This window comes from Paenibacillus sp. MY03 (assembly GCF_002165585.1).
Taxonomy (GTDB): domain Bacteria; phylum Bacillota; class Bacilli; order Paenibacillales; family Paenibacillaceae; genus Pristimantibacillus; species Pristimantibacillus agaridevorans.
In genome coordinates this window covers 1-115,343 of sequence record NZ_MXQD01000014.1, presented here as the reverse complement: position 1 = coordinate 115,343, position 115,343 = coordinate 1, and the positions used below count along the sequence as shown (strand labels likewise).

General features: G+C 48.3%; 68 protein-coding genes, 2 pseudogenes and 1 riboswitch. Of the genes and pseudogenes, 56 read left to right on the top strand and 14 right to left on the bottom strand.

Going from position 1 to position 115,343, the window contains the following annotated elements; translation table 11 throughout:
* Positions 1-206: 206 nt before the first annotated feature.
* The 15 genes from B1748_RS16175 (at position 207) to B1748_RS16105 (ending at position 27,848) form a co-directional block, all read left to right on the top strand.
* A complete protein-coding gene (locus tag B1748_RS16175; protein ID WP_373271280.1) occupies positions 207-1,163 on the top strand; it encodes an ABC transporter permease in 957 nt (318 codons plus the stop codon).
* 18 nt (positions 1,164-1,181) lie between these two features.
* Positions 1,182-2,060 carry a carbohydrate ABC transporter permease gene (locus tag B1748_RS16170; protein WP_087568963.1) on the top strand — a complete coding sequence of 293 codons (879 nt, stop codon included), beginning with the start codon at positions 1,182-1,184 and terminating at the stop codon, positions 2,058-2,060.
* A gap of 105 nt (positions 2,061-2,165) precedes the next feature.
* Positions 2,166-3,836 carry an extracellular solute-binding protein gene (locus tag B1748_RS16165; RefSeq protein ID WP_256975711.1) on the top strand — a complete coding sequence of 557 codons (1,671 nt, stop codon included), beginning with the start codon at positions 2,166-2,168 and terminating at the stop codon, positions 3,834-3,836.
* A 92-nt stretch (positions 3,837-3,928) separates the two neighbouring features.
* Positions 3,929-9,454: an S-layer homology domain-containing protein gene (locus tag B1748_RS16160; RefSeq protein WP_179215618.1), complete on the top strand. Its 5,526-nt coding sequence runs from the start codon at positions 3,929-3,931 to the stop codon at positions 9,452-9,454.
* A 238-nt stretch (positions 9,455-9,692) separates the two neighbouring features.
* Positions 9,693-10,514, top strand: a complete 822-nt coding sequence (locus tag B1748_RS16155) for an aldose epimerase family protein (protein ID WP_483874416.1) — start codon at positions 9,693-9,695, stop codon at positions 10,512-10,514.
* Between the two features lie 204 nt (positions 10,515-10,718).
* The gene (locus tag B1748_RS16150) at positions 10,719-11,936 is read left to right on the top strand and encodes a family 16 glycosylhydrolase (protein ID WP_179215617.1); all 1,218 of its coding nucleotides are present in this window, start codon (positions 10,719-10,721) and stop codon (positions 11,934-11,936) included.
* A gap of 129 nt (positions 11,937-12,065) precedes the next feature.
* On the top strand, positions 12,066-15,089 hold the full coding sequence (locus B1748_RS16145; protein ID WP_179215616.1) for a sugar-binding protein: 3,024 nt from the start codon (positions 12,066-12,068) through the stop codon (positions 15,087-15,089).
* 143 nt (positions 15,090-15,232) lie between these two features.
* On the top strand, positions 15,233-15,670 hold the full coding sequence (locus B1748_RS16140; protein ID WP_087568958.1) for an RbsD/FucU family protein: 438 nt from the start codon (positions 15,233-15,235) through the stop codon (positions 15,668-15,670).
* Entirely contained in the window at positions 15,663-17,081 is a 1,419-nt protein-coding gene (locus B1748_RS16135; protein WP_087568957.1) for a sulfatase family protein, read from the top strand. Before B1748_RS16140 ends, B1748_RS16135 begins: the two co-directional genes overlap by 8 nt.
* Complete coding sequence (locus tag B1748_RS16130; RefSeq protein WP_087568956.1) at positions 17,078-18,550, top strand: alpha-L-fucosidase; 1,473 nt, start codon at positions 17,078-17,080, stop codon at positions 18,548-18,550. Before B1748_RS16135 ends, B1748_RS16130 begins: the two co-directional genes overlap by 4 nt.
* A gap of 106 nt (positions 18,551-18,656) precedes the next feature.
* Entirely contained in the window at positions 18,657-20,855 is a 2,199-nt protein-coding gene (locus tag B1748_RS16125) for a helix-turn-helix domain-containing protein (protein ID WP_179215615.1), read from the top strand.
* Positions 20,856-21,068: 213 nt separating this feature from the next.
* Complete coding sequence (locus tag B1748_RS16120) at positions 21,069-22,031, top strand: ABC transporter permease (protein ID WP_087568954.1); 963 nt, start codon at positions 21,069-21,071, stop codon at positions 22,029-22,031.
* A 21-nt stretch (positions 22,032-22,052) separates the two neighbouring features.
* Positions 22,053-22,955 carry a carbohydrate ABC transporter permease gene (locus tag B1748_RS16115; protein WP_246608859.1) on the top strand — a complete coding sequence of 301 codons (903 nt, stop codon included), beginning with the start codon at positions 22,053-22,055 and terminating at the stop codon, positions 22,953-22,955.
* A gap of 131 nt (positions 22,956-23,086) precedes the next feature.
* Complete coding sequence (locus B1748_RS16110) at positions 23,087-24,748, top strand: ABC transporter substrate-binding protein (protein ID WP_246608276.1); 1,662 nt, start codon at positions 23,087-23,089, stop codon at positions 24,746-24,748.
* A gap of 124 nt (positions 24,749-24,872) precedes the next feature.
* Positions 24,873-27,848 (top strand): OmpL47-type beta-barrel domain-containing protein, encoded by a 2,976-nt coding sequence (locus B1748_RS16105; protein WP_143810309.1) that lies wholly within the window; start codon positions 24,873-24,875, stop codon positions 27,846-27,848.
* A 58-nt stretch (positions 27,849-27,906) separates the two neighbouring features.
* Here B1748_RS16105 and B1748_RS16100 read toward each other — a convergent pair whose 3' ends face one another.
* Positions 27,907-28,782, bottom strand: coding sequence for an AraC family transcriptional regulator (locus B1748_RS16100; RefSeq protein ID WP_087568952.1), 876 nt, complete (start codon positions 28,780-28,782; stop codon positions 27,907-27,909).
* A 181-nt stretch (positions 28,783-28,963) separates the two neighbouring features.
* Between B1748_RS16100 and galA the strand changes: the two genes are divergently transcribed.
* The 3 genes from galA (at position 28,964) to B1748_RS16085 (ending at position 36,227) form a co-directional block, all read left to right on the top strand.
* Complete coding sequence (gene galA, locus B1748_RS16095) at positions 28,964-31,462, top strand: beta-galactosidase GalA (protein ID WP_087568951.1); 2,499 nt, start codon at positions 28,964-28,966, stop codon at positions 31,460-31,462.
* A gap of 67 nt (positions 31,463-31,529) precedes the next feature.
* Positions 31,530-33,035: a sulfatase family protein gene (locus B1748_RS16090; RefSeq protein WP_087568950.1), complete on the top strand. Its 1,506-nt coding sequence runs from the start codon at positions 31,530-31,532 to the stop codon at positions 33,033-33,035.
* A 516-nt stretch (positions 33,036-33,551) separates the two neighbouring features.
* A complete protein-coding gene (locus tag B1748_RS16085; protein WP_087568949.1) occupies positions 33,552-36,227 on the top strand; it encodes a hypothetical protein in 2,676 nt (891 codons plus the stop codon).
* A 457-nt stretch (positions 36,228-36,684) separates the two neighbouring features.
* Here B1748_RS16085 and B1748_RS16080 read toward each other — a convergent pair whose 3' ends face one another.
* Entirely contained in the window at positions 36,685-38,889 is a 2,205-nt protein-coding gene (locus B1748_RS16080) for a helix-turn-helix domain-containing protein (protein WP_087568948.1), read from the bottom strand.
* A 215-nt stretch (positions 38,890-39,104) separates the two neighbouring features.
* Here B1748_RS16080 and B1748_RS16075 point away from each other — a divergent pair, with 215 nt between their 5' ends.
* The 4 genes from B1748_RS16075 (at position 39,105) to B1748_RS16060 (ending at position 43,953) form a co-directional block, all read left to right on the top strand.
* Complete coding sequence (locus tag B1748_RS16075; protein ID WP_087568947.1) at positions 39,105-40,679, top strand: extracellular solute-binding protein; 1,575 nt, start codon at positions 39,105-39,107, stop codon at positions 40,677-40,679.
* A gap of 79 nt (positions 40,680-40,758) precedes the next feature.
* Positions 40,759-41,658, top strand: coding sequence for an ABC transporter permease (locus B1748_RS16070; protein ID WP_087569051.1), 900 nt, complete (start codon positions 40,759-40,761; stop codon positions 41,656-41,658).
* A 17-nt stretch (positions 41,659-41,675) separates the two neighbouring features.
* A complete protein-coding gene (locus B1748_RS16065; RefSeq protein ID WP_373271278.1) occupies positions 41,676-42,539 on the top strand; it encodes a carbohydrate ABC transporter permease in 864 nt (287 codons plus the stop codon).
* Positions 42,540-42,555: 16 nt separating this feature from the next.
* Positions 42,556-43,953 (top strand): sulfatase family protein, encoded by a 1,398-nt coding sequence (locus B1748_RS16060; protein ID WP_087568946.1) that lies wholly within the window; start codon positions 42,556-42,558, stop codon positions 43,951-43,953.
* Positions 43,954-44,491: 538 nt separating this feature from the next.
* Here B1748_RS16060 and B1748_RS16055 read toward each other — a convergent pair.
* The 8 genes from B1748_RS16055 to B1748_RS16020 form a co-directional block, all read right to left on the bottom strand.
* A complete protein-coding gene (locus tag B1748_RS16055; RefSeq protein WP_143810308.1) occupies positions 44,492-45,220 on the bottom strand; it encodes a hypothetical protein in 729 nt (242 codons plus the stop codon).
* On the bottom strand, positions 45,201-45,917 hold the full coding sequence (locus B1748_RS16050) for a fluoroquinolone export ABC transporter permease subunit (protein ID WP_087568944.1): 717 nt from the start codon (positions 45,915-45,917) through the stop codon (positions 45,201-45,203). Before B1748_RS16050 ends, B1748_RS16055 begins: the two co-directional genes overlap by 20 nt.
* A complete protein-coding gene (locus B1748_RS16045) occupies positions 45,914-46,768 on the bottom strand; it encodes an ABC transporter ATP-binding protein (RefSeq protein ID WP_087568943.1) in 855 nt (284 codons plus the stop codon). The genes B1748_RS16050 and B1748_RS16045 overlap by 4 nt, the downstream gene beginning before the upstream one ends.
* A 22-nt stretch (positions 46,769-46,790) precedes the next feature.
* Positions 46,791-47,393, bottom strand: coding sequence for a TetR/AcrR family transcriptional regulator (locus tag B1748_RS16040; RefSeq protein WP_087568942.1), 603 nt, complete (start codon positions 47,391-47,393; stop codon positions 46,791-46,793).
* 94 nt (positions 47,394-47,487) lie between these two features.
* Positions 47,488-48,840: a TrkH family potassium uptake protein gene (locus B1748_RS16035; protein ID WP_087569049.1), complete on the bottom strand. Its 1,353-nt coding sequence runs from the start codon at positions 48,838-48,840 to the stop codon at positions 47,488-47,490.
* Positions 48,841-48,871: 31 nt separating this feature from the next.
* Positions 48,872-49,534 carry a potassium channel family protein gene (locus B1748_RS16030; RefSeq protein WP_087568941.1) on the bottom strand — a complete coding sequence of 221 codons (663 nt, stop codon included), beginning with the start codon at positions 49,532-49,534 and terminating at the stop codon, positions 48,872-48,874.
* A gap of 24 nt (positions 49,535-49,558) precedes the next feature.
* Entirely contained in the window at positions 49,559-49,978 is a 420-nt protein-coding gene (locus B1748_RS16025) for a universal stress protein (protein ID WP_087568940.1), read from the bottom strand.
* A 130-nt stretch (positions 49,979-50,108) separates the two neighbouring features.
* A riboswitch (cyclic di-AMP (ydaO/yuaA leader) is annotated at positions 50,109-50,258 on the bottom strand.
* A 932-nt stretch (positions 50,259-51,190) separates the two neighbouring features.
* The gene (locus B1748_RS16020; RefSeq protein WP_087568939.1) at positions 51,191-51,787 is read right to left on the bottom strand and encodes a TetR/AcrR family transcriptional regulator; all 597 of its coding nucleotides are present in this window, start codon (positions 51,785-51,787) and stop codon (positions 51,191-51,193) included.
* A 148-nt stretch (positions 51,788-51,935) separates the two neighbouring features.
* Between B1748_RS16020 and B1748_RS16015 the strand changes: the two genes are divergently transcribed.
* Both B1748_RS16015 and B1748_RS16010 read left to right on the top strand, forming a co-directional pair.
* The gene (locus B1748_RS16015; RefSeq protein ID WP_087568938.1) at positions 51,936-52,832 is read left to right on the top strand and encodes an ABC transporter ATP-binding protein; all 897 of its coding nucleotides are present in this window, start codon (positions 51,936-51,938) and stop codon (positions 52,830-52,832) included.
* Positions 52,832-54,436, top strand: a complete 1,605-nt coding sequence (locus B1748_RS16010) for an ABC transporter permease (protein WP_087568937.1) — start codon at positions 52,832-52,834, stop codon at positions 54,434-54,436. Before B1748_RS16015 ends, B1748_RS16010 begins: the two co-directional genes overlap by 1 nt.
* Positions 54,437-54,584: 148 nt before the next feature.
* On the opposite strand, the pseudogene B1748_RS38045 reads toward B1748_RS16010, so the two are convergent.
* Positions 54,585-54,996, bottom strand: a pseudogene (locus tag B1748_RS38045) (ABC transporter permease); the annotation flags it as partial.
* Positions 54,997-55,002: 6 nt separating this feature from the next.
* Positions 55,003-55,289, bottom strand: a pseudogene (locus B1748_RS37530) (P-loop NTPase family protein); the annotation flags it as partial.
* A 1,077-nt stretch (positions 55,290-56,366) separates the two neighbouring features.
* Between B1748_RS37530 and B1748_RS15990 the strand changes: the two are divergent.
* The 5 genes from B1748_RS15990 to B1748_RS15970 all read left to right on the top strand — a co-directional run bounded on the left by B1748_RS15990 (position 56,367) and on the right by B1748_RS15970 (position 63,004).
* The gene (locus tag B1748_RS15990) at positions 56,367-58,112 is read left to right on the top strand and encodes a recombinase family protein (protein ID WP_087568933.1); all 1,746 of its coding nucleotides are present in this window, start codon (positions 56,367-56,369) and stop codon (positions 58,110-58,112) included.
* A 140-nt stretch (positions 58,113-58,252) separates the two neighbouring features.
* The gene (locus tag B1748_RS15985; RefSeq protein WP_087568932.1) at positions 58,253-58,531 is read left to right on the top strand and encodes a type II toxin-antitoxin system Phd/YefM family antitoxin; all 279 of its coding nucleotides are present in this window, start codon (positions 58,253-58,255) and stop codon (positions 58,529-58,531) included.
* Positions 58,532-58,658: 127 nt separating this feature from the next.
* On the top strand, positions 58,659-60,509 hold the full coding sequence (locus tag B1748_RS15980) for an N-6 DNA methylase (RefSeq protein WP_087568931.1): 1,851 nt from the start codon (positions 58,659-58,661) through the stop codon (positions 60,507-60,509).
* 13 nt (positions 60,510-60,522) lie between these two features.
* The gene (locus B1748_RS15975) at positions 60,523-60,834 is read left to right on the top strand and encodes a type II toxin-antitoxin system RelE/ParE family toxin (RefSeq protein ID WP_087568930.1); all 312 of its coding nucleotides are present in this window, start codon (positions 60,523-60,525) and stop codon (positions 60,832-60,834) included.
* 607 nt (positions 60,835-61,441) lie between these two features.
* On the top strand, positions 61,442-63,004 hold the full coding sequence (locus B1748_RS15970) for an FAD-dependent oxidoreductase (protein WP_256975708.1): 1,563 nt from the start codon (positions 61,442-61,444) through the stop codon (positions 63,002-63,004).
* A gap of 196 nt (positions 63,005-63,200) precedes the next feature.
* On the opposite strand, the gene B1748_RS15965 is transcribed toward B1748_RS15970, so the two are convergent.
* Positions 63,201-64,145 carry a ketopantoate reductase family protein gene (locus B1748_RS15965; protein ID WP_087568929.1) on the bottom strand — a complete coding sequence of 315 codons (945 nt, stop codon included), beginning with the start codon at positions 64,143-64,145 and terminating at the stop codon, positions 63,201-63,203.
* A gap of 150 nt (positions 64,146-64,295) precedes the next feature.
* Between B1748_RS15965 and B1748_RS15960 the strand changes: the two genes are divergently transcribed.
* From B1748_RS15960 to B1748_RS15875, 18 genes are all read left to right on the top strand, one after another.
* Positions 64,296-64,886 carry a TetR/AcrR family transcriptional regulator gene (locus tag B1748_RS15960; RefSeq protein ID WP_087568928.1) on the top strand — a complete coding sequence of 197 codons (591 nt, stop codon included), beginning with the start codon at positions 64,296-64,298 and terminating at the stop codon, positions 64,884-64,886.
* Between the two features lie 554 nt (positions 64,887-65,440).
* On the top strand, positions 65,441-66,415 hold the full coding sequence (locus tag B1748_RS15955; RefSeq protein WP_087568927.1) for an AraC family transcriptional regulator: 975 nt from the start codon (positions 65,441-65,443) through the stop codon (positions 66,413-66,415).
* A gap of 148 nt (positions 66,416-66,563) precedes the next feature.
* Positions 66,564-70,589 carry a discoidin domain-containing protein gene (locus B1748_RS15950; protein ID WP_179215613.1) on the top strand — a complete coding sequence of 1,342 codons (4,026 nt, stop codon included), beginning with the start codon at positions 66,564-66,566 and terminating at the stop codon, positions 70,587-70,589.
* A gap of 109 nt (positions 70,590-70,698) precedes the next feature.
* Entirely contained in the window at positions 70,699-71,634 is a 936-nt protein-coding gene (locus B1748_RS15945; RefSeq protein ID WP_179215612.1) for a helix-turn-helix transcriptional regulator, read from the top strand.
* Between the two features lie 111 nt (positions 71,635-71,745).
* The gene (locus B1748_RS15940; protein WP_087568924.1) at positions 71,746-73,299 is read left to right on the top strand and encodes an ABC transporter substrate-binding protein; all 1,554 of its coding nucleotides are present in this window, start codon (positions 71,746-71,748) and stop codon (positions 73,297-73,299) included.
* 80 nt (positions 73,300-73,379) lie between these two features.
* The gene (locus B1748_RS15935) at positions 73,380-74,276 is read left to right on the top strand and encodes a carbohydrate ABC transporter permease (RefSeq protein WP_087568923.1); all 897 of its coding nucleotides are present in this window, start codon (positions 73,380-73,382) and stop codon (positions 74,274-74,276) included.
* A 9-nt stretch (positions 74,277-74,285) separates the two neighbouring features.
* Positions 74,286-75,104, top strand: coding sequence for a carbohydrate ABC transporter permease (locus B1748_RS15930; RefSeq protein WP_087568922.1), 819 nt, complete (start codon positions 74,286-74,288; stop codon positions 75,102-75,104).
* Positions 75,105-75,138: 34 nt separating this feature from the next.
* Complete coding sequence (locus B1748_RS15925; protein WP_087568921.1) at positions 75,139-76,809, top strand: hypothetical protein; 1,671 nt, start codon at positions 75,139-75,141, stop codon at positions 76,807-76,809.
* A 33-nt stretch (positions 76,810-76,842) separates the two neighbouring features.
* Positions 76,843-77,028: a hypothetical protein gene (locus B1748_RS15920; protein ID WP_087568920.1), complete on the top strand. Its 186-nt coding sequence runs from the start codon at positions 76,843-76,845 to the stop codon at positions 77,026-77,028.
* Positions 77,029-77,059: 31 nt separating this feature from the next.
* Positions 77,060-78,355, top strand: a complete 1,296-nt coding sequence (gene hisD, locus B1748_RS15915) for a histidinol dehydrogenase (protein ID WP_087568919.1) — start codon at positions 77,060-77,062, stop codon at positions 78,353-78,355.
* Positions 78,352-78,438, top strand: a complete 87-nt coding sequence (locus B1748_RS38040) for an S-layer homology domain-containing protein (RefSeq protein WP_373271279.1) — start codon at positions 78,352-78,354, stop codon at positions 78,436-78,438. Before hisD ends, B1748_RS38040 begins: the two co-directional genes overlap by 4 nt.
* 311 nt (positions 78,439-78,749) lie before the next feature.
* The gene (locus B1748_RS15905; protein WP_087568917.1) at positions 78,750-86,870 is read left to right on the top strand and encodes a family 10 glycosylhydrolase; all 8,121 of its coding nucleotides are present in this window, start codon (positions 78,750-78,752) and stop codon (positions 86,868-86,870) included.
* A gap of 615 nt (positions 86,871-87,485) precedes the next feature.
* Positions 87,486-87,887 carry a hypothetical protein gene (locus B1748_RS15900; RefSeq protein ID WP_087568916.1) on the top strand — a complete coding sequence of 134 codons (402 nt, stop codon included), beginning with the start codon at positions 87,486-87,488 and terminating at the stop codon, positions 87,885-87,887.
* 263 nt (positions 87,888-88,150) lie between these two features.
* Positions 88,151-90,115 carry an ABC1 kinase family protein gene (locus B1748_RS15895; RefSeq protein WP_179215611.1) on the top strand — a complete coding sequence of 655 codons (1,965 nt, stop codon included), beginning with the start codon at positions 88,151-88,153 and terminating at the stop codon, positions 90,113-90,115.
* Positions 90,116-90,150: 35 nt separating this feature from the next.
* Complete coding sequence (locus B1748_RS15890; protein ID WP_087568914.1) at positions 90,151-90,699, top strand: hypothetical protein; 549 nt, start codon at positions 90,151-90,153, stop codon at positions 90,697-90,699.
* 229 nt (positions 90,700-90,928) lie between these two features.
* Entirely contained in the window at positions 90,929-91,282 is a 354-nt protein-coding gene (locus tag B1748_RS15885; protein ID WP_256975707.1) for a BlaI/MecI/CopY family transcriptional regulator, read from the top strand.
* Between the two features lie 9 nt (positions 91,283-91,291).
* The gene (locus B1748_RS15880) at positions 91,292-92,956 is read left to right on the top strand and encodes a M56 family metallopeptidase (RefSeq protein ID WP_087568912.1); all 1,665 of its coding nucleotides are present in this window, start codon (positions 91,292-91,294) and stop codon (positions 92,954-92,956) included.
* Between the two features lie 47 nt (positions 92,957-93,003).
* Positions 93,004-94,194 (top strand): winged helix-turn-helix domain-containing protein, encoded by a 1,191-nt coding sequence (locus B1748_RS15875; RefSeq protein WP_087568911.1) that lies wholly within the window; start codon positions 93,004-93,006, stop codon positions 94,192-94,194.
* A gap of 69 nt (positions 94,195-94,263) precedes the next feature.
* Here B1748_RS15875 and B1748_RS15870 read toward each other — a convergent pair whose 3' ends face one another.
* Complete coding sequence (locus tag B1748_RS15870; RefSeq protein ID WP_179215610.1) at positions 94,264-96,591, bottom strand: helix-turn-helix transcriptional regulator; 2,328 nt, start codon at positions 96,589-96,591, stop codon at positions 94,264-94,266.
* Between the two features lie 228 nt (positions 96,592-96,819).
* Here B1748_RS15870 and B1748_RS15865 point away from each other — a divergent pair, with 228 nt between their 5' ends.
* From B1748_RS15865 to B1748_RS15820, 9 genes are all read left to right on the top strand, one after another.
* On the top strand, positions 96,820-97,815 hold the full coding sequence (locus B1748_RS15865) for an ABC transporter permease (protein WP_087568909.1): 996 nt from the start codon (positions 96,820-96,822) through the stop codon (positions 97,813-97,815).
* Between the two features lie 20 nt (positions 97,816-97,835).
* Positions 97,836-98,717, top strand: a complete 882-nt coding sequence (locus tag B1748_RS15860; protein WP_256975706.1) for a carbohydrate ABC transporter permease — start codon at positions 97,836-97,838, stop codon at positions 98,715-98,717.
* A 51-nt stretch (positions 98,718-98,768) separates the two neighbouring features.
* Entirely contained in the window at positions 98,769-100,343 is a 1,575-nt protein-coding gene (locus B1748_RS15855) for an extracellular solute-binding protein (RefSeq protein WP_087568907.1), read from the top strand.
* Positions 100,344-100,359: 16 nt separating this feature from the next.
* The gene (locus B1748_RS15850) at positions 100,360-105,108 is read left to right on the top strand and encodes an S-layer homology domain-containing protein (RefSeq protein ID WP_143810307.1); all 4,749 of its coding nucleotides are present in this window, start codon (positions 100,360-100,362) and stop codon (positions 105,106-105,108) included.
* 21 nt (positions 105,109-105,129) lie between these two features.
* Positions 105,130-107,784: a glycoside hydrolase family 2 protein gene (locus B1748_RS15845; RefSeq protein WP_143810306.1), complete on the top strand. Its 2,655-nt coding sequence runs from the start codon at positions 105,130-105,132 to the stop codon at positions 107,782-107,784.
* Positions 107,785-107,837: 53 nt separating this feature from the next.
* Positions 107,838-111,851 (top strand): glycoside hydrolase family 2 protein, encoded by a 4,014-nt coding sequence (locus B1748_RS15840; RefSeq protein WP_087568904.1) that lies wholly within the window; start codon positions 107,838-107,840, stop codon positions 111,849-111,851.
* A 286-nt stretch (positions 111,852-112,137) separates the two neighbouring features.
* The gene (locus B1748_RS15835; RefSeq protein WP_087569047.1) at positions 112,138-112,842 is read left to right on the top strand and encodes a ferredoxin reductase domain-containing protein; all 705 of its coding nucleotides are present in this window, start codon (positions 112,138-112,140) and stop codon (positions 112,840-112,842) included.
* A 571-nt stretch (positions 112,843-113,413) separates the two neighbouring features.
* A complete protein-coding gene (locus B1748_RS15825) occupies positions 113,414-114,205 on the top strand; it encodes a hypothetical protein (protein ID WP_087568903.1) in 792 nt (263 codons plus the stop codon).
* 505 nt (positions 114,206-114,710) lie between these two features.
* Positions 114,711-115,343: transposase (locus B1748_RS15820; protein WP_256975705.1), on the top strand; the 633-nt coding region annotated here is incomplete at its 3' end.

Genomic DNA, 115,343 nt, shown 5'->3' with positions numbered 1-115,343 from the left:
AGAATTATAATAAAAACGAAACGAGTTTCGATTATTAGTATGCTAGTCATAATGTTGAATAGTAGTTTCGAAAACTCATCATTTTTATAAGTGATTTGTAATCGCTTGCAAGGAAGGGGTGAGCTTGAGTAATTAGGTGAGTGTTCATAAAGTGCAGTCTCCATCACCGGCTAATACAGAAAGAAGGAGTGCTTGTTGTGGAAAATGTGAATGAAGTCCGGCAGCTGGACATACCCGACATCAAGCGCGGGACGCCATTGAAGCAAAAAGCCTCAAGGCTGCTGAAGAGTTACCAGCTATATTTGTTTGTGCTTCCCGCTGTCTTGTATTACGTGCTCTTCCATTATGTGCCGTTATACGGCATTCAGATTGCCTTCAAAAACTTCCTGGCCTTCAAGGGCATAGCGGGCAGTCCATGGGTGGGTCTGGAGCATTTCGAACGTTTTTTCCGTTCCTTCGAATTTACGAGAATTATTTTGAACACGATCAAGCTTAGTGTCCTGCAGCTCGTTGTAGGCTTCCCAGCTCCTATCATACTCGCACTGATGCTTAATCAGCTCATGCACAAGAGGTTCAAGAAGTTTGTGCAGACCGTCATTTATGCGCCTCACTTTATTTCGACGGTAGTTATTGCGGGCATGTTGTTTTTATTCCTGTCGCCGGATACGGGCATGATCAACAAGCTCATCGGATTGTTTGGCGGCGAGCCGGTATTTTTTATGGGTGATCCCGACTGGTTCAGGCCCGTGTACGTGCTATCGGAGATTTGGCAGAACACAGGGTGGGGCACGATCATTTATCTGGCAGCGCTTACGACGATTAGTCCCGAGCTCCATGAATCGGCGGTCGTGGATGGCGCGAACAAATTTCAGCGGATTCTGCATATTGATATCCCCGGCATTATGCCGACGGCCGTTATTCTGTTAATTCTGAGCACGGGCAATATTATGAGTCTCGGCTTCGAGAAGGTCTATCTGCTGCAAACGCCGCTTAACCTGCCCTCATCGGAGATTATTTCCACCTATGTGTACAAGACGGGCCTGGTTGGCGCGCAATATAGCTTCTCGACCGCTGTAGGATTGTTCAACTCAATTATCAATTTCATCATTCTCATCACAGTCAACCAAATTGCCAAAAAAGCTTCCAATACATCGTTATGGTAAGAAACGGGGAGGTTCAATATGTTTAAACGCAGTCTAGCAGACATCTGGTTCGATCGAGTGAATATGCTGTTGATTTTGACCGGATTGGCCATTATTGTCTACCCCCTCTACTTCGTTGTGCTGGCCTCAGTGACGGACCCTGGTGCTGTTCAGATGACCCTGTTCTGGCCGGAGAAGTTCAGTCTGGAGGGCTACAAGAAGATACTGGACAGCGACAACTTGTGGGTGGGCTACAAAAATTCTTTTGTATACGCAATCTTAGGAACGATTATCAATTTATGTCTGACCCTTCCTGCAGCCTACGCCCTGTCGCGGAAGGATATGAAGGGCCGCAGTACGATTATGCTCGTTATTACGTTCACGATGTTTTTCAGCGGTGGACTTATTCCTACCTACTTAACGGTCAAGGAGCTTGGCCTGCTTGACTCGGTCTGGGCGATGGTCATCCCCAATGCGGTAGGCGCATGGAATCTCATCATTGCTCGAACGTTCTTCCAGTCTACGATTCCGGATGAGCTTCTGGAGGCGGCGAAGATTGACGGCTGCTCCGATGCCAAGTTTTTTTGGAAAATGGTGCTTCCCCTGTCTCAGGCGCTTATTGCGATTATGGTGTTGTTCTACGGCGTTGCGCATTGGAATTCCTACTTCAACGCATTGATCTACCTGCGGGACCAGGAGCTGTACCCCCTGCAGCTCGTGCTTCGATCCATTCTTATCGAGAATCAGATTAGCAACGACATGATGACGGACCTGTCCTCCATGGGGGACCGACTCCGAGCGGCGGAACTAATCAAATACGGCATGATTATTATTGCGGCGCTGCCGTTGCTTATTCTGTATCCTTTCCTGCAGAACTATTTTGTAAAAGGCGTCATGATAGGAAGCATCAAGGGGTAATGGATGGAGCCGTTATAACGGAAGGGAGGTGCATGCCAGACAACTTTGTTGGTTTGCTGTAGTTAATGTAAGCGCATACGAATGCAAAATTAGGAGGTCATCGATTTGAACAATCGGAGAAAAAAACTGTTGGTATCCTTTCTTTCAGTCATTATGAGCTTATCTGTTCTAAGTGCTTGTGCAGGAAACAACACTAAAAATGCGGAGCCATCCAAGGAGCCGAATCAAACGGAAGCGTCGAAGACGCCTGAAACAACGGACGGAGGGGCTGAGCAAGGTGTATTCCCGTTAGCGGAGAAGGTTACGCTCGAGATGGTAACCTGTAAGCACCCTAACAACGGGCCGTTCGAGGAAATGGATTTCTTCAAGCAATATGAAGAGAAAACAAATGTGCAGATTGAATGGACAGACATCGAATTTGCGCAATGCGAGGAGCAACGCAATCTGATTCTGGCAAGCGGCGAGCTGCCGGATGCGTTCTACGGCACACTTGCACTGACAGGCAATGACGTGATTAACTATGGCGGCCAAGGCATGCTGGTTCCTTTGGAGCAATACATCACGAAGGAAACGATGCCTAATCTGACGGCGTTGATTGAACAGAATCCGAAGTACAAAGCGATGCTGACAGCGCCGGATGGCCATATCTATTCGCTGCCAAGCATCCGCGAGCTGATGCTGTGGCTCTCTCCCGACATGATGTATCTGAACAAGGAATGGCTGGACAAGCTGGGACTTGCCGTTCCGACAACTACGGATGAGCTGCGGATCGTTCTGGAAGCATTTAAGACAAAGGACCCGAACGGCAATGGCAAAAATGACGAAATTCCATTCTCCTTCCTGTGGGATTTCGCGAATTATAACGTAATGGGCATCGGCTCGTTGTTCGGCAGCTTCGGCAGAGCGGATTCTGCCAACCATATCTTCGTCGAAGATGGCAAGGTGGTCTTCTCTGCGAAGGAACCGGAGTACAAGGAAGCAATTCAATATTTCCACACCTACATCAAGGATGGATTGTTTGATAAAGAGAGTCTTGCGCAGGACCGCAATCAGCTAGTGGGCAAAGGAAGCGGAACAGAGCAGCGCCTGGGCGGATTCTTCTCTTGGAATGCCTTCTCGGTTGTCGGTGTCGACAATGATCCGAAGTATGTGGTGGTTCCAGCTCTGAAAGGACCAAACGGCGATCAAGTGTGGAGAAAGTCTTTGAATAATAATCAAGGCGTGAATCCTTTTGCATTCTCGATGACAGCCGCTAACAAGCATCCAGAGCTTACGATGCAGTGGATTGACTTGTCCTACGCAACGGATACGTCGATCGAAGCAGGCTGGGGACCAATCGGAACAACATTGGAAGACAAAGGCGGCACCTTGACGCTCAAGGAAGCGCCGGCTGGCATGACAACGGACGAATATGTATTCAAGACGGCGCCAGTTGAAGCTCCTTATGCTATTTTAGAAAATACGTATGGAACTCGTCTTGCTATGGCTGACAAGGATAAAGTGAAGACAGATGGCATTAAAGAGAATTATTTGCCTTATATGACATCGGAGACGTTTCCTGGCGTATTGTTCACGGCTGAGGAGTCTCAAAAAATTAAAGTGCTGGATACTGACATTAACAGCTACGTGAACCAAACAAGCGCCAAGTGGCTGCTTCAAGGCGGAGTAGACGGCGAATGGGACAAATATCTGGCCGATCTGGAAAAAATGAAGATTGACGAGTTGATCAACATTTATCAAACGGCGTACGACCGCTTTAAGAGTGCCCAACAATAATCGCAAACAACTGAGAGCTTTCCCTGGTATTCTTGTTCCCGGGGGAAGCTCTCCACTTTCGACGCATGAATAGAAGGGATGGTGCATCAATTTTGAAAGCGTATTCAAAAATTAAACAAGGGTTGACTGCCTTTTTGAGTGCGGCCGTACTGATCGTATCTTGTCTTGCTACTGCCGGGGGGGTCAGTTATGCAGAAGAGGCAAGCGACGAGCTTCCTGTAAACATTCGAACCGACAAGGCTGATTTCGATACAATTTCAGCCGTTGCCGAGCATTACAAAAATAAGTTCGGCAATAATGCGGTGGCGTATTTCAACAGCATTAACGGCGAGAGCCGCGTTCAGCGCATTAACTTTCTGCAATACCCGGATGGGCATTATTTGCAGATTAGTGGCGAAGTAACGATTGATATTCCTGTAATGAATGCGAAAGTGTGGCGTCTGTTCGGTGACGTGCGCTTCGAGGGTACCGTTGCGCAAACGATGGAGCTTTTTGTCATTGATCCCAATGGTGTGGAAACACAGTGGACGGTATTCCAGAACGGTGGCTGGAATGACCGCATAACCGGGTTATATACAAACTATACGAAGATGGGCTTCCAGGAAGACAACCCAACGGAGGGGATTACCCATCCTTGGCTGATTAAGGATACGAACGGCGATATTATCTATGAAGGCTACAAAATGAAAATCGTCGGAAACGGAACGCTGCGCAGCGTCTATCACTGGGAAGAAGAAGGCGTTCCGCTGGAGTTTGATACTTCCGCATGGACCGTTCTTGGAGGAGACAAGGATATTCTGAATGTGTCCATTGATGTGGATGCGCTCACAAATTTAAGCATGAACGGCCTCAATAAGCTGCCAGAGGAAGTGTTCAAGCGTTATCATGTGAACAGCGGTCCGATCGGATTAGAGCAAGCGGGCGGCGAATTTACAGTGCTAGACGAGGCCTATCACAGAACGACACATGATTATGGATTTACTCCCGGCCGCGGCGCGTTTCATTACAAGTTGATGACCAGTTGGGCCGGTCTCAAGGAGGATACGACGCATCCTGGATATGCAGACTTTACAGAAACGAATCAAGTCTATACTAAGAGTCAGCTTGCCATCGACAAATTCGAAAGTCTGTATCCATCCATGGGCAAGGATTATGTTCTGACGCTGGATGGCTGGCCGAGGTGGATGTGGGAGGACCCTGATTCCGGGCAATCGGAGCATTTTGGTACACCGTCCCGTGCCAACTTCGATGCTGCTGCCGACGCATCAGCCAAGCTGATTAAAAGCATCGATACAAGATTTGACGGACTGGGTCCCAAGTATGTGGAAGTTAAGAACGAATCAACGATCCCGCAGGAATGGTGGTTCTTACAGTCGGAGCCCGAGCAGGCGTGGAGCTACTTATCTGAGTTCCATAACAAGGTAGCTTCTGAAGTGAAGGCGGAGAATCCGGATGTTCTGGTCGGCGGACCATCAAGCGCATTCATGTATCTGGAGAAAAATGATTTCAATGAAGCACGTGCGCAACTGAAATTTATGGATGACACCAAGGATTCGCTGGATTGGTATTCGCATCACTTCTATGAAAACGCCAACCTGTTCATTCATGACAGAGAAAACAACTCGGATGGCTTCCTGAGCGGACGATTGGAAGCGGTGCTTGATCTGCTTAATGCTCATATGGCGAATACAGATAACGTAAAACCCATCTATATTACGGAGGAAGGCACTTATAATACGGCTGGAAGCGACGCGGACTACTTCCAGAAGCTCGTTGCCTTCAATGGCTACATGCTGCGTTTCATCAATTATTCCGATACGATTGGCATGCTGGTTCCGTACTTGTATCCCATCATTAACTGGCGCCCCAACTCCACGGGTACGTTCTACAAATATAATGAAGCACAAAATGGATTATTGGAAGAAATGACGCCAATGGAAGCTTATCTGGATATGTGGAAGGATTATCGCGGTGCGTTTCTTCCTGCTGAAGCGGATCAAGAGCGTGTCTTCACGAATGCGGTTCGCTACAATGACAAGGTGTATGTCGCGGTTCACAATCTGAATTCGCAGCGCGTCAACCTGGATCTGAATGTGTTCGCGGGAGACGCCAACATTGCTGGCGTAACGCGCAAGCATTTCTTCCTGGAGAAGGGCGACCTGACCTATGAAGAAGAGAATGTAACGGATTTGGACAATGTGTATATGCGAGTGCAGGAAATGAGCGTATTCGAGATTACGCTGGATTCCAACCCGGCGTTCACCAAAACATGGGAGAGAGAATTTGCATATGCTCCTCAGGAACTGGTGCCGACAAGCATAAGTACACCTGCTCAATTTACGGTTCAAGCGCGGCCTGCCAATCTCGCCAAAGCGACTCTCCGTATTGGCTTCGGCAAGACGGGCAGCGGGTTTGCGGAGGATATGCAAGTGGTTGTAAATCCTAATGATACGGCTAATAAGCAAAGCTTCAGCAAGGATCTAGCCTACACGAACAAGCCTGGCAACCTGCTGACCTTTACGGAATTTGAGCTGGATGCCAGCAAGCTTCTGGCGAACAATACAATTGACATTTCACTTCCGGACGATGACGGATATATAACAAGCGTACAAATCATCGAGTACCACGAGCAGTCGGCTCCGACAGGCGTCGCCACGAGCGCGCTTGCGGGTCCCATTGTGGACGCTAAGTCCAAGCTTGCGTCTACTATTATCTCGTCAACAGGCACTGAGGTTGAGCCGGGTAAAAAATGGGTGAAAAAGCAGTACCGCGACACGCTCAATATTGAAGTAACCAAAGCTGAGGTTGTTGCACAGGATGCCTTGGCGGCAACTGACGAAGTGACAAAAGCTCTGGCAAATTTGGCCAAGGCGGCTAGTATTTTTGATCAATATACGAAAACAAAATCGTCGCCTACCGGCAGTCGAGGGGCCAAATTCTCCTTCGAGGACGGAGAAGCGGCAGCCTATACGCATAATGTAAATGCTGTGACGGCATCGACAGGCGCGCAAGGCGCAACGGACGGCAGCAAGGCGCTTCAAGCGGAGTTTACGACCTTCACATCCTACGCTTGGGATACGACGGGTTCTTACTCGGCCAATCTGGACTTCGCGGCGCCGGAGGAGGGCTGGAGCCTGGGAGCTGCTCCATTCTCCTTCGATGTCACAAATCTAAGAAGCTACGCGACGCAGCTGCGAGTAGAAATTACGGACACCTCTGACGTGAAAGGCACCTATTATTATACGCTGGGGGCAGATGCTTCCCGAAGCATCAGCATTGCTGATTTTGGCGTTGCCGGAGGCACCTGGCTCGGGGACGGCAATTTCCCGAGAAGTGCAGCAATTGATACTGAGAATATTAAAAATATTCGATTGTATGTATTTTCTCCAACGGCTACTTCGGTTACGAATGCAGCGCTGGCCTTTGACAATATAATAATTGGCAGTGTATCGGACCCCGGGCCAGGCCCTGTCAATCCGAATGGTCTATTCGTATCCTTCGAGGACCAGGAAGAGGTCCCTTACTCGTACAATAATCAGGTCATTACATCTTCCAGATCGGAGCAGGGAGCGACACATGGCAGTAAGGCGCTACATGCGGAGTTTACTTCCTTCACAGCATTCGATTGGGATACGAGCGGCAAATATTCCGGCAGCATAGACTTCACTGCGCCTGACGAGGGCTGGAGCCTGGGCAGCAAGCCGCTTCAATTGGATGTTGCGAATCTCGTGAACACAGGAGCCCAGCTACGCGTGGAGGTTGCCGATGTTCAAGGGAATAGAGGCATTTATTATTTTGCCATAGCGCCCAATCAAGCACGAACGCTTACGATATCCGAATTTGACATCTCTGCGGCTAGCTGGCTGGCAGACGGCTATTTCTCAAGAACTGCGGCAATTGACACCACCATGCTGAAATCTATTCGCTTGTATGTATTTGAGCCTACAGCTGTAACCGTGGGACATGCGAAGCTTGCTTTCGATAACATCATGATAGGCAGCAGTCCGGTCCAGCCAACAGATGAGCAGTTGGCAGCCGAAGCAGCCAATACGTTATCGACAGCCTCGTTAACATTCGCGGAGGGAGACACAGCGCAAGCCGTAACAGGAGCTATTGCATTGCCTTCTGCTGGCCTGCATGGAGCAAGCGTGGCATGGGCTTCCAGCCATCCTTCGACAGTGGCGGCTAACGGGACGGTGGTTCGACCTCAGCATGGAAGCGGGAATCAGGTTGTGACGCTGACTGCTACCGTCACAATTGGAGCGGCAAGCGCAAATAAGGCCATTACAGTAACTGTGGTGGAGCAAGCTGAGACTCCTCCTCCGCCAATCATTCATGTACCAGTGCCAACAGCTCCGCCAGCAGCGAGCACTGAGGTTCTCGTGGATGGCAAGAAGCTGGACAAGATTGCAAGCTCGGTTACTACGAACGAGGCAGGGCGCATCGTGACAACGATTACGGTCGACCAGCAGTTGCTTAAGAATAGTCTGAGCACTATAGCGAATAACGCTGTTCTTACCATTCCTGACGCGAGCGGCTCCCCTGTTGTGAATGGCAAGCTTAATGGGGCGATCGTGAAGGATCTGCAGCAGAAAAATGTGGTGCTTGAGCTTCGAACAGCCGCTTACTCCTACAAGCTTCCTCTTGAGGAGCTTCAAATGGATAATATTATCAAGGAGCTTGGCTCTGATGTGTCGCTGGAGGACCTGATCATCAATGTAAGGATCAGTCAAGCCGATGAAGAAACCCAGCAGGTGTTGGAGCAGTCGGCTGAGCAAGACGGATTTACGGTGGTGGCCTCTCCTGTAGAGTTCCATATTACCTACACTTACGAGGATCAGACAAAAGAGATTCACACATTCAACTCCTTCGTGGAGAGAACGATCCTTATTCCGGAAGGCGTGGATCCCAATGAGATCACCACGGGGGTAGTAGTGGAAGAGGATGGAACCGTTAGAGGGATTCCAACTAAAGTGGTGGGACAGAATGGCAGCTATTATGCTGTGATGAATAGCTTGACGAACAGCACCTACGCGGTGATCTGGAATCCTGTGGCTTTCCAGGATGTATCCGGTCATTGGGCGGAACAGGCTGTAAATGACTTAGGCTCCAGATTGATCATAGCTGGGGTTGACGGCAACCGCTTTGAGCCGGATCGCTCTATCACCCGCGCCGAGTTTGCCGCGATTCTGGTAAGAGCTCTGGGACTTCAGGCAGAGGCAGGAGAGTCGGTGTACGCGGATGTTGCCCAAGGCAGCTGGTATGAAGCCTATCTCAATACGGCGACAGCATACGGCTTGATTCACGGCTATGACAATGGTGAATTCAGACCTCATGATCTCATCACGCGTGAGCAGGTTATGAGCATCATGGAACGAGCTATGGCGCTCACGGGGCTTGATTCTGTAGCAGAGATGATAGATGCGGATGAGCTGTTGTCCAGCTTCAAGGATGGCTCCGAGGCGGCAGCCTACGCCAAGAGCGGCATTGCAGCCAGCATCAAGGCAGGTCTCGTGCTGGGCAGAAGCGAGCAAGTGCTTGCTCCGAAAGCAGCTATCACAAGAGCAGAAGTCGCGGAGGTTGTTCGTAGACTTCTGGAGCAATCTGATTTAATCTAATCAACAGAGAACTTTTTGAACATGAACTATAAGTAGTATTGTTGAGAGGCCTCTATATGGAGGCCTCTTGCATTTTAGGAAGAAAGGGCGAAGAAGCATGAATCGGTATGAGGTTATTTGTAAAGTTCAGGATGGATATTCGGTTGTCGAGCTGCGAGATACAGAGCGTGGAGATTTTGCGCAGCTTGTGCCGGAGGTGGGCGGGAATCTAATTCGGTTTCATTCGTCTGGGTGAGAGCTGTTAGCTGCGCCGGCCTCTATTCATGACTTGAAAGCAAGTGAAACGATGTACGGCACACCCATTCTATTCCCGCCTAATCGCGTGCAAGGCGGAAGCTTTACATTCAAGGGACGATTCTATCAGCTGCCTATCAATGAGCAGCCGGATCGCCATCTGCATGGCGAGCTGGCGCGCAGAAGCTGGGAGGTAGTGGAACGGGGAGGAACGGAAGCACAAGGCGCGTATGTTGTTCTTCGGTTTCGTTGTTCCGATCATGAGGAAATGCTGGCTTACTTCCCGCATCCTCTCATATTTAACGTGACAATATCCCTGTTAGGTGGACGTCTCCGACTGGATGGCGCCATCGTCAATGAGGGCGAGGATGAGGCCCCGTTCGCCTTCGGCCTTCATCCTTACTTCAATCTGCCGAGCGGACAAGTTCTTTTGCACGCGCCTGCAGCCAGTGAATGGCCGATCTCCAGCTTCGCCTTCATTACGGGTACCCCAGCCGATACCGAACGCGCGGCAGAGCTGCGGACGGGGCTTCCGCTAGATCGTATTGCCCCTCTTGGCGCAGCTATGCTGGAGCTTCAGGAGGGGGAGGAGCGTGTCTGCCGACTACAGATGTTAGAAGAGGGCTATACGATCGCCTATTCTTTTGGGGACACCTTTCCATATCTGCTTATCTTCCGTCCCAATTGGTCGGAGTCGATCTGTCTGGAGCCATACACCTGTCTGACTGACGCCTACAATCTGCCTTATCCCCCGGAGATGACGGGAGCAAGAGGCATCGCCCCTGGTGAGCGTGTGATGTTCGAGACTTGTATGTGGGTGGAGTAGACATCTCCAGTGAGATGACCAAAGTGCACAAGCGAATCCATTGAAAAGTGTTGTCTATAGAGTAGTAGTTATCCTACTACAACTAGTCGGAAATGTTAAATATGGAGGTGCGTTAATTCCTTTACAATGAATAATATGGATCAAGAAAGGAGGTTATACATCACAAGTAAGCGCTTACTATTAATGAAATGAGGAGTGATGACGATGGCAAAGGTGTTGAAGGGGAAGATCGTGTTCTGGCTAGTAATTATGGTACTAGGTACTGTATCTTCCAGCTTCGGTGTTCCATCCTCTCAGGCTGCGGTATCTTGGCCGGCTTCAGATCCCGGCAATACGGGAGGTTGGAACGTAAATGAGACGTTTAGCGATGAATTCAATGGTTCGTCACTAAACACAACGAAATGGTTCAATGAACATACGTATTGGAGTGGGCGCAATCCCTCCCAATTCGATCCATTAAACGTCTGGATAAGTAATGGAACGGCAAAGCTTCGTACGAAAAATGAAAACCTAATAAAGAATGGAAGCTTTGAAACAGGTAATCTGTCCAGTTGGTCTACTTGGGGTTCAGGGGCGAAATCAGCATCCGTCTCTGCCAAATATCGCGATCTATATGGCGTGGTCATAAATGGTCAAGGTGCTGTTCAGCAAATCATTACAGGTCTGCAGCCCAATACGACCTACAAGCTTTCGGCGTGGTTAAAAAAAGGATCGGGCAGCAAAGTGAATGTAGGCGTAAAAAATTATGGCAGCACAGAGAAGTGGATAGAAGTATCCAGCTCAAACTGGACGCTGGGTACTGTGGAGTTCACGACAGGATCAACAAATACCAGTGCTGAGGTATACGTATATAACGCCGGAGGAAGCGGTATTGTCTATGGAGATGAAGTAGCTGTCGTCCGAAAGGTAAATGCAGCATCTGGAGAAACGATGCTTAGCGATAATTATATTACATCGGGGGTTATTCAATCCAAGACAAAAGCGCCTTACGGATATTATGAGGTAAGGATGAAAGCGGCAGACGCTTCGCATACAAGCTCCTTCTGGCTGCAGGGTAATTATTCGGAGATTGATGTTGTTGAAGCGGTAGGAAATTCAACGAGGAACACTCATAAGGATACAATCATGCCGACTAACACTCATGATTTTCGGAATGGATGGGCTAATGATATTGCAGATCCTTTCGACTATCAAACGAACGTCAGGCTAGCAGGTGATTATCATACGTATGGTGTGGAGTGGAACCAAACACAAATAAAATGGTATTTCGACGGTCAATTGATTCGTACAAAAGCTCATACATTTATGTACGAGAATCAATACATTTTTTTGGATACTGAAATATTTGAATGGGACGGACTTCCGGGAGACAGCTTGAATTCCCTCTTCGAGGTAGATTATATCCGTGCCTGGCACAAATAACTGTGGGAAGGAAAATCTTATATGAATAAATGGAGCAATGCAGCGGTTCATTCCCTCTTAGTTGTCGCACTCTTCCTTAGCTTATTGGGAATGCCTGCTTCTCTGGCTAGAGCGGAGGAGGCGAGCAGGGTGAATGCGTTTGAGAACGGAAGCTTTGAATCAGGACAGCTCCCTGCTCGATATTCCAAATGGGGAAGTGGTTCGGCAGCTGTTATGACGGAGCATGCCTATACCGGAAATTACGGGCTTGAGTATTCTGGTCAAGGCGCGATCGAATTTCCGGTGTCCGGTCTACAGTCCAATACTGAATACAAGGTAGCTGTGTACGCCAAGCTGGGGACTAGCGCTGGAGCCACTCTTGGGGTTAAGGAGCACAACGGTACTGAGGACAGCTATAGCCCTATTCTAGGGACAGCATACAGCTTATACGAAGTGAGCTTCCAGACAGGCGCAGTAGAAACATCCGCAAAGGTCTATCTGTATAACGAAAGCGGTTCCGGTACAGTCTACGCCGATGACTTTGAGCTTCTGGTTGAAGTACTGCTGCCTCCGGTCATTAGCGAGAATGTAATTGATAATTCCATCTATCCGTTATCCGATTCGGACAATGTACAAAGCTGGAAGTATAGCTTGGATTATTCCGACGAATTCGGTGGGGCGGCTCTAGACAGGAATAAATGGAACGATCATCATACGTATTGGTTAGGCCGACAGCCTTCGATATTCTCGCCGCGCAACATCAGGCAAGAGAACGGTCAATTAATATTGACAGCCAAATATGAAACAATACCTGAAATGGCGGAAGTCAACGCTAAGCTTGGCCCGAATAGTCCTCAGTATGAGAAATATACAACTGCTGCTGTACAGTCCACAACAAAAACGGGCTATGGGTACTATGAAATTAAAGCAAAGGCCGCACCTGTCTCGATTACGAGCTCCTTCTGGCTGCAGGGCAGCGAAACGGAAATTGATGTGTATGAAACGGTAGGACGATCAACCGTCAATCCAGACAGCGGATATGAAATGCCTATGAATACACATTATTACGCTGGAGGGGACTGGTCCAAGGACATCGCTAACCCTGGCGTCTATCATTCCAAGGATGATCTTACGGCAGACTTCCATGTGTACGGGCTCGATTGGAACGCTAAGTGGATCCGGTTCTATTATGATGGCGTATTGGTTCGCGAAATTCGTAATGATGTTTTCCACGAGAATCAATTTATATTCATGGATATGGAAACGTTTACATGGGCAGGGCTTCCTTCAGAAGCGTCCATGGCGAGTCCAAACGGAGATTATGTCATCGAATATATGAGAGTTTGGCGGTCTAATGCGCCCGTGTCGGATGATCCGGAGATGGAGCTGCCGCCTGTTAAGGAAGCGGAAGCGCTTCGCGGCACACCTGCGCTGAACGCTTCAAGTCCAGATCCGTTGTGGAGCCAAGCGAAGGAAATCGGTTCGTTGCGTGTGAAAGGCGGGAGCACCACAAACACAGCAATCGCAAAGACGCTGTGGGATGATCGCTTTCTGTATATTCGAACGGAAGTGAAGGACGCTGATCTTACGGGAGCCGAACCAAACGAGACGTACAGGAACGATTCCGTTGAAGTGTATGTGGACGGCGGCAATGAGAAATCCAAGCTCTATGACGGGAACGATACGAAGTGGAATGTGGATTATATGGGACGAAGCTCTGGCATCAACGTACCTGAAGGCGTCCAACAATCCGTTCATCGGATTAATGACGGTTATGTTGTAGAGATGGCTGTCCCATGGGGGTCCATCGGTGCGCCAGAAGGCTCCTCGATTGGATTTGATATACAAGTAAATGATGCGAGACAGCCGTCTGGGGTGAGGCAAGGGTATCTGGGCTGGAACGATCCGTTTGATCAAGTGTGGCAGAATATGGGGATGACGGGTAATTTGAAGCTCAGCTCTGCCAGGGCAAACGTGCCTCCGGTATATACCGAATCACCGGCACCTGTTCAATATGTCGTCAAGTTGTCGATGAACGGTCAGTTGATACCCGGTGGAGCTATTGTCAAATCCCTAATTGAAGGACAAACGTCGGCAACTGTCTATCCCAATCGAGAAGGATTATTAAAGAGCTTGGCTTCGGTAGATGAAGGGGCGATTGTATCAATCGAGGTCAATGAAGGCGCAGATATTGTGATTGGGCAATTCGATGGTTCATTGTTAGCCGCATTGGCCGACAAGCAAGCAATCCTTGGCTTTCAAACAGATATAGCAAGCTATAAGCTGCCTGTACAGCAAGTCATCACGTCAGCGAATTGGAAGTCTGTCCTTGAGCAGTCGAGCCGGGGAGATATTGACCTGGATGAGGTTCAACTGCAGCTGCGGATTGCGAAGCCGGCAGAGGATGAGCAAAAAAGAATCAAAATGGCAACGGATGCCCAAGCTTTAAGGCCGGTTGGTGAGCCCATCTCATTCGATATTCAATTGAGCTATGGCAATCAAGTAATCGAGCTTATGTCATTCGACAGCTATGTGGAGCGAACCATTCCGTTGCCGAAAGGTATGGATCCGGCGCAAGTGGCCACTGCCGTCGTTGTGGAGCCGAATGGCAGCATCCGTCATGTACCCACAAGCATGGTATCCCTGGACGGGCGGTGGCATGCGAGCATCAAAAGCTTAACCAACAGTATGTATACGCTTATCGAATATGATGTGCGATTGCGGGATATCAAGCCATCCAAGGCCGAAGAAATCATAGAGCGGCTTGCCGCTCGAACGATTGTAAGAGGGCTGCCGGATGGAACGTTCCGACCGGAAAGGCTGGTCACCCGCGCCGAATTTACCGCTATGCTGGTAAGGGCGCTGGGACTAAGGCTGGAGCCGACTCAACGGTCATTCAAGGATGTCAATTCATCCAGTTGGTATGGCGCTTACGTCAGTACGGCTCATGGGCATCAATTGATTCGAGGCTATGGGGATCATACGTTCAGACCGATGCAAGTCTTGACCATACAAGAAGGCCTTGAAATGCTGGGCAATGCTATTAAGCTGACAGGCTTGGCTGCTCTCGAAGCCCCTCCCCAAGATGAAACGCTTGTGTACTTAACTAGAGAAGAAAGCGCGGTCTGGATCCATTGGCTTCTGTCTAAGTATGTGTTAGAAGTCGATATTTGAACATTGCAAGTCGAGATTGCATCTTCTCTCTACAGCGTTGAAGGACTATGCTGATTACAGAAGTAATGTCATAGTCCTTCAACCCATGCGAGCTAAGAAAAATATCGACTCGCAAAAGAGGACAGCATGAGGGGGGAACACAGGTGCTGATCGGAATTCCCGTACTATTGCCGCCGGATTTGCTGAAATGGATGAGAGAGATGGGACATGGTGATGAGTTGGTACTGGCGGATGCCAATTTTCCAGCTGCAAGCCATGCGCAACGACTTGTGCGATGCGATGGAATTGGCATTGTTGAATTGCTGGAAGCGATCGTCAAGGTGCTTCCACTGGACGATTATGTGGAGAAGCCTGCGGCGGTTATGGCCGTTGTCCCAGGCGATCCCGTAGAGACAACGATTTGGGACTCCTATGAAGCGATACTGAATAGAAAAACAGGATTGTCATCCTCATTGGAATCGATTGAGAGATTCAGCTTCTATGAACGGAGCAGTTCAGCGTATGTTATTGTTGCAACTGGTGAACGGGCACAATACGGCAACCTGATTCTGAAGAAGGGGGTCGTTCGTGAGCATGATTGACCAGAGACCCAATATTGTGTTCTTGTTCGCAGACGATCAAAGATTTGATACCCTGCGTGCTTTGGGCAATACCGACATTCATACGCCGCATCTGGATGACCTTCTGGAGCACGGCACCGCCTTTCGCCAGGCTCATATTCCAGGCGGCACGGTAGGTGCAGTCTGTATGCCCAGCCGCGCGATGCTGCATACAGGAAGAACATTGTTCCATATTCATGACGACGGAAGAAGCATTCCTGAGGAGCATGTATTGATGGGGGAAACGTTCCGGCAAGCGGGTTACGCCACCTTCGGCATTGGCAAATGGCATAACGGCGCCGCCTCCTTTAACCGGAGCTTCAGCGACGGAGAGGATATCTTTTTTGGAGGAATGGAGGATCATTGGAATGTACCCGCTTTCCATTATCATGCGGATGGAAGCTACTCAGGGAAAATTCCTGTAATTAGAGATCGTTTGATGTCTAATGAAGTGGAATATCGGCCAGCAGACAAGATTCAGGCTGGCGTTCATTCAACTGACCTGTTCTCGGATACCGCCGTACAATGGATTCATCAGCATAAGCAGGAGGAGCCGTTCTTCCTGTATGTGTCCTACATGGCTCCCCATGATCCTCGAAGCATGCCGGAGAAGTATATGAAGCTGTATGATCCAGCATCGCTGACGCTTCCTGATAATGTTGCGTGTGAGCATGCTTTCGATTATGGCATACGTGATATAAGAGATGAGAGGCTGGCGGCATATCCGCGAACGGAGGAAGAAATTCGGGGGCATCTGGCAGAATATTATGCCATGATTACACATCTGGACGATCGAATCGGCGATATTATCCATGCGTTGAAGGAAACAGACCTGTTCGATCATACGATTATCGTATTCACAGGAGACAACGGACTCGCCGTAGGCCAGCATGGACTAATGGGCAAGCAAAGCTGTTATGAGCATAGCGTAAGGGTTCCGCTCATTTTCTCTGGGCCGGGGATACCGAAAGGACAGCGAAGAGATGAATTTGTATATTTATCCGACATCTACCCTACCTTATGCGAATTAACGCAAGTTCCGATTCCATCGTCAGTCGAAGGAGCATCTCTAGCCCCTCTGTTCTCACGCGTTGGAGCAATCCCGGATCGGGATAGACTGTATTTCGCCTATGCCGACCTTGTCCGAGCCGTGAAGAGCAGAGAGTACAAGCTCATCGTCTATCACCATAAGTCCCAATTGTTCCGTTTAAGCGAGGACCCCCTGGAGCGATATAATCTAATTGAAGATCCGGCTTTCTCCCATATGGAGCAAGTATTAATGAAAGAATTGATAGAGCACAGCTATCGATCAGGAGATCGCAAGCATCCCGCAGGACAACAATTCTGGTCGCAAATCGACAGACATCAGCAAGGAGAAGATGAACAACTATGATAAATATAAATCAAATTAATGAAGTGATTAGGAAAGGTCCGTTTCAGGACAACTGGGAGTCGTTAAGCCGCTATACTGTGCCGAATTGGTACAAAAAGGCGAAATTTGGCATCTTTATTCATTGGGGAGTCTACTCGGTCCCAGCTTATGGGAATGAGTGGTATCCTCGTGAAATGTACTTGAAGGATAGCTCCAGACGGGATCGGCAGGATGTCAGCATGTTTGATTACCATATTCAAACCTATGGCCCGCAGCATGAGTTTGGATATAAGGATTTTATTCCGATGTTCAAGGCAGAAAAGTTTGATCCGGCGGCCTGGGCGAGCTTATTCAGCAGAGCGGGCGCGAGGTATGTGATGCCCGTCGCTGAGCATCATGATGGCTTCCAAATGTACGACAGCCAACTGTCGCCGTGGAATGCAGCGAAGATGGGGCCGCAGCGCGATATCATCGGAGCGCTGAAGGAAGCTGTGCAGGAGAAGGGAATGAAATTCGCCGTGTCTTCACATCGGGCGGAGCACTGGTGGTTCTACGACGGTGGAATGACCTTTCATTCCGATGTCCAGGATGACAGCTTCCGCGGCTTGTATGGTCCAGCTCAGCCAAGGGACCCGGAATGGACGATTCACGGGGATGGACCGGACGAAGCGTTCTTGACCGATTGGCTGCTTAGAACTTGCGAACTCGTTGACCTATATCAGCCATCGATTGTTTGGTTCGACTGGTGGATCATGAATGTCCGGTTCAAGCCATATCTTAAGAAATTCGCAGCCTATTATTATAATCGAGCAGCGGAGCGGGGGACGGAGGTCGCGATTAATTACAAGCTGGACGCCTATATGCATGGCACAGCGGTGTTCGATATTGAACGCGGCCAATTGAATGGCATTCGTCCCGAGCTGTGGCAGACCGACACTTCTGTTGCCCGCAACTCTTGGTCTCACAGTGTCAATAATCAATACAAGGAACCAGCGGACATCATTTGCGATTTGATCGATATTGTAAGCAAGAACGGCTGTTTGCTGTTGAACGTTGGACCGAAGGCGGACGGAACGATTCCTCAGGAAGACGAGTCCATCCTTCTTGCGATAGGTGATTGGCTTGCCGTGAACGGGGAAGGCATTTACGATACGACGCATTGGAAAATATACGGTGAAGGACCGACCCAATCCGGAGAAGAAATGCATACGGAAGGCAAACGGAGTGCCTATACAGAGGAAGATATTCGATTTACCTTTAAGGATGGGACGTTATATGCTTTCGTTATGAAGCTGCCCCCTAGCGGAACCATTATGATTCGATCCCTGTCCACGAATTCACGACATTTCCGCAGTGTCGTTACAAGTGTAAACACTCTTGATGGCAGCTTGTCGCTTGATTGGACAGTTTCCGATGAGGGGCTGCGGATCGATGTTTCTTCTCTAGCTTTAACTCCGTATCCGACAGGCTTCAAAATTGGGATGGAGTAGTCACCGTATATCTAACGCGAATGCACTATATGCATTCGTGTTTTGCGACAATAAAATGATAACGCTTTCTTATTCTCGAATAATGAACGAGTCAAGGGGGGAGAACATGTCCAATCGTCGCGGGAGGCCGGTGTTCAAATTTCTTATACCTTATTTGAGCATGCTGCTACTTGCCAGTTTGGTATCTGTCATCATGTATCAGCAGACGAGCCGTGTGGTGAAGGAAGAGGTGTCGAGCCGCAACCAGGCCGTCCTACAGCTGGCTAAGCAGCAATTGAATCGACAGATTGTAGAGACCAATCAGCTTGCCATTAGCCTAAGTCAGGATCCGAGGGTGCTCGCCATGCAGCAAATTGAGAACCCATATGAGCGAAGCAGCATTACACGTCTGATGGAATTGCAGAAGCAGCTGGGCAGCTATTCGGCCGTTACACCATCCATTGAAAATTACTACATTCATTATATAAAAAGCCAATTTGTAATATCACCTGATAAACAAAGCTTATTATCCCGAGCTTCCAGCGCGGAAGCGCAGTCGGATTTCGTCCACAAGTTTATTGAGGGTCTTGAGGATCGGTACTATTATCAGGAGATAATGCCGGAGCTGAAGCTCCGCAGCGCTAATGGTGAACGCCGGCTGATTCCTTACATTCATACCATTGGTTATCCAAGCTATTATTTGTCACATATTGTGATGTTCATCGACAGCTCTTCTATAAGGAATGCGTTGCGTTCGATTGATCTCTCGGAGGGCGGTTATGCATATCTTGCCAACCAGGAGGGTGACATTATTGCCGGTGTTGCCGGCAGCGGCGAATTCCTTCCTCGAACCAGCCATAGTGGACATGAGCAGCCTTCCGGTCAATTCGTCACCTCCATTGGGCTCGACAACGGCAGCTGGAGTCTCGTTGCCGTACAGCCTGAGCATATCGTGCTGCGAAAGGTGTACTATGTCAAAAAAATATCTGCGGTTATTATCTTCGGCATGCTGGCTATTGGAGGCGTGGCTTCTGTGCTGTTTGCTTATCGCAACAGCAGACCATTAAAAGTACTTATTCAGACTGTATTCCAATTAGAGTCACATAATGAGCGGCTGCATCGAAGCATTGAAGAGCAAAAACCGTTGCTGCAGGCGGCATTCCTGCAACGGCTGCTGGATGGTGCGTATCCCGGACAGAAAGAAATGGAGTCTGTGATGCAATATTTGGATATTCCCTTACAGGGCGAAAGATATTCCGTTATCATTATTCAATTACCCTATATCTTGGAGTCGATTGATATGGGAGCATTGGAGAAGCTGGATCTGGAAAAAGCAGGGCTGAGGGAATGTATCGCGGAGCTGGAAGGAAATCACGCTTGTATGCTGGATATTGGCGAGAGCCGGCTGGCAATGATTTATTCCTCTGATACAGTCAGTGAGGATGCTTGGAAGGAAGAGCTGACCATGAAGCTCAGTGCCATTCAGGAGCTGTTTCTCGCACGCTTCCAACATGCCTTGCAGTTCGGCATAGGACGACCTTATTCCTCATTAATGGATGTGTCGGCATCCTCCGAAGAGGCCTCCAAAGCGTTGTCCTTCGGTATGCCTTCCTCTAGTCCCATGCCCTATTACGATGAGTTGCCCAGACATCCGCAATCGTATTATTACCCTTTTGATCTGGAGCAGAAGCTTCTTAACTATTTGCGAAGCGGGAACATGGAGGAGCTTGACAACACCTTTGGCAACTTGTTCGTCGAAAATTTTGTTGAGCGTTCTTTAATCGAACCTGTCCTACGGCTCTTGTTGTCCGAATTGGTCAGTACGGCTCTCAAGTTTATTGATCAGTCGGGCACGCAGATGTTCGAGGATGAAAGTATAGATATGATGTCTTTTCTGCAATTGCCTCATGGAGCAGGTGAAGCGGAGGCCTGCTTTCATCAAATCACAAGGCTGTACCAACACATTGCGAGCAAGACCATTGACCAGAAGCGTATTCGGAATGAAGAGCTGATGCGCGAAATTGTCAGTTATCTGGACCTCCACTATTCAGACCCTTCCTTATGTCTGCCCATGCTGTCGGATCAATTCCAAATATCAGAGACTTATCTTTCGTTGCTGGTAAAAGAACATACAGGCTGCTCTTTCACGGAATATGTGAACACCAAGCGTATGAATGCTGCCAAAGAGCTATTGTCGGAGTCCAGGCTCAACATTGAACAAATTGCTGACCATGTGGGATATTCGTCGCTGAATTCATTCAGCCGAGCGTTCAAGCGTATGCATGGCGTAACGCCTACGCATTATCGAGCATTTTCCGGTCAGTGAATCTAAGAATTGAATATCCTTCCTTGTATGCCGCATGCAGCGGCTGTTTTTTTTGTATTGTTATGAAAATGAATAATGAAAAATCAATGGAATGACAGCTTTTTTGGTCTTTTGAATAAAGAAAGGGCAAATGCAGATAGCATAAATACGCCTTCACAGCTAAGATCAAATTGTCGAAGAGGCTCAACAATAGAAGAGGGGGACTACAAAACGATGAGATCGGTTACATCCATACAAGCCCATCCAAAAGTCAGATTGCGTCTGCTGGCAGCACATCTGAAACAGGCGAAAAGAAGCTGGCAGCTGCTTGTATTGTTTTCATTGCCGTTTGCTTATTTAATTATTTTTCAATATTGGCCGATGTACGGAGCTCAAATCGCATTTAAAGATTTTATTCCCGTGAAAGGTGTTATGGGTAGTGAATGGGTCGGCATGAAGCACATGACGAGGTTCTTTGGTTCTTACGATTTCTGGAGAGTGCTGAAAAATACGATTGGCCTGGCCTTCTATCATTTAATCGTCGGATTTCCGGTGCCAATCATCCTGGCACTTGGCCTGAACTACGTCAGGCAGGCTAGATTCAAAAAAACGGTGCAAATGATTACGTATGCGCCGCATTTTATATCCACAGTTGTAATGGTCGGTATGCTGCTCCAGTTTCTTGATCCGCGAACAGGAATTGTAAACCAGTTTCTAACGATAATAGGTGTAGACCCCGTTCACTTTATGGCGAAGCCTGAATTGTTTCAAACCATCTACGTGCTGTCCGATATTTGGCAGAATGCTGGATGGGGATGCATTATCTATTTGGCGGCGCTGGCAGGCGTAAGCCCGACGCTGCATGAGGCTGCTGTCGTTGACGGTGCAAGCAAGTGGCGCCGGATTTGGCATATTGATCTTCCTGGCATAATGCCGGTCATGGTCATTCTGTTAATCTTGTCGATGGGCAATTTGATGCAAACAGGGTTTGAGAAGGTCTATCTCATGCAGAACCCCGTCAATATTACAACCTCTGAAGTTATTGATACTTATGTCTACAAAGTCGGACTAATCTCGGATGGGCTGAATTTCTCTTATGCCTCTGCCATTGGTTTGTTCAAGTCTATCGTCAATCTATTATTACTCATTACTGTCAATCAGATCGCGCGCGTGGTCGGCAAAGAGAGTCTATGGTGAGGAGGGGCACACGTGCATCACATTAAAAGTCCAAAGCAGAGAATTAAAGAATCAAGAGGAGATGCGGCGTTCACCTGGATCAATTATAGTATCCTGCTAACGATGGTTCTGATTACGCTGTATCCCCTCATCTACATTGTAAGCGCATCCTTTAGCGATAGCCAAGCTGTCGTCTCCGGGAAGGTATGGCTATGGCCGGTTCAACCAACGCTTGATGGCTACGAAGCGATATTCAAACACAAGCTGATCGTATCCTCTGTCATAAATTCCTTCTATTACATGATTGTAGGCACTCTATTTAATGTTGTTCTTACGCTGATGGCGGCTTATCCGCTTTCTCGTAGAGACTTTTATGGCGCCAGGCTGTTTATGGTTCTGCTTGTATTCACGATGATGTTCGACGGTGGATTAATCCCGCGCTATTTGCTTGTCAAAGATCTCGGTATGCTGGATACGCGGTGGGCGCTTATTATTCCTGCTGCGCTTAGCGTGTGGAATGTCATTATTACACGTACCTACTTCCGCGTAACTATTTCCAGCGAGTTGCTGGAGGCGGCACAGATGGACGGCTGCAACGATTTCCGATTCCTGTGGAAGATCGTGCTTCCGCTGTCTGCCCCCATTATCGCAGTCATTAGTTTATTTTATGCCGTCGGCCACTGGAATCAGTATTTCAACGCGCTTATTTATTTGAAGGATCAATCGCTTTACCCCTTGCAAATTGTATTGAAGGATATTCTGGTACAAAACAAGGTGGACATGAGCATGGTGGCCGATGCCGTAGAAATAGCGGAGAAGGATGCCTTGCGGCAGCTTCTCAAATATTCTTTGATCGTAGTCGCCGCAGGACCCGTTCTCGTATTGTATCCGTTCGTGCAGAAGCATTTTGTAAAAGGTGTTATGATCGGATCGTTAAAGGAGTAGCGCATCTTATAACAAGACAGCTTATGGAGAGGGGTGATGCTTATTTGCTAATATTCCTGGCACCAGGTGTCAGAGGCCCCGCAAATCAGTCATCCATTTGAATCAGGTTCATTAAAAGGGAGGAAAACAGAGTGAAACAAAAATGGACTCTTGCGATTTTCTTTATGTGTTTGCTTTTAGCCGCTTGCTCCAATGGAAGCGAATCCAATGCGAAGCCGGACAATAAGGAGGGAGACAAGGCGGGTAATACGAGCGCAGTTTCTGCGCCGGGTACCTTTCCGATTGTAGAAGAGAAGGTTACTTTAAAGGTGCTTGCGGCACTACGGCCGGATGTAGAGGATTACCGTACGAACGAATTTACGAAGTGGCTGGAAGAGCGGACCAATGTGCATCTGGAGTGGGAGACGGTTCCGGAATCCAACATGAAAGAGAAGTTGAATCTGACGCTGGCGAGCGGTGATTATCCTGACATCTTTATGAATATGGGTATTACAGATGCACAGCTCGAGATTTATGGCAACCAGGGAGTATTCCTTCCGCTTGAGGATTTAATTGAGGAGCATGCAGTGAATACACAGAACATATTTGCTGAGCAGGAGCACTTAAAACCGGCGATTACCTCCAATGATGGGCATATCTACACGATGCCGGATATTAATGAATGCTACCACTGCTACTACTCCGGTAAGCTCTGGATTTACAAGCCTTGGCTGGATAAGCTGGGACTGGAGATGCCAACAACAACGGATGAATTCTATGAAGTACTGAAGGCATTTAAGACTCAGGATCCCAACGGTAATGGCATTGCTGATGAAATTCCGCTGTCCGGATCACCCAAAGGGTGGAACAGCTCTGTTGAAGGCTTTCTAATGAACGCTTTCGTCTATTATGATTTCATTAACGGCGATACGACACGGCGATTGTTTTTGAATAATGGCGCTGTAGACGCGGCATTTATGTCCGAGCAATACCGTGAAGGACTGCGGTATATGAAGAATCTGTTCGACGAAGGATTAATTAATGCAGAGGCTTTCGTACAGGATGGCGATCAGTTGAAGCAACTGGGAGCCAATGGGGATGTTGTTATTCTGGGCGCAGCTCCAAATGGAAGTCCAATCCCGATATCCGATAATGAAAGATGGAAGGATTATGTGGTTGTTCCGCCGCTAAAAGGCCCATCTGGCACACAATATGTGAACGCTCAGAACCGGAAAGGAAATGTCAACGGCCGATTTGTAGTTAGTGCGACAAGCAAGCATCCTGAAATTGCTGTTCGACTGGCTGACGCCTTCTACGATCGAGAGGTTCAAATGTTTTCGTTATTCGGCATTGAAGGCGAGGACTGGAGAAAAGCTGAGGGTGGCGAAAAAGGCCTCGAGGGCAATCCAGCGACGTTCGTACGCTTGAAGAAAACTAGTGAAGTTGCCAATCACAGCTGGAATCAGGCCAACCCGACGAATCGGACCGTTGATTTCCGAATTGGCGAAGCCATCAATGATCCGGTGAACAATGTAGAGTACATCCTGCATGCCTCGACCAAAAGCTATGAGCCGTTCCGCAACGAAACGGTTATGGTTCCGCCGCTCATCTTCAATGAGGCGCAGTCGTCGGAGTTGCTGGGCTTGCAGAAGACCATCAATGATTACGTCGACAACATGCTTGTCCAGTTCATCATGGGCGATGCCAATTTGGAAGCTGGCTGGGACGGCTACCTGAATGAGCTGAGCAATATGAATATTAAGCGCTATCTGGAAATTATGCAGGAGGCGTACGATATTCGCTACAAGAAGTAAGGAATGATGACCAACCCCTACAACCATCTAGAGTTCTGCTGCCATGAACAAGGATGAGTGCGTCGGGGTTATTTTGTTCCGTGCAGGCGGACCGATCATTTTCCATTGGAGAGGGGATTCGATAATGAGGTTGATCAGATATCTGATCATGTTGATGATGTGCTGCTTATTGTTCTTACCGCAAACAGGCGGCGTTGCAAAGGCATACGAGCTGCCTTCCGATGTGCAGCTTCAGAAAGATAACTATGATTCTATTGCAGGGCTGGCGGATACTTATCCAATTGAATATATCACACAAGTGAATAACGGTGAGAAGCGGGTTAAACTCATTACGATTGCAAGTCAGACCGGAATGATTCAGGGTGAGAAGGTTATCGAACTTCCTCCTGAAATTATGCGAGTCGCTGGTTTCTTTCGGGAGCTGAATATTAATGGGAGCCAGATTAAGAACCTGGAAGTGTACTGGGAAGGTCCGACAGGCAAGGAGAAGTTAAGCGAATATTTCCGCTCAGAGACTGTCATTATGGGACGCCCCTTTCACATTAAGGTCCAGTCAGGGCAATATGAGGGTTTTAAGCTCAGGTTGAAAGGAACGGGTACTGTAACGAGTCTTGTCTTGCATGAGCCGAATGGTCTATCGGCTACTTATGATGTAAGAGCGTGGGGGGTGTTGGGAGAGGACAAACCGATATTACCTGTACAGGTCCATGTGGACGCAACCACGAGACGCAGCATTGATGGGATTACCCGCATGGAAGAGGAAAAGTTTCGCAGAGTGTATGCCAATCCGTTAGGAGAACCGGTCACCTATGAAATAGCACCTTATTTGTCCGAGAGAGGATTCCTTCCGGGAAGGCAAATGTTCAAATTCCGGGACGCGCTGGAGATCGGTCATAAGCCTGGCGATCCTTTATTGACTGAGGACCCTCTCCGGGACGGATATGCCGATGAGTCGTTTTTCGATCAGCATTATGAGAAGGATTCACAATTAATTGAACAATATGACAAGCTGTATGCGCCGGACATGAAATATGTCATCGCTTACGACAACTGGCCGACTTGGAATTGGCCTGCCAATACGCCCAATAATCCAAGGGGGACGCCGGCAGTTGACAAATTCGAAGCTGCGGCCGAGCTCGCTTCTCTCTATACGGAAGCCTATAATCGCAAGCTGGATGGCAGAGGACCTGCCTATATAGAAGTGAAAAACGAATCAACCATTCGTTCGGAGTGGATCTATCATAATGATGCCGCCTATGATTCCTGGGGGCTGCTCGCTGACTTTCACAATGTAACGGCTGACAAAATCAAGGAACGCAGTCCCGAGGTTCTGGTAGGGGGACCGACTAGCGCGAATATGACGCTGGATACTAGCGCTTTCGCGAGCGCCAGGGAGCAAATGAGATTTATGGATTTGACGAGAGGACATCTTGACTTTTATTCGCATCATTTCTACGAAGGCAAGGACTTGATATTAAATGAAACAGAGGCTAACTATGGCGGGTATTTGACAGGCCGCCTAGAGGCGGTGCTTGATTTGCTCCGAAATCATATGACGTTAACCAACAACATCAAGCCTATGGTCATTTCGGAAACAGGAACCTTGCATTCGGGTGCGACGGACATTGATTACTGGATTCAGTTGAAGAACTTTAATGCCTACATGATTCGATACATGAATCGGGCGAATGAATTTGACATGGTCGTGCCGTTTTTGTTGCCGATCAAATGGTGGGATAAGGGCTCGCCGGATATGCTCTTCCGATATGAAGAAGACGGCAGTCTGGGAGTTCCTACTCCGCTGAAATATTACTTGGATTTCTGGAAGGATTACCAGGGGGATCTGCTTCCGGTTGAGGCCAATGACGACAAGGTTTATGTTCATGCCACGCAAACGGACAATGTCATTTATGTCGCTGTCAACAATATGAACCCGCAGCGGCTCAACCTGGATTTGAATCTCGATCTCGACGGCGTCAAAATTTATGATATTGAGCAGAGAAGGCTCTATCTGGAGCAAGGCAAGCTGCATTATGAGACGAAGAAACAGGCTGATCTGAAGAGTTTGCCTATGGCAGTGGAGGAAACCTCCATCATTAAAATTACATTGGACAAATCGCCTGTTGTGCAAGACATTTTGCTGGAAAAAACGTATTACGCGGATGAGATGCTGAAGGCCACGGGTCAACCGGCTGCTTTCCAGATCGCTGCTCCTGTCGAGCAATTGCAATCCTCTGTCTTGCGGGTATCATTTGGCCGGGAGAATGGCTTTAACGTTCCTATGGATCTCACTGTGAACGGCAAGCAATATCAACATGATGTGAGTTATACGAATAAACCGGGGCGTTTCTTCGGTTATATCGATTTCGACATTCCTGCAGTGGACATCAAAGAGATGAACCAGGTCGTCGTTTCGCTTCCTCAACAAGGGGGGACGGTCAGTACGGTAGCGTTTATTAACCACTATGCGCTGGATGGTTCAGTAGATTCGAGTCCGCCGGAAACCGTCGCGAATTTAGAAGGAGCTCATGAGAATGGATGGTATCGATCGGGCGTATCCGTACAATTGGAAGCTTTCGACCCTTCTGGCGTTGCAGGCATCTATTATCAGTTGAATGATGGTGAATGGACCAGGTATGAGCGCGAAATCGAGATTCTGACCGAAGGCACCCACACGTTAGCCTATTACAGCAAGGATAAGGCTGGCAATGCCGAGCCTGTCCAAAGCAGGACGGTTGCAGTGGATAAAACGGATCCTGATGTAACCATCCAGCCCAATCGTATCGATTTGGGCGCGCCGAACAAGAAGCTGGTGGATATAAAGGTTAAGTTGCATGCTTTGGACGAAACGTCCGGGATAAGGGATATTCAATTAACCTCAATCACTAGCAGCGAATCGGACAGCGGATTATATGGAGGAGATAGACCTGATGATATTCAGGGCGCAGAGTTTGGCACCCATGATTTGGAATTCAAGCTGCGGGCTGAGCTCTCTCCTAAGACGAAGCAGAGGGTATACACGGTTGTTTATACCGCAACGGATCATGCGGGCAATCAAAGGAAGGCAGAAGTGAAGATCACGGTTTCAAAAGGGAAGTAGTCCTTCATTAATCATTAATAATAGCCATGTACGAGTCGGTGGGACTGTGCATGGCTATTTATTTAGCTCCAAGTAGAAAGCGCTCTCTGTAGGCGCCAGGGGTGATCCCCTCCTTACTGCGGAAGATGCGAATGAAATAGCTGCTATGCTCATAGCCCACCTCATAAGCAATTTCCTGAATACTGGTCAACGTATGGGCCAGCATTTGTTTGGCTCGTTCCATTCGAATATGCTGCTGATATTGCAACGGTGTCATACCCGTATGCTTCTTGAGGCATCTGCTTAAATAATCGATATGGTAATGCAGCTCATCCTCCAGCTTCTTCGAGCTGAAGGGCTCCTGCATATGGTTCTCCAAATATCGCGCCATACGGGTGCACAGCTCCAATGACCTCGACATGGGCCTCGTCTGATAGATAACTTGCTGCAGCTCAAGCAAAAGCTGAGCAGTCAGGCTATGGAGCTCCAGTGCATTACGGATAAAAATGTGATTGCGAATCTCAACCATCCGATCCAGTATGGGGAGCAGGGGAGGCAAAACAACCTCCGTATGCTTAGGTAGATACATCGCATGTGATCGGGGGTTATGATCGTCATCCGTTGGCTGCTGAAGCGACTCCATCCATTCGAAGCCGCCGCTATTCAACTCGCGAGGAGGAACAGGATGGCTGAAGTGTACATAATAGGTTTCCGTATTTTGTTCACAGGGGAGATGCCCGAAGTGGGTGCGTCCCGGCTCCAGCAGCAGCATACTGCCCGCCGTAATTGTATAGGGCTGGTCGTCTTCCGTCATATATAAAGTCCCATTGGTTACGATGATAAGATCGTACAGGCTCCAGCTTCGCCGGAAATGTGCTTGCCCTTGCTTCCACCAGGAATGACCAACAGTAACAAACTGCGGTAAAGGCGGGATAATGAACTCTAGCATCTTCATATTAGCGCCTCCAATAGCGGTCTATTTCTTAACAATAGGATACCAAACGATATACTGTCAATGAACATCTTCTCTCTGTACATTAGTCGGAATTGTATCATCGGAAGTCGAGTATAGCGCTTACAAAGGGAATAGCAAGACAGTATAATGGCAGGAAAGAAACGAGCAGAGGGGGAGAAGAATGAGACAGACTTGGAGCTTGAACACGGATTGGAAGTTTTGTTACGGCGACATCACCGAAACCAACTACGATGCTGTACATAAAGAGAGATACAGACAGCCACACTGGATTAAATCTGGTAATCATGGCGTAGCGAAGTGGGGCTATGACGATTCAGATTGGATTGACGTTCACATTCCGCATGACTTTGTGCTTGAGAATGCGGAGTATGACCCGCAGGTTCCTGCTTCTCATGGATCATTAAAGAAGGGAATAGGCTGGTACCGAAGAACGTTTAAGCTGCCAGTGGATGCGGTGGAGAAACGTATATGCATTGAATTTGATGGCGTTTTCCGTAATAGCTCTGTCTGGGTAAACGGCCATTATGTCGGAGCTCATTTAAGCGGGTATACCAGCTTTGCCTATGACATTACAGAAGTGGTGCACGCCGAGGAGCCGAACGTGGTTGCTGTCAGGGTGGATGCAAGTGAATTCGAAGGCTGGTGGTATGAAGGAGGCGGTATCTATCGCGATGTCAGATTGGTACTGACGGACTCGCTCCGAATCCAGCAATGGGGAACTTTCGTGAAGGCCAAGCCTGATCCAGATGGTGAGAAAGCGTTGGTTGTTATTGAGACGGAGGTTGCTAGCCATTACGAGCAGGCGATATTCTTCGAGCTGCATTCGATTATTATGGGTCCTGACGGAAAACCGGCTGGTGAGTCCGTTGTCTCTACTGTCATCTCCGCGGATGATACGATGACGCTTACACAGTCCGTTGTGATTCAAGAGCCTCTATTGTGGTCCATCGACTCACCAGAGCTTTATACACTCAAGAGTACACTCGTCAAAGGCGGCGAGGCTGTTGATACGTATGAGACCGTCTTCGGAATACGAACGATCGTGTTTGACGCTGAGCGAGGCTTCCTTCTGAATGGTCAGCAGGTGAAGCTTAAGGGCGTATGCTGCCACGAGGATCATGCCGGCGTCGGCATGGCGGTGCCTGCAGCCGTTAATGAATTCCGGATTCGCCGATTAAAGGAGATGGGCTGCAATGCGTATCGAACATCGCATAATCCGCCGTCTTCGTCGATTCTGGAAGCCTGCGACCGTCTTGGCATGGTCGTCATTGATGAGGTTCGCCAAACGGATGCGACGAGTGAAGGTCTAAGCCAGCTGACAAGTCTCATTCAGAGGGACAGGAATCATCCATCAATTATCTTATGGTCGCTGGGCAATGAAGAAATGAATATTCAAGGAAAGGCATCGGGCGTTCGGATTTTGCACGCGATGCAAAAGCTTGCCCACAAGCTTGATCCAACTCGCAAATGCACCTACGGGATGAATGCCGATTGGCTGCCAATCACTCGCTATCATGAAGAAAATGGCTTTCATATCGACGTTCATGGCTTTAATTATATGATGAGAAGGAATTGGGATGCTTACAATCAGTTTCACAAAGCATATCCGGACAAACCGTTTATCGGTACGGAAAATGCTTCGACGCTCTCGACACGGGGGGTCTACAGGAAATCATCCACCGATCGCTCCCTAAACCTCTCCGAGCATGGCAAAGTAACTGCCATATGGTCCAATCCGAAGCGTGAAGGCTTGGTGAGCGCCTATGGTGAAACCTATCCATTGTGGGGAGCTCAGCCGGAGGAAGCTTGGAAGGCGGCGGAAGAGTATGATTTTGTAGGGGGATTGTTCGTATGGACGGGGTTCGACTACCGAGGCGAAACATTCCCTTATGAATGGCCTAGTGTCATCTCTCGATATGGGATTATGGATTTGTGCGGCTTTCCGAAGGACATCTATTATTACTATCAAGCTAGATGGACGAGTCGGCCCGTGCTGCACCTATTTCCGCATTGGAATTGGGCAGGGAGCGAGGGAGAGATGGTTGATGTATGGGCATTCTCGAATATGGACGAGGTGGAATTATTTTTGAACGGGAATAGTGCAGGAAGGCGAGCTGTTCCTGAACACGGTCATGCCGAATGGCAGGTTGCCTACGAAGCGGGTGAATTAATGGCCTGCGGGTACCGGAATAACCAGCTTGTATTGACGGAGGTTGTTGCGACAACGGGTGAGCCGGCCCAGATCCTCCTGAGCTCTGAGAGGACTGTTCTTATAGCAGATCATGAAGATGTATGTATCATTCAAGCTGCGATTGCAGATGCAGCGGGACGGATTGTTCCGAATGCAGACACGCTCATGACATTTTCTGTGGAGGGACCTGGCCAATTAATGGGTACAGGCAATGGCAACCCGGAGAGCCATGAGGATGACAAGTCGCCTTGCCGTAGTGCCTTCCAAGGACTCTGCCAGGTGCTGGTGAGGACCAACGGAGCAGGCGGCGACATTCGTCTGATTGCTCAAGCGGAAGGGGTAAAGCGCGGAGAAATCGTTATTCACTCCGAGACTCCCAATAAGAGGTCGATTGCTTCAGCATTGAAGCATGCAGAGCTGCTTCCAATAGGCACAGGACAGCGAGATGCTGCCGACGGTGGTGTCTAGCCCGCAAAGACAATTGGCAGCATGATTCTCTTGTCTAGCATTCAATATGTATCGGAGGACAATAGATATGACAGGATCTCATGATCGACCCAACCTATTATTTATTATGTCAGATGACCATGCAGCCAATGCCATTAGTGCTTACGGCTCCAGGCTGGCAGAGGTATGCGCGACTCCCCACATCGACAGGCTGGCCAAGGAAGGGGCGGTATTCCGCAATTTCTTCTGTACAAATGCCATATGCACACCCAGTCGGGCGACGATTCTGACCGGTTTGTATTCCCACCATAATGGTGTGAAGACGTTAAGCGACAGCTTGAGCACGGAGCTGGAGACGTATCCTCGAAGAATGCAGAAAGCGGGCTACGAGACGGCTGTTATCGGCAAGTGGCATCTGCACAGCGAGCCGCAGGGCTTCCATCATTACGATGTGTTGTCTGGGCAGGGAACGTATTGGAATCCCAGCTTTATGCGGTCGGGCTTTGACTGGTCGTCTATCTCCAATGTTCATGATGTGAGCACAGGGACGACACATGCTGGGTATGTGACAGACATTATTACGGACAAATGTCTGGAGTGGCTGGAATCTCGAGATTCATCCAAGCCCTTTATGCTCCATTGTCACCATAAGGCACCGCATGACGATTTCGAATACCATCCTCGTTATGAGAACTTGTTTGACGGTATAGACATACCGGAGCCGGACAGTCTGTGGGAGAATCGGCAGCATCGTTCGGTAGGCTCTCGAGATTTCGGTACGTCCGTGTCAGAGCGTAACCCGAAGCGGAATGCCGTCTTGAGGCAGAGTGATCCGTCGTACCCGACCGGTCCTCTTGAGATCGCGGGTCTGGATGCGGAAGAGCGAACAAAAGCCGCGTATCAGAAATATTTAAAGGATTATCTTCGAGTCGTCAAGGGGATCGATGACAATGTCGGCCGATTGCTGGACTACCTGGAGCAAAGCGGTCAACTGGAACATACGATTGTTATCTATACCTCCGATCAAGGGATGTTTCTCGGCGAGCATGATTATATCGACAAACGCTGGATCTATGAAGAAGCGCTGCAAATGCCGTTCCTCATTCGGTATCCAAAGGAGATCGAGCCGGGCACCGTGATGGAGTCGCTTGTGAGCAATATTGATATCGGACCGACATTGTTGGATTATGCCGATACCGACTATTCTTGCAAAGTGGACGGAAGCAGCTTTAGAGGTCTGTTGAACGGGTCACAGATGGAATGGAAGGACGCCATCTATTATCGTTATTGGATGCATCTAACGCATCATGATAACCCGGCGCATTTCGGCTTGCGGACGAGAGAATACAAGTTGATCTTCTTCTACGGCTTGCCGCTGGATGCCTCGGGCGCACTAGATGAAGAAACACCGGCATCATGGGAATTTTATGATTTACGACAGGATCCTTATGAGATGAATAATGTATATGGACATTCGGAATACAAGGAACTTATTGAAAAAGCGAAAAAAAAGCTGCTTGCGATGAAGCATAGAGTGGGCGACGATGATTCGGCCTATCCGGTGCTGCTGGAGCGAATGAGGTTAACGACTTAATGATCAGTTTGTAATAATAGACCATAGCCTTCCAGCTTTCTTGCGACAGGTTGGATGCTATGGTCTATTTGCGATGGAATTCTCCGATAACTAGGTCGAAATCAGAGCATCGGAAGTCGATAGAGATTCTTATGAATTGAACCTATCTTAGATAGTTCATACGCCGCATTGAGTGAATACTTCCGCATTGGAAGCAGGCATGTGCGTCAAACCGTTGTCAACATGATGGATGTGCTTGTCCCTTCTTCGGATCGGTATGCTTCTGCATACATCAGGTAATGTAATCCATGTTGAAGTGAAACCCCGTCTCGATCTGACTTTTTTGAGACAGCCCCCCTGCTGTAGTTACTCATAATCTTTGTTTATCTACAGGATATCGTTAAAATTTTCATATTAGCTCATAATACCATTGATTTACAATGAAAGCGCATTCTGATAAATGAAAAAATATGGGAAAGGAGGGTAGCTCAACGAAAGGGGCAACTAATAAACCATTTATTTGGGAGGTAATAAAATTTGAAGCGACTATTCGCAAGTCTATTGATCTTGGCTATGATTGCCGGGCTGGCGGTACAGCCCGGCACTGCAGTTGCAGCCACGCCGTTCCCTATTTTGAACTTCGACAATGGCGTAATTCCCTCCTATGTTACAGGCTCAAACGCTACACTGCAGATTGTAACGAATACGACAGGGTCTAAGGCGCTCAAGGTCAACTATGCGGTTGCAGACTTCCCATCGGTGAAGTTTGCGCCGACTACGCCCTGGAGTGTAGGCTCCGGCAATGCAATTGCTTTCGAACTGACGAATTCAACGAACAAGGATATTACGTTCTATCTGCGTGTGGATGACAGCGCCCAAGCCGACGGCGTGAAGGACTCCATCGTTAGTCAGGCGGTATCGAAGGCAGGGACGACAAGACAATACTTTCTGAGTCTCAGCTCCGCGGTGCTGGATTTGGGAATGCGGTTTCTGCCGCCCAATCCTGCCGGCTTGCAGATGGGTTATGCTTGGGGAGATAAGTCAATCGATCCCGCCAATGTTGTTTCTTTGCAATTTTTTCAGATGTATCCCAGCACAGCTACAGCTTTGGTCATCGATAATTTAAGAGTTATCCAGGACCCAAATTCGAATCTAAGCTACTTGAACGACATCGTTGATAAGTATGGTCAGTACACAGGGGCAAGCTGGAGCGAGAAAATTAACAGTGATCAGGATCTCTTGAACGATAAGGCAGAGGAAGCGCTTGCGCTTAACGGTTCTCAACCAATCGCCACAAGCCAATACGGAGGCTGGAAGAACGGTCCCAAGCTGCAAGCTACAGGTCGCTTCAGGGTTGCACAATATGGCGGCAAGTGGACATTGGTTGATCCTGAGGGGTACTTATTCTTCTCGACCGGTGTGGACGTGGTCCGCCTGGACGACATGCATACCTGGATCTCGGGCCGAGATGCGATGTTCAAGGATCTTCCGGCCAAGAACAGCTCACTCGGCGAGCACTTCCGATATACAACGACAGTAGGCAGTCCGCCGCTTGGGCAAACAGAGGGCTGGCTGTTCAATCACTATTCGGCCAACCTGGAACGCAAATACGGAACCGATTATATCAATAAGTGGAAGGATGTATCTGTGGCGCGCTTCAAGAACTGGGGGTTCAACTCGCTTGGCAATTGGTCGGAGCCGACGCTGTTCTTCGGCAAGGGCTCCCAGCACAAGCTGGCGTATGTAGCCAATGGCTGGACGAGTTGGGGAACCCACACTACGATTCCAAGCGGGGAGTGGGGAGGGGTTGCCGATCCGTATGATCCCCAGTTCACGGTCAGCGTGAGCGATATGGTGCAGAATCAGATTGTTGCGTATGGAGTAGCGCAGGACCCATGGCTCATCGGCATTTATGTAGATAATGAAATTCCATGGGGCAGTCCCGCTACTACACAGAGCAAATATTTGCTCATCAGCAACATATTAGCCATGAATGCAGCCGATAGCAAAAGTTATGCAAAACGTGCAATGATTGCCCATCTAAAAACCAAATACAACAACAACATTGCAACACTGAACGCCCAATGGGGAACTTCATTCGCTTCCTTCACTGCGATGGACGCACCGTTCAAGCCGGCGCAAATCTCGAACGGCATGATTCCCGACTATTCAACGATGCTGAAACTTCTGGCCCGGAAGTATTTCAGCATCGTAGATGCCGCCTTGACGCAAGCGCTGCCCAACACTTTGTATCTAGGCTCCCGGTTTGCGGAATGGGGCATTAGCAAGGAGGTTCAGGAGGCCGCCGCCGAATATGTGGATGTGGTGAGCTACAACGTCTACAAGGAATCAGTGAACGGGCATAGCTGGATGGATATCGCTGCGCTTAACAAGCCTGCCATTGTAGGCGAGTTTGCCTTTGGATCGAATGACAGAGGGATGTTCGGAACGGGTCCGAATTCGGAATCCGCCGCGTCAAGCCAGCAGGAACGAGCGGCCAAATTTACGAATTACATGAATGCGGCTTTGCAGAATCCTTATTTTGTCGGCGCGCATTGGTTCCAATATGTAGATGAGCCGCTGCTTGGCCGTCATTGGGATGGCGAAAATTACAATCTTGGATTTGTAGATGTGGCCGACGTGCCATACGCTTCTCTGGTCAATGCCGCCAAAACGGTTCACGCTCAAGCCTACGCGACGAGATTCGGCAGCACGGGGAATACGAAGATATCCTTCGAAGCCTCGGAGAATCTATCCCTGATCAGCGCCTATAACCAAGCGACTATCCAGTATGTGTCACAAGGCGCAACCGATGGTGTTCGCGCCATGAAGGTCAATGTCGGCACTCTCGATACGGTATATGCTGGAGTAGAGCTTAAGCCTGCTTCGCCGTGGAATTTAGGGGCTGCGCCCTCCGTCACGGCAGATGTGACCAACCCAACCGCATTGCCGATACAGATTCGCTGCAATGTGCTGGATAACAATGGACAGCTGAGAACGTTCTATTTTACCGTAAATGCCAATGCTTCTCGCACCATTACGATGGGCAGCTTCGGCGCTTCGCCTGCCCAAACTTCTGGGGCTGACGGCTACTGGGGGGCGGTGAATGGATTGTCAACTACTCAAATCAAGTCTATTACCTTCTATCTGTGGGAGGATGCTCCACAAAGCGGCAATTCTTTTATAATAGATCATTTGCTAATATCAAAGTAATCTTCGGAATCCCGTGAAGATTGACCAATCCTACCTTTATGATCTCTTCGATGTGTGTCGTCACTTTTGTTATTGAGAGTGGCTACATTAATTATGCTGTATTCAATCGATAACATGAAAGGGGTATTTCTTCGTCACCTGACTCAAAACCAAGAACAACGCTTGCGTAGAGCCGATTGAATTACAAGTAGAAGAAGGTCGCGATTCATATATTAATATTTATGAACGGTCATCAGCTAGTCAAGCATCGCAAGTACGATGACTAAAAAAAGCTTTTCACCTTCAAAATTTGTGCGGTTTTCCCCCTTAAGTCGTTGAGTATGTTAGACTCAACGACTTAAGTAGCTTAAAGAATAGAACAAAACACCGTCTTATATAGTATGCATCTCGGTGAAGAGTACAGACTTATAATAGATTCAAGATGCTGCTTTTCTTGTATACCTGGTGCCATTTGCATTCAGTGCTTTAGCGTAGACTGCCTGCGATATTCTCCTGGTGACAGACCGGTCGCCTTCTTGAACCATCGATTAAATGATGTTGCACTATAGTAGCCGATCTTCTCCGCGATAACACCTATAGGTAGTGACGAATCCCTCAGCATCTCCTTGGCCTTCCGAATTCGCACCTCCATAATATGCTCACTGAAGGTTACACCAGTCTTTTGTTTGATATAGTTGGACAAATAACCCGAAGATAAGTTGATTTTGCTCGCAACAGAGTCCAGCGATAAATCTTCATTGTAATGATGCTCCACATAATGAAGCACAAAATCAATGACATCGTCTTTTGCCAGCTTTCGCTCCTCGATTTTGACGCAAATATCATAAATGACACCTCTGAGATAAGCGGATAGCTCCTCGGCAGAGAGACATCCATTAATTTCGTCTCGATCCTTGAGGCGGTCTGATTGATACTGACCTTGGATAAGGAACGCCAACTCGTCACGTTTAATAACGATTCGTTCCGCCAGCTGTCTATATTGTATGGCAGGAGCTTTCTTCCTCCTTAGCTGTTCAATCAGCGTGTCTGTCAGCTCAATGACGGCGGAGGCATTCCCTTGCTCAAGATGATTGAACAGAATCTCTAGATCGCTTTCCCGATATAACGGAAAGTCGATATGAGTGGCAAGCTCCGAGATGATTTGTGTCTCTTGAATCATCATTCGTTGCCGCAGCAGTTGCTGCACCTGCCGGTACGCCTCTTCAAATTGCTGTGTGCGTTGGTATTCTCCGCTTATGCACACGGTGATCAGATAATGGTCGACATCCTGATCATATATCTGCTTCATTCGTGCAGCTGCTTCGGTCAGGAGCTGTCGCTCCTCTACATCGAAGACAACCGTCAGCACCTCATTGGCATCCATTTGGAAGGTACGAGACTTGGAGAATCGATCAGACATGAACAGGTCGATAAATTCTCTTATGAAATATGAAACCTTCTCCACTGGCTGCCCTTCCTCGTGCTCTCTTAGATTGATATGGCAAAGTACCAGAATGAAGGAACCATCGCGATGATCCAGCGGTATGGGAAATGGTGAGCTGGAGTGAATTCTTCTCATTTGATTCATAAAGCTGTAGTTGGTAAGCACGGCATCCTTGCGTTTGATTTCCGTAAATATGTGCGAGAGCTTGTCCAGGAGCAGATGAAACTCCGCCGGGCTGTTCGTCATGGATGAAGGGGGCTTCTGATTCACAACAGCTTGGATAAGCTGCAGCAAAGGCTGATTGAATCTCCGGCTCATCCATATGGCCAATATAATGCTAAGGGCTACTGCAAATATAAAAAGGGCTCCAGCAATTTGATTAAGGGAGCTGATTCGGGCTACGATACGGTTCATCGGTACTTCATGGATGTAGATAAGTCCCGTAGATGCGCCTTTATGATAAAAATAATAATGATGGTTTTGTGTAAGGTATCCTTGATTAGCATTGATATCGTTAAAGATGGAATCGTCTTCGTATTCAGCGGCTGATGTATAAAGCAAGCCGCCATGCTTGTTATATATATAGAAGTTTCCATCTGCTGATGGGTGCAGGGCATTGAACATTTTATCCGCGTCCAAGAAGCCAGCAATCAAATAATGATTGGACGGCGTGCTTAATACGACAGGTAGGAGTTCCTTCGAAGCCTGATAATAATTTTTGAATGAGGCAGCTGGGAACGTCTGGAGCAGCTGACTTGTCGACATTTGCTGGTCGAAGAAATCAAGTGTATAGTCAGGGCTGGAGAGGTACTTGGAGAAAAACTCATCAGCCCCATGGGTACCATCTTTTTCGACAACGAAAGACAAGGGGTCAAAGTATAAAGCGATATTTTCAATATTCAAGAGGGGATTGGCAGCATGGGCTCGAATGTCTGACCAGATGTTGTTAAGACGCAAATAGTCGACATTTTGTTTGTTGCCGCGCTGCAGCTGCTGATACAGCAGACTGACATCCTCATCGTAATACATGGTAAGCAATAAGTTTTTTACTATATTGAGTCGATTTTCGTAATTGGATACGGTATGCGCCAGGCTTAACTCGTGGAAGCTTACGATCTCCTGTCTTACGCTGTTGCGAAAAATGCCAAAGGATACGAGCAGAATAATAGATAGCAAGATGATGATCGTTAGAAATCCAAGAAATATTTTAGTGAAGAGACTTGACCTTTTTGTGATCATGGAGGCAACTCCTTCCTGCGATGCTATAACATCATATCTATTTTATAAGAATATCGCAATGCAGCGGTATTGACGCCTTTAAAGATTATTGTCATGTATACAGATTTATAGAACTTTGCCAATCATATGGGGAAGCGTGTCTATCCACATGCCCTGTCTGGGGACTAAGCTTAGCCTTGTGAACGACAAATACGACATGAGAAAGGGAGTTGCGCATGAACAAGAAGAGAGGTATTCATTATCTGCTGACGTTGATCCTGTTAGGAGCTGTCCTTATAGCGGGATGCAGCGGCGGGGGAACCAATGGGAATGGGAATGAAGTCGTATCAGAAGGAAATAAGCCAACCGCTTCAGAGGAGCCAGTTAAAGACAAGGAACCTGAGACGCTGCGTATGATGGTTGTCAATCATCCAGTATGGCCTTTTAACGAGAACTGGCCTGTATACCAGAACATTAAAGAGGCGACAGGCATCAGCTTTGATGCTGAAGGTGTCCCAGGAGCGGATTATGAGAACGCATTAAATCTAACTATCGCTTCAGGCGACCTGCCGGATCTTCTCTTTCTGAACAACCCTCAGCAGGCGAATCGATTCGGAGCTCAAGGCGCTTTTGTTGATGTGACGGAGCATCTGGATAAGATGCCGAATTATAAAGCGTTCTTGGAAGCGCATCCTGATATCAAGCAGTCGGTTACGTCCGCAGACGGGAAAAATTATATCATGCCGAACTACGGGCTTGGGGAACAGTTCCGGCGCGTCTGGCTTTACCGGGAGGATGTATTTGAGAAGCATGGGCTGAATGTGCCAACCAACTATGATGAACTTTATGACGTAGCTCTGGAGCTGAAAACGTTGTATCCCGAAAGCTACCCGCTGAATTTTTTTGATAATTTGACAACGGTGACGAATATCGCCCCCAATTTTGGCACAAGCGCTTATAATGGCACGTCGGAGCTTGCTTATTTTGACCACGGCTCGAAGCAATGGAAATATGGTCCTATTGAGGACAATTTCAAATCCATGTTGGAGTATTTGAGCAAGTTCTATCAGGCAGGGCTGATCCCGCCAGACTTCATGTCGCTTCAGAGAAATCAAAGCCGGGATTTGTTCGCTCAAGACAAGGGGTTCATGTCGGCGGACTTCATCGGCATTATTGACGAATATAAGGCTGCAATTCCGGATAAGCCGGAATTCCAGCTGGCCTACATGCCGCCAATAGCTGGCGGGCCAAATGGCAAGCAACAAAATCCGTTTACTGCCTTCCAGACATCAGGCTTCGCCATCGCATCGACTACAGAGAAGCTGGATGCCGTCATCCGGTACATGGACTTCATGTATTCGCCGGAAGGCATCGCGCTTGTCAGCTGGGGCAAGGAGGGCGAGTCGTTCCAGATCGTAAATGAGAAGAAAGAGTTCAAAACGGACTTCAAAGACTTTGGCGATCTGCGTATTCAGACTGGAATGGTAACCAATGGCTCTTATGCCGCCATGGATTTCGACGCATATCTGGCGCTGGCATCCGATACCTTAAACGATGCATTTGGTATGGTCGAACAATACGAGGCGATTCCACAGCCGCGTCCAGCGATGACGGAGGAGGAGCTTCAAGTGCTGGCAACGGTTGGACAGGGCATACAGAAGCACTATCAAGAGAATATAGCTCGTTTCATTATTGGCACAAGAAGCCTCTCTGAATGGGACCAATACGTGAAGGAAGCAAATGATCTAGGCGTTCCTCAAGTTGTGGAAGTGTTCAAGAATGCTCACGATCGAGCGCTTACTATGCAATAAAGCATAACTTCAAGGGGCGGACAGGAGTGAATGAAACGATGCTTGCCGCCCTTTCTGCCAGGGAGTGATAACACCTATGATGATATGGAAACGGATGAGGCAGGATAGAGTGCTGCTGCTTATGCTATTGCCCATCGTAGTGTTCTACATTTTGTTTAAATATTTGCCGATCGCAGGCATTCTGATTGCTTTTAAGGATTACAATTTATTTCGCGGCGTCATGGAGAGCAAGTGGGTTGGGTGGAAGTATTTTCATATGTTTCTGAACAATCCCGATTTTTTTGAGCTGATTCGCAATACACTGCTGCTTGGCATATACAAGCTGGCCTTCGGATTCCCGATTCCCATCCTGTTCGCCCTATTACTGAACGAGGTGCGATTCCAGGTCGTTAAACGATTTGTCCAATCTGTAAGCTATATGCCGCATTTTATATCCAATGTGGTTGTTGCCGGAATGGTCGTTATGTTTTTGTCTCCGAGTGGAGGGCCGATCAACCAACTGCTGGAAGCGATTGGGCTGGAGAAGGTTAACTTTCTCAGTATGCCGGAATGGTTCCGAACGATCTATGTGTCCTCCGAAATTTGGCAGCATATGGGGTGGGAGACGATTATTTATCTTGCGGCATTAACCGCCGTCGACCCTGGGTTGTATGAAGCGGCACGAATGGATGGAGCGAGCCGTCTTCGCCAAATGTTCCACATATCCTTGCCTGGCATTGCGCCGGCAATCGTCATCATGCTGCTGCTCAATATCGGTAACGTTCTGGAGATCGGCTTCGAGAAAGTATATTTGTTGTATACGCCTTCGACGTATTCCACGGCTGACATTATTAGTACCTATGTATATCGAGTGGGGCTCGTACAGGGCAATTATAGCTATGCCACAGCTATTGATGTGTTTACCGGATTTATCAGTTTCTTCTTTGTCTATACCGCGAATGCAGTAAGTCGAAAGTTCGGGGAAAACAGCTTATGGTAAGAGAGAGGCGGTACAGCGTGAATAAAAATATCGGATGGTCAGACGTCGTAATCCTTCTTTTCATGTTCGTAGTCGTCGTCATAACCTTATACCCTTTCTTATATATGACTGCTGTATCATTCAGCAGCCCCTCTTATATCGCAAGGGGAGAAGTATATCTGTGGCCTAAGGGCTTTACGCTGGATATGTACAGTTATGTATTCGAGGACGGGCGAATCTTGAATGGTTACCGAAACACCTTGCTGTATGTCACATTAGGTACGATGGTTTCACTGACCATAACCGCTGTGGGCGCTTACCCGTTATCCAAGCGATCGATGGTGTTCAATAGGCCAACGATGCTATTCATCATATTTACCATGTTCTTCAGCGGCGGCATGATTCCAACGTTCCTTGTTGTGAAGGAGCTTGGACTAGTCAACACGATTTGGGCAATGGTTATTCCAGGTGCGGTCTCTACGTGGAACCTCATTATTATGCGGACGTTTTTTCAAGGCTTTCCCACAGAAATTGAAGAATCCGCCAAGCTGGATGGGCTGAACGATTTTGGCGTCTTCTGGAGGATGTGCTTGCCGCTATCCAAGCCTGTGCTGGCGACTGTAGGTTTGTTCTATGCCGTGTTTATCTGGAATAATTACATGACGCCTCTCATTTATTTGCGAAATTCAGATCTATATCCGCTTCAAGTCATTCTTCGGAACATCGTGTTAGCGGGACAGATGATGAACAATGAGGGCTATTCAGGAGGAAGCTATTCCATCTCCGAGGAAGCTCTGAAGTATGCCACCATTATGGTGTCTACGCTGCCCATTCTTTGCGTCTATCCCTTCCTTCAGAAATATTTTGTTAAGGGCGCTTTAATCGGATCGGTGAAAGGTTAGGAGGAGAGTGACTGGCATGAACAGACCCAATATATTGCTCATCTATACAGATCAACAGCGATGGGATGCGCTCAGGGCCAATGGCAATTCGGAAATATTGACGCCGAATCTGGATCGGCTGGCAGCAGAAGGTGTGAATCTATCCCATTATTTTGTGCAAAATCCGATTTGCATGCCAAGCCGAATCAGCTTCCTAAGCGGCCAATACCCTTCAACGCTTGGCATTACGCATATGGCGGTGCCTGTACCAGAGGATGTCGTCACCTTGCCCAAGCTGGTGAAAAATTACGGTTATGTTACTGGAAATATCGGCAAGCTTCATTTTCTTCCTCACTCCAATCGGGATCATCGTGACATTCATCCCAGCTATGACTTTGACCACCTGGAAATTTCGGATGAGCCGGGCTGCTACGAGGACGCTTATCGGGCATGGGTGAGGGCGAAGGAGCCTGATCAACTGGAGCATCTAAGCTTGGGCCTCCCGCCTGCTGCAGAGCATTATTATCGTATTATGGGTGTGAAGGACGAAGTAACACATCCTGAGCGTGAGCCGAAGCATGCCGCAGCGTTCCCGGGGCGGGATCATCTGACGCATTCCGCCTTTGTGGCAGAGCAAACCGAGTCGTTTATGGAGCAGCATCGGGAGGATACCTGGTTATGCATTGCCGGCTTCTATTCTCCCCATACGCCATGGGTAGCGCCGCAGCGATTTTTGGACTTGTATGATCCTGAGAAGCTGTCGCTTCCTCATTATCCGCCCCATATCAATCAAATGCGAAGCGATACCCATTTCTCCGACAAGGAGCTTCGGTCCGTCAAACAGGGCTATTATGCCATGATTAGTGAAGTGGATTATTATGTCGGGAAGCTGTTGGATCGCTTAGAGGAGCTGGGTCTCTCCGACAATACGATTGTGCTCTTCACGTCCGATCACGGAGAATATTTGGGCGATCATCTCCGCTATCAGAAGGGCTATCCAGGCGAGGACTGTATCAGTCGTGTACCTTGCATCGTACGTTGGCCAAGAGGCATAGCAGAGCCTGGCCGCAAGTTCGATGGGCTCGTTGAAGCCGTAGATGTCTTGCCGACCCTGCTTGAATGTGCGGGCATTCCGATTCATCAATCATTGCAGGGCGAATCGTTCCGTAGGCTGCTGCGCAATGAGTCGTTTGAAGGCAAGGAAGAAGCGCTTATGGAGTTCCACGGCTGGAAGAATATTCGCACGAAGCATCATCGCTACGTCTGCGAGTCTGACGGGAAGGAGTCGCTGTTCGATCTTCGTATGGATCCCATGCAGTATATGAATCTGGCAGACGAACCAGAGCATAGAGAGCTGCTGCAGGAGATGCGTAAGCGAATGCTTGTCAGAACGCTGCAGGTAGAACGGCCTCTGCCTCGGACATGGGTGTATTAACTTATTACATCTCAAAAAGCCGATCATTTTTGAGTTTCGTGCCCTTAAAATAGAAGTTTACATTATCGAGATAACGGTGGTCACAACCCATGAGATGAATTTCTTTGACTTAGGAGTTCAACACAACAGAGCCATGGAAATCCATCCATGAGGGTCTGTTTACGTCGAATGGCGGTGAGTTGGGGCTCGGTATGTGGCAAAATCCGTTTGACAATGCGCTCTAACATTTGCTGCAGCAGCTCTGGATACACTTGATCGTGTTTACGACTGAGCTGAGCGGCTGAGTTAGACGTGAGTCCCAGTTCTTCTTGAAATGCCTCACAGAGCACATCGTCAGCAATATGCCGAAGTCCTTCACTGTCTTGCAATGAGATGATCCTTTTTGCGCAGGGCCAAAAATTTAGAACAAGAGCAGGTTATAGTAAAGTGATCAATCCCCAGTTCCATAAAATCGACCATTTACAAAACAACATTGTTCCGAGTGACCGTACTTTGCTTAGTTCCGATTTTTCGGTACATCGAGGGTTAGGTAAGAAGCTTATATTTGGCGGGAGAAGCATCTTAATCCAGCATATAGAAGAAGGTAATGAAAAGCGAGGCCCATCAGGAACTGAACCAGATGAGCAGCCTGGATGGACCCTGTATGACCAAGGCTAAGGTAAAGCTGAAACGGCCAAAAAGCCGGAAGCCAGCTTCCCAACCAATGCCAGGGAGCAGTCGCTAAGTTTGAGCATATTGCACCGAGGACGGAAAGACTGATAAATTTGGTTAAGGCCAGTCCTTCGACTTTGTTGGATGCAACGCTTGCCAGGAACAAAGCATACAGGGGGGCTTCAAGAGCAAGCAACAGCAAAGGCAATGCTGAATGTGCTGAAGGATTATCGCTGACCCCTATAAATAGCAGCAGGAACAAACTGCAGAGTGTCACAGGCAAGAGCAGGCGATAAATGAAATAGCCTTGTTTGCGCAAGGGAGTGACGGCATAGTAGTCCACAATGCGTTCGTCTTTTTCATCGAGCATGAGCAATCCTGCTGCAGAACCGATAAGGAGCGGAATTAATGAGAGGAGAAAGGCAGCGATATGTGAATGATAAGGCTGCAAGTCAACCCCCAGCTTCACGAAAAGCCAATTACTTAGTAAAGGCAAACCGTATCGAAATACAGCAATAATCAACAAAGAACCGATGAAAATAAGCATAAGCATGGGGTCGCGCAACCCATTTCTTAAATCCTGTCGCAGCAATGCGCTATATTTGTTCAGAGCCATGACGATCCTCCCGCTGTCTGGTATTCGCAATTAGTAAAGACAAGGTGATGATTCCGGCACCGATGATCCATAGGGTCAGAATAGCAAACGCATATCCAGTCTCGGCTGGTGCAGGTGGACGAGCAGAACCTGAGATTAGAATAAGAGAGCCATTGGATGGTAGTAGACGGTCCAATGGAATATGAGCCACGTTTAAATATTCCAGAATGGGAAGTGTAAAGGGCAGGGCAAAAAGTTGTGAACGTATCAAAAAGCCGTTGATCGAGCGACTGTTCAAGGCAGCAGCCATGCCCAACAGGGTAAAGAAAAACGATGTTAGCGTGATGCCAAGTAGGAAAGCAAAGGGAGATTTCGGCAAACCGCTAACAGGTAAATGAATAGCCAATGCAGCCAACAGAGACAAAAAGCCAAGAGATAAGCACTTGGAGGTCAGGTATTCCCAAGCCCGCAAGGGAGTTGAAAAAAGTGCATTCCAGATTCCCTGATCCCGTTCAAGCAGAAGGATACTGCCGGCAAGCAATAGCCCGAGCGCTGATGGATCGGAAAAGGTGAGCAATACAAGTACGTGCTCAGCGTAGGAATCCGGGATCGCGTGCAAAATGCCAACGTACACGGAGCAGACGATCAGATAGACCAGATAATAGCGATGCCGCCATTGATAGCAGACATCGAACCAAACCAGTCGCGATAACCTCATGGCGTTTTGCTTCCAGCAGCGGCGATAAAGATGTCTTCAAGCGATGCTTCCAACGTATGCATGGTTACGATTCGATGCGAGCGAATGAGTGACAGGTAACGCTCATTTACCCCGATACCCTCTATTGGAAAATCCTCCGTCGCTCGCTTTTCTCCAAGCTCGTATTCCACACGTACTTTTCGTTCGCCGCTCAGCAACTTTAAGTTTCGGGGCGAGTCAATAAAGCGGATTTGCCCGTCCATCATAAAAGCCACCCTGTCGCATAGCTGCTCGGCGGCTTGCATGTTATGGGTCGTAATGACAATTGTCGCTCCGGCTTGGCGTCTGGCTTCGATTAGACGTTTCAGATTGTCGACATGTACGGGGTCGAGACCAGAAGTCGGCTCGTCGAGAAACAACAGCTCCGGATTGTTTAGAACGGAACGGCAATAATTAAGCCTCATTTTCATGCCTTTGGAAAAGCTTTCTACTTTTTTGTGGGCGGCATCCTCCAGCCCGACCTGCTTCAGCAACGCAACCGGATTGGTCAGTTGATTCCGATAAAGAGAACGGAAGTGCTGCAGATTCTCAAGCGCCGTAAAGCGATTGTAGAAATGAGGGAATTCATAAGCGACGCCAATGCGTTCATAAAACGCTGCATTCGCTGAGCGAATTTCCTGGCCTAGCACTCGAGCTGAGCCGCTATATTTCTTTAGTTTCCCGATAAGAATTTGCTGCGTTGTGCTTTTTCCAGCCCCGGAAGGTCCAAGAAATCCAAAGATTTCTCCTTTCTGGATGTGAAAGTGAAGTCCATCCAGGACAGGACGTTTGGCAGCAGGATAGACATAGGCTAAATGGGTCGCCTCGATCATAACGTTCACCTCGTAGGGTTAATTAATGGTCAGTGGTCGTTAAGTATTGTGCAACCGAAGTTGCTAAATGCTCGAAAGTATCCGAAAAATTGCCAATCGCTTTTTTTTGCAGCGAAAGCAGAACCAGCGAACGAATGAGATTGGCAATCAGCGCGGGCTCCAGGTCGGCGCGCACAACGTTGCGTGATTGCCATTCTACGATAAGCGGCCCGAGCTTCTCGACGTCTCCAGCGTAGTTGCCTTCCCACTGGGAAGCGGGCACTTTGCGGATGATGGACTCAAGTTGCTCAGGCAAGAGCACTTCTTTCAAAATTGGATTGTCGATGATCAGTTCCAGAGATTGCTTTAAAAAAACGATAAACGCTTCCTTGTTCACGGGAGCGCCGTGGAGCTGCTGAAGCAGGCTGTGTTGAATGCGCTGCTCTTCTTGCTCCATTAAGGCGAAGAACAGTTCTTCTTTACTAGCATAGAAGGAATAGAAAGTCCCGGAAGCAATGCCGGAAGCTTTAGCAATATCACTGACGCTTGTTTTTTTAAATCCATACTGTGAAAACAATTCGTATCCGGCATCCAGCAATTTGTTATGAATGCTGTTCTTTTCATTGTCATCAAATTTTCTTGGCATAAAGGCACCTCTTAGTGAATGTATGAATAAAATTATAATTCATTCATTAAAATGATGCAAGCTAAAAATAATAGGAGCGGAAGTCCGCTCCTGTCTAGCCAATCAGTATATGATCTTCGGGATAGCCAATTTTAGATGAACGCTTTTTTTGGGCTAAGGCAAAAGCCAGTGTGAGGGGCCCCAGTCGCCCAGCATACATGGTAATGGTCACGATGATTTTGCCAAGCGGAGACAAATCGCTTGTGAGGCCCATGGATAATCCGGTTGTACTAAAGGCCGAGGTGGCCTCAAAGAGTACCTCCAGAAAGTGCTCCTCCAGCATGCCTTCTGAAATCGTCAGAAGAAGGGAGACCAAAAGGACTACCGCAAGGGAACTGATCACAACAGCCAATGCGCGCATGACTGTCTCGATGGCAATTTTGCGCTCGAAGGCGTGAATTTGTCCGCCGCCGCGGAACGTATTAATGGTTGCAAGTACGAGCACAAACATCGTATTGACTTTAATGCCTCCACCTGTTCCACCGGAAGCTGCACCAATGAACATTAAAATGATGATCAGGAATTGCGACGCGGCCAACATACTGCCAATGTCTATAGTATTAAACCCGGAGCTTCTGGGCGTAGCCCCCTGGAATAAGGCGGCCCATATCCGCTCCCCGGCAGACAAGGAGCCGAAGGTTGCGGGGTTCCAGCTTTCCAACAGGTAGATCAAGCAGAAGCCCGCGGCAAACAAAATACCGGAACCAAGCAAGACAACTTTGGCATGCAGGGATAATTTGCGCCATGAACGTTTGCGAAAAACATCCACGACGACAATATAGCCAAGCCCCCCGATAATAAACAGCAGGATGACGGTGATGTTGACTACAGGGTCGCCAACAAATGGAGATAAACTGTCCGACCATAAAGCGAAGCCCGCATTGTTAAACGCCGAAATGGAATGAAAGAGCGCATAAAAAGCAGCTTGACCCCAACCCATATCTGCTTGCCAATGCAGGGTGAGTACCAATGTCGCCAATGCCTCAAATGCAAATGCGATAAGCACCATAAAGATCGACAATTTGACCAAGCCTTGCGATGATGTCGAGTGCGTGGCCTGCTGAATGATCAGCCTTTGGCGAAGGCCGATCCTTTTGCCGATCATGATAGCCACCATTACGCCGACGGTCATAAAGCCAAGGCCGCCGACCTGAATGAGCATCATAATGACGATTTGCCCGAAGGTAGAGAACACACTTCCCGTATCCACGACAACCAGGCCATTGACACAAATGGCGGAGGTTGCCGTAAAGAGGGCATTCAGCAGGCCGATCGATTGGCCGGATGATGATGAATAGGGGAGCATTAGAAGCAAAGCGCCTACCCAGATCAAGCAAAAAAAGATCATCAAGATGAGTTGGGGAGGGCTTGTTCGTGTTTTCAGCCGATTTACGATGGCGACAAGCATAGTGAAAAGAGAACGGCTATGCATACGATCTTCATTTCTGTTCATAGTCTTCTTCCAAGTCTCGAATATCCGCGTTACTGCCGATTATCACCAGAATATCTCCCGTGTTAATTTCATCCTCTGCCTTTGGTGAAATATTGATATGAACTCCCTTTTTGATCGCCATAATGGTACATCCGTATTTGGCCCGAATATTTAATTGTTGAAGAGTCTGTTCATTCATAGCAGGTGGGGCCTTCAGTTCGACCAAATTGTGAACGGGAGACAACTCAATGTAGTCAATCAGATTATCGGAGCTTAATTGATTTCCAAGGCGAGCAGCCATGTCTCGTTCTGGATACACAATATGATCTGCCCCTACTTTGATTAGAACTTGCCCATGCATTTCGTTTTTAGCTTTGGCCGTTATTTTCGGTATATGCAATTCTTTAAGCAACAAGGTTGCCAATATGCTCGCCTGCAGATCTTCTCCGATAGCAACAATCGCATGGGTAAAGTTTCGTGCGCCCAGTTCTTTCAGTACTCCTTCATCTGTACAATCTGCTTGCACAGCATGAGTCGCTACGCCGGATATGTCTTGTACGAGCTGCTCATCCTTATCAACGGCGAGTACTTCGTGACCATTCTGAATCAAAGTGTGCACCAAGCTAGACCCAAATCGGCCCAGGCCAATCACTATAAACTGTTTTTTCATGCATAGCACATCCTTTCCTTATGTCTATCTATCCCGACCCTCTTGAAAGGCGATAATATGAATATCGATTTCTCCAATTTTCTTTAATAGTTCATTGACAATGGAGCCATTCCAAATCTCTTGCCATCGTGTCATACCGGGGTGCCCGATGATTAATTGTGTGATTTGAATTTGCTCAGCCGTATCGGCAATCACATCGGAGACCTTGTGATTGCCACGAGTTTTGGTCATAAACGTGGCATGGCATTCTTCGGATATCGTTTTCCAATGGAGAATGCGCTCACTTTTGTCTTGGCTAATCTGGTTATTCTCTTGTTCAGTCTGTACATGCAGTACGAACAATGGGCATTGATAAAGGGCAGCTAATCGGCCTCCTCGCCGGATCAGCCGTTCTCCGTTTGGCCCGTGGTACACACATACCATAATTTTCTCACTGCTTAACATGGGCTATACTCCTTTGCTGAAACTTGAAAGTAACAGAATGATTGCTGTGAAACGACAAAAAAGCTTGGAGCAGAGAAATTCTGCTGCCAAGCTTCGGATTGCTATGTCAGGACAAACCAAAGACGCATTCATGATCTCTCTCATGACGCCTACGAGGTTAGCTGTCGGATTCGGGTCTGAGAGTCCCCGTTCTTTCTGCAAAAGAAAGAATTCACCCCTGAAGCGATTATGCTTCGTTGGTTCCCCCGCTCCTCAAAAGAGGATTAAGCGATGAATATACAATTGTTGTAACTTATCATAAAGCAGTTAATTTCAAAAGTAAACAGCTGATCCGGGAAATCAATCATGGGTTGCTTGCATAGTTATGGTTGAATGTAGTGGTATTTTCAGGCAATAATACGAAGATAGAGCAAAGACGTTTCAATTTCTTTTGAGTGGGCAATGGAAAGGGGATCATTCGTTATGTTTTTCATAAGTTCAGATTTGCCCCACTTGAATCAGATTGGCGGTCTTGGATTTATGACTTATAGTTTATAGTGAGCTGGTAGTGGTCGTATTATCTATGTTATGCGCGCCTTGGCAGTCATGGTTATTTCCGTGAGTGTGGTGATTGCAGGATTTTAAAGAGGTTCTTTTCGAAGTCACTTCGGCATTGAGAACGGACAGACATACGGTTCTGACGCAGACGCCACTTCCAATGAAACGGGACCTGATTTAAGACACCTGAGGAAGCACTTGCCATACAGAAGAATAGACCTGCGGGTGGTCGTGATATCCCGCTACATGATGTTGATGGGAAAACCATAATTGGTGTCTTTCATATTGGCTGATTATAATGGCAATAAAACAGTTCAACATCTTTAACCTAACGGAGAACGTTAGTTGGATGACAACAGCGGCAGTCTAAGGCTTTATTTATCAAATCTTGGTCTGCCGCTCTTTCATTAATTGATCAGTCTAAAACTTATTTTTTAAAAGCTGACGATTCATCAATTCAAAAACCGCGCTAAATCAACGACATCAGTCTAACACATTATTTTTACCGAACAACACTTGCATTTGCATTGTCGCAAAAACACAGTCGGGAGAAATTCCGGTATCCCGAGGAGAAAGTTCTGATTGTCTAGAGAGGCCTCCTATTTCTAACATCCTGAACCAAGATTAAAATCAGGGAAATGTTTAAGACCGGAGAGCGATCGGCAAGGTAACTAGTCATTCCTCCCAATTATGTTTGCTTCCGACAAGTCCATAAAAGAACAATTTATTGAGGTCCCCCGTCATCTTTTGCAGGTGCGGAAAGGCCTCTTCTTTTTGCATATAATCCTTGAACATTTGAATGAACACAAGGATTGATTCATTAGATAGGCCGGGATCGACATACCCTTGCTGTTTTCCCTCTTCAATTAGCGTCATCAGCCCCGGCATGATTTTTTCCTGCATCATCTTTTCCAGGTAAGGGACGCCGGTCGCGTACTTTTTCATGAAATGGGTAAAGGTATCGGGGTGCACATTATTGGCGGAATCGATCTTGGCAAACATCACGCTTTTGATCTTTTCGATAAAAGGCATGTCGTTGGTCAGCATTTTTTCATACTCCGACCAGATCTGATCGAGATAAAATACGAGCATTTCTTCAACAAGATTATGTTTGCTTCCGAAATAGTTGTAAATCGTCACTTGCGATACGTTGGCTTTGCTTGCTATTTCTGCAATGGACACTTTCTGGATGCCGTAGGTCAAAAACAGATCAACGGCACTTCGCAAGATGTCCTTTTTTTTCTGGTCTCTACGTTTCTGGTATCCGTCCATTTCATCCACCTCTCTGTAAATAGTTTAACTTAAGTTATGAAATATAACAATTAACCAAGTTCAAAACATGTTGTAAAATGAATCGCCATCATATAATATGAAATATATGAATAACTATATTTCAAAACATTAACGGAAGGGTGAGACCATGTCTTTGTTGCGAGTCAGGAACTTAACCAAGAAGTTTGGTGCATCGACAGCGCTGGACGGTGTGAATCTGGAAGTGAGCAGCGGGGAAATCTTTGGATTCATTGGCCCTAATGGCGCGGGTAAATCGACGACGATTCGTGTGCTTCTTGGTATATTGCGAGCCACCTCCGGAGAGGCTCAATTGTTTGGCAAGGATGTATGGAAAGATGCGGTTGAGATTCACAAGCGTCTCGCTTACGTGCCTGGCGACGTCAATCTATGGCCCAATTTGACCGGTGGCGAGGTCATAGATTTGTTTGTTAAATTGCGCGGAGGGAGCGATAAAAGCAAACGAGAAGAGCTTATTCAACGATTCGACCTGGACCCGACAAAAAAGTGTCGAACCTATTCCAAAGGTAACCGGCAGAAGGTGGCGCTTATCGCTGCATTTTCTGCTGATGCGGATTTGTATATTTTGGATGAACCTACCTCCGGGCTGGACCCCTTGATGGAGAATGTATTTCAGGATTGTGTGATGGCAGTCAAAGAGCAAGGGAAAAGCGTACTCCTGTCCAGCCATATTTTGTCTGAAGTGGAGCGCCTGTGCGATAAGGTCGGGATTATCCGGCAGGGGAAAATCATTGAAAGCGGGACATTGCGTGAATTGCGTCACTTAACCCGTACACACGTTAAGGTGGAGACAAAGCAGGCTATTCCTTCCATTGAGCGGTTTAAGGGTATCTATGAGCTGGAAGAGAAAGGCGAAGAGTTGTCATTCCAAATGGATACTGAAGAGATGGACAACGTCATTCGGCATCTTAGCCAGTTCGGCATTGTGAAGCTGGAATGCTCGCCGGCTAAGCTCGAAGACTTGTTTATTCGGCATTATGAAGGAACTGGAGGGGGCGTTCGGTGATGGACAATCCGTTATGGGCAAGAACGGGCCGATTGATCGGATTTATCGCGAGGCTTGACCGAATTCGCATTCCGTTATGGATGATCGGCATTGTGTTTTTCACCTTCATTGTACCGCCAGCCTTGTCCGAAATGTACGGTTCACAGCAAGATAGGGATGTTATGGCATTGACAATGGCCAACCCTGCCATGCTGGCGATGCTTGGGCCCGGTGATCTGGAGAACTATACAGTCGGGGCCATGACCGCACACCAGATGCTGCTTTTGACAGCTCTTGTAGTCGGACTCATGGCTATTCTGCTCGTGGCGCGTCATACGAGGGGAGATGAGGAAGAGGGGCGTCTGGAGCTGATCCGATCGCTCCCGGTTGGCCGTCTTTCTTGGCTGAACGCGACACTGATTGTACAAATTGGCGTTTTTACGCTGCTCGCGATGGTTACAGGATTCGGTCTGTCGATGCTCGGAGTCGAAAGTATGGACTTGGAAGGTTCGTTGTTGTATGGGGTTGTCCTTGGCGCGACCGGTCTGGTATTCACGGGCGTAGCAGTACTGTTTGCCCAGCTTTCGGACAGCTCCCGCGGGACATTCGGCTATTCCATTACCGTACTCATGATCTCCTACTTGGTGCGTGCACTGGGCGACGTCGGCAATGAAACATTGTCATGGCTGTCTCCTCTTGGATGGGTGACAAAGACAGGCGTCTATTCGACTAATCATTGGGGGCCTGTCGGTCTGATGGCTGCACTGGCTCTGCTTCTTTTTATCGCGGCCATCGGTTTGAATGCCATTCGGGACCTGGACAAGGGCTTTATGCCGACAAGGTCGGGCAGAACTCACGCCTCTCGTTTTCTGCAAAGCCCAATTGGTCTTGTGTTTCGACTGCAGCGCACTGCGATGTTTTCATGGGCTATCGGAATTTACGTCCTCGGTGCATCGTACGGTTCGATTCTGGGCGATCTGGAAACATTCCTTGGAAACAACGAAATATTGGGTCAACTAATGGGAGAGATTGAAGGTGTGACGTTAACGGATCAATTCATTGCGATGCTCATGACAGTCATGACGCTTGCAGCAACGATTCCGCCGATGTTAGCTGTACACAGGTTCCGAAGCGAAGAGAAGAAGGGGCTAATCGAACCGCTGCTCGGCAGAGCGGTATCCCGTTCCCGACTGCTTGGAGGTTATTTGGTCGCTGCGGTTCTAAACGGCTTCATGATGTTTTCACTTGCTGCGCTTGGCCTATGGTCAGCCGGGAACGCTTCGATGGAGAACGGCTTAAGCTTCAGCACGATTTACGGAGCGGCGTTGGCCTATTATCCAGCCATGCTTGTCATGATTGGCATCTCGATCTTATTCGCAGGCTGTTTCCCGAAGTTGACCAATCTGAACTGGTTGTATCTGATTTATTCGTTTGTTGTCTTGTACATGGGAGGACTGTTGCAGCTGCCAGAGTGGACGAAACGGATTACTCCCTATGGTTATGTGCCGCGCGCACCTCTTGACGAAGTGGCGTTCCTGCCGCTATTCGTTCTTGGCGCAATCGCTATTGCGTTAATTGTGGCAGGCTTTGTCGGGTTCAGAAGACGAGATATTGAGGCGCCGTAGCCCCAGAGCCAAACAAGTTAATCGTCAACCATCCGCACTTTGTTACAAGGTGAGGATGGTTGACGATTATTCAGCTATGATCTCATATATAAACCGCCGTGTACTCGTTGTTATAAATGTGTTGGAATAGTTTGCAAACATTAAACGCTCTTCCTTTGTATGCTCGCATGGCAAATAGATATGCGACAATCAGTATCCTTGGGCACCACGCGAGCGCAACCCCAGTAACATTTCCGAAAGGTTGCCGACATAGGTGCGCTTAGGGCTTCCACAATTGAAGTCACGGGCTGGTTTTCAGTAAAAACATGGATGACTGACGGCATAGATTCCGTGGGTACAAACGCCGAGTTAATAAATAGAAGGGAAATAAAAGTGCCTGCATCATCCACTGATTTTGCCGACAGTCCGGCAATCGCCGTGATCCATGTCAAGGCCATTGAAAAGAGCGCGAGTATATCGGCCACAGCCTATGACAGTATTCCCGCCGTCCAGCGAAAGCTTATCACGATCGCTACGAGAATGATTGTGGTACGAGCAATCGGCATAGAGTTGAATCGCTCGAAGGACGGGAACGGTTGTTTCAGATCTGAGAGAGTGTCACTTACGATAATTCTACCTTCATGCAATATGGAAATTCGGTGTGCTAGGTATTCAGCTAACTCCAGATACTGCGTGGTCAGGAATACCCTCATGCCGCCTTCGGCAAGCGCTTTGGCCGTCTCCATGCGCCGTTCGGGTCAAGCACGGTGGTCGGTTCATCAAGGAAGATAATCTTCGGTTTTCCGATAAGTCTCATTGCGATGTCTAGCTTGCGGCTCATATCGCCCAAATAATTGGAAACTCTACGGTCGGCAGGAAAATTATGCGGATTTGTTAGTATAGGGTTTTCCGGAGGAGGTTTTGTGATTCAAAAATTTGCGCATTTGTATCCTGATAGAGTCCAGGCCATTGTTGCTGCTGCTAGTCATGTTGGTCGATAACCCAGAAGCATTCTGTTCGTTTTTTAATCGCTTGCTTCCTAGTTTCATTTATATGGGGGCGCCTGCAACAAGAACCATAGGTGTCAGTTGGCCTATCACTTTTTATAAGCAGAGAGGCTTTCGAAAAGGCCGACAGAAACGATTAACAGGAATATGCGCTTTATATCTTGAATTATAGAGAGTTTGCCACTTTCTTTCCAATTCTGGTCTTGATTTTTGCTAGCAAGGAACGCGTTCCAAAGTTGAAGTTATCCATAGCTCTCTTGATCTAATCCATCTGTGCCAGCCTTTAAAGTTTTACGCTGTTGTCCGAGATTTTTTAGTTTGTCATGGGGATCATTAACTTGGTCTTCTGTAGCTATGTGAAAATGGGTATTTATGGACATTACGCATGTCTTCATTTATGCCGATCACGGCAAGGTTATTGACGATAGGAGACCGTATTTTAAGAGTTGATAAGTCTGGTTTCTTTTGTGAAATTTTGTGTAGTGACCTGCAAGAAAAATATTAATGCCCTGCGAATCTTCGGTCATATTGCCGAAGTGCTGTGGGGCTGTTTGTTTAACAAACATAATATTGGTTATCAGGTACCCGATCTGACCCTCAAAATGAAAGGGTTAGTAGAAGGCCTCGTTTCTACTGGCCATATCGCTACCTAAATTCGGTTTGAGGGGATGATCGCTTGAAAACGGATTTATTGAGGTACAGTATGCAAATTGCATTGCTCAGGCAATTGCTGACACTATCCTTGATAAATGAACAAGAATTCGATTTGCTCAAAAAACGAACCATGCGTGATTATGGCATCTATTCAGATCTTACTTCTGGATAAGCCCGCACATTAGTTCTTTTTTAGCTGATATTAAAAATCTCAAAATTACACCTTTGTTGAATTCGCCTGAATTTATTACGCTAATAGCGTAGAGAACAACTCAGGGGAGGAAACGGAAATGTCATTTTCAGTTGAGGTTATAAAAGCGAATCGTAAACTGTCAGATCGTACCGGAGGGCAACGTGAAATCCTGAGAGTGGCTCCTTATGCACGTGTAAGCACGGACACTGAGGAGCAACTCAACAGCTATAAGTCACAGGTTTCCTATTACAAAGAGTTAGTTGGTCAGCGAAGCGACTGGTTACTGGCTGATATTTATGCGGATGAAGCCATCACTGGTACTCAGGTAAAAAAGCGTGATGGTTTTCAGAGATTGATTAACGATTGCCTGAATGGGGAAATTGACATGGTTATTACCAAGTCCATTTCAAGATTTGCCCGAAACACGGTAGATACCCTTAAATATGTCCGTATGCTCAAGGAGAAAAATGTGGCCGTGTTTTTTGAGAAAGAGAACATTAACACCTTGACGATGGACGGTGAGTTATTATTAACCATTCTAAGTTCGGTAGCACAGCAAGAGGTTGAGAATATCTCATCGATTGTAAAAATGGGCTTGAAGATGAAAATGCAACGCGGCGAGCTTGTTGGTTTCCAAAGCTGTCTCGGCTATGACTATGATCTCATAACCAAGCGGATTTCAGTTAATGAAGAAGAAGCCGAGGTTGTTCGATACATTTTTGATCGTTACATTGCTGGTGTTGGAGCCTCAGTAATCGCCAAAGAGTTAACGAAGCTCCCTCATAAAACGAAGCGCGGGAACTTGGAATGGGGAGATACAGCAGTGCTAGGTATCATTAAGAATGAGAAATACAAAGGTGATCTCCTTCAAGGCAAAACCTTTACGCTCGATCCAATATCCAAGCGCAGATTGGATAATCATGGTGAAGAGGATCAATATTACATCAAGAATCATCATGAGCCAATCGTAAGCGAGGAAATTTTTGAGAAAGCCCAAGATATTTTGAACAGACGGGGAAAGCCGCGTGGGAAACTCGAGAAAGGCGGAAAACGCGAAAAGTTCAGTCGGAAGTTCACGTTCAGTTGTAAGCTTGAATGCGGATTTTGTGGGAAAAACTACTCTCGGAGAAGCTGGAATAGCAGAACCACCTACGCAAAAGTCATATGGCAATGTGTCTCTTTCTCGAAAAAAGGAAAGAAATATTGTCCTCATAGCAAAGGGGTTGAGGAAAAAATAATTGAGGGCGCATTTGTCGAAACGTACAATCGGGTCTGCGGCAATCATAAGGATGTGCTGGATGAGCTTCTGTTAAGGATGGAGTCAGTGCTTGGTGAGCAGCAGCATCACAAGCAGTTAAGCAAAGTTAAGCACGAAATCCAGGCACTTGAACAAAAGCGTTCAAATCTGATTGATCTCCATCTGGATGAAAAAGTTGATCGCTCCACTTACGAACGCAAATATGATGAACTGGAGTCCACGTTAACAAAATTAATTGAAGTGAGAGAACAACTGGAGGCATCGGCTCAAGAAGAAATCGACGTTGATAAAAAATTGCAGCAATTTCGTAACGTGCTTCAAAGCAATACCGTTCTTTCTGAATTCGATCGAAGTGTTTTCGAAAGTGTCGTTGAAAAGGTTGTAATGGGTGAAGAACAGGATGACGATAGCGTAGAGCCGTATCAATTAACCTTTGTATTTAAAACCGGCTTAAAGCGAAGTATTCAAGGCAAGAACGGAATGAAAATCCCAAAAAAGGTAGGAGCAGCAGATAGGAGTGATGCATGTCCCCATTTCCCAGACAACACATGTGGAGGCAGTGGTGTCCATACATCGAATCAATAAATAAAGGGACGCCTAAGATTTTTGCTTTACAAACATCGATTAGCTGGCTGACCTCCTAATAAGGTCGACTTTGATCACTTAAAGATGAAGTTGATTGATTATCATAATAATGATAAAATATTGTTTAGGAGGTGGGGGCATTGCCGCATATTAGACCTGTATCCGACTTGCGAAATAATTTCGCCGAAATATCAAAGATTGTTCACGAAACTCTTGAACCGGTATTTCTTACGAAAAACGGACATGGGGATATGGTTGTTATGAGTATTGAGCAGTATGAAAATATACAGTACAACAACGAGATTTTTGCAAAGCTGAAAGAGGCTGAAATCGAAGCAAATAACTCAGATGTTCGTTTTAGCCACGATGAAGTGTTTAAGCAATTAAGACAACGTTTACGTAAGGAAGAAAAGGGATGACTATATTAAACTGGAGGCCTTGCCTCCAGTTTGTTTGATTTCCTTGACAGCCAATTTGTTCCATTCTACATTTTTTTTAATAAATTAATTAGGTATGCAAATACCTAATTAAAGAGGTGATTATGTGATGAACGTTAGGGATGCCGAAATGAATAAATTGACTTCGACCTGCCTTGATGAGTTAAGGGGGCTTTACACTAGCGAACAATCTAATCTTATTTTATTGGTAGCATCATCAATCTACTATTTAAATAAACTTGAACCAAGCATCGAGAATAATGTACAATGGGGCCGCATTTTTCAAGAGAGTTCGAGTATAGAATGGTTAGATAACAGAATGAAACAACTGGAGCAGGAAAATGAACAACTTCAGGGCATTTTCACGGGTCTTGTCTCTTCATTCCTTCATTTTTCGAATAACTCAACTTATCGAGCATTGGAAAATGTAATGAAAAAGTTGTACCATTTTCAATTCGTGAATCATGATGAAATGGTGCGATTTATTAACTTGTTGGCTTTTAACTTTGGCGGGGATGAGAGGATTCATGAAACGCCGGCATCGATAACCAATTTGTCCCTCGGGCTAATCCGTCTTGAAAGCACCCAGTCATTTGCCGATTTTTGTTCCGGAATTTCAAGTGTTTATCTAGAAAGTTATTACCGTTTGAAAACTTTGGGAAAGAACAAACTTATATCCTACTATGGTGAAGAGATAAACGTAACTTCCTATTTAATTTCTAAGTTGTTGATGATTGTAAACCGAATCCCTAATTTCGAGATTGTTAATAAAGATGTATTAGACTCCGCAAGCCAAAGTCGCACGTTTGATTTTATTTTCTCAGATGCTCCTTTTGGCGCTGCCTGGAATCCGGAGAAGGCGAGGAACGACCCGAGGTACGAACATGGCATTCCCCCGAAATCGTCGGCAGATTGGGCTTTTTATCAGAATGTATTGTACCATCTGAATTCTAACGGTAAAGCCATTGTTCTCGGCACAAAGGGAACGTTGGTAAGAAGCACTGAAGCTTACATTAGAAAATCAATCATTGAGAAGGATCTAATCGAAGCCGTCATCACATTGCCGGAAAATCTTTACTCCAAAACCGGCATCAGTACAGAGCTGATCGTTTTCAATAAGAAGAAACCTGAATCTAGACTTGGCCAAATATTGTTTATAGATGCTGGGGGCTATTCTTGTAGAATCAACCGAAATCAACATGCGATTACTGAGGAAGGTCTTTCCAAAATCATCGAATCTTACTGGAACGGCATGGAAGAGGAGCGGTTTTGTAGGCTAATAGACATAGAAAAAATCAAGTCCTATAACTTCAGCCTTAATACAAAAGAATATTTAGAATTTGATATTTTGAAGAATTCATTCCAGCATACCGTAAAACTTGGTGAAATCGCAGAAATCAGACGGGGGGTTCAGCTATCGAAAGAAGAACATGAAGATCTTTCGATGTCCGCGACCCATTACTTTCTTAACGTCAAGGATATAGAAAATGGGAGAATCAATTATGATGAGAATTCGAGAATCACTTACAAAAAGCAAGATTGGCTAGACAAATTCGCCATTCGACCAATGGATATTTTGATCACCTCCAAAGGCTCGGTAGTCAAGTTCGCCATAGTGGAAAGTCCGTTCTGCGATGCATTTGCAAGCGGCAATCTATCAATTATTCGAGTCAATCCAAGTCGATACAACGTTTATGTTTTGTATGAATTTTTACAGAGTGATACAGGACGCAGAATGATAGACGCTCTACAGACAGGAACAACAATTAAACTGATTAACCCGTCCAAGTTAGAGCAGCTTGAAATTCCGTCATTTTCGAATGAGTTCATGAATGAAGTAGGAGAGAAGCTGAAGCAGAATAAACAAGAATTCGAAGAATCGATCATCGAAGCAGAGAAAAACTTTGTCACACAAAAGACGGTGTTGCTTGGACGGCTGGGGATTTATCATACAGATTAAAGGAGGACAAGTAGTGGAGAAAAATTACGATTTACGTTATCTTGCTGTAGCGCGATTAGACTTGGTAGACATTGTTCAGTATATTAGCGAACAACTCCATGCACCAGAAGCTGCAATACATCTTGTTGATAAGTTTGACAGCGCAATTTCTAGTTTGCAACAATTTCCTTTCTCGGGGCGCCGTTATAAAAGTACGGGTGGGCTCAAGGAGGATTATCGAATTCTTGTTGTTGAAAATTACCTTGTGTTTTATGTTGTTATGGACAAGTTTGTAGAAATTCGACGCATTATTTATAGTAAACGAGATTACGAAAAACTGTTTTGATTGGATCAACCTATGTTGACTCTGCCTACCCCACACATGTGGAGTGTTGTTCACTACTAATTTGGAACGGAACGAACGAATGAGAAGCTAATGTGGGATTGCCCTCTCTTTAATGAGAGGGTATTTTTTTGTATAAAAACAGGAGCGGGTGCTAGATACCATAGGACTCTAGGGGGGAGTTTACATCTAAAAAGTCTCACTGAAAGTAATAATGGGCGGTAACACATCTTCTCAGCGACCAGACGTAAAAATACATACGAGACGAAAGTGAAGCACCAACATATCCTCTCCTGGATGATGTCCAGCTTTCCGCCGAAGGGCAGAAAGAAACCGCCTGGCATAATCAATTGATTTTCGAGGGATTCTTTTCATGTATCTAAAGGAAAAGGTAATATTCTTAAGACAATTTTTAAAAGAATAATAAGAGTTTATTATGAACTAACTGAAAACAAATATGGTAAAGTGAATGGGAACAAGTCCATGAAAGGAGGCGCGTTGAAGTTATTTCTTTTTGTTCTTTTATATGAAGTTGACTTTGCAATCTTTATGTAGAAGACGACGATAAAGACTCTGAGTCTATTTAAATGATAATACATGAGGTGTGGAAGTGAAGAAGCTAATATTGTTATTACTTGTGTTGGTTTTTATTTGGGGATGCAGTACAGGGAACGGAACGAATTCGCAGGGCGGCCAAGGAACAGAGAAGCCTGCTGCTTCGGATAATGCGACAATTAAAGAGAAAGATCCAAAACTTTTACCGGAAGGCAAAAACGCACATGTTGTTGTTATCGGTACGGAGATTGAAGGCATGTATTTGGCAAGAGCGGCTAAAGATGAAGGACTGTCTGTCCTTGTACTTGATCCGCGTGAAAAGCCGGGCGGTCAATTGATACAGGGAGAAATGCTGTTTCTGGATGAGCCTACGGATGATGCACAGAAAACAATGACGCAAGGACGCATTAAAAAATTATTTGATCGTTTTAAAAACGGAGAAATTCGCAATATTGAGCATTTTACTACCTATTTTAATGAAGTGATGGATGGTATTCCGTTGGAATCGGGCATTACGATTGTGGATGTGAAGAAAGAAACAGATGATAAGAACGGTCGCACGAAGGTGAGCGGTCTGACTTACAAAACAGCAGCTGGTGAAGAGAAGACAGTAACGGCGGATTATTTTGTGGAAAACACTGACTTTACTGCTTTGACTCATTTACTAGGCGGCAAACGTCTTCCAGGAGTTGAAACGATTTTTAATGCTTCAGATGTTGATTATATGGCAAGCTCTATCATGATGAAATTTAAAGGCGTAGACTGGAATAAGTTCAAGAGTGAAGTTATGGCACTAGGAAAAGAAGAACGCTTTGAGAAATATGGAGGGGAAACGACTGTAACCGATACATTTACTTGGGGATTTGGCAATGTGGGCCAAGAGTATGAGTCTACACGAGACGATATTTTCTTGCGTGGTCTGAATGCATTGAACCAACTGAATGGTGAGGTACTGATCAATGCCTTGCTTATCTATGATGTTGTTCCATCTGACAATGAGCGTATTGCAGAAGCCGTTAAACTAGGTCAGGAAGAGACTGATCTAATTGTTGACCATTTGCGTGACATGCTTCCAGGCTGGGAAAACGCCGAAGTAAACGGCTACCCTGATTATTTGTATATTCGTGATTTTGACCGTTATGAAACCGATTATATTCTGCAAGCTACGGATGTAATGGGCGGCGAAATGTTCTGGGATAACGTGAGCATTGCGAGTTATCCGCTCGATAATCAAGGGATAAAGAGCAGCCCTTGGGGCGTAGGGTTAGGAAATCCGGATAAATACGGTATGCCGCTGCGTTCATTTATTTTGAAAGATTATGCGAACGTTATTGTTGCTGGTAAAAACGTAGGTGCTACAGCAGCAGCTTACGGAAGTGCTCGTATTCAAGCGAATACTTCACTTGCTGGAGAAGTAATCGGCATTATTCTTGCCCAAATCGACGGTGAGAAGCAATTGGTGGAGCTTAATGAAGAGGATATGAAGAAAATGCATGCTTACTTGAAAAAAGAGTACAAAATTAATGTGAGCAGCGTAAAAGCTAAAAATAAAATTGCCGACTATACGGATGCTGAACGCGAGCAACTGAATTCCGGCAAGCAAGTAACGAAGAAATAATAAGGGTCAATCCATCCTGCCTTTAGAGAGCTTTAGAAGCTCTCTTTTTTTTGTTAAGTATACATATTCGGTCCACGGGGAGTGAGTCTAATATTATAGTGGAGACGCAGAGAACGTCATTGAAGCTGTTGAAAGGAACTACCGCCGAAGTTTGATTGCTGCTCTGGGCAATTGGGCTAATACGGGCGGCAGATTTCTATGATATGGATTTTTCATTAGCTTTGTAATGTTCAGTATTTTCAAATGCCATAGTAAGACGTGGTAAAGGTATGCCTGACTTTTTTGCTTCTTTCACAACTTCAAGTACCGCAAAACCTGCTTTACTATTGTTGTATTCCATGAAAAGTCGTGGTAAGCTGCCCTTTGCAAAAATGACCTTGTTAAAAAGCGCGCCGAGAAGTGCTGGTGGAATCTTAGTCAACAGTAGAGAGATCATATCCATCTTTGCGCCTCTTGCTTTAAGTACAGGGACAATTTCCCTCATATTCTTGCCAACATTTGCGAATGAGTCGCTATGATTCATGAGTGCTGGAAAACTTCCCCGTCTCAACACCTCGGTTTCCATAGCCGCATTCATGGCAAAGTGATTCCATAGCCAGTTTTGCATATCCTTTACCCAACTAATTTTAAAATGGGCGCTTTCAAATAGTTCTTTGACCTTGTTGTTAATATGTTCAGTGCCTGCCCGTGGTTTTTCCAGAAATAGCATTTTCAAAAAGCCACCTCTAAGCCTATTGTCCGCGATGCCGCCTCCTGCTCCAGGAAACCCAAAGACAACATTGTTCATAGACAATGGTGAGATCGATGATTTCAAATCTTGCCAAACGTTATTGAATAGTAGGACAGGGGTGGTTCCGGCAACAGTTGATAGTAATTGTGCTGCTTCTGGAAGTTGTTCCGTGTTGACACTCACAATAATGAGATCATAATTCGGGCTCAGCTCCTCATGCAGTTTGACGTTCCAGCTTTCTTTTATTAGCTGTTTCCCTCTTCGCACGTCCCACATTTCAAGCTCTATGTTGCTTCCGAAGGTTTCTTTTCTCCCTTTTCTAACGTAAAACTCAACTGTATGCCCTGCCTTTTCAAAAGCCCAAGCATATTGGGTCGATATTACACCTCTGCCGAAGAATAAAATTCTCATATTAGCCTCCTAAAAATATAGGTTAATCATTGTTGATAATCAAACAACGTGTTGTATGATGTTATTGTATAGATTCACTCTACGGTCATCAACCATCAGATTTTTAATATCTGTCGTATAATCGATTGAACAGGAAAATGGAGGCCAATAATGAATAAGCAACCTGAAATTACGGACAAAACAAGGCAAACATTTATAAATGTATTCTGTGATTTATATAGCCAAAAACCAATTGAAAAAATATCGATTCAAGAGATTGCTAATAAATCAGGATATAATCGCAGTACATTTTATCAATACTTTACGGATATCTATGAGTTGTTGGACTACGTTGAAGAGCGTGTCATGAAATCCATTAACGAGGAAATGGCAAGCAGAGAGTTTTCTACACATACTTTCCAAGATGCACTTCAATGCTTGGAAAATGCAGAGGAGATTTCAGTCCTTAAAGCCCTCTTGGGCGACTATGGTTCTGTTCATTTTGTTGAACGCCTGAAAAGAGAAATTCCCTTTGAGAGATTGATTGTGGACTTCCCAACAAATAATGTCTTGGCACCATACATCATTGAATTTTACATATCAACATTAATATCTATGTTTCGCCTTTGGATACGCAACGGCAAAGATCTATCGTCGGAAGAATTGGTCAAGTTGATAGATAGCCTATTTGCAAATGGGATAACACCGTATCATATCTTTGGCACGGTCAATCCGCGGCGCCCTGATTCGAATAAAAAGTAAGGGGACGAGGAGAAGCACAGGCGGTTCGGTGCCTGTGGATAGTGAAGCTTATGAAGCAGGCGAGACAGTCAACGTTAAAAGACGTTGGGTAACTATCAACCCAGCGTCATTTTCTTTGCACCTCGGTTAAGCTTTCTTTAGAGGTGGTTGATGTTAAGCTGCTCGGGGAACGAGTTCGACAGCGTAGCTTAAATTTGGCTTTGGAGGAATTCTTTGTTCTTTGGACTCGATTGTGAGAGAAGACGGCTTTTTGATAAGTCATTGGTGTTTCAGCATTTGGAGTATTTGAAGTACAGCGGCGATTATTATTGGACCTGGCGTTTATCGCGGGTTATTGGCTCGTTTTAATACGGCTGTAGATTGACCGAAATGTCACTACAGTCGTTATTTTATTTTTGGGGAGCGTAACTCACATTCCGCGCCCTCTGATACGGCATTTTGAATTTTAAAGGATATTGCAAAAACCATGTCGAATAGAAAAGATGTTGTTCTGGACAAACACCATCGTAAATTAGCATCGAATACATCATCCTAACACGGGGAGCATTCCGGATATGAACGCCAATAATCAGTTAATTTTCACGCAAGAACGCTTTCTTACCGCCAACTTACTTCTTCCGATGCTCTATCACGCAGGTTGGGAGATCCGGGACGGGCAGTGGAGTTATCCGCAACGTGAAATGAGAAGCGGATTATTTCAGGCCCGTTACGTCTCTGAGCTCGCATGTTACGTCCGAACAATTCCTTATCATTGGCTGATGATGGTCCTTCAGGGCGAAGTCGTCGTCACCTGCAGCGATTTTCGAACGACGATCGGAGAGAATGCGGTCGTGCACTTCCAGCCCCATCAACCGCATCATATCAGCGCCGATCAGCCCGCCAACTACATCTGGATTCATTACAAAATGCTGCTCCCCTCGCAGGAGGAGCCGTTGCTGCCGTTGTATCCCGATGAGCAAGTAGCGCGATACGGCAGAGAAACGGTTTTCCAGGAAGCCGTAGTCGATCTTCCTTCAATAATTGTACCCAGAAATCCGAATTTGGTTCGCAAGCTGTTTACGACGACAGTCGAGGAATTCATGCTCGAGCCTCCTGGATTTATGTTGTCCTCCAAAGCCAACTTCCAATGCCTGCTGACCGCGTTGTTCCGCGAAGCGACAGACCGGAGCAGTCCTGCGATCGTGTCCGACCCTGCGATCCAAAGAGCTCTGGACCACATCCATCAGCATTATGATACCAAAATGACCATATCGAGCCTCGCGGCCCTCGTAAACTTAAGCCAGAATTACTTCATTTCGCGATTCGGCAAAATCGTCGGAATCAGTCCGAACGAATATATCCTCCGCTTCCGTATCCGGCATGCGAAGATGCTGCTGCGCGACACGGACATGAGGCTGACAGAAATCGCCGCGTGCGTCGGCTTCGAAAGCCTTTCCTACTTCAGCCGAATGTTTCGGAAACTGGAGGGCATACCCCCAAGCGAGTATAAGTCGTACAAATTGCGGACCGATGTCCATCATTCGGAGTGATGAAATCGGTTTGTCGATACCCGGCCGAATATCGTAGTATTGTGCAAACAATAACGAGAATAGGAGAAGATTGGACGATATTAACCTCCTATAATGAGAGATGAAAGCGTTTTATCTATCAATGCAACTCATCATTAGGAGGGGTTTAATGAAACAGGCGATTCGAACATTCATTCTGTCGGCCCTAATTTTTACGTTCGCTGCTCTCGTCCGTCCCGAGTATGGCTCGGCGCAAGCGACTGCGGAGTGGAACTGGCAGACGAACGGCAATTACGAAGGGTGGACGCCCGGCAACGATATCGCGAGTTCTTCCGTCACCGACGGTATGCTGCAAGTAACGCTCGGCGGCGCGGATTCGCAGTTAACAAGTCCTGCGGTGTCCATAAACGCGACCGATAACAAGTTACTTGTGCTGCAATACCGAAACGGCACGGGAAACGGAACGGCGCAGCTGTATTGGAAAACGACCGGACACGGTTACTCGGAAGCCTATAGCCTGCCGATCACCGTTCAGACGGACAACGAGTGGCATGAGCTTCGCGTGCAGCTTCCCGCGTCGTGGACGGGAACGGTTACCGAACTCCGCTTCGATCCGAGTCAGGGAAGCAGCGGCACGTTCGAAATCGATTATATGCGCATTCTTAATACAACGGCGGACCGCTACAATCTGGCCAACGGTTATGTAAAGCTTTCCGGAATTTACGGAGTAATCGATCTCGTTCAGTTCGATCCGACCGGTACGGGGAGCTACGGTGAGAACCTGCTTGCGGGCAACTTATATTTGACGGCGAGCAGCGGAACGAACACCCTGCCGGGGTTGGGTACCGCGGTTACCTCCACGCTTTCCGGAAACACGCTGACGCTGAGCAATATTACGTTCGGGGCGTACGGCACGTTGAACGTGACCGGCAACTGGGTGATCGAATTGGACGGCAACAAGTGGAGCAACACGTTCACGATTACGTCCAATGCGAACAACATTCCCCTTCACAATATCGGATATATTATGCCGATGCAATGGTACGATCCCGGCTTTGACGTGACGGTGCGCAACCGCGTGCCGTTCGACTACATGATCGGGGGAGATAACCAGTACCATTCCAGCTATGTCTACAAGCGCGGCGCGGAAAGAACGTACAGCCCCGCGTTCGAGTTGCGGCAAAGTCCGCTTTATATTCACGGAGCGAATGGCCATGATTACGATTTGCGTATCGAATACAATCAGCCGACCGTGGAAGTGGCCGTCGGGATCGATTCGATGACCTTCCCGTTTTTTGCGGCGGAAGGGACAGGCTCTCCTTATTTCAAACCGTACGTGCTGAATACGGGCGAAACATTGGTTCGCGAGTTGAACTTCACGGTCGAGCCGAACAACGATTGGCTTCCAGCTGGTTTTCCTGTGTTCGAAGGCACTGACGCCGCGATGACGAGCGCGCTCACCGAGATGTTTTACGAGCGCAATTACGAGCGGCATATCGGCAGCGGCCCGACCTGGCGGGAGTGGATGGGTACGATTCGTGACTGGTTGCAAGACGAAGCATGGCGAACGGGCGAGAAGTACTCGATGCTCGTCCAGCGGCAAGACCCGGACGGTTATCCCTGGACTTGGGACAACTCAAAGGGTTGGCCGTTCCCCGGTGACGGCAGCGACACGCTGCATCATATCGATACGCCCGCCAACTTTATTCTAGGCGGTTACCGTTACTATGTCGCGACAGGAGATCGGGAACTGCTATCCACTCAGATCGATCGGATGCGCGCGGCCCTGGCTTATATGCTGGACTATTACAATCCTACGAAAAAGCTTTTCATCATTACCCAGTCCGATCATGAAGGCATTAGCGTAACGGAGAACGGGAGCGATTATTGGGACATCCTGCCGCACGGGCATATCGACGCATACAGCAACATGCACGGCTATGCGGCCTTAACGGCCATGGCCGAACTGGAACAACTGGTCGGAAATACCGCCAGGGCCGCAGAGCTGAACGGCTATGCGAACGACTTGAAGGCGGCGTACGACACGACCTTCTGGCGGACGAACCACTACATTCAGACGATCGACGTGAACGGAGTAGAGCATGACTACGGCCCAATCTATCTGAACGTTGCCGCGTTCTATTACGGATTGGGAGACAGTGCCAAAGCGACGACCTTCTTCAATTGGGCGGAGACGGTGACGACCTCCTCCGGAGAGGCGGACGTGTTCAGCAAGTTCGTATTCGCTCCCCGCGCGACCGTTACGTCCAACCCGAGCAAAGCGCAAGGCGGGTGGTGGGTATCGGCGTGGGATAATTACGGAGCTTACGGAGACCAAATTCAGGACGGCGGCGCGGCGCTGTACACCACGTTCTACGAAATCGCCAGCCGCGCGCAATACTTGGGCGCCAACAATGCCTACGGCCGTTTCTCCGATATCATCGACCGTTATGCGCTGGACCATCTCAGCGGTGGCAAAACGCTGTATAACGGCGAAACGGTGCAGCACACTTATGCCGGCAGCGTCGGCACTTGGGGAGAATTCCCGGAAAGCGCCCTTGTCCCCGTCGCGCTGCTTCGCGGATTCATGGGCATCAAGATGGACAAAGACGGCTTGCAGATTAAGCCAAATATGCCGTCAACCGGATTAACGCAAGCCGGCGTAACGAATTTCCGTTATTGGGATATGAACCTGAAGCTCACGGTTTCCAATTCGTCTGTGCGCCTTCAGGTGCTGGAGAACGAAAGCCCGTATACGGACTGGGAAGTCAACGGAACGGCGGTGAGCGGGCTGTTCGACATCACCGTTAGCCTCAGTCCCGGGCAGAGCGTGACATTGACTCGGGAAGCGGGATTGGGCGTTAATCTCGAAACTATCGAGTATGATACGATGGTGGGCTGGGCTTCGGGAGACTATTACCCGGTCAGCATTAATGGACGCGGTATCGGGGGGCATAACGGTGACGACGATTCCGTCCGGTATAAATGGCCTCTTCTGAAGGGCAAGAACGTCATTACCGTCAAAGCAGTGAACGCTCCCGGCTCGACCGGCGGATTCCTTGCCGACTTCACGTTGCCGGACGGACGCAAGATTGTATCCGACGCTAGCTGGAAAATCAGGAGTGAACGAGAGGATCGTTACGACGGCCTGGCCTTGGCGGACGGCAATTGGACGCAAGCGACCAGCCAAGGGGCGTATAGTTCGTCAACTCGCGGACCCGTCGTCAACTTCCCGGGCGGATCTGATGCCCACTGGATATGGGATAGCACCGGACAAGCGCCATGGCTGCTGCTTCGCAAGACGTTCAACTGGGATGAATACTGGAGCTTTAACTATGACGGCGACGAACAGGAATGGGGGGGATTCACGCACCTCCTTGACCGGAAGGTGGTCGGAGGTACGTTTAACGCGGAGATTAGCGGCAACGATCCGAGCATGACCCAATCGATTAACGTCGATGCGGCCAAAAAGAAGCGGTTCGTCGTGCGCATGAAGAACGGTACGGCCAGCACGACCGCGCAACTGTATTGGGCGACCGTACTATCCGGCATGGATGAGAGCAAGCGCGTCGATTTTACGATCGTTGCCAATGACCCGAATTATACGACGTACGAGGTCGATCTGACCGGCCATCCCGAATGGCGCGGCACGATTACGGCTTTGCGGTTCGACCCGGCGACGAACGCGACGGGGACGACCAGCATCGATTGGATCGAACTGAAGTCGCTGGACGGCGACTTCGACGTGGCCGATCGCGTCGGAATCTCGGCGTCTTCCGCTTACAGCAGCGGGTGGGAAGCTAGTCAAGCGATCGACGACGATATAGCAACGGTATGGTCCAGTACTGCGCATACCGTGAATGCGACCGAGTGGATTCAGCTTGATCTGGGCAAAGCCCATACGATCGAGCGAGTGCGGTTGAAGCCGCGGCCGGGCGGCAGCGGATTTCCGGTGGATTTCAAAATTCAAACGAGCATGGACGGCGCAAACTGGACGGACGTTCCGGGTCAAGCCTTTACCGGTTATTCGAACCCGGGCAGCAGCTTGGAGACGTTCGCGTTCAGCTCGCCCGTGACGGCTAAGCATGTGCGTATTTACGCAACACAGCTCGGTCAAGACGACAATAACAATTACGTGTTTCAACTGAGTGAGCTTTGGGCGGACGACAAAAAGATTTCCGGTTCCCCGTCGTGATTCGGCCGTAAACCGAAAGTCGGCGGTAATCCGTGAAGAACGAAAACAAAATGGAGGTGCAGATGATCGTCTGCACCGCCGCTTTTGTTAGGCCGGGAGATGAATGAAGTTGGAGAAGCTGCATGTTCAACATCATAGTTTAATGTTGCCTATCATCTATCACGTCGGTTACGAGGATCGGGAGGAGGAGTGGGAGTACCCGGAGGCCGTACACCAAGGGAAGGTACTTAACGTGCAATACGACTTTTCCCGCACTCACTACGTGCGTTCGCTTCCCTTTCATCTTATCGTGATGGTTCTCAAAGGCAGCGTAACGTATCATATCGGCGACGAATCTTATCTCGCGGAAGAAAACAGGGTGATCCATATTCCTGCGCATACGCCCCATCATATCTCCGCGACCGGCGTGCCGCTTAGATATATTTGGATTCATTATCAGCTGCTGGTGCCGGAGCAGTCGATCCCGATCATGCCTCTGTCGCCCGGAGACGAAATCTCCGTTTTCAAAGGCGCGGTATCGTTCAAAGAGGCGCTTCCCGAGCTGCCGATTCTGATGAAGCCCCGCAATTACTACACGATCAAAAGTCTGATGAAGTCGATCTTGGAGGAAGTGTGGGCCGAGAAAACCGGCTGGCTGCTGGCTTCGCGGTCTTATTTTCAATCGATGATCACGCACCTGTACAGAGAAGTGACGGTAGAGGAAGAACGGACAGGTACCGGAATTGCCGATCCCCATATCGCGGTCATTATTGAACATATTCATAGCTCGTTTGCCTCCAAGCTGACAGTAGAGGGACTTGCCTTGAAAGCCAACCTGAGCTTGAACTATTTTATCTCGAATTTCAAGAAATGCACGGGCTTTACGCCCGGAGAATATGTCGCCAGAGTTCGTATTCAATATGCGAAAAAATTAATTCGGGAGGGCATTAAAACCGTCTCCGAAATTTCCGATATGGCCGGATTCGAAAGCGTGTCGTATTTCAGCAGGGTGTTCAAAAAAATAGAAGGTCTTACGCCGGGCGAGTTCAAACATACCGAAGTATAAGGAAAGTGATTCTGTTAAAGAAAACGATGATTTTCTGTATATAAATGAAAGCGATTCAAAATTAAGATTGAAGTAGGTTAACTCAATACGAATATAGGGGGCAACACAGAAATGAGGAAGAAGCTGATCGGGTTCATTCTACTCTCGCTCGTCCTGGTGATGGCGGCAGGCTGTTCAGGTTCGAATTCCGGCACGAATGCGTCGCAATCGAATGAACCGCAAAGCTCCGCTGCAAGCAAAGAAAAGCGTACGGTCACATTCGCCACGATCGCCGGTTATTACACGGATGGATTGAAGGAGGCAGCCCAAGAGTACACGAAGCTGAATCCGGAAACCGAAGTCGTCATCGATGTCATTAAGGATAACGATACGTATCAAGCGAACTTCAAAGCCAAGATGGCGGCGGGAGGGAAGGATGCTCCCGATATCGTTCACATTAATTTGATCGGGGAAACGAGCTCGGCCGATGCGATCGATAAAGGCTGGCTGCTGAAGCTGAACGATTACGTGAACCAACCGAATCCCTACAGCGGCGACAAAACCGTATTCGAGGGAATCGATCCCGAATACCATCAGAACACGTATAGCCGGGACGGGGACGTTGCCTATCTCCCATTCGATCTGGTAGGCACAGGATTCTACTACAACAAGGATATTTTCGCAAAGCTGGGAATTTCCGAACCGGAAACGTGGGAGGAATTGCTCGCTGCGTGCAAGCAATTGCAAGATGCCGGCTATATTCCGATTACGATGCCTTTCGGCTTCGAGTCGACGATCACGCAGGCGTTTCTCGACTGGAGCGCCAAAAGTCTTTACCCGGAGTTGTTAATTCAGCCGGGAGATGCTCGCTACGACGAGAAAATCCATAAACTGAATACGAGCATTGCCTACTCTGCCGACAATGGAAACTTCGATTTCGGCGCGAGTTACGATCCGGAAAAGCAATTGCTTGCTCTCAAAAACAAGCAATACGATATGCAAGGGGCAGCCCAACGCAAAATCTGGACGGTCATGAAGGAATTGTCCGCGTATTACCAGCCCGGCTACGCAACGATGCAGGATCCGGACGTCTACCAACTGTTCATTGCGCAGAAAGCGGCGATTTATTGGAACGGCAGTTGGCAAGTGGGAACGCTGCTCGACGATATGAAGAAGCTGGGCGACAAATCCTTCGGATGGGGAACGTTTAAATTCCCCGAGTTCGCCGAGGCCGACCCGCTGTTTCCGGGAAAACCGCGAGGCATTCTGGTGCCGGGCCATCTGCTCGGAATCGCGGATAAGAAGGACCCGGAGCAAGAGAGCCGGACGAAGGATTTCATGATGTATCTTTATTCGCCGGAAGTCGCTCAGAGAGTGTTCGAGACGACGCTTGAGGCAGGACAGTTCGTTCAAGGTCCTAGCCTGGTGCTTGGGGTGAAGCTGCCGGACGAAGTCAACGCATATCTAACGGGCTTCAAAGTCGATGGCAGCATGGGCTACGCGATCGCCAATGCCGTTCCTTCCTCGGACACGAATCAAGCCAAGCAATCCGCTCAATTGAAATACTATGAAGGCAAACTATCGCTGGAAGAATTTTTGGCCGAGCAGGACAAAATTTTGAACCGGGATATGGATATCTATATCAAGGCTCAACAATACGATCTGGATCCGAAGACCAATCCATAAGCTGCAAACGGAATTCATCATACAGGCCGAGGGAGAACGAGGTGTTCTCCCTCGACGGCTTGCTTACATGGAGTGAGATTATGATCGACAAGCCCTTTCGTCCCGACAGAATCCGATATTGGTTAAAAGCTTATTTTTTTATCGTTCCTTCGCTCCTGTTCGTCTTGATCTTTCTCTATTATCCGATGCTGACTTCCATCTATCATTCCTTTACGGACTGGAATTTAGCTCAAGCGGAATGGATCGGTTTGGACAACTATATTCGCATGTTTAACGACAATACGTTTCGAATCGCGCTATCCAATCAACTTCTGTTTACCGTCACGGATATTGTCAAAAGCATCGTATTCCCCTTATTGGCGGCGGAGTTGATTTTGTCCTTGCGCGAAACGAAGCTTCAATATCTGTATCGTACGGGTTTCGTGATTCCGATGCTTATCCCCGGAATTGTTTTCGTTCTGATCTGGCTTTCCGTTTACAACCCTTCCAACGGATTGCTGAATCATTTCTTGTCGTTCGCAGGTCTGAATTCTCTGGCAAGGCCGTGGCTTGGGGAGAGCGACACCGCGATATGGGCCGTTATTCTCATGGGATTTCCTTATATCACAGGTTTGCCGTTTCTTATCTTTCTCGCAGCGATCGGGGGCTTCAACAAGGAAATTATCGAATCGGCCAGAATGGACGGCGCCAAGTTTCGGAATATTTTTCTTAAAATGCATCTGCCGTTGCTCGCGCCGCAGTTCAAAGTCGTGCTTCTGCTGACGATCATCGGCAGCTTGCAGGACTTTGTGCGAATTATCGTACTGACCGGAGGAGGACCGGGAGTATCGACCACGGTGCCGTCGCTCATCATGTACAACTCGGCCTTCAAAAACTCCAATTATGGATACGGCAGCGCGGTCGGCATTTTCCTGTTCGTGAGCATTCTCCTCCTAACGCTGTTGGTATCAAAAATTTTCAAGTCTGAAAGAGAGTGAATCCGGGCTATGAGAAATAACAGAGTTGCGGAAGTCGGCGTCGTTCTCAGCCTTTCGGTTCTACTGCTACTTACCCTTGTTCCGTTTGCCATGCTATTGTTCCTTTCGTTCAAAGATCATCTCGATATTGTGATCGACTTCTGGGGAATTCCGGGAGAGATCAAATGGGAGAACTATTCTACGGCCTGGAGCGCCGTGTCCGGGAGCATCGGCAACTCTCTGTTCATTTGCTGCGTTACGGTAGCCGGGGCAGTCCTCATTAGTTCGATGGCCGGTTACTCTTTCGCCCGCAACCGTTTCCCGGGCAAAGAAATCCTCTTTATGCTTATTATCAGCGTGATGCTGATTCCGTCCATGTTGAATATCGTTCCGCTATACGCGATTATTTCACAGTTAAATTTGACGGACTCTTTCTGGGGCTTGATTTTACCCTATATATCGGGAACGCAATTGGTCGGAATCATTCTTTGCCGGACATTCTTTCAAGGAATTCCGGAAGAGCTGTTCGAAGCTGCGCGAATGGACGGCGCCGGAGAAGCTTATTTGTACTTGCGCATCGCGCTTCCCTTGAGTATGCCGGTTATTGCGACCTTGGGGATCATTACCTTTATTAGCGTTTACAGCGATTACCTATGGCCGCTGATTATATTGAAAGAGCCTCATCTTACTTTTACGATCCAAGCGGTTAATATGACGACCAATGGCAGGCCGGATCTCGGATTATCCTTCGCCGCCTATATCATCGGCAGCTTGCCGATGATACTGGTCATTATGTTCGGTATGAAATATTTCGTGCAAGGAATTACGTCGGGAGCGCTTAAATCTTGAACCCGCTGCAGAGAAGAGAGGAGAACGCTACTCAATGGCAAATTTGAAGTTCAAAATCGGATTGATCGGAAGTCCCGTCAAGTTTGTCTCATGGACGGAGGAGACGGTAATGTCCATGAAACAAATCGGATTTAACGCTCTGCAGCTGAATATCGCCTGGGGAGGGCGTCCGCACGACGAACCGTTAAATTTGGAGGACGTCGTAGCGTTATCCGGCGAAGCATCGCTTAAATACGAGCAGAAGATTCCGATAGGCGGCGATTCCTCTTCGGGCGCATGGGAGCGGCGAAGAAACGATCTCAGAGAGCGTATACGGTTATGCAAGCAGGCGGGAATGCGCTCCATTTTCCATTTTGGCGCCCCTTACAACGGACAGGATGGTTATCGAGATCTGCCCCTCGAAAATTGCTTGCTGGACGGCGTAACGCCCGACAGGTATGTAGCACTGCTAGAACGGTTTAACGAGGAGTTTCCCGGGGTTGACGATCTGTTGCTCTACACCTACGATCAGGACGCTTGGCTGTGCAACGAGTTCGGAAGCTGCGAGTCGTGCAGGGGAATTCCTCTGGATGAGCGCGTCGTCCCTTTCGTTAATCTGCTCGCCCGAACATGGAAGCGGCTGACCGGAGGACGTCTTTGGTGGGAGCCATGGGAATTGTCGGCGGGACAGGTGCTTAAGTCGATCGAGAAGCTAGACGCGGATTGCGTCAGTCTGGCGCTGCATTCGAATATTGCCGAAGTTACCGTTACGCTTCCGGTAGACCGTTTTTTGAAAAATGCCGCCAATCTTGCGGTCAAACGGAATATCCCGTTTGTCGTGGAAGGGTTCTTTACTTCCGCAACGGAGGAAGTCGAGCCTTACGAACATATCGCTTACCCGCTTGTCACCTTGCGCCAGCTCAGGGCGATAGCCGGTACTCCCGGCGCAGTGGGGATTAAGGAATACTTCGGCATAGATATGATCAAGCCCGATCCGAATTTACGGGTTACGGAGCTGTTCTTTCGGAATCCCTGCATCGAGGACGACGAAGCGCTGGAGAAGCTTGCCGAACCTTACGGGATGGCAGCCGAAGAAATGAAGGCTTTCTGGCGTCTGAGCTCGGAATCGTTCGAGCTGTTTCCGTGGGATGTCTCCTGGTTTGTCCGCAAAATCGGTCTTTGCGACGTGTCGCATTCCATGACTGCCGCGTTTATCCGGGGGCAGCAATGCCATACCCCCTCATGGGAATCCACGCGTAGGTCGATCTTCATGAAAACCGACGATCTTGAGCCGGACCCTTGGATGATCGAGGATATTCAGCTTCGATGCAAATTGAGCGCTGAGCGGGCGGAAGCGGCCATTCAAACAGGACGGAATGCTCTTGAAAGGGTTTCCGCGTCGCTTCGAGACGTATTAAAGAAAAACTTGGACGAGTTAGACGGTTTCCAAAGACGGGCTATGTCCTATGCGTATCATTTACGGGAAACGAATCTGGTTCGCATCATTCGCTCTTATCGCGAAGACCATCGGGAGGTGCCGGAGCGGCTTCTTGCCGAACTGACGGCGTTATTGAAAGAGGATCAACAAAACCAACGTTCGGCAGAACCGATTCAAACCGTTCTGGGGATGCTGGAGGAAGATTTGGACGAATTTCTTGATCGTTACTTTCTAACGCCCGATCGGAACGACTGGGTGAAGGGACCGCACAGCTTAACCTCTCGCTGAATTTAGGGACATGGGGGCGGAGATTTCTTCGTCATGCAGGAGTTTGTGTCATCCATTCAGGAACAAAGAAAGCCGGCTATCGATGTCTACGACGCGGTTACCTGGAGCTCGGTATTTCCACTATCCGTTCAATCCGCAGCTAACGGCAGCATTCCCGTGAAGTTTGTGGATTTTAAGCTTCGAACCGGCTCTCGAGCTTCTTCGGTAAGCGAGCGTTGATACAGGTCAGAATGAAGGAGGATCATTGCAAATGGCAAAGTATCTGAAGACGGGAAAAAGCCAAGCGGAAGCGGAAGAGCAGGATCAGAGGGTTTACGAAACGGTGCGCGACATTCTTAAACAGGTAAAAAAGAACGGAGATCAAGCGGTGCGCGGGTTCTCCCGGCATTACGACAATTGGTCTCCAGAGCAGTTCAGACTGAGCCGACGGCAAATTGACGAAATCATCGCCAAAGTACCCGAGCAAACCAAGACGGACATTCGTTTTGCTCAGGATCAAGTACGCAATTTTGCAGAAAAACAACGAGCTACAATCCGCGATCTGGAGGTAGAGACGTTGCCCGGAGTCGTTCTGGGGCATCGCAATATCCCTGTCAATAGCGTGGGTTGTTACATTCCGGGCGGACGATATCCGATGGTGGCGTCCGCCCATATGAGCATCCTTACCGCCAAGGTAGCCGGTGTGAAACGGGTCATTTGCTGCACGCCGCCGATAAATGGCGAAATTCCAGAAGCCACGGTTTGCGCTATGGATTTTGCGGGAGCGGATGAGATTTATATTGTCGGCGGAGTGCAAGCGATGGCGGCTATGGCGCTGGGCACGGAAACGATCGAGCCGGTGGATATGGTTGTCGGTCCGGGGAACGCCTACGTGGCCGAGGCCAAGCGGCAGCTATACGGCCAAGTTGGCATTGACCTGTTCGCGGGCCCGACGGAGGTAATGATCATTGCCGATCATACGGCGGACGCGGAAATGGTAGCCTGCGACATTCTCGGTCAATCCGAGCACGGGCCGACTTCGCCCGGGGTACTAATTACGACTTCGGAGCAACTTGCGCATGAAACGTTGCTCGAGATCGATAGACAACTTATGACTTTGCCGACTGCGGACATTGCAAGCGTGGCCTGGAACAATAATGGGATTATCATAGTGGTAGACAGCTTGGAAGAGGCTGTAATTGAAGCAGATAAGCTGGCCTACGAGCATGTGGAGGTGCTGACCGAGAATCCTCGATATTTCCTGGAACGCCTGACGAACTACGGCGCATTGTTCTTGGGGCCGGAAACGAATGTGGCCTACGGGGACAAAGTGATCGGCACCAATCATACGCTGCCGACCAGAGGAGCGGCAAGGTATACCGGAGGGCTATGGGTAGGCAAGTTCCTCAAAACGTGTACCTATCAGTCGTGCACATCGGAAGCAAGCGCACTGGTCGGCGAGTATGCCGCCAGATTGTGCGAGATCGAACGATTCATGGGGCATAGGGAGCAGGCGCTTCTGCGCGTACGCCGATATGGGCGTTCCAAGTTGTCCGCATCGAAGTGAGTTTCCAAGCAATTGTTCAGGGTTACTCGGATGGCAGCGTCCAACCGGATCGCGTCATCACCCGTGCAGAGTTATATAACTGAGCCGCATTTACCTTCTATATTTGAGCCTAAGCGTGTTAACGCTTGGGCTTTTCTTATGCAACGGATGCCGCGTTCTACAGAGTAGAGCGAGTCGTCTTATAATTTTATAAGTCGAAATAAAATTTCATAATAAAATATGTTTGTGAAATTTATTGACGAAACATTCGAATTTGTATAATATTCAGATAGGATCCGCAAAGCGAGTTTAAGCTGTCGAAGTTACTTTATAGGAGGGATGGGGAAAAGAAATAAGGCGAATCTGTTCAGTGGCTTGGAGCGAAATACCAAAATTAATAAAAGGAGCAGTGAGAATGAATCGTTTATTTGCGCGTTGCAAAGCAATATGCAGCCGGATGCTTATAGTAGTCATGCTAACATCCATGTTACCTGCTATTCACGTTTCAGCGGCGGGGGCTACTCCTCCAGATTCAGATGCATGGACACCCTATCAACAGTACTTAAACTCGGATGTTTCCAAGAAGGAAGATATGCGTGCGACTTGGATTGTAACCGTATACAATTCAGATTGGCCAACCTCGGCATCGTTAGCTATTTCCGATCCTGCAGCGAGGATGGAAAAGCAAAAGCAAGAACTAAGCAATATCTTGGATGCGGCAGTTGCCAGCAATCTGAATGCGGTTATGTTTCAGGTTCGCTCCTCTTCCGATGCGCTCTATAAATCTGATCTCGTTCCCTGGTCTATCGTTATGACAGGGACACCAGGCGGCGATCCAGGCTTTGACCCGCTTGAATATGCAATAGATGAAGCGCACAAGCGTGGATTAGAGCTGCACGCATGGTTTAATCCATATCGTGCCGCAACTGCGATCAATGATGCCATGGTTGCTCAACTCAAGGCACTGCCAAAGAGTATTTTCAACACTCATTTTGATTGGATTAAAAAAGCCTATGATGGCGTGTATGTAGTAGATCCAGGTATACCTGAAGCACAAGCATGGATAGCGGATAGCGTTATGGAAGTTGTTAATAAGTATGATATTGACGGCGTTCATTTCGATGACTATTTCTACCATGAGGGTAAAGCCTTTGATTATGATGACAAAGCCACATTTGAAAAGTATAAGGGCGGTTTTACAGACATAGGCGATTGGCGAAGAAATAATACATACAAGCTTATCAACGATCTTTCCCAAAAAATTCGTTCAGCAAAACCTTGGGTACAGTTTGGAATCAGCCCTGCCGGTATGTGGGCCAATATGAAAGACGGGCATGTTAACGGTTCTCCAACTGCCGGAGGCGGACCAAACTATGATAGGAGCTTTGCAGATACATTAAGATGGGGGAACGAGGGGCTGATTGACTACCTGACTCCACAGGTTTACTGGCCCTTTGGCCGTGATGTGGCTCCCTACGGTGTAATAGCAACATGGTGGGCGGATCACCTTACAAATCCCAATACAAAGCTTTATATGGGTATGGGATTGTATAGGGTAAATGCTACAACCAATCCAACGGAAACGGGATTTTTGGATCCTTACGCCAAAGATGAGATTATCAGGGAAATACTACTCAATACAAATTATAGAAGTGAAATGACAGGCCGCGGGATCGATGGTTCATTCCTATACCAGAGCAGCAATATTGTTCCAGGTGCAGGAATTTATAAAAAGGAAGCTGTAGAAAATGGAGTAAGAACCGCTTGGGCGAATAAGGCTATAGCTCCAAAAGCAACCTGGAAGAGCAGCGTTGCTCCAGCGATGCCCACAAATGTTACTGCCGAGGCTGTAGGTGGCGTTACAGAAGTTACATGGATATCTAATGATGAAACAGGCAGCACCGCATATTATGCGATTTATAGATTTGCAGAGAATGAAAATCTTGATACATCAGATTCAACAAAAATAATTGCAGTTGTTGGCAAGACTGCTGATAGTGACGGTAAAGATATAACAAGTTATACCGATACAGCGGTATCAGATCCAAGCAAGGTACAGTATGTTGTCACTGCACTTGACCGCCTCCATAACGAGAGCTCGCCAAATGCGCCGACACCGGTTCGTGCAATCGATGCAGACCTTACTACTGCAGTCGGTACAGCCCCGGTACTTCCTGTATCCGTAAAGGTTAATATGACATCAGGTTCTCCGGCTAATATGATGGTAAAGTGGGAGAAGATAACCGACCCTAATCTTTATTCCGCTGCCGGAACTAGCTTTGATGTAACCGGGACAGTTATTCATACGAACGGAACACTAACAGGAATGACTGTTAAAGCACATGTTTCAGTTGTTGCACCGGCTATAAAATATATTCATCCTGTAATTGTAAGAACAGAACAAAATACGGCTCCGGTATTTCCAGCTACTGTGGATGTAATATATACAGACAGTACAGTTTCGTCACTTCCCGTTATATGGGAAACTCCGGATCCTGAAGATTACAAAAACGCCGCACCTTTCGATGAATACAGAAATCCAAGCGTGAAAGGCATACAGGGAATAGTTGATGGAACAAATCTAAAAGCAGAAGGCAATTATATCGTATATCCGGCAGTTAACTTATATGCGCCCATAGCTGTTACAACTCGGGTGGGAATACCTCCAATACTTCCCCCGAGCGTTAATGCCACATACACTGACGGTACAAGCGCAAGTGTAGCAGTAGTCTGGGATGATATTCCGGCAGAAAACTACGCTAGTATGAATGACTTTACCGTAAAGGGAACAGTTGAAGGTGCCGCAATGAAGGTAGAAGCTGCGGTAACTGTTGAAAGCGCTGTAAACATAGCAATCATTGATCCGGTATATGTGAAGACAGGTATCGGCGTAGCACCGAAGCTTCCAAATACGGTTAAGGTAACCTATGATGATGGCACGATGGACACTGTTTTAGTAACATGGCCAAGTGTGGATCCGGCTGTTGACTGCTTAACAACACACAGATTTACGGTTACAGGGACAATAAATGGTACATCCACTAATGTTACAGCTACAGTTGAAGTTGCTGCAGTAATAGTGTTGGACGACTTTGAAAATGGGGTTGTTAACGGCGGTGCTGCCCAGAGCATGATTAAGTGGACAGGCGACAGTGCCAGCAGCACACCGCCAACTTTGTCCTATGATACCGCTATAAAGCATAGTGGAAATAGTGCCTTGAAGGTTGACTATAAGTTATCCAAAGTTGCAGGTACTGCAAGCGCCTATGTTCGTCCGAACCAAGGTACGGGCATTGTGTTTAAACCCGGGGAAGTCCCGCAAAAGATAGGTTTCCGGGTATACGGAAATAATGTTACAACTTTTGCTCTGAGGGCAGAGTTCCGTGCAGGAATTACGACTGGTTCCACTAATACAAATCAAAACATTTCTAATACGCTGAATTTTACTGGATGGAAGTATCTGGAGTACACGGTGGCTCCGTCCTATCAATCTACGGGTCTCACTATAACACTTATGCCCGGTATCGTTGCCACATCATCCAATGATAAGGTGGACAGCACCATTTATATCGATGATCTTGTGGCTGTTTATGGAAGCGAAACAAAGGATACAGCAGAAATAAGCGGGGCAATTGCAGCTGCGCAAAGCCTTTATGACATCACGACTGCCGGTACAGGCCACGGGCAGTATCCTTTATCGGAGCGCATGGGGCTTAATGCCGCTATTGATGCTGCAGCTAGCGTTATGAACAATCCTGCAGCCGTTATGGCAGATCTTTATAGTGCTACCGATTTGCTTAACTCAGCAGTGGATGCCTATATTGCTGCACAGATTGTAAGCGAGCGGCATCAGATCATAGAGGACTATGAAGACCATGGCAGCGGAAAGAGCATCGTTGACTGGATTAATGATGGAGGAAGCACTAAGCCCACTATTTCATATAATAATGATCCCCATTACGTGAAAAACGGAAATCGATCATTTAAGATTGATTATAATTTTGCGGGAACTACCGGGACAGCCAGTGCTTATGTAAAAGGTGCATCCTACCCTAACCAAAAATTGAAATTTACCGGAGAGAATACACCAAACAAAATTGGTTTTTGGCTTTATGGCAATGATGAGACGATTTTCAGCTTACGTGCAGAAATAAGAAAGGCAGACGGTACTTCAGCCACAACCGCCAATTTCTTGCCAGCCAATTCCGTGATGAAATCAGGCTGGAATTTTGTAACCTATGATGTACCACAAGCAACTTTTAATGCATCAACGGGCCTTTTGCTAAATATTATGCCTGGATTAGTTGAAACCTCTGCTGCCGGCAGAGTAAGCAGTACGATCTACATGGACGACCTTACTGCAATATATAATGTAACTCCGGCTGCAACATTAAATAAAACAGGACTGATAGGAGCTATCGCAACTGCAAAATCCCTGCTTCTTGGCGCAGTGGAAGGGACACAGGGAGGCCAGTACCCTATAGGCTCCACAGCCATTTTGAATGATGCTCTCATTGCTGCACAATCTTTGGTAAGCAGCACCGTACAGTCGGATATTGATCGTGCAGCAGAAACAGTAAATGCTGCAGTTAACACCTTTAAAACTGCACAAATTCCGCTAATTGATATTCAAGGTTTAAAAGCTGCGATAGATGCCGCAAAGGCAAAACATGATATTGCAGTTGAAGGAGCACTACCAGGACAATATCAAAGCGGAGCCAAGGCAGCACTGCAAGCTGCGATAGATGCAGCAAACACAGTATATAACCATGCAGGCGCAACGCAAGGAGAGGTTGAGGCGGCAAAAACGGCATTAGCGCAAGCTGTTGCTGATTTTGACCGAATGGTGGTTTCGCCTTTAGCGACCATTGATTTAGATGCTGCGATAGCAAAGGCTAAAGCTCTGCATGATGGAGCAGTTGCAGGAACTGAACCCGGACAATATCCGCAACAATCAATGGATGATTTGTTATCGGCAATATCGGCTGCAACAACTGCTAAAGCTGATGCACAAACCCAGACAGATATTGATCGTATATTAAACGATCTAAATGCTGTAATTAAGGCTTTTGAGGATGCAATGGTTCCATTAAATGTGGATAAAACTGAACTGAATCAGGCTATTGCTGATGCACAGGCTAAGGTTAATTCAACCGTAGTAGGGACACTTGGCGGACAGTATCCGCAACATGCAAAAACTACTGTTACAACCGCAATTGCAGCAGCACAAGCAGTTTTAGGCGATATTCATGCTGACCAGGATGCTATTGATGTTGCTGTAGCCGCATTAAAGACAGAAGTAGCAAAATATTTTGCAGCACGAATAGCAGCTCCATGGGATAAGTATAATGTTCCTGAGGAAACACCGGTAAACAAACGTGAGATGCGTGCTGCCTGGATAAGCACTGTTGTTAATATTGACTGGCCATCAACTGATTCATGGAAGATTGAAGACACGCAAGCTCGTGCGGCGGTGCAAAAAGCAGACCTTATAAAAATTCTTGATGATCTTGCAGAAACAGGCGCCAATGCGGTGATGTTCCAAGTAAGGCCGACATCAGACGCATTTTATAAATCAGAGCTTGCACCATGGTCATACTGGCTGACAGGAAAACAGGATGTTGATCCGGGATTCGACCCGCTGCAGTTCGCAATTGAAGAAGCGCACAAAAGAAATCTCGAACTGCATGCGTGGGCTAACCCATACCGCGTTTCCATGCCGGCGGCCATGTATAAGGACGAATCAGGAAAGCCTTTATCGGACTTAAATGCAGTAGGAAATATGTTGAGCCAGGTGCCTGATAGTATCTATGCCAAGCATCCGGAATGGGTAAAGGTTGGCACAAACCGCTTTGTCCTTGACCCAGGCATTCCGGAAGCTGCGAAATATGTTGAAGACTCCGTAATGGAAATAGTCGAGAATTACGATATTGACGGCATACACTTTGACGATTATTTCTATGTTGGCAGCAATGGCGGTTTTGATGCCGGTTATAGCGATCAGAGCACATATGATACCTATGCCGACAAAACCGAGTATCCGAAGATTGAGGATTGGCGCAGAAATAACACATATACACTGGTTAAAAATCTGCATAATAGAATAAACGCAGCAAAGCCGTGGGTTAAATTCGGGATTAGCCCGGCAGGCGTATGGGGCAACAAAAAAGACGGACATCCGGATGGTTCTGAAACTTCGGCCGGAATACCAAACTATGACCGTGCTTATGCAGATACCAAGAAGTGGGTTTTAGAAGAAATCATCGACTATATAACCCCACAGGTGTACTGGACATTTGCAAATTCAGCTGCAGGGTATGGAGTTGTTTCATCATGGTGGTCCGATTTGCTTAAAAACAACCCTGATGTACAAACACAGCTATATATGGGTGTAGGTTTGTACTGGCTGAATCCTGTCGAAGGAACTACTGATAAATATTGGAATACCCCGGGTGTCGGGGATCAGGAAATTGCACGCCAGCTTAAGTTTAATGCTGCAAACCCCAATATAGACGGTACTATGATTTTTACGTATAACTCATTTAAAGTTAATTCTCCTAACGCTATTTCTGCTGCATCGCTGATTAAGAATGACTTATGGGCTAACAAAGCCCTTATGCCGGCAATGCCGTGGAAGGGTGGAGTTGCACCTGAAGCTCCGGTATTAGTAAGTGCAACATTTGAAGACGGGAGCCATACAATTAGCTGGCAGGATAATGATGAAAATACAGCATACTATGCCGTTTATCGTTTTGAAGATAATGAGGCTGTAGACATTAACAATCCTGTTAAACTGATTGCTAAAGTTCGTAAGAGCGAGACAGGTCTGCAAAGCTATACTGATCAGACAGGAAAACCAACAAGTAATTATGTTGTGACTGCATTAAACAGGCTGAGCGATGAAAGTATTCCGTCAAATGAAAGTACTCAATCACCAATAATTGACACATCTTCATTGGACAGCGAAATAGCAGCAGCTGTGGAACTAATGGCTAATGCTGAGGTTGGTACAGAAGCCGGGCAGTATCCACAAGAGGCAGTAGATGCCTTAACGGCTGCAGTAACCATTGCATCGGCTATAAAGGTTGATGCAAAGACCCAGGAAGAGATTGATCGTGCAGTGGAAGGCTTGAAAGCCGCAGTAGAAAGCTTTAAGGCTGCACAAATACTGGATCCGGATGTTAAAGTCGAGGAAGTGAGCCTTGATCAAGAAACGCTTCAATTAAACGTTGGCGGTGTTTATCAATTAAAGGCGACTATCACTCCATCGGGAGCAGCTAACAAGAATGTAACATGGACATCAAGCGATGCTGGAATTGCAGGAGTTGATAACACCGGTAAGGTTACAGCAATAGCAGAGGGGATAGCGGTTATCACAGTGACAACCGAGGATGGAAATAAAACGGCAACCTCTGTTGTAACTGTAAGCATGCCATCAGAGACAATCGACACAACGGAATTGGATAATCAAATAAAAATAGCTGAAGATTTAAAGGACACGGCAGGAATCGGTACAAATCCCGGGCAGTATCCGCAAAGTGCAAAAGATGCCTTGGAAGCTGCAATAACAGCTGCATTAACGGCCAAAGCGGATGCAAAGACCCAGGAAGAGATTGATCGTGCAACTGTAAACTTAAAAAGTGCTGTAGCAAGATTTATTGCCGCAAAAATACCAGTACCTGAAGTGATATATGTTCCGATACATGTTACAGGCGTAAGTCTGGATAAGCAGACATTGGAACTGAATATTGGCGATGAATCTCAGCTGACGGCAGCGATTAGGCCAAGTAATGCCGACTTTATGCAGGTGACATGGAAATCCAGCAACGAAAATGTTGCAATTGTTGATCGTGCAGGTAGAGTTGTAGCAAAAGGCAGCGGCACGGCAATCATCACAGTAACAACCACAGATGGTAATAGGACTGCAACTTGCGTTGTAAATGTAAGTGCTCCGGTAACAGAAGAGGAGGAAACTAAGCCTGAAGAGAACGTTGAAGTCGAATTTAGCGACATTCTAGGCCACTGGGCGGAAGCAAGTATTAAACTTGCAGCGGCTAAGGGCATTATCGGCGGCTATGCCGACGGTACATTCAAGCCGAAGAGCGAGGTTACCCGCGCCGAGTTTGCAGTCATGCTGGCTCGCATGCTGAACTTGCAAGGAAACGGAGCCGAACTGGAGTTTAACGATAAGGCAGCCATCGGCTCGTGGGCGGAACAAGGCATCGCTCAAGCTGTGCAAGCTGGAATCGTGAACGGCTACTCCGATGGCAGCTTCAGACCGAACGCGAAGATCAGCCGCGTCGAGATGGTGACGATGATCGTAAATGCGCTTGGTTTCGCCGACAACTCCAAGGCAACAACTGAATTTGCGGATGACGCCGAGATCCCGGCATGGGCTAGAGCGGCAGTTGCAACGGCTGTTGAGAACGGGCTCGTTCAAGGCGTCGGCGGCAACAAGTTCGCTCCGAATCAAACGGCAACAAGAGCCGAGTCGGTGGTCGTTCTGCTTAGAGCGCTAGAGTTCGCAAGTAAATAAAGCTGAAGTCGATCAACGATATACACTATTTCATAGTCAGAATCGTCTCAAAGGCAAATTGCATGAATGAAACACCCGTGATATGATTAGGATAGAAATAAGGAGCCGGACGGCCATCCGACTCCCTGCACAACATTTTGGGTGGGAAGCCTCCAAAAGTTTTCAGAGAAAATAACCCGTTACCCTTGGCGCGAACCTGGGCGGGTTATTTTCGTTTATTCATGAGAGTGAGCAAAGCCAGCAAGAACATGCCGAGCATAATCACTTCAGTCAACGAAAATGTCATGAGCATCACCTCCGCTCTGGAGGCGATACTTCCCCACCCAAGTCTGTTGCACATTAGCATTATATCAAAATATGACATTTCTTGCATGGAAGATTTATAGAAAATCGGAATAATCGTGTAAGAGGAATCATGTTCCTATTCGAATTGTTACGGTTCAGGAACAGGATATATGCCCGTTGCTATTGGTGCGTCGCAAGTGCGAACTTAAAGTTTTCTTTACATTTCATTTACGTAGCAATCTACCATGATAAATTGAAGTTAGATGCAGCCGGATGCTTGGACCAAGGCATCGTTGTATGTGACGAAATTTGTAATTAGGGGGGAATGGCGTGAATGTAAAATCCGTTCAGCCGGTCAGCGAGTATTTCAAAGCGATGCAGCAAAGCAAGGACGCGAGCGCGACGAAGAATCAGACGCGTTTGGCATCTATTCGAAATTTACTCATGCTGGGCAAGAAGCTGCGTACCGGCGAAATGGACTACTTACAACGACAAGATCTCAATCTATACAATCAAGCAATGAGCCTTTCGATGGAACGCCAAGCGTATGAGGACGCATTGCAGCATAGTCGAAGCAAAGCGGATGCGAGTTATTACAACACGTTCAAGCTGATGCAGATTGCCAATCAACTGAAGCATGGCGGGTCAGAGGAGCTGCTGATGCGCGCGAACTCGATTCAGGAAGCCCATCGCGAGTTCATGCAATCGATCAAGTATGCCTCGCTGAGGTAAGATCGGGCGTAACCGCCAGTACCTATAGAATGATTCTTGGTGACTACTCGGATGACGGTGGCGGTGGCGGTGGAGCTTTCCCCGGCTGGCCATTATGATGAATAGTTAATAGTTCTGCGAAGTCACTACCTATATGAATAAACAAGGGGTTTCTCGGTTATCTTCGATAAATGAGAAAGCCCTTGTTTGTTTTAGCGTGGCTGGAGAGATTAATAGTCGAGTGTGCTATAGTAGTGATAGGGAAGTTCCGGAGGGGATGGAGTATGTTCTTTTTCATTGTATGGTTTGTGTGTTTCATCGTATTCATAGTGCTTGCTACTTTATTTAAAAAGAAATATAAAGTCATTGGATCGTTAGTCAGCGCGCTTGCTGTCAGTGTGTTGGTTCAAGTTTTGGAGCAATTTTACTTGACGAGCATCATTGTTGTTGCCGTCATTTTGTATTTTTTAATAGGAAACATCCATACATTTAAAAACGAACAGCTCAAGCTAATGGTTGCAATATTATTTGGTACGACCACCGTGACACTTGTACTATCGTTTACCTATTTCAATCAAATTTCTACGCCATCTGATCCCGAGATCTTTAGAGTGATGTTTATCTATTACCCGTTATTAATTATATTTATATCTTGTTATGCATACATGCTTCTTTGCCTTTTCAATTTTAAAATACTGCAAACCTCAAACCCGTTCCTATATATTGTGAATAAAATTCGCGGCTTCAGGCGAATGATTCGTTTGTTCTGGATTGCTTCGCGAAAAGGGCTGAGTCATCTGATTCAGCAAGATCATGCGAAACTCCCACATGTTATTGCCGAGATTCTTGAAGAGATGGGGGGAGTTTTTGTTAAGTTTGGACAAGTATTATCAACCCAAAAGGAAATTTTACCTGGTCATTTCATCGAAGCGTTCTCTAGTTTGCATGACCAAGTAAAACCTCTCAGTCAAGAGGAGCTAAAAAAAATCATTGATAGCAGAATTGGCAACATGAATGAAACGTATGAAACCTTCGAGATGCAACCCATCGCAGCAGCTTCTATCGGACAAGTTCATCTGGCTAGGCTTAAGTCAACCGGAGAGAAAGTCGTCGTTAAGATTTTAAGACCTGATGTTAAGCAAAAGATGACAGCGGATTTGGATTTATTAATTCAATTTGTGTCATGGCTGTCGGAGCGTTCTTCTAAAATCAAAAGACTCGGTTTAATACAACTCGCAGTAGGATTTAAAAATAATCTTATCGAAGAAACTGACTTTGATATCGAAGCGCTGAATACCAACATGTTAAAAAGAGCGTTTAAAGAACACGGAATCCCTATAAGAGTGCCTAAAGTTTATTCCGAGTATTCGACTAAACAAATACTAACGATGGAGTATATCGAAGGGAATCGTTTTACAAAAGAAGTGACAACCGATGTTTCAGAAATGATCATGCACGCATTTTTAGATCAAATCCTGATGATAGGTATCTTCCATGCGGATCCGCATCCCGGGAACATCATGTTGACAACGGACGGGGAAGTTGCGCTTATTGACTTCGGTTCAGTTGGTTATTTATCAGATGATGAACGAGGCGGTCTGTTAAGCTTCTTGGTTGGTTACAGCAATAATGATACGAAAGAGATGGCGCATGGCTTGGCGAGGGTTTGTGAGGAAGGACATTTATTCAATGAAGATATGATGGAACGACGCCTCAGTAGACTTCTGTCAGAAGCCTCTTTTTCACATGATCCTACGAGTGTCATAATGAGACGGCTGATGTCGATGATTACCGAAGCGGGGCTATCATTAAAACCAACCGTTGCCGGTGCATTCAGAGCAATCATTACTCTAGACGGGACGTTGTCATCCGTAAATGAAGCATACTCTTTATCCACAGCGAGTCAATCATACGCCAGCCAGATTAATAAAGGACAATTGGCGAAGGAACGTTTAGGTAAGGTCAAGGGAAAGTTAGAGGATTACATCCCGAAATTACTGGAGTTGCCTATTCTTAAAGACAATAGAATCACCATTGCTCGTGAGGAAAATCATAATTTGAATGATTTTATTGGGGCTATAACAGTCGGCATCTTTACCGTGATATGTATGGTAGTCATGCTTGCGAGCTTTTTTGTGCAAGGGGAATTCATGCGATTTTTACTTGCTCCCTTATCCATGTCAGGCTTTGGAGTCGGTATGATCATACTGATCATGTCAGTGATTAAGCAGCTAAAACCCAAGATATAAAAGTCTTTTCCAATCGAAAGGAATGAAATGCAAGCATGAAAGAAGCATCCGAACAGCTCATCCAATTGCTTGGGCATCCGTACGAGCCCAAACAAGTCCAAGCCTTGCTGCAATCATTCGGCGTCAAGCGGATGCCGGCACCGAACAGCTATTTCAACGACGATATAATCTGGTCGGCGAAAGCCTCGCTACGCATTGATGTCTATCGCGCACCCAAAATAAATGATTTGACCGGGCTCCAATATGCAGCTGAAGATGGATGGATCATTGGCGCCATACATTTTCTTGCGCCGGGGGCGGATGATCGAATTAAAGCTCCGTTCCCCGGAAGCCTGCCCGGGGGGATGACGATGAGCTCAACGCCCGAAGAATCCATACACGAATATGGACCGCCTGCATTGGATGAGGAGTGTTGGCGCCCTGGCTATTCAGGCCGAATATTGGCATGGCGCAAGCCCGGCATAAATATTGTAATGGAATACGAGGATAATGAATCCGCGAGAGAGTTGAGAGGCTACACGGCCTGTTTGATTGGCTGCATAGGCGCCTGGAGAAACGATAATCCGGAAGTCTATGCTCCCTGAACGGAATCCTGCTCCACAAATATCATCATGAACCTGCCATAATACTCAAAGAGCCCTTCAGGAATTTCCTGATGGGCTCCAACTCGTTACTTGTCCCCGCATTCGCAACGCTTGTCGTCGTTAAGAAAACGACAGGACTCTATCGACAAAACAATTCTACTACAGTAGAATGTTTATATGCGATTCTACAGCAGTAGAATATATATGAACGAGGTGGTTTCATTTGGTTATGAAGTTATTCGATAGCGAGCTTAATATTATGGAAATCTTGTGGAAAGAAGGCGATACCCCCGCAAAGAGAATTGCAGAAATTGCAAAAGAAAAAGTAGGTTGGAGTAAAACAACAACGTATACCATCATCAAAAGATGCCTTGATAAAGGGGCGATCGAGCGGCATGAGCCTAATTTCGTTTGCCATGCGGTTGTTACACGAGAGCAGGCTCAAGAACACGAAACAACGGAACTGATAAATAAAATGTATGATGGCGCCGCCGACAGACTGATTGCTTCATTGTTGGGACAGAAACGACTGTCGACAGAAGAAATTAGCCGCTTGAAACGTCTTATTGATAGCATGGAATGAGGTGAGGGAATGTCGTTACTTCAAATAAGCATATCGGCTTCCGTCTTTATTCTTGCAGTTATTTTATTGCGTTCCTTGCTTATTCACAAGCTGCCCAAAATGACCTTTCTGTTTCTTTGGGGTGTTGCATTAATTCAATTGCTTGTACCTGTTTCCGTTCAATCGCAATTTAGCATTTTTACGGCAGCGGAACATATAAGCGGAATGTTTACAGCGCCAAAATTGATTTCCGCGCCAGAAAGTTCAACATTTACTAATGGAACTACGGTAATCATGCCGCCAATTACAGAACATGTGACCGCGCCGATTATGCCATTAAAGACGGCTTCACAACTATCGCCTTTTGTATGGGTGTGGTTCGTTGGTTTTACGATGTGTGCTTTGTTTTTTATCATTCCGCATTTAAGGTATCGCAAAATCTACAAAATGGCTGTGCCTATTAGAAACGATTTTATAGGAAAATGGCAGCATTCAAATTTGTTATGGCGAGATGTTCCAATCAGGCAACTCGATCATATTTCTACTCCGCTTACATACGGTATTTTTCGGCCCGTTGTACTCTTGCCGAAAAATTTAGATTATGACGATGAGAAACAGCTTGCGCTTATCCTGACCCACGAATTTACGCACATCAAGCGATTCGACACACTAAAAAAATGGATTCTTGCCACTAGCGTTTGCGTCCATTGGTTCAACCCTTTTGTATGGGTCATGTATATCCTTGCCAACCGTGATATCGAGCTATCCTGTGATGAAACAGTCATACGAAAATTTGGGGACAACATGAAACCTACTTATGCCAGGGCGCTTGTACGTTTGGAAGAAAAGAAAATCGGCTTGTCTCCGATGATTAGCAACTTTTCCAAAAACTCGACCGAAGAAAGGATTATATCGATCATGAAAACCAAAAAAATCACGATCACCACGATGCTTCTCGCTATTGGGCTTGCAGCCAGTGTCGTTATCATCTTTGCGACCTCTGCAGTGGATAAAACGGAAGTTGCTACGGATGTCGACGAACCTATAGCCTATAGTGAGCCCTCGCTATATCAAGGTGCCATCACCACCAAAATAGTGCCCGCATTATCTCAAGGCGCCACCACTACGGATTTAATGCCGCACGATTTAACATTCAACAAGAAATACGATGTACCGAAGTTGATAGACAGCCTTATGGCTTCCAAGTATCGTGCAGTTTATATGGACAACGAAATATATCTTCGTGTCATGATGGATAACACCATACAGATAAGCAAAGATAATGGCGCGGTTTGGAAAAAATATGACACAGATGAAGTCGATGCAAAAGAATTTGCAAAATGGCTGCTGATAAACGATCCGATTCCGGGCTATTCAATGAAAGAAGTTCAGACTCGCTTGGCAAATGGGGCAGAAGTAAAACATTTAGTGTTTGAAAATGTAAAGGAGATGTATTTCATAATCGACAGGAACGGCGTACAGATTGAACTTGTACAGCTTGAAAAAATATCTTCTGTTCTGATCGACGGTCAAAGAATGATGATTACTTCCGCTATATCAGCCCAGATGCTGAAATCATTTTATGACTTTTTAGTGTCGAACAATATACTTTCGGAAACTCATGCAGAACAAGATTATTCGGAAAGAATGAAGTATCTTGAAAAAAATCTCCCTAACTTTATCGTGGCGAAATAAAGGGGGGACCACGTTGATCCCAATAAAAAAGAGGAGCGGATGCGCACATGATCCAATTGACGAACCGCCAAGCAAGGCAATTTCTGTTATTGAAGCACGGGCTGTTGGGCGAATATCAATTTACCGGAAAGCAGGGCGTATTGGATTTTGTGCGGCAGGTCGGCTGTATTCAATACGATCCCATCGATGTTTGCGGAAAAAACGCCGAATTGGCACTGCAGTCGCGAATCAAGGGATTCACCAAAAGCATGCTCGACGAGTTGCTGTATAAAGATAGAAGTCTGGTCGACTATCCCGACAAGAACCTGGCCATTATCCCTCTCGAGGACTGGCCGTATTTTGAGCGATACAGGCAAGCCGCAAGGCAGCATGCCGTGCGCTATCCTGAAATGGAAGCTTTGACAGAGCAAGTACGGGCACATATTCAAGATCATGGTGCGGTTAGTTCGGATGATTTAAAATTAGATGGAAATTTCGCTTGGCAATCGGCCATCCACTGGAGCGGCGGAAACAACGCATCCCGGTCGGTGCTGGAGCAGATGTACTCGACGGGCGAGTTGATTATCCATCACAAAAAAGGAACCCGTAAGTATTACGATATTGCCGAGAAGTACATACAGCCAAATCTGCTGAATGCGCCGGAGCCGCTGCCTGACGAGCTCGAGCATTACAAGTGGCGGGTATTGCGCCGGATCGGCGCTGTTGGCCTTTTATGGAATCGCGCATCCGACGCCTGGCTGAACATATGGGGATTGAAGACAGAGCAGCGAAACGAGGTTTTCCGCCAGTTGTTGCACGAGGATCGCATTGTTGCTGTTACCGTGGAACAAATAAAGGATATGCTGTACTGCCGCGCGGAAGATTTGCCGCTTATTGAAGCTGTCCTGCAAAATCCAGCTCCGGAATTTCGTTGCGAGCTGATTGCCCCGCTGGACAATATGATGTGGGACAGAAAACTAATCAACAAATTGTTTGGCTTCGATTACACCTGGGAGATTTACACGCCGGCAATTAAACGTAAATTTGGCTATTATGTGCTGCCGCTATTATTCGGAGAGAGCCTGATAGGACGAGCCGAGGTAATCGCGGAGCGAAAAACCGGGACGCTCGCCGTTAAAAACATTTGGTATGAGAACGGCGTAAAGCAAACCAAGCAATTGCGATCCGCCTTGGACGATTGTTTCCACAGGTTTGCGTTATTTAACGGATGTGAAACGATTTCGACAAAGTTGCTGTGACAACATGTAAAGGGGCTGTTAGGTCAGCAAAACTGACCTAACAGCCCCTTGAGTTATGTTTAAGCCTGCTCAAGGCAATTCCTTCCCGGAATCGTTCTCCCATTGCCTGCGATATTGGCTAGGGGTAGTTCCCATATGCCGCTTGAAGATGGTGTAGAAGGAGTTGACCGCGGAGAACCCGGTTTCCTGCACAATGTCCTCGATCGACTGCTTCGTCTCCGTCAACCGCCGCTTCACCTCGTTCAGCCGCAGATCCGTGATATATTCCGATAGTGATTGGCCAGAGAAGTCTTTGAATAATTGCCTGATATAGGTGGAGGAATACTTCAGTTCATCGGCGATCATCTTGGTAGACAAATTCGGGTCATACAGATGCTCCTGCACGACTTGCCGGATGAGCGCAATCAATTGGTTCTGGCCGGCGGCAACAGATTGCAGCTGCAACTGCTCAAGGATGCCGCCTAAGGTCAGGTGCAGCCATTCGATCAGCTGCTCCTTCGTCTCCAGCAGGTCGAGCATCTGCTCCATCCGCTTGAGCGAGCCAAGCGAGCTGTGGTCCAGTGCGAGATTTAGCTGCTCTGCGGTCTTGGACAGGTTAAGCAGCAGCTTCAGGAGCGAGAGGCGAATCTCCGAATAGGAGAATGGCAGAATGGCTTCAATAAACTTCTCCAGATGATGCTCAACCTGCTTCTGATGGCCAAGCTTCAATTCGCTGAGCAGCTGCCGCTCGCGCTCTTCCGGGTAGCTGTACTCGCTCTCCGTCGCCGCTATGCCGTCCCCTTTAACCCAACATTTTCCGGTTCCGCCTTTAAACCGCTCATTCGTCAGTTCAAGCACCTGCATATACTCGCTGCTCAGGTCGTTCGGGTTATCGACTGGCAGGCTGACTGCCGCGGTAAGCGAAATTTTGATTAGCTCGGCGCATTTATTTTGTACGGATCTGGCGATGGCCGGGAAATCGTCCTCCATGCCACCCCTGGCCTCGCATATTGCAACGATATGGCCGGACTTCATGTCGACTGTTTCTACAGGGGCAACCTCGCTGATCAGCTCTTGGGCGACATTGCATATCGCGAAATAAATAAGGCGCTGGTCGGAATAACGAAATTGCTTGGCGAATTTATCATAGTTATCCATTCGAAATACGAGTATGACAAGTTGATTGATTGAAACGGCCAGTTCATATTCCTTGAATAAAGCGGCCGCCGAGGAAGCGCTGTAGTGGGTAGGACGATGCAGCAGGTCGCGAATAAAAATTTCTTTGCCTTGCTTGGTCGATTTGACCAGCTTGTTTTGAAATTTGGATATTTGCTGCTTCTGGCTGCGCAATACCTGCGACAGCACAGCCAAGTCGGCGGAAGAAGCAATGGCGTCGTCGGAGGGATGCAAATGCACCGCCTCTTCAATCAAGTTTTTGATCGGTCTATAGATGCGGCGCGACACTTTCCAGACGGCGAACAGTGTAACGGCAAGGATAATGCTGAAAAACCAGTACGTTAGCGTACGCAACTTATACAGGTTGTGCAGCACGGAGTCGAGCGGAAGCGTTTGCACGATTGTCCAGCCAGGCGCCGTAAAGAAAGAGAACGGAGAATAGACGACCATTTGCTGCTGATCCTTGTACCAGCGATTGCCTGTGTTATTGCGCATAAGTTGGTAAGGCTGCTGAAATTGTGCCGGATCGGGACTGTAGACGACGCGCTGCTCGCGGTCCAGAATATAGAGATTGCTGCTGGCAAGCAGCCGCTCGTGTGTAAAGTATTCTTTAAGCGCTTTAATATCAATATTCACCACGAGGGCGGAAGCTTGGCCTTGGAAGTAGGAAACGAAGGACAGATAATCCGTCTCGTAACGCAGGCTGCTGCGATAATAATCCGCCCGCCGTATATACAGCCTTTGCCCGCGAAAGCCTTGTTCTTGGTCCAAGGCGGTCAGCAGCTGCTGGTCAGGATATTCGCTGCGTCCATAAATCCCTACTTTGGAATCGACAATGTTACCGGTGTAATAGTTTTGCATAACGATGGAATCAATAATGGGCTGATTGTCCTTCAGCTCCTTGAGCTTCCTCCATGCTTGATAATTCAGGAACGGATCATTGTCTCTGGCAAGGGCGTAGCCAAGCACCTCTTCATTATGTACAGCCTTCTGAATGTAGTCGAGCAGGCTGGACATTTTCGCGGCATAATTGATGGATTGTTCATCGAGGAGTTTCTGCGTATGGCTGCCAATTTCATTCATCGCTGCTTTGGAGAATTGATTGTACAAGAACAGGATGCTGGCAAGCATAATGGCAAGACATACGAAAATAAATGACACCAGGATATGGATAAAGGTTTTCTGATTTTTCATGACCTGCATAAAGGAGATTTGTTTTGTCTTTTTTGGCATTCTTGGCATCGGCAGCCCCCCAACCGTATTCTCAATTAAAATATAGCATAAAGCGCCGGAATCAGGCGCGAGGTTCGTGCGAATTACTGCCAGATCCGTCAATTTATTAGCAATCATCGTTTTTGGAAGCTTGATTTTCCGCTGATTTGGTAATGTTCAGACGTTCTGGATATTGGCCGGAACCTTCTGCATGGGCGATTATAAAGCCAGGAGAGCGAGAAGGAGTGAAGGAAAGGAATGGATAAGGATAAACAAGGCACGATTGCATTGGCGGAAAGGGGTACGGGCGTACGCCGGGGCAGCAAGCCGGGGAGGAGCAAGACGCCCCTGTGGCGGGATATGTTGCGAAGCCCGTTCCTCTATATTATAGCCCTTCCGGGTTTGCTGCTGTATCTGGTATTTTCGTACATTCCGATGTACGGCATTATTATCGCTTTCAAGAAGTTCAACATTCGCGAAGGCATCATGGGCAGCGAGTGGGTAGGCCTCAGCAACTTCACGTTTTTCCTTAAGTCGGGAGACATGGGGCGGATCGTCTACAACACCTTGTTTCTCAATGTGCTGTTTATTACGGCGACAACGTTCTTTGCCGTCCTGACAGCCATGCTGCTGAACGAGTTGCGCAGCAAATATTACAAGCGTGTCTCGCAGTCTATCATTTTTCTACCATTCTTTATGTCATGGGTTGTCGTTAGCATGATGGTAAACGCGATGCTGAGCGGACGGAATCCGACGATGAATGTATGGCTGGAGGCGCTGGGCTTGCCGCCTGTCGACTGGATGTTCAGCCCGGAGCTATGGCCATGGATTCTGACCGTTATTCGGGTCTGGCAAGCGACAGGCTACGGAACGATTATCTATTTGGCAACGATTTCAAGCATCCCGGGCGAAATGTACGAAGCTGCGCGAATCGATGGCGCTTCCCGTCGGCAAATTATGGGCCGCATTACGCTGCCTATGCTCGTTCCGACGATATCGATCCTAACCTTGCTCGCGGTAGGGCGAATTTTCTACGGGGATTTCGGAATGATCTATGCCCTGCTTGGTGACAATCCGATTCTCTATTCGACGACAGATGTCATTGACACTTATGTGTTCCGCGCCTTGCGCACGCTGAATAACTTCGGGATGTCGGCGGCAGTCGGGCTTGCACAATCCGTGATGGGGTTTGTGCTTATTCTCACTGTCAATATGATTGTCAGGCGTGTTTCCAAGGAATCATCATTATTTTAGTAAAGGAGGTGAGTTAGCAAGTGTCAATTAAGGAATCGAGAATGGATCGGCTATTTCTTGTGTGTAGCAACGTATTCATTGGTGTCTTTGCCTTGTTCTGCTTCCTGCCGTTCTGGATGATGCTGATGGGCTCGATTACAAACGAGACGGAGATTCTGTTAAAAGGGTATTCGCTGTTCCCCGAAGCATTCTCACTGGAGGCGTACCGCGTGTTGTTCCGGTCGAGCACCATTCTGCGCGGATATGGCGTAACGAGCTTCATTACCGTCGTCGGTACTGCGCTAGGAGTGGCGATCAGCGCTTTGCTCGCGTATTCGATTGCCAACAAGCGCAATCGGCTGCGCAACCATTTCGCCTTCTTCGTTTATTTTACGATGCTGTTTAATGGCGGGCTGGTCCCCTTCTATATTCTGATCAGCAATTGGTTAAAGCTGTCGGATACGCTGTGGGCTATTATTTTGCCGGCGCTGCTGCAGCCGTTCCTGGTTTTCCTTATGGTCAGCTTTTTCCGTACGCTGCCTGCAGAACTGGAAGATTCGGCGCGGATCGACGGGGCCAATGAACTGAAAACTTTCGCGATTATTATGGTTCCGATCTCCAAGCCAATCATCGCCACTGTCGCGTTGTTCTATGCATTGGCCTATTGGAACGAATGGTTCTACGGCTTGTTGTTTCTCGCAAATGACCAGATGTATCCGTTGCAACTGCTCCTGCGGCGGATGATCTCCAATATGATGGCCGCCCGCAACCTGATTCCTGCCGGAGCAGCGACCGTCAATGTCCCGAGCCTGGGCATCCGGATGGCGATGACGGTCATTACAATCGGGCCGATTATTTTGCTCTATCCGTATATGCAGCGTTATTTTGTGAAGGGATTGACGATTGGGGCAGTGAAAGGTTAGCGTAGCGGCAACAATCTATTCATCTATATTCATTCTGGAGGGGTTGAAAAAATGACAAAGATAACCAAATGGAGAAGTCGAGGCAGGCTGGCAGCGTTAATGCTGGCCATAGTCCTTGTATTTAGCGCATGCAGTAACAACAACGGCGGCCCGAATAATGGCAAGCAGCCGTCGACTGGCGGCACGAATGCCCAGGACGATGGGGGAACAAAGCCGGAGACGCCGTCGCCGCAGGGAGTTGTTGAACTGATTGCGTATTTCCCCGGAGATACGCCGCAGGATTTTGCCCGCGTGCTTGGCGAGGTTAACAAGAAGCTGGAAGCGGACGGCGTAGGGGCGAAGCTGAACATCAGCTTTATCCCGTGGGATGACTACGGCCAAGTGACGCAGCTGCGGGCTACGGCCGGCGAGAAATTCGACATGTTCCTCGAGGCTCAATGGCTGCATATCGAGCCGATGATTGCAGACAAGGCGATCATTCCGCTTGATGAATATGTTGCCAATTCCCCGAATTTGCTGGCGTCCATTCCTGATCTGATGTGGGAGCAGAACAAGTTCTATGATCAAATTTATGGCATTCCGCTCGGCACGACCCAGGGCAACTGGCGCGGCTTCACCATCCGCAAGGATCTGCGCGAGAAGCACGGCTTCCCGGAAATTACGACGGTCGAGCAATTGGAAGCGTTTTTATACTTGATGAAGGAGAAGGAGCCGGCCCTCATTCCATTCGGCATCGACGGGCGTTATGCGAATGACTTGCCTGCGATGTTCGACCCGCATAACTATAGCGGCGAATACCATAATTATGAGCACTTGGGCTCCCAGGTTTCGCTTGATGTGAAGAATAACCGGGTGCTGTCCAACTTCGAGATCGGCTTCTTGCAAGGAGCTATGGAGCGGATCTTCCGATATGTCAATGATGGCATTCTTGACCGCAATTTGCTGCAGGAGCAGAACAGTGTGGAGTTGTTCAACAACGGGCAGTTCGCGGCTACGATCTATGAGGCCACGGGTGTGGAAGGATTAAAATATCTGCCGCTGATGGAGAAGGTGGAAGGCGCCGAGCTGGAATTCATCTTGCTTGAGGCCGAGGGTGTCAAGCCGATCTCTCGCTTCGAGCAGTGGAACTTCCTTGCTGTCCCTGCATCCTCCGAGCATCCGGAGAAGGTAATCGAGGTCATGGATTGGCTGTCAATCAAAGAGAACCACGACTTGCTGGAATACGGCATTGAGGGCGTTCACTGGGAGGCTGTCGGCGAGGACGCTTATCAAGTGATCAAAGGCACTTCCTATGAGTTCCCCGGCTATGTAATGACATGGCGCCCGGATCTGGTCAGAATGCCGAGCCATATGCATCCGGACGACAAAAAATATTTCGAGATGGCTCGCAATGCTGATACCTTCAAGCGTGCGGTCAGCTCGGGCTTCAACCCTGATTTGACGAGCCTCAACACGGAAATCGCCCAATTGAACTCCGTCCTGACGACGCTGAATCAGCCGTTATCGGTCGGATTGCTTGATCCGAAGGAATATTACAGCCAACTGGTAGAGCAAGTGAATGCTGCCGGCATGGATCGAATTGTCGAGGAAATCAGGCAGCAGTACGAGGCATTCACCCAAAAATAATCGAAGGAGTGAAACTATGACTAGAAGGTGGCCAGGCACAAAACCATTGGTCTCATTGGCATTATCTTTCTCTCTCCTTGCAAGTGTAGCCATTCCTGCGGCTGCAAACGGCAACGGAGAACCGGAACTGGCGGGCATCAGCCCGCAGTTCCCTGTCCCGCTTAGCGATACTTTGCAGGATACGGGCCCCGATCAGCGTCGCTGGCTCAGCTTGCCGGAAAGCCGGCTGATCGTCAATCCTTACCGCTTCGGCTATGACCATTTCAATACGAATCCGTATCAATACAGCACAGGCGCACAATTGCCGCTTAATATCGGCTACTATACCGGCCCCGCCGTGTTCGAATTGTCGGATGCCTTGGGGCTCTACTACAAGAAGGATATCCAGGGCTCTTTGTTAACCGCCTTCGAGGAAACCTTTGATGATGTACAGCAGGTTCGTTCCTCCTGGGTGGTGGATTCTAACGTCGACTTGGCTGTTGATAATGGCGCGATGCATATCAGCCTTGCTGGCAGCGGCGGCGACCCATGGGGCGGCATGCGCAAGTCGGTAACAATTGATCTGGATGAATCCCAATATATTGAGATCGACATTCCGAAAGTTGCCGGGGGCGCCTCCTGGTCGTTGAAGCTCAACGACGGCAGCTTGTCGCGTGATATTGAATTGGTCAACAACTTCTCGCAGTCGGGCAAGTATTTGTTCGATATCAAGGAGCAAACCGGCTGGTCGGGCACGAAGACGTTCACCATCATCATCTTTACCGTAAACGGCCGGACGACTGTGGATAATTTGCGCATTCTCGGCGTTGCCGGACAGTTGAAATCAGCCTCTTCCTATACGACGGAGTGGTATCCGCACCAGATCGCCTATTCGGCGGACTATCCGGATGGAGTCTCGGTGGCAGTAGAGGATTTCTTCTACGATACCGATACGGTGACGCGGAAGATGACGTTCTGCGAGCGTCCCGAGCCAGGAGAGGGCAACGGAGGAGGACCGGGAGAGCCGGCGCCAGGCCCGGTAGTCAGCTTCGAAGAACCGTTCGATGATCTGGCTGCGATCGAGCAGAACTGGCGCCCGGACCCGAACGCTAATTTGGCGGTAGACAATGGCGGATTGTTGCTTGGCATCGAGCCTGGCGGCGATCCTTGGGCAGGCATTCGCCGCTCGGTTACAGTCGACCTGGATGAGACGCCATTCATTGAAGTGGATGTGCGCGGCGTGCAGGGCACATGGTCGATTAAGGTCAATGACGGCCAGGCAGTCGACCTGCAGCTCGGCTTAGGCAACGGAAGCGGCAAGCAGCGTTACAATATCTCCGATTTGACTGGCTGGTCCGGCGAGAAAACATTTGAAGTCATACTGTTCACGATCGAGGGATCGACCGCGTTTGACCATTTGAAAATTTTTAACGGTATTGAAGAGCAGCCGCAGGAACCAGGAGAAGAACCGGGGCAGTGGGGGCTGGCGGGAAAAACATTCACGCTCAGCGGGGAATATAGCGGCAGGCTACAATGGAACGATGCGCAACGTACCTTGACCGTGGAAGGCACAGGCTATGCGCTGGCTATTTCCCTCGGCGGCAACTATCCGGTCGAAGCCAAGCGCTATCGTACCCGCCCCGAACTGCTGACGGGGCTAGCCGCCGACACAGCGATTGCCGAAGGTTACTGGAGCCTGGATATTCCGCTCGATGAGCTGGATGGTGCAAGCGAGGCGGTCACCATCGCCTTCTCGCCACAGCGAACCGGCACAGCCCAGGCCACGCAACTGGCGCGCGCGCCATTCGTTCAGGACAATATCGACCTCAAGCATGCTGAGACGGAGCAGTTCTGGAACGATTATTTGCAAAAGGTGCCGCACCCGTACAACTTTGAACTTGAAATCGCAGATACGCTAGGCGTTACGGCAGAGAGGACTTATCTGGATTATTATCGCGCCTGGGTATTCCTCGCAGCTAATATATTGCCGGCGATGCCGGAGGGCGGCTTCCTGTACAGCCAGTTTGCTACCGGCAAACCATCGATGTGGGGAGACGGGGCAGAGGAAGCGAAATATGCGTCATCCTGGGAGAGCTTTCTGGCGATGCAACTCTATGCATTTGTTGATCCGGATTTGGCGTGGGATGGCTACAAGGGGATGATGTCCCTGGTCGATGATGAGGGCATGCTGGGCGGAGAGAGCTTGCCGTCGCGCAAGGCGGAGACCGCGATGATTCTGTACCAACTGACGGGGGATATACAATCGCTGCATGATGTGTATCCGGCACTCAAGCGCTATCTGAACTGGCGCATTGACAACCCGCGCTGGATCTATCTGCCAGCCAACAAGAACAATGTGTATGAGCGCGATGCGGATTTCGTCTTCTCGGGCCTCATCGACCTTGGGCACGCAAGGGACATTGCAACAATCCTCGGCCTAGAGGACGAAGCGGCGGACTGGGAAGCCACCAGGCAACAATTCTATACCGATAGCCTGGAATGGTTCTGGGAGACTCCGACCTCGCTGCCTAATCAATACTATTACTTGGATAGCGAAATTCGCCATGAGGGGACGACGCTCTGGGTTGCTCAGGGGATCTATGTCGACTTGCTGTCGGGCGATTATCTCGCTAGTCTGATGAATCGCTTCTACAACGATTATGATGTGAACAAGTCTTTCGCAGGCATGGGGATGCCGAAATACCCGAATATCAGTTTCCTGATTTACGGTTTCCTGGAGAAAGGTTATCTGGAGGAAGCGCAGCAAGTGCTGGAGGTTTCTATGCGCGATGTCGTGCGCGCCTATGAATTTGCCGAGCAATATGATGTCAGCCATCCGCCGCGTCCGACAGGCGTCCGTCCTTCTGTCTTTGGCGCAGGGATGCTGATTGATACGGTACTGCTTAAGAATGGCTACAAGCTAGATAAGGGCAAGCCGCAGTTTGTCAATATTTTCGGCGCTGATGGCGGTGTCGAAAATCTGATGATTCGCGGGCGGCAGCTTAATCTGGCGCTAGACGGCGAAGGGGAGGCCGTTACACTGACCGGCAGCCTTGTAGGCCAATCACCGCTGGAGCTCGACGCAGCTCTGGGTGATATTGTGGATTACCCGCATGGGCTGCCAGGCGACAACCCGCCGGCGATGCCGATTGCAGTGGCTTACCCTCTGCTGCCGACGAACCAGAATGTCACCGTAGAATTGCTGCCTTCAGCACCGGGGCTGAGTCTGGAATACCGGCTGGCAGGCGAGACGGCATGGACCGCTTATTCTGGTCCGCTCTCCATTAGCGCCAATACAGTCGTGTACGCCCGTGCTGTCGCCAGCGATGGCGGGCGGTCCATGGTAAAGGCGGTTACGATCAATCAGATCGACAGGACTGCCCCGACGGCTACCGTGCACTACAGCACAACTGCCGCCAACGCAACATCTGTTGATGCCTATCTGATCGTCGACGAGCCGGTATCCGTCACGAATAACGGCGGCGCGTTCCGTTATACCTTCACTGCAAACGGGAGCTTCACCTTCCACTTCGCGGATGCCGCAGGCAATGCAGGCAGTGCAACCGCAACCGTCAGCAATATCACTCCGGGTTCAACCGGCGGTCCAGGAGGCGACGGCGGTACGGGTGGTACTGGCGGTACCGGTGGTACAGGCAATGAGAATACGGGTGAGGAAGGCAGCGGGCAGTCCGAGGAGCAAGTGGCCGGCGGCGTAATCAAGCTGAAGGGTACGGCTGTTAGCGAAGATAAACTGGAGCAAGCCTTCGCCGCTGCTGCCAACGGGGTTACGATTCAGGCGCCTGATGGCGAAGACGACATTCTAATCGAGCTTCCAGGCCAATTGCTAAGGCAATTGCAGCAGGAGAGCGGCTTGCCTGTCAGGATCGAGACACCGCTGTTAACGGTAGAGCTGGCGAACGAAGCTTGGCTCGAAGCGTTGGCGGATGGGCAAGAAACGGTGCAAGTTCGGATCGGGAAGGACGGCGATTCCGTCACCATTCAGATGGAAGCGGATGGCGCCTCGCTCGGCGGCAGCAACACCCGCTGGGGATACAAAGCAAGGCTGCCCTACCAGCCAGGGCGGAATAAGAAGTTGCACCAAATTATTGTAACAGAAGGGGACGGCGGCGAGGAGCGGCCAGTCCGCAGCCTCTATGATGGCGAAGAGCAAATCGCGGCGTTTACATTTGACCACCCCGGAAGTTTCCGGGTAGCAGCCCGCTCGGTAAGCTTTAACGATCTGGGCAATGCCGGCTGGGCAGCGGAGAGCATCGAGGCATTGGCTGCACGGGGCATTGTCTCCGGTGTCGGCGGCGGCAACTACAATCCGGCGCGTCTGGTCAATCGCGCCGAGTTTGCCCATCTGCTGGTTGAGTTGTTCCAGCTTGGCGAGGCAGCAGGGGAACAGGCCGCAAGCTTCAGCGATGTGCGCAGCTCGGACTGGTTCGCTGATTCTGTAGCTATTGCCGCGCAGTGGAGCATTGTAGCAGGGAAGCAGGAGGGCAGCTTCGCCCCGCTGGCATCGGTCAGCAGGCAGGATGCCGCAGTCATGATCAGCCGCAGCTTGGCCGCGGTCCAGGCCAAACTGGCAGCGGCCAAGGGCGAGGTAGCGGGGCAATTCCAGGATATGAGCGAAGTAGCGGATTATGCGCAGCAAGCGGTAGAGCAATTGCGGCAAGCCGGGCTGCTCCATGGCAAGCCAGGCGGGCAATTCGCCCCGGGCGAACAGTTGACGCGCGCCCAGGCCGCGGTGCTTTTGTACAACATTTATAAGAGCTTGGAATAGGCAGAGAAGCGAAGAAAGGGAGTGAGCAAGTTGAAAGATGGCCGTTTGCCGCTGGACGGCAATGACTGGACGCTTACCGGATGGTATAGCAACCAATGGCATATGTCGCGGTCGATGGAGCTTAATTTGAGCCTGCTTCCGGTTGTGCCTGCTGTGGCGGCGTCCGTGCCTGGCGATATTCAGCAGGACTTGCTGCGGGCAGGCATTGTGTCCGATCCGAATATCGGGCTGAACAGCCGCGATAACGAGTGGGTGAACAACCGGGAGTGGGTGTTGGAGAAGCGCTTTGCCATGGACGAGGCCTGTCTGGGGCAGCGATGCGAGCTGGTGTTCGAGGGCATTGACTACGCCGGGGAAATTTATCTCAATGGCGAGCGGCTTGCCAGCTTTGAAGGGATGTTCAAACCGGCCAGAATCGACGTCTCCGGCCGGCTGCGCGGCAAAGGCGAGCACACCGGGCATAGCGGGCGGCATGGGAGGAGCGCTGGAGCCGAGGATAGCGATGGTGGCGAGAGTGCGCGTCCCAACCTACTGCAAGTATTCATTGCGCGAACACCCGAGGTCGACGGGCAGGTTGGCTATTCCAGCCGCATCCGTACGTTGAAATCGCGCTACAACTACGCCTGGGACTGGTGCCCGCGCATCGTTTCGTCTGGTATCTGGCGCAGTGTATACCTCGCTGCCCATGGCGATGTGAGCATTGCGGACTTCTATCCACAGGCAGTGCCGGCACAGGAGGGCGGCCCGCGGGAGCGGGCTGCCACCCTCACCTGCTCTGCACAGCTTGATGTGCGGCAGCCTGGGGAGTATACGCTGGCGGCGAGAGTCTATGGCCCGGAAGGGGAAGCCATCGCCGAGCGGCGGACGGCAGCGGAGTTGGGCTACGGCCTGGCCAAGCTGGAGCAGCATCTGGAGCTGGCCAGTGCCAGCCTTTGGTGGCCGGCAGGCTATGGGGAGCAGCCGCTCTATGAGGTGAAGCTGTCCGTATATGATGCGAGCGGTCAGCTATGCGCAGAATCGGAGCGGAAGGTCGGGTTTCGCACCATCGCATGGGAGCAGAACGAAGGAGCGCCCGCGGGCGCCTTGCCGTATACGATAGTTGTGAACGGCAAGCGAATTTTCATGCGCGGGGTCAACTGGGTGCCGATAACGCCGTTTCACGGTGCGATTACTGCACAACAATACGGGCACCAGCTGGGGCAACTGCGGGAAATGAATGCGAACCTGGTACGCGTATGGGGCGGCGCCATTATCGAGAAGCCGGAATTTTATGCCGCCTGCGACCGGCTTGGCCTGCTGGTCTGGCAGGAACTGCTGCAGTCTTCCAGCGGCATTGACAACACCCCGCCCGATGATCCGATGCTGCTGGCAGAGCTGGAGGAGGTGGCGCGCCTGGCGGTCATCGAGAAGCGCTCCCATCCGTCCCTGGCAATCTGGTGCGGGGGCAATGAACTGATGATGGAGGGCTTCGTGCCGATCGACGAGCGCCATTCGAACATTCGCATGCTGAAGCGCGTAGTCGAGGAGCTCGACAGCGGCCGCCGCTTCCTGCCCGCCAGCGCCTCGGGTCCGACATTCACGGCTGAGTTCGGCAATTTCGGCAAAGGGCTGCATCATGATGTACACGGTCCATGGCTGTATCTGGGCGAGGGAACCCATTATGACTACTACAATCAGGATGACGCCCTGATTCGCACCGAGACGGGCACGCCAGGCATCCTGCAAGCGCAGCGGATGCGGCGGCTTGCAGGGCAGCATCAGCCCTGGCCGCCTACCGCCTCCAACCCGCTCTGGCTCCATCGCGGGGCATGGTGGATCCAGTGGGAGCAACTGGGGTCGCTGTTCGGTCCCTGGGACGAGAAGCAGGATGAGCTGGAGGGGTATGCCCTTGCCAGCCGCTACATCCAGGCGGAGTCGCTGCGCTATGCGATCGAGTCCGTGCGCAGGCGCGAGCCGGAGAGCTCGGGGTTCCTGATCTGGATGGGCAACGAGCCTTACCCGAATTTCGCGAATACTTCCGTGCTGGAATACGGCGGCATTCCGAAGCCGGCCTATTATGCGGTGCAGCGGGCGTTCTCGCCGCTGTTCCTGTCCGCGAAGTATGGCAAGCTTGGCTACCGGAGCGGGGAGACGTTCGTTGCAGAGGTATTTTTGCATAATGAGCATTTGGCAGCGGGCGACTATAAGGTTAGCGTGCGGCTTATTGGGCTGGGCGGTGACGTGCTGCATGAAGCCGGCGCGGAGGTGGCACAGGCTGATGCTGCCGCCGGTGTCCATCAGGTGTGTCGCGTTCAGGCCGCAATGCCATCTGTCCAGTCGAATGCATTCCTGCTGCGGCTGGAGCTTGAGCGGGATGGCTTAGCGATACCCGGGGCAGGCAATACGTATCTGTTTACAGTCGATGCCGATTACCCGCTTGCGCCGCTGCGCGAGCTGCGTGGAACACAGGTGGAGCTTCGCAGTCGCGATGCTCATACGCTTGTGGTGCGCAACACAGGAGAGGAAGCGGCGATCGGGGTATGGCTCACGCATACCGGCGAAGGCGATGCGGCAGCATTCTATCCGAACCACCTTGTGCTGGCGCCAGGGGAAGAAGTGCTGGTGGCGTGCTCGGCGGAAATGTCCGCGGGTGATGTGCAATTGGAAGGGTTTAATATAAAAGCGGAATGTGGATAACATTCGCACGATGTGGTACCGGCTGCACATCTTTTGCATAGGAGGAACTATTGTTGACGAACACGACAACTACAAATAATGCGCACGCCAGTAAGGCGATTACGAGCCGGGCGCGCACGAGCCTCAATGGCACCTGGCAGTTCTTCCCGGATGTCGCTGGCGAAGCTACCCTGATCCGCTACGATTCTGGGGATGCCAATTTCTCCGCGATTATCGGGCTCCAGCAAGAAACCGGCATACCCCGCTATGCCCGCATGAGGCTGGACATCCCTGTTTCCGCGGCCGGCCAGATTCGCTATGCCAAGCTGTTGGCCCATTTGCATGTAGGAGACCGCCTTGCCCAAGCCGAAGGCGCGGACGGCTATTATGTGCTGGTCAAAGTTAATACCGGACAATGGCATGCGGTCGACCTCGCGCCTTATATGAACAATGGCGATCACTGGGTGGAACTGCCGGTCGTGAATGAGGACTTGGTTTGCGGAACCAACGAAATCATGTTCAGCTCGACCGTTGCCAGCTCAGGCCGCCGCTCCCCCCGCTCGCTCGACTTGCTGGGATCAGGCCCGGCGGCAAACGGGGCGCGCGCCTGCACAAGCCAGGACGGCGTAGCCTGGGAGCCTGTGGCAGACGGTAACTGGCGTGTACGGCTGCAATATTCCACCCAGGCATACGCCTCTTGGCAGCCAATCGAGGTTCCCGGCGTATGGGAAGGCCATTTTACGTATGAGCATGTGAACAACAAATTCGTCCAAGCCAAAATCAACGGCCATGAATGGCTTACCTGCTCGCTGAACGCCGTTGTTGGCGAAGAGCGTTGCTGGCTGGAATTCACCGTGCCCGCCAGCTATCTTAAGGCAGGCGCCAATACGGTCGTTCTCGACTCCACCATTGCCAATACCGGCAATCTCGCGCCCGGATCGCTGGATTTGCTCGCCAGCGCCCATCCGTCAGGCCGGCATAGCTATGTTTCCCACGACCTGGAAACCTGGGATTTGCTCCCCGACCGGAACTGGCATATGCGGCTGCTCGTGCAATCCGCTTCTACTATGCAATGGCAGGAGTACAAGCATGATGACGGCAACTGCGATTTAAGCACTGTCATCGGTCTCTATACCCCGAACCAGAAAAAATACTATGAACGCACCGACTTCGAGCTGGAGGAAGCTGCCCTTGCCGATATTGCCGCCGCCAAGCTGGTGATTGAGGTCCATCTCGGCTCCGAGCTGGCATCCAGCTACACGGACAGCTTGCGGTTCGATGGCGTAGGCTGGTATCGGACCGCGCTGCCTTCGGCAGCATTGGCGGAAGGCGCCATCCAATGGCTGCACTGCGACGCTGCCGATTATCGGACAGAGGCTTGGTTGAACGGCTATTTTATCGGAAGCCATGAAGGCGGTTACACCCCTTTTCGCTTTCAGCTGCCTCCGTCCGTTGTTGATGCTGGCGGAACCAATGAGCTTGTCATGCGCGTAACCGACCAGTATGACCCGCGGACCGGAGACGGGCATGGGCATATTCCGATCAAGGAAACGCCAGCCGGCTTCTTGCAGGACTCGATTGGCCTGAATTACGGGGGCTTGTGGCAGGACGTATACGTGGAAGCGACAGCGCCTCTGTACATGGAGCATTTATTTATGAATCCGGATATCGGCAACGACCGGGCGGAGGCTATCGTTACCCTATGCAACAAGCAAGCCTCGCCTGCCGCGGTCGCCATTGAAGCGGAAGTGGCGGCGCGGGGCGAGGAACAAGTTGTAGGGACCAGCCGTTGCGAGCTGCTGCTGTTGCCCGGCGAACGGCGCACCGTCACCCTTCTCGTGCCGATGGAGAAGCCGCGGCTGTGGTCGCCTGCCCAACCTTTTCTGTATACAGCCACTGTAACGCTCATGAGCAACGGCCATGCGGTCGATTGGCAGTCCACCGATTTTGGCATGCGTGAAGTGCGCGTATCCGGCTATCAGGTGCTGGTGAACGGGATCCCCGTACAACTGACCGGCATGCTGCATTGGGGCCTTTATTGGGAGACTATTGCCGAGAAGCCAACCGTCCAACAGGTCCGGACTGAAATCGCCGATCTGAAGGCGGCCGGCTTTAATGCGATCAAGTTTTGCCTGTTCGATCCGCCGGACTACGTGCTGGATGAGCTGGACCGGCTCGGCATGTATGCCTATGTTGAATACCCGATCTGGAACCCGGTGCCGACACCGGCATTCTTTACGCGAGTCAGGCGGCATATTCCCGAAATGCTGATCAAGGACCGCAACCATCCCTCTGTAATTATGACGGATTTTAACTGCGAGATGCACACGTATACACCTGAAATAGATGCTTTGATGGCGGAAATGTACCAGTTGGGCAAAAAAATCGCCCCAAACCGGCTTTATTTGGACAACAGCACCACTGGCGTGACGCTTTATGGCGACTTCTACGCCACGCATCCCTATAATCAGCTTAACAAGTTCGATGCGGTCATTCGGGAATGGGTGCGCATGCGAGGGGAGCAGGGTGTCAAGCCGCTGATTCTGGGGGAATATGCCGATACGGACACCATTCGCGACACCGAGGCAATCAAGGCAAGCCATGGCGGGCAGCTTCCCTGGTGGTGGTCCCTGTTCCAGACCAACGATCCGAACGCGATTCTGGAGCAGCAGGGCTTCAGTTCGGCACAGATCCGGCGCTTCCGCGAGAGTTCCCGAGCCAATGCGCTGATGGCCAAAAAACATTACATCGAAGCCTCCAGGCTCAGCCCGAACGTCGCGGCGCTCTTCATAACCCATATTCGCGATATTCCCCAGACCCAGGCGGGCTTCTACGATGATAATATGCAGCTGAAATATGCGCCCCTGCAATGGCGAGAATCGACGGCGGAAACGGTGCTGCTGCTCGACCGCCACACCCACAATGTATGGAACGGCTCCCACTTCACAGGCACGCCGCATCTGAGCCATTACAACGGCCTCGACCTGGAGCATGCGACGCTGGAATGGCAGCTTCTCTCCAAGGGCGGCGGACAGATGCAGGCTGCGAGTGCGGAGACGGGGGCGGGCGCTGTGGAGGCGATCCGAGCGGATGCTGCGGCTGGCAGTGCGCAGGTTACCGTCGCGTCCGGAATTTGTCTATGCGAGTTTCCTTTGCTGAACGGGAATGTATATGCACTGCCCGCCCTCTCCATTGCCTTGCCGGAACGGGGAGAGCCTGTGCAATACACGCTGCGGCTGTCGCTGCGGGCATCGACGGCCGGCGGAAGGAATTCCAGCGACACGCCGGGCATGACCGATCATATTTTTACCAACGAGTGGCCAATATGGGGCTATCCGAACGAGCCGCTGCCAAATGCCTCAGCCTATGAACAGCCTGGTCAAGCCAAGCTGGCGGTGCAGGCGCATGATCCTGGCGATGAGCTGCAGCTGCACAATCGTTATCCTTGGATAACCGCCTGGAATCCTGGCGCGGGCGAGCAGTTGGGGCAGCACCCGGATTTAATCGTGGCAACTGCATGGGCGCCGGGGCTCGACGCTTATCTGGCAGAGGGCGGAAGCGTGCTCTATGCCGGCCATGAGGGCGGACCGATTGCAGCGACTAATGCTACCTTCAACGTCTGGTCTTTCGTCGCCATTCCCGAACCCGCGCATCCCGCATTGGCAAATTTCCCTCACGAAGGTTATGCGGGGCAGCAATTTTGGGAATTGGCGGCAACCCATGCGCTTGACTATTGCAGCTACTTTGAACAACGGAATGCCGCTCCCCAGACGCCGGCCGTTCTGCGCATAGAGCCGCGCAGCTACCATGCCTCCTCCTGCTTGTCCGAATTTCCGGTCGGGGACAGGGGCGGCAGCCTGCTGCAAACGACGTTGCGCCTGAGCAGCACGGCTTCCAGCAACGAACCGAATATTGTCAATTACTTTGCTCTGTTCCATGATGCTTACGAGAATGTCGCCGGGCTCTACTTGCTGGACCAGCTCATTCGCTATAAGCTGGGCAAGCTGTGCGATGGGAGCAAGGGGGGCGACGAGGGCAAGTTGGAGAGCGAAGGCAACGGTATAAGCAATGGTAGCGGGGAAAAATGAAGTATGCTTGTCTGTTCGTCTCCTTGCGATTAGATCAAGTCACCCTAATGGCGTGTACATTTTTATTGCCATGAGGGCCATGATATCCGATCTGATTAAAAATCAAGGATCAAGGGGCTGTCCAATAAGTCTCAAAAATAAATAGTTGAAGTTTGAGGACGCTCCATATTCTTATTGATGTAACATTCTTGCAGGTGAAATCGGGGTTATTTTAATTGAGAATTGTTATCAATTATTGTATAGTAGATAGTAACGAACCCTATTTTATAAGTTAGGAGACTGTATGGTGCATATATACTGGACTAAAATAAATAAAATTGTTGAAGAGACGCCCGAGGTTAAAACATATCTGCTCGACTGTCCGCAAGACTTTACATGGGAAGAGGGTTCTCACACCCACTTCGCACTGAAAGGTTTTAATGCCGGAGATAAACCAAATCGCAGCCTAATTCGCCATATGTCAATCTCCACTTTACCATACGAAAATGCAATTGGAATCACAACCCGAATTAGAGAGCAGTGTTCCGAGTTTAAAACCATTCTAAGAGGTCTTGAAGTCGGCAATGAAGTTGCAATATTTAAAACTCATTCCAATGTGCCGCTTAAAAGAGAAAACAAAAATGTTTATTTGCTGTCATCAGGCGTCGGCCTTGCAACCTTTAGACCTCTTGTACTTGACTATTTCGAACATGCGGACAATGTTAATCAAATTCATTCTCTGAACATAGATTCTTCGAAAGAATACTTGTTCACTGCTATTTTTGAATCAGCACCTGACAAGAAGTTCACAGCACATTTCGTAGATAATCGCAAAGACTACTACGATGAAGTGAAAAATCTTGCTGCCGACAAGGAGGGACTGTTCTATGTTGTGGGCAGTGACGAATTCCTTGTGCAAAATATTGAAGTATTGCGCGAGCAAGGTATAAAGGCCGAACAAATCATGCTCGACAAACATGAACGTCAACTTCCCGATTTTTTAACATTTTAATGATTAGTTAAAACAGGACAATTTCATTGCCTAAAAAATGTAGGGGGCTATCCAGAAAGTCAGTGAAAACTGACCTCTGGACGCCCCCCGTTTTGTTCCTTATTTAGTTTTAGGACTTGCGTTTCTGCCGCTCACGAATGGCCGCTGTTATTCAGAAGGATTGTAGTTCCGGATGTCGCTTAGTCAATCCGTTGTAAGTCAATGATCATGCTGCCGCAATCCGGAATATCTAATCCAATTAAGTAGCATTAATTTGTTTGTAGCAGGTTGTCGATATCTTCGATCTGCATATTATCGTATCCTATAGAAAGGGTGCTTTTTAATTAAATAGCGATTGTTTCTTGGCCTGTGTGATAGAATATTGTTATTCTTACATTTCAAAAGCTCTTTGGTTGTCTCAGAAGGGTCTTGAATGGCCCGAAAGAGAGCAATTACATCGATGTACTACATGTTATCTTCGATATGGGACTTGAGAATTACAAACAAAACGTATTGATCCGGATAGATCGTACGAACTTCTTGCCATTTAATTGTTATCACATTACAGATAGGACTAGGACGGGACATATTCATGTGGGCAGATTTGGCTGCGTTTATAAAAGCAAATACAACAGAGACTCTTTTAATTTCGATCATTGGCACGATATTGATCTGGATGTACAAGCAGTTTAAAGGCATGATCGATCGTGAAGAGCAGGACAAGTTGGCGACCGTTCAGCTGAAAATGGGACTGTTTACAAAGCTTGAATTAGCCATTGCGAGTGTGATTCATCTGAAGAATGAGGAGAGCAAGCGGCATATGTATACACTGCTGGGGGAATGCGGTCCCTACCTGACAAAGATGCAGCGCACCGTAGTTCGAGATTATTATAAGCATCTCGACTCGGCATTTCTGCACTCTCTTCAGGTTTTGACTGTGAATGAAGTGGATAAGCTCACTCGGCAGTTGGAATCGATGATGGAGTACAAAGATAATGGCGAATGGTTGAATTACATAAAAAGGCTATATGCTCCGCTATGGCCTATATTGTTAATTGGTATACTTGTCTTGTATATCGTGTTTATTATAAAGCTAGTCAGACAAGGAGGAAACTTATGGGTTCAGTTTAATATTTCTCTTTTTGGAATCACATTGTTTGTTGCTGCAACGTTCGTCTTCAGTGCTATCTTTTTTCTTATCAGACGTGAAATGGGTAAACAAGGGGCAAGACGTTGGGGTGCTATAATTCTGGTCATTTTTTCCCCGCTTTTAATTTTCATGTTCAATCGTTTTGATGTGTCTATTGTGGTGATCATCATTCAAGCCTTATCGATTGCATTTATATCATTCAGTAACCGACCAGTGGAGATTGTTAAGATATAAGAAAATGACACCCGGTTGCCCTCAAGTGGCTGTTGACTTATCTAATAATCCCATTAAAGAGAAAATCCTTGTTTTTCATTCCTATATTACGTTCAGGTATACAAGCAGTGAAACTACTTGAGATCAAACGTGATATGAGAACGCGTTGATCGATTTAAATACACATTTACTTATTTTGAAAACCTCAAGCGCATGTCCGCTTGAGGTTTTCAATTTTTATGCCGAATAAAGTTCTTTTTGCTCTTTATATAGTGGTGATAGGTCTTGATGCCTCTAGGAAATGATACAACCCCTAGACTTGTGAACAACAGGTTGAAAAATCTAACAGACACTAGTGACTCTATTTGTCCGATTTTTAACCTCAAACAAATCTAACGGAAACGTTCTACTTTCGCTAACGGACCTTAGGAGGCTGTCTATTCATTGTGAAAAACTGAAATTCCATAGTCCATCCCCCCCGAACCCAGGTATAATGGAAGATATACTTGGGCCGGGGGTTTGTGCTGTGTTGAATAGACGTGTGCGTTACAAAGAGTTCGATCAAATGTCTTTTGCAGATATGATGGTATACTCCAAGCTTCCTGAGCATCCTTTTTGGAGTCACTTAGAGAAGAAGATAGACTTTTCTTTTGCAGATTCATTGTGCTCCGTGCTCTACTCGGGGCGCGGACAGCACCCGTATGCGCCTTCACTGAAGCTTAAAGTCCATCTCATTCAGATATACTACGGTCTTTCCGACCGCCAGGTGGAAGAGCGCATAATTAGCGACTTGTTCATTAAGCGTTTCTTAGGCTTGCCCGTCGACTTCTTTGGGTTTGATCACAGTACGATTGGCTTGGACCGCTCACGTATGGGAACCGCCATGTTTAAAGCCTGCCACTTCTACATTCTTGCCCAAATGTACAGCCATGGCCTTTGGGGCGATCACTCGGAGAAATGGATCATCGACTCGTTTGCCTCAAATCCCGCACTCTCGAAGCCGCGCACCTATCGCTTGATTCAACATGCTATGATCCGGGTCCTTCAACATTTAAAACGTAGCCATCGTGCGATATACCAACTCGCACTCGCTTCGGTTGAGACCGATGGACTCTACGCTCGTACCTCCGTACAACCATCTACTGCTGGTCACATGCTC

Coding starts and splice junctions, on each gene's coding strand:
- B1748_RS16170 (WP_087568963.1), top strand. CDS start 1,182: ATGTTTAAACGCAGTCTAGCAGACATCTGGTTCGATCGAGTGAATATG.
- B1748_RS16150 (WP_179215617.1), top strand. CDS start 10,719: ATGGCAAAGGTGTTGAAGGGGAAGATCGTGTTCTGGCTAGTAATTATG.
- B1748_RS16135 (WP_087568957.1), top strand. CDS start 15,663: ATGATTGACCAGAGACCCAATATTGTGTTCTTGTTCGCAGACGATCAA.
- B1748_RS16130 (WP_087568956.1), top strand. CDS start 17,078: ATGATAAATATAAATCAAATTAATGAAGTGATTAGGAAAGGTCCGTTT.
- B1748_RS16125 (WP_179215615.1), top strand. CDS start 18,657: ATGTCCAATCGTCGCGGGAGGCCGGTGTTCAAATTTCTTATACCTTAT.
- B1748_RS16120 (WP_087568954.1), top strand. CDS start 21,069: ATGAGATCGGTTACATCCATACAAGCCCATCCAAAAGTCAGATTGCGT.
- B1748_RS16105 (WP_143810309.1), top strand. CDS start 24,873: ATGAGGTTGATCAGATATCTGATCATGTTGATGATGTGCTGCTTATTG.
- B1748_RS16100 (WP_087568952.1), bottom strand. CDS start 28,782: ATGAAGATGCTAGAGTTCATTATCCCGCCTTTACCGCAGTTTGTTACT.
- galA (WP_087568951.1), top strand. CDS start 28,964: ATGAGACAGACTTGGAGCTTGAACACGGATTGGAAGTTTTGTTACGGC.
- B1748_RS16090 (WP_087568950.1), top strand. CDS start 31,530: ATGACAGGATCTCATGATCGACCCAACCTATTATTTATTATGTCAGAT.
- B1748_RS16080 (WP_087568948.1), bottom strand. CDS start 38,889: ATGATCACAAAAAGGTCAAGTCTCTTCACTAAAATATTTCTTGGATTT.
- B1748_RS16075 (WP_087568947.1), top strand. CDS start 39,105: ATGAACAAGAAGAGAGGTATTCATTATCTGCTGACGTTGATCCTGTTA.
- B1748_RS16070 (WP_087569051.1), top strand. CDS start 40,759: ATGATATGGAAACGGATGAGGCAGGATAGAGTGCTGCTGCTTATGCTA.
- B1748_RS16060 (WP_087568946.1), top strand. CDS start 42,556: ATGAACAGACCCAATATATTGCTCATCTATACAGATCAACAGCGATGG.
- B1748_RS16055 (WP_143810308.1), bottom strand. CDS start 45,220: ATGGCTCTGAACAAATATAGCGCATTGCTGCGACAGGATTTAAGAAAT.
- B1748_RS16050 (WP_087568944.1), bottom strand. CDS start 45,917: ATGAGGTTATCGCGACTGGTTTGGTTCGATGTCTGCTATCAATGGCGG.
- B1748_RS16045 (WP_087568943.1), bottom strand. CDS start 46,768: ATGATCGAGGCGACCCATTTAGCCTATGTCTATCCTGCTGCCAAACGT.
- B1748_RS16040 (WP_087568942.1), bottom strand. CDS start 47,393: ATGCCAAGAAAATTTGATGACAATGAAAAGAACAGCATTCATAACAAA.
- B1748_RS16035 (WP_087569049.1), bottom strand. CDS start 48,840: ATGCTTGTCGCCATCGTAAATCGGCTGAAAACACGAACAAGCCCTCCC.
- B1748_RS16030 (WP_087568941.1), bottom strand. CDS start 49,534: ATGAAAAAACAGTTTATAGTGATTGGCCTGGGCCGATTTGGGTCTAGC.
- B1748_RS16025 (WP_087568940.1), bottom strand. CDS start 49,978: ATGTTAAGCAGTGAGAAAATTATGGTATGTGTGTACCACGGGCCAAAC.
- B1748_RS16020 (WP_087568939.1), bottom strand. CDS start 51,787: ATGGACGGATACCAGAAACGTAGAGACCAGAAAAAAAAGGACATCTTG.
- B1748_RS16015 (WP_087568938.1), top strand. CDS start 51,936: ATGTCTTTGTTGCGAGTCAGGAACTTAACCAAGAAGTTTGGTGCATCG.
- B1748_RS16010 (WP_087568937.1), top strand. CDS start 52,832: ATGGACAATCCGTTATGGGCAAGAACGGGCCGATTGATCGGATTTATC.
- B1748_RS15990 (WP_087568933.1), top strand. CDS start 56,367: ATGTCATTTTCAGTTGAGGTTATAAAAGCGAATCGTAAACTGTCAGAT.
- B1748_RS15980 (WP_087568931.1), top strand. CDS start 58,659: ATGAACGTTAGGGATGCCGAAATGAATAAATTGACTTCGACCTGCCTT.
- B1748_RS15965 (WP_087568929.1), bottom strand. CDS start 64,145: ATGAGAATTTTATTCTTCGGCAGAGGTGTAATATCGACCCAATATGCT.
- B1748_RS15960 (WP_087568928.1), top strand. CDS start 64,296: ATGAATAAGCAACCTGAAATTACGGACAAAACAAGGCAAACATTTATA.
- B1748_RS15955 (WP_087568927.1), top strand. CDS start 65,441: ATGAACGCCAATAATCAGTTAATTTTCACGCAAGAACGCTTTCTTACC.
- B1748_RS15950 (WP_179215613.1), top strand. CDS start 66,564: ATGAAACAGGCGATTCGAACATTCATTCTGTCGGCCCTAATTTTTACG.
- B1748_RS15940 (WP_087568924.1), top strand. CDS start 71,746: ATGAGGAAGAAGCTGATCGGGTTCATTCTACTCTCGCTCGTCCTGGTG.
- B1748_RS15935 (WP_087568923.1), top strand. CDS start 73,380: ATGATCGACAAGCCCTTTCGTCCCGACAGAATCCGATATTGGTTAAAA.
- B1748_RS15930 (WP_087568922.1), top strand. CDS start 74,286: ATGAGAAATAACAGAGTTGCGGAAGTCGGCGTCGTTCTCAGCCTTTCG.
- B1748_RS15925 (WP_087568921.1), top strand. CDS start 75,139: ATGGCAAATTTGAAGTTCAAAATCGGATTGATCGGAAGTCCCGTCAAG.
- B1748_RS15920 (WP_087568920.1), top strand. CDS start 76,843: ATGCAGGAGTTTGTGTCATCCATTCAGGAACAAAGAAAGCCGGCTATC.
- hisD (WP_087568919.1), top strand. CDS start 77,060: ATGGCAAAGTATCTGAAGACGGGAAAAAGCCAAGCGGAAGCGGAAGAG.
- B1748_RS15905 (WP_087568917.1), top strand. CDS start 78,750: ATGAATCGTTTATTTGCGCGTTGCAAAGCAATATGCAGCCGGATGCTT.
- B1748_RS15895 (WP_179215611.1), top strand. CDS start 88,151: ATGTTCTTTTTCATTGTATGGTTTGTGTGTTTCATCGTATTCATAGTG.
- B1748_RS15890 (WP_087568914.1), top strand. CDS start 90,151: ATGAAAGAAGCATCCGAACAGCTCATCCAATTGCTTGGGCATCCGTAC.
- B1748_RS15885 (WP_256975707.1), top strand. CDS start 90,929: ATGAAGTTATTCGATAGCGAGCTTAATATTATGGAAATCTTGTGGAAA.
- B1748_RS15880 (WP_087568912.1), top strand. CDS start 91,292: ATGTCGTTACTTCAAATAAGCATATCGGCTTCCGTCTTTATTCTTGCA.
- B1748_RS15875 (WP_087568911.1), top strand. CDS start 93,004: ATGATCCAATTGACGAACCGCCAAGCAAGGCAATTTCTGTTATTGAAG.
- B1748_RS15870 (WP_179215610.1), bottom strand. CDS start 96,591: ATGCCAAGAATGCCAAAAAAGACAAAACAAATCTCCTTTATGCAGGTC.
- B1748_RS15865 (WP_087568909.1), top strand. CDS start 96,820: ATGGATAAGGATAAACAAGGCACGATTGCATTGGCGGAAAGGGGTACG.
- B1748_RS15855 (WP_087568907.1), top strand. CDS start 98,769: ATGACAAAGATAACCAAATGGAGAAGTCGAGGCAGGCTGGCAGCGTTA.
- B1748_RS15850 (WP_143810307.1), top strand. CDS start 100,360: ATGACTAGAAGGTGGCCAGGCACAAAACCATTGGTCTCATTGGCATTA.
- B1748_RS15825 (WP_087568903.1), top strand. CDS start 113,414: ATGTGGGCAGATTTGGCTGCGTTTATAAAAGCAAATACAACAGAGACT.